Here is a 97500-nt window from a genome sequence, read left to right as displayed (position 1 = left end):
TGCATATTTTCATCAGGGCAACTTCAAAGATCGTCTGCGGCAATGCGGCATGGCGGATTTCATTCTGATATTGGTTCAAAATGTCAATCATCCGAAACAGCCGGTCGGCGCTGAACGCCTCCGCCATTTCGCGGTAGCGTTCCGGGTTCACGATACGTTCGGTGGATGAACGCCCCTGAGGCGCCAGCTTCAAAACAAGCAGGTCCCGGAAATAGTATACTAAATTCTCGAGGCACTTGTCCGCGCTTTTGCCCGCCTGCATCAGCCCTTCGACCAGCGGGAGAACCATGCCGACGTTCCGGTCGCGAATCGCGTCGGCTAGCTGCTCGAACTGTTCGGCGGCAAGCCCCCCGGTAACTTCAACCGCGTCGGCCAGCACGATCCGCTCTTCGCAGAAGGCCGAGACCTGTTCCAGAAGACCGATCGCATCGCGCATGCCTCCGTCGGATAGCCGGGCTATATAGGCAAGAGCGTCGTCATCGGCCTCAATGCCTTCCTCGCCGCAGATTTGCCGCAGCCGCTGCACCTGCTCCTGAAGCGAAACCTGGCGGAAATCAAAGCGCTGGCAGCGCGAAACGATCGTGGCCGGCAGTTTATGAGGCTCCGTCGTCGCCAATATAAAAATCACATGACCCGGCGGCTCCTCCAGCGTCTTCAGCAATGCGTTAAACGCTTCCGTGGTGAGCATATGGACTTCGTCAATAATGTATACCTTATAGCGGACCTCGGACGGCGCGTAGCGCACCTTGTCCCGGATATCGCGGATTTCGTCGATGCCCCGGTTGGACGCCGCATCGATTTCGACGACGTCCATAACCGTCCCCGCCGTGATGCCCCGGCACGCCTCGCATTCGTTGCACGGCTCGATTGCCGGTCCCCGTTCGCAGTTGATCGCCTTGGCGAGCACCTTGGCCGTCGTCGTTTTGCCGGTTCCGCGGGGTCCGTTAAACAAATAGGCATGTGAAATACGCTGCTCGCGGATCGCGTTTTGCAGCGTTTGGATAATATGCTGTTGTCCGACCATGTCCCTGAACGTCTGAGGACGCCAGGCGCGGTATAATGCGATATGTGCCACTCGGACCGTTCCTTTCCGTCCATGCCTTCCGGGGGCGATGCCCGGTTTCTCCTATTATACACGAACAAGCTTGGCAAAAAAACCGTGCGGCGCTATCGGTCTAACGCACTTTCAGCACGGCAGCTTGATGCTGAACACCGCCCCTTTTTCCCCGCTGGACGCCTGAATGGAGCCGCCCAAATCGTGAAGGATGCGCTGGCAGACGGATAGCCCGAGCCCGGTACCGTTCGTCTTCGTCGTAATGAACGGATCGAAAATCCGTTCCAGCATGTGCGGTGGAATACCCGGACCCGTATCCCGGATATCGATCATCGTCCATCGCATCCCTTTTTCGAATTCCGTCCGGGCTGTAATCGTCAAAGCCCCTCCCTCCATCATCGCTTCAATTCCGTTTTTGCAAATATTCAGAAATACTTGCTTCAGCAGCTCGCGGTCGGCCATCACCCGATACATCCCCTGCTCAATGTCCCAGGAAACGCTGACGTCATGCAGCAGCGCCTCGCTTGAAATGATGGGCATGATTTCACGAAGCACAAGCGTTAAATCGAACGTTTCGCTGTTGACGTTGCGCGGCTTGCTGAGGAGTAAAAATTCGTTGACGAGATTATTGATTCGCTCCAGCTCCGTCAGCATAATGTCCGCGTATTCCACTTCCTTCTGCATATCGCGGTCGCTTAACGTTTTGCGAAACATTTGGAGGAAGCCCTTCAGCGAGGTCAGCGGATTGCGGATTTCGTGGGCTGCACCCGCCGCGATTTGGCCGATCATGGAAAGCCGGTCGCTGCGCTGCACCTGCTGCTCGAGCGACCGGAGATTGGTGATATCCTTGAAAATAAGGTAAGCTCCGCCGGTTCCGCTGACCGAGCCCGGAAGAAGCCCGACATCCATAAGAAGCTCCTTCCGTTCATTGCCGTTCAGCCAGGTCAGCGGAAAATTGCGGACCGGGTCGCCGCCCTCCAGCACTTCGCGGATGAGACCGTATTCATATTCCGCCTGAACAAAAAACCGCGAAAGCGTCTCCCCCAGCAGCTCATGCTTCGGTGCGCCCAGCAGCCTGCAGGCAAGCGGACTGATATCCAGAATTCGAAAATCGTGCGAGTGAAGCAAAATAATACCGATATGATCGTCGGTCAGCATGGCTTGGCCGAATCGCTCCACAAGTTCGCTTCTTCGCATCGCTTCCCCGGGGCTGATCATCAGGATGATATCGCGGCCGGCGGGATCGCACTCCGTCCCATCCGCCGGCTCCGCAGCAACGCGGATGGCGCTCCCCTTCATGATGCTGCCGTTCGATCGAACGAGGCGGATCTCGGCAAAACGATCGGACGTCAAGCCGGTACATCCGCTTACAATTACTCGCTGCAATGGAAGCCCAACCATCCGGTCCGCCCGATAGCCGGTTTCCGTCAGAAACGAAGGGCTGCAGGATACGATGCGGCCTTGTCCGACCGTCTCGAGCAGCATCACGCCGGGGAATGAGGCAGCCAGCTCCTCCAGCGTATCCAATCCGAATCGCACAGCCAGTCCCGGCGGCATTTTGTTCATGGACATCCCCTCTTTGTCTCTCTAATGTTTTGACGCTTGTTTTCGGTGAGATACAAAAAAAACATCCTCGGCGGCTCACCGCGTCGGATGTCGTTTGTTTCGTCTCTATAAAGAGGTACCGTGCACCCGGCCTTGATCCATGCGATCCGGGCGGTAATTTCAATCCAAGCTCTGGCCTGGCACCCCTCCGGCACATGAACGTACCTGCTTACGGCTGCTTCCTTCCGGACCTGACCGGGTTCACAAGCGTCCATTGCGGAGGACCAGAACCGTCAACGCTGTTCATGAAAACCAGCCCCGCGTCGGCATAACCTCAGACAGGAATTCAACCTCGCTACAGCGGATTGCGAGTTACAGGGCACCGCTACCTCCCCGTCTAGCACGGCAGAACTAAGTATAACGCGTTCTGACCCAAGATGCAACTCCGCGGAAAAAGTTGTCCCCTGATGAAACGGGCCATATTCGTGCTGTGCACGTCATTTTCGGCCGGTTTTGACATGCACGTTATAACGCGGCATGTTGAAGCGGAGAACCGCAATCGCTTCATTGCGCAGCTGCGCTTCGTCCACACCAGGCTTCGGCTCGATGGAAACATACAGGTCCGTTCCGAAGATCGTCATGGAAACCCGCTGAACGCCGCCGATCTCCTTCAGCTTCCGCTCGGCAAACCGCGCGTCGTCGCCGTAATTGAGCTGATTGCCGTTCGGATTCGGCAGATGGGGATTGCTGTTGGAAAGCCCCATATAACCGTCGTGCCCGTAAGACTTTGCATTCATATTATTGCTTGGGTTGGCGTTGCCGCAAGCGGCTGCGCCGAGCAGAAGAACGGCCGCGATAAAAGCGCCTGCAGCAGCCGTCAGTTTGCTTTTAACGGACCGGGCATGCCGCCCGCCGCGCAGGTCGTTCGAGTCCATCATAAAAAAACCTCCCTTTATCCAATAGGATGGCTGAGGGAGGTTCTTGTATTCTGCTAATTTCCGGCAGAAACGGCTGATGATGCTTAGATGCCGTATTTCTTTTTGAATCTGTCGACACGGCCGCCGGCATCCACGAATTTCTGCTTGCCCGTGAAGAACGGGTGGCATGCGGAGCAAATTTCGACACGCAGGTTCTGTTTAATGGAACCCGACTCGAAGGTGTTGCCGCAAGCGCAGGTCACCGTGGTCGTGTGATAGTTCGGATGAATACCTTGCTTCATCTCGTTCACCTCTTTCTGCCCTGAACCAACAGGCGGGTCCAGAGTAATTAGACACATAAGCGGATTATAGCACCTTGTATCCGCTCGTGCAATGTTATTTTACCGGTGCGGGCGGAACATGCGTGTAGGAGCCGATGACGACGTCCGGAAGCTCCTGAGCGTAAATTTCCAGCATCTGCTTCATGCCGAAAATTTCTCCGCGCGGCTTGGGGATCAGTTCCAGGTAACTCTCCGGATCGATGTTCAAATTTCGCATTTGGATCAATCGCAGGCCGGTTCGTTTGACAAAATCGATCATCGCTTCCATCTCTTCCTCGCGGTCGGTAACGCCTGGAAAAATCAGATAGTTGATCGACGTATAGACGCCTTTGTCCGCCGCATACCGAAGCGACTTTTCGACATTGGCCAGCGTATAGCCGCGTGGTTTGTAATAGGCGTTGTAGTGGTCGTCCAGCGCGCTGATCGTGCTGACGCGCATCAGATCAAGACCGGCGTCGACGATGGCGCGGATATGGTCGGTCAGCCCGGCGTTCGTGTTGATGTTGATGTAGCCGTTAGAGGTCTGGCTGCGCACACGGCGGATGGCATCGATGATGATTTTCGCCTGCGTGGAAGGCTCTCCCTCGCACCCCTGGCCGAAGCTGATGATCGCTTCCGGCGCCTTAAGATGCTCGAGCATAATTTCCGCCACCTCGTCCGCGGTCGGCTTGAAATTCATGCGCGTCTGAGGCGCAGGAAATCCGCTGTCCTCCGGCTGCTCGGAAATGCAGCCGAAGCAGCCGGCGTTGCAGGAGAATGAGACCGGTACGGCTCCTTCCCACCGCTGCAAAAACGTATTCGATGCCGTCAGGCACTCGTACCCGAGCGCGCAATTGGACAAATGCTTGTACAACCGGTTCTCGGGATATCGGGCAAGCAGGCGCTCCACCTGTACGTTCAGCTCGCCCCGGTCGCAGTTCAGCGGGTTCCAGCGCTCCGGATCGTCACATCGCTGAGCCGCCGCATAAAAGCCGCCGTCCTTCCAGACGACCGCGGAATAACCGAATAGCGGCAGCTTCTGCGTTTTGTCGGTCTTCATATAACCGGGAATGGAGAGCCTCGTATAGCCCTGCGGGAGCAGCGCCCCGACCGCCTGCACGTTTCCCGGCAGCGGCCGCATCTCGCCGGAAGCGGCATGAATGCCGATCGGCCGGGTAAAGGGAAGACCGACTAGCGTCGCCCCTTCCGGCAGCGGAATGAGCTCGTCGTCCATCAGCTCGACGATCATGTCGCCGCTGCGCCCGAGTCCGATCCAATCGGGATGGTCGAACAGGTTGCCCTGCTCGTCAGCGTAAACGAGATTCATTTGGAGCCTCCTAAGCGTTTTTTCGAAGAAAAAACGCTACTTCGTAAGCATAGGCTAAGCGTTTTTCGAAGAAAAAACGCTACTTCGTAAGCATAATCTAAGTTTTCGTGAGAAAACGCTACTTCGTAAGCAAAACCACACTTGGCAGCAGCATTTAAGAAACCGGCGTCGAACGGACGGGACGGCGGCCCGTACTGGAACCGGAGCTGGCGGAGCGCGCCGTTTGCGAAGGAGATCCCGCGCCCGACGTATCGAGCGACATGAGGAACTCTTCGTTCGTTTTCGAATCGGCCAGCTTTTTCAGGAATCCGTCGACGAACTCCAGCGAGTCGTTCATATTTTTTCGGATCGCCCAAACTTTGTCGAGCTCTTCCTTCGTCAGCAGCATCTCTTCGCGCCTCGTGCCCGATCTGCGGATGTCGAGCGCCGGGAATATACGGCGTTCCGCCAGCTTCCGGTCGAGATGAAGCTCCATGTTGCCGGTGCCTTTGAATTCCTCGTAGATGATGTCGTCCATCCGCGAGCCTGTCTCGATCAGCGCCGTTGCCAAAATGGTCAGGCTGCCGCCCTCCTCGACATTCCGCGCCGACCCGAAAAACCGCTTCGGACGGTGGAACGCCGCCGGGTCGATACCGCCGCTGAGCGTGCGTCCCGAAGGAGGCACGACGAGGTTGTAGGCGCGCGCCAGCCGGGTAATGCTGTCGAGCAGGATGACGACGTCTTTCTTGTGCTCGACAAGACGCAGCGCCCGCTCGAGTACCAGCTCCGCCACTTTGATATGGTTTTCCGGCAGCTCGTCGAAGGTCGATGCGACAACCTCCCCTTTAACCGAACGCTGCATGTCGGTCACTTCCTCGGGACGTTCGTCGATCAGCAGCACAAACAGCTCGATATCCGGGTGGTTGGTCGAAATGCTGTTGGCGATTTCCTTCAGGAGCAGCGTTTTGCCGGCTTTCGGCGGTGCGACGATCAGTCCCCGCTGGCCAAGCCCTACCGGTGCGAGAAGATCCATAATACGCGTCGATAATTTCGTCGGGGATGTTTCGAGCACGAGCTTCTTTTGCGGATAGAGAGGAGTAAGTGCAGGAAAATGCAAGCGTTCGGCAGCATGTTCGGGGCTTTCTCCGTTGACGGCGTTCACCTGCAGCAGGCCGAAGTAACGTTCGTTCTCTTTCGGCGCCCGGCATTTACCGGATACGAGGTCGCCCGTTCTCAAATCGAATTTGCGGATCTGCGAGGCTGAAATGTAAATATCCTCGGTACTTGGCAAATAATTGATCGGCCTCAGAAATCCGTAGCCTTCGGATAAAATTTCCAACACACCCTGCATGAACATCAGACCGCTTTGCTCGGCCTGCGCCCGCAAAATCGCAAAAATCAGTTCCTTCTTCTTCAGCTGCCCGTAATACGGGATTTGGTGCTGCTTCGCAAGCTTGTACAGCTCCGTCAGCTTCATTTCTTCCAGATCGGTGATCTGAAGTTCGGACATAATATCACCACTTTTTCAATGATCATAAAGCCAGCATATTCCATCATTGCCGGAATCGGACCGCTCTATTCGCCGGAAGCGGTCCGTTCCGCGGCTAAGATGAAATTATTCCGTTTCGCGCCACACTTCGGCGCCGAGCAGGCGCAAATTGTCCACCAAATGGTCATAGCCCCGGTCTATGTACTCGGCTCCGCCAATTTCCGTTACGCCCTCCGGCACCGTCAGCGCCGCTACGACAAGCGCAGCGCCTGCCCGCAAATCGGCCGCGCGCACTTTCGCCGCCGTCAATGGACCGCCTTCCACGATGGCCGACCGGCCCTCGACCCGGATTCTGGCTCCCATGCGGGTGAGCTCGGGAATATGCTTGAAACGGTTGCTGTACACGTAATCGGTCAAAATACTGACTCCGTTAGTCTGGGTCAGCAGGCTGGTCATTGGAGATTGCATATCAGTGGCAAAACCGGGGTAAACAAGCGCCTTCACGTCTATCGCCTCGTAAAGCGGCTGACCGACGATCCGGATCGCTTCATCCATCTCATATACGTGAACGCCCATCTCTTGCAGCTTGGCGGTTACCGCTTCCAGGTGTTTCGGTATAACGCTATCGATCAGTACGTCGCCGCGGGTCGCCGCAGCAGCAATCATATAGGTCGCCGCCTGAATGCGGTCGGGGATAATGGAGTGGCGGCAGCCATGCAGGCTGTCTACTCCTTCAATGCGAATGGTCTCCGTGCCGGCTCCTTTTATTTTCGCGCCCATCGAGTTGAGTAGAGTGGCAACATCTATAATTTCAGGCTCTTTCGCCGCGTTTTCGATAACCGTGGAGCCTTTGGCCTTGGAGGCCGCAAGCATAATATTGATCGTCGCTCCGACGCTGACGACGTCGAGATAAATTTTCGCGCCGCGCAGCTCCTTGGCGACGATTCGCACCGAGCCGTGGTCGTTCGATACGACCGCGCCGAGCGCTTCAAATCCTTTAATATGCTGATCGATCGGCCGGGGTTCGAAATTGCAGCCGCCCGGAAGCCCGATCGTCGCTTCGCCGAAGCGCCCCAGCATCGCTCCCATCAAATAATAGGACGCGCGAAGCAGCTTGACCTTGCCGTTCGGCATCGGGATCGATTTCATGTCCGACGGGTCGATGACGATCGTCTCCCCGTTCCATGTCACACTACCGCCCAACTCCTGCAAAATATCACTGTATACCGCAACGTCGCTCAAATGCGGCAAATTGTCCAGCGTGACCGGCGATTCCGCTAAAATGGAAGCCGGCAGCAGCGCGACGGCGCTGTTCTTCGCCCCGCTGATCTGCACGCTGCCCCGCAGCGGACGTCCGCCGCGTACCATCAATTTTTCCATCGGTTTTATGATCCTCCCATTCGGAAGGGAACGAAGGAAACCGCGGGCCGCCTCTCGTCCGGCTGCATGCGCATGCCGCTTCCGGGCCGTTGCCGCGGAAGCGCAGAGCCTTGCGCTGCCAACCGTTCGGGAGCGGCCAAAGCGGTTTGCCCTGCTCCGGTTTAAGCCTGATTGCTGCTGCCGAACAGCCGGATTTTCTCTTGAATGACGGCTTTCATCGCGTTGCGGGCAGGCGTCAAATATTTGCGCGGGTCATAGACGTTCGCGTCGCCGGCCAGCACTTCGCGGATCGCGTTCGTGCAGGCAACCTGGTTCTCGGTGTTGACGTTGATTTTGCCGACGCCCGCTTGCACGGACAGGCGGATCGCTTCGTCGGGCACGCCGGAACCGCCGTGCAGAACAACCGGAACCGGAATCGCGTCCGCAACCTTTTGAATGATATCGTAGTGGATTTTCGGCTCGCCTTTGTACATGCCGTGAGCCGTGCCGACCGCGATCGCCAGGCAGTCGACACCGGTTTCCTCATAAAAACGGATCGCCTCTTCCGGCTTCGCAAGCGTAGCGTGCGCCTCGTCCACGCTGAGGTCGTCCTCCACGCCCCCGATCGTGCCGAGCTCGCCTTCGACGGATACGCCCATGGCGTGCGCCGTTTTCACGACTTCCTTCGTCAGCTTGATGTTCTCCTCGAGCGTATAATGGGAACCGTCGAACATAACCGAAGAGAAGCCTGCCCGGATACATTTCATCGCCACCTCGAAGCTGCTGCCGTGGTCGAGATGAAGCGCAATCGGAAGACCGGATTTCTTCGCGGCCGCTTCCGCAATCGCAACGGTAAATTCCATGCCCATATATTTCAGTGCGCCTTCGGACACACCGAAAATAAACGGCGATTTCTCTTCCATAGCCGCTTCGACGGTCGCTTGCGCGAACTCAAGGTTGTTCAGGTTGAATTGGCCGACGGCAAATTTGTTCGCTTTGGCCTTCGGCAAAAATTCATTCATAGATACCAGTGGCATGGATTCTCTCTTCCTCCCAAAAAATGTAGTCTAGTTTAGCCCGGTTGTCATACTAAAACATTATACCACAACCCCTTTTTTTATGGTACAAGGTCTTTCCCTCCGTCCGATTGCGCTCCAAAATAAAAAAAAGGCCCTGTTTTCAGGACCCTACTGCATACCAGCTATTCGTCTCGCCGCCGCGAAGCTGCATGTTGACGGCCATTCTCATTTCGTCGATGTCGAACGGTTTCGTAAAATGCATCAGCGCCCCGTGGTCGGTCGCCTCCTTGATCATGTCCAGCTCCCCGTAAGCGGTCATCATGATCACCTTGATCTCTTTGTTGATAGCCTTCACATGCTTCAAAATCTCGAGTCCGTCCATACCGGGGATCTTCATGTCCAGCAGCACGAGATCGGGCGCATCGTTCCGGACAATCTCGAGCGCCAGTTTCCCGTTGGAAGCTTGAAAAGTTTCGTAACCCTCGCTGCTGAAAACTTCCATGAGCAAGACGCGGATACCGTTTTGATCATCGACGATCAGTACTTTCTTTTTATCCAACTTGAAAACCTCCTACGAAATGCGCGACCGCACACCTACTGGTCCAATTTCCCATGATGTACACTTATTCGCGCCGCGCCTTTCATTATCCTTCTTCAAGCTGGAAAAAAAGTAAATATACTGCGAGCGTAATGGTTCGCGCGGCACAACGCCCGACAGAAAAACCGCCCGTTAGACCGGAGGCGACCCGTTTCGATCTTATTTGCCCCCGTATTCCAGCGCCGCCTTGACGAAACCTCGGAAAAGCGGCTGCGGCCGGTTCGGGCGGGACGTGAACTCCGGATGGAACTGCACTGCCAAAAACCACGGATGCTCCGGAAGCTCGACCATCTCGACCAGCCGCCCGTCCGGCGACGTCCCGGAAATGCGCAAGCCCGACGATTCAATCTGCTCGCGGAATTCGTTATTGAACTCGTACCGGTGCCGGTGACGCTCGTAGATGAGCTCTTCGCCGTACTCGCGGCCCGCCAGCGAGCCTTGAACGAGCTTGCACGGATACAGGCCGAGCCGCATCGTGCCGCCCAGGTCCTCGATATCCTTCTGCTCCGGCAGCAGATCGATCACCGGATACGGCGTCGTCGGATTGATCTCCGAGCTGTTGGCGTCGCGAAGTCCCGCAACGCTGCGCGCATATTCGATCACCGCCACCTGCATGCCGAGGCAAATGCCGAAAAACGGCACGTTATGCCCGCGCGCGTAGCGGATCGCCGTAATTTTCCCCTCGATGCCCCGGTCGCCGAAGCCGCCCGGAACGAGAATGCCGTCCACGCCCTGCAGCTTGTCCGCGACGTTCGTCTCCGTCAGCTCCTCCGCGCTCACCCAGCGGATTTTCACGTCCGCGTCCCATGCGAAGCCGGCGTGGCTGAGCGACTCGACGATGCTCAGATAAGCGTCGTGCAGCGCGACGTATTTGCCGACGATGGCGATTTCGGTCGTGCGCCGCAAATTTTTGACCCGCCGGACGAGAGCCTCCCACTCGGTCATATCGGGCTCGTTCGTCGTGAGCTTCAAATGGCTGACGACGATGTCGTCCAGTCCCTGCTCGCGCAGCATGAGCGGCACTTCATACAACGTCGACGCATCGATGCACTCCACCACGGCATTGGCGTCGATATCGCAAAACAGCGCGATTTTGCGCTTCAGCTCTTCGGCCATCGGGTATTCGGTGCGGCATACGATGACGTTCGGCTGGATGCCGATGCTGCGAAGCTCCTTGACGCTGTGCTGCGTCGGCTTCGTCTTCACTTCGCCGGCCGCCTTAATGAAAGGAATAAGCGTGACATGGATATACATGACGTTCTCGCGGCCGATGTCGCTCTTGATCTGGCGGATCGCTTCGAGAAACGGAAGGCTTTCGATATCGCCGACGGTGCCGCCGATTTCGGTAATGACCACGTCGGAGCCGGTTTCTTTTCCCGCGCGGAACACGCGGTCCTTGATTTCGTTCGTAATGTGGGGAATGACCTGAACCGTGCCGCCGAGATATTCCCCGCGGCGCTCCTTGGTAATGACGGTCGAATAAATTTTGCCGGTCGTGACGTTGCTGTTCTTGGAAAGATTGATATCGATAAACCGCTCGTAATGCCCAAGATCGAGGTCGGTTTCGGCGCCGTCGTCGGTGACGAACACTTCGCCGTGCTGATAAGGGCTCATCGTTCCCGGATCCACGTTGATATACGGATCGAATTTCTGAATCGTGACTTTAAGGCCCCTGTTCTTAAGCAATCTTCCGAGCGAAGCCGCCGTAATCCCTTTGCCGAGGGACGATACGACACCGCCCGTCACAAAAATGTACTTGGTCACTGATGATACCCTCCATGCGAGTAGGTTTAAGAATAGGGTTGCCCAATTTCCGCCCGAAATGGACCGTAAAAAAGAAAAAAGTGACACCCGTTTTCACGGGGCACTTTTATACATTTGGCCTATGTTTCATACCCGAACTTGAAGCCCATGCAATAGTTTACTCTCCCGCGGCTGGTCGTGTCAAGACAAGAAGGAGCGTGCCTCGGGCCAAGCCCCGGACGCCTTCATGCGCGCAAAACTGACCCGCCGCGGCTTTATTTGTCTTCTTCGTCCTCTTCCTCGTCTTCGTCCGCGGCTTCGAAGTCGTCCTCTTCCTCATCCACGGCTTCTTCCTCTTCGTCGATCGGCTCTTCCTCGAGCTCCTCGTCGTCGATGACGACCTCTTCGCCTTCCTCGACCTCTTCCTCCGCTTCGTCGAAGATCTCCTGATCCTCGTCGTAGATGTCGAAGTCTTCTTCGTCGGCCGCGTACGTTTCTTCTTCCTCGTCCGCGAAGATATCCTCGTCTTCTTCGTCGTCGTCGTTGATGATCCGCGGACGCTTCGCATTGCCGACCGGGTCCTCGGAGCGTTCGACGGGATACCAGCGCTTCAGCCCCCACATATTGCTGCCGACGCAGGCGAACCGGCCGTCGATATTGATTTCCGTATATACTTGCGCAATCACCTGATTGAGTTCCTCTTCGGACAACCCCCGGATTTTGGCGATCTCCATAATCAAATCCCGGTAGTAGAACGGCGTGTTGGCCGTCTTCAGCAATTCAAACGCCAAATCGACCATCGGAATCTCCTTGACGCGCTCGGGATCGAATTTCAAGGCGAACTCGCTGCTCATTCTGACACTTCCTCTCTTTAGGAATCGCTCCGGCAACGTGCGAGCGACCCAATATCAACCTATAGTAAAACCTATTTCCTAGAAAAATGCAAGCTATACGCCGAAGGGGCGAAAAAAGAAAAAACGAAGGGACAACGCCCTTCGTTTCGACTGTATCCTTCCGGATGGCTCCGGAATCCGGGAGCCGCCTGATGCAGCTCCTGATTCATTGTATGAAGACCCGAGACAAATGACACGGCCGGCCGCCTAATTGTTTGAAAATGTGGCCACTTGCTCATACAGCTTGGTTTGCTCCTTCATACAATACCTCAGCATGATCCGCCGGGAGGAGATGCCAAATTTGGACAAAACAGCTATTCACCGCCTGCTGCGCAGCGCGCTGACGGAACCCTCCGGCGGCGCAAAACGGCGGATCGTCCGCTTCCAGCAGATAAGCGACTACCGGCGCTTTCTGAAGGAATGGAACGATACGCGACTCTCTTCCCCGCAGGCCGATGCCGTCCGGCATTTGCCGATGATCGGCGGTTTCTCGCTCCCCGCTTCCGAATGGCTGAGGGAGACGAAAGCGCCGGAAGGAATCTGGATCGAAGAAGATTTCTCCACCCGCGTGCACGGCACCGTCGTGAAGCCCGCCGCCCGGGAACGGGGCGTTTCGTGGGGCGTCCAGCAGATTAAAGCGCCTCAAGCCTGGAGCAAAACAACCGGCCACCGCATCAAGATCGGCGTGATCGACACCGGCGTCGATTACAGCCATCCCGATCTCAAGCATTCGCTCGGCCGCGGAATCAACCTCCTGAACCGGGGCATGCTTCCTTACGACGACAACGGGCACGGCACCCACATCGCCGGCACGATCGCCGCCGCCAATCAGCTGCACGGCATGATCGGCGTAGCGCCGCGAGCGACCGTTTACCCCGTCAAAGCGTTCGATCACAACGGCAGCGCTTATGTCTCCGATATCATCCTCGGCATCGACTGGTGCGTACGCAACCGGATGGATATTATCAACATGAGCTTCGGCATGAAAACGAAAAGCAAATCGCTTTTGAACGCCGTCATCGCGGCTTATAATGCAGGCGTCATTATCGTCGCCTCCTCGGGCAACGACGGCAAACGAAAGTCGGTCGATTACCCGGCCAGGTATCCCCAGACCATTTCGGTCGGCGCCACCAACCGGCTGCGCCGGGCGGCGTCGTTCAGCAACCGGGGCGCCTATATCGATATCTACGCGCCGGGCGAGAAAATATTGTCCGCCTGGCTGCGCGGCAAATACAACGAGATGAGCGGCACTTCGATGGCCACCTCGCACGTCAGCGGCGCGATCGCGCTGCTGCTGGCGTACCGCCCGGGGCTGTCGCCGGCCGAGATCAAAGCGGTCTTGAAGCGGTCGATGCAGCCGCTTCGGGGCGTCAAAACGACCCGGGGAACCGGGGAGCTCGATATTATTCGCATGCTGCAGGCCGCCGACCGGTAACGGAAGGCGGCCTTTAATGCGGATGCGGCTGCAGGGCGCCGCGCGCGGCACGGACCCGAAGCCTGCGGCGCCGGAAGATTACATCCGCTCCGGCGCGGAGACGCCGACGAGGCCGAGCACGTTCGCGAGCACCGTGCGGACGGCGCCGAGGAGCGCGAGGCGCGCCTGCGTCTGGGCCGCGTCCTCGGTAATGACGCGCTCCGCTTTATAGTAGCTGTGAAACAGCGCCGCCAGCTCGTAGACGTAGCGGACAAGCCGGTGCGGCGCGTACTGCTCGGCCGCTTCGGCGATTTCCTGCGGCAGCTCGCCCATTTTGCGCAGCAGGTCGAATTCGTGCTCGCTCGCCAGCTTGCCGAGCTCGATCGATTCGAGCGGCTGCAGCCGGATGCCCTGCTCCTCCGCCTGACGATAGATGCTGCAGATGCGGGCGTGCGCGTATTGTACATAATAAACCGGGTTTTCGTTGGACGTCGAAATGGCCAGGTCCATGTCGAAATCGAGGTGCGAATCCATGCTCCGCATGGTGAAGAAATAGCGGATCGCGTCGACGCCGACCTCGTCCATCAGGTCCTCCATCGTGACGGCTTTGCCGGTGCGCTTGGACATTTTCACCTTCTCGCCGTCCTGATACAGACTGACCATCTGGGCGATCAGCACGACCAGCTTCCGCGGATCGTTGCCGAGCGCCTCCATCGCCGCTTTGACGCGCGGGATATAGCCGTGATGGTCGGCGCCCCATATGTTGATCATCCGGTCGAAGCCGCGGGCGTATTTGTCGCGGTGGTAGGCGATGTCCGGCGTCAGGTACGTGTACGAGCCGTCATTTTTTACCAGCACGCGATTTTTGTCGTCCCCGTAAGGCATCGTCGACAGCCAGGTCGCGCCGTCCTCCTCGAACACCTGGCCGCGCTGCCGCAGCTCCTCGAGCGCCTGCTCGACCCGACCGCTCTCATACAGCGACGTCTCGCTGTACCAGACGTCGAACGAGACGCGGAACCGGCCGAGGTCGCGCTTGATTTTGTCGAGCTCGCGTTCCAGTCCGTACTGCCGGAAGAACGCAAACCGCTCCTCCTCGGACAAGGACAGCAGGCGGTCGCCCTCCGTTCCGGCAAGCGCCTTCGCGAAGCCGACGATGTCTTCGCCGTGATAGCCGTCCTCCGGCATCGCGGCATCTTGGCCGAGCGCCTGCTTGTAGCGAGCTTCGATTGATTTTGCGAGATTCGCCACCTGATTGCCCGCGTCGTTAATGTAATATTCGCGCGAAACGTCGTAGCCGGCAAAATCGAGCACGTTGCAAAGTGCGTCGCCGACCGCTGCGCCCCGGGCATGGCCCAAATGAAGGCTCCCCGTTGGATTGGCGCTTACGAACTCGACCTGCACGCGCTTGCCGCCTCCCGCGCCGATGCGGCCGTAGTCCTCCCCCTGCTCGAGCACGCTGCCGACGACGGGGTATAGGAAGCTTTTGTCCAGCCGAAAATTAATAAAGCCCGGCCCCGCGATTTCGGCCGATTGAATCGACGCCTTCGCGGTGTCGAGATGGGCCACGATCGCCTCGGCGATTTGGCGCGGGTTCTTCTTCGCGAGCTTCGTCAGCTGCATCGCCGCATTGGTGGCGAGATCGCCGTGCGCTTTCTCCCTGGGAACCTCCAGCACGAAAGCCGGAAGCTCCTCGCGCGCCGCGAGACCGGCCGCAACCGCCGCGTCCCCGATCGCCGCTTTGATTTGTTCGTGCAGCTGTCCGATCACATTGTTGTTCATGAATGAAACGGCCTCCATATCGTTTGTTCGAATCGTTATTGCTTCGTTTCCCGGTCCGCCTGCAGGCGGATGACAAACGTTCCCGTTTGCTGCGAATCGATCCACAGCGTATAATGCCACTCGATCAGCATCGGGAGCGTGAGTCCAAGCGGCTCGTCCGCCGCTTCCGTCCGCATTAGATCGCCGCACTGCATCCACAGCAGCGACGTGTCCGTCTCCAGGCGGAAGCTCGCGTGCGGCGACGAATATTGTCCCTGACGCCTGGCGCCGGCGACAAACGTCTGCTCGGATTCGACGTCGCCGCGCCGCGTCACCAGCAGCTCGCCCTCCCGCCAGCGGACCGTCGTGCGCACCTCGCTGTCGGCCTCGTCCCGCTCGTCATAGCGCAAATAAACGGAACGGCCCTTGCGGTACCATTCGCCGCCGAACGTGTGCTCCTGCTTCTCGCCGTCCACTTCGCTCGTCAGCCTGATCCGCACCTTCGCTTTGTCCGCCACGACGCATGCCCCCTGTCCGCCTTTTTCTCATGTACCTACTATATACAGGCATGGGACGGATTTCAACGTTTGCCCGCGGGAATGGAAGATGCGGGCCCGGCGATCGCCGGGCCGCATCCCGCCTGACCGCCGGCTCAAATTTGCCTGGGAGCCCGGATCCCCAGCATGCCAAGTCCGGATTCGAGGACGCCCGCGCATGCCGCGGCAAGCCGCAGCTTGGCGGCGGTCTCCTCCGCGTCCGAGGTCATAATCCGCTCCTGATGATAAAAACGGTTGAACCGCTTGGCGGCATCGAGCAGATAGCGGGCCAGCACGGACGGCTCATTCAGCCGCACCGCTTCGGCGACCGCTTCCGGGTAGGCGCCGAGTGCTTTGAGCAAATCCCACGCGGAAGGCGCGGTGAGGGAAGGACCGTCGTGCCGGGCCGCCGCCGGTACGAAGGACGATTCCGGCGCGAGGCCGCTTGCGTCCAGCAGCCTGTACGCCCGGGCCGCCGCATACTGCACGTACGGGCCGGTCTCGCCCTCGAAGCGAAGCGCCTCGTCGAGCGAAAAGTCGACCTCCAGCATCCGGCCGTTCTTCAAATCGCCGAATACGACCGCGCCGATGCCGACTGCTTCCGCCGTTTCCCGGCGCTCCCGAAGGGAAGGATTTTTCTCCGCAATAATCGCTTCCGCACGGCGCACCGCTTCATCCAGCACGTCGTCCAGGTAAACCACCTGTCCGCGCCGGGTGGACATTTTGCGCCCCTCGAGCTTCATCAACCCGAAGGCGATATGCCGGCATTGCTCCGCCCACGGCTCGCCCATCCGGCGAAGCACCTCGAACACCTGGCTAAAATGAAGCGACTGCTCCGCGCCGACCACATAAAGCAGCCGGTCCGCCCCCATCTCGCGTCTGCGGTAGAGCGCTGTGGCCAGATCCCGCAATCCGTAGATCGTCGTTCCGTCGGACTTCACGATCAGGCAGGGCGGCATAGCCTTGTCGTCCAGCCGCACGACCTGCGCGCCGTCGCTCTCCTCGAGCAGCCCCAGCTCCGCAAGACGCCGGACGACGGCGTCCATTTTGCCGTTATAGAAGCTTTCGCCCAGCGTATGGTCGAACGTCACGCCGAGCCTCGCATAGACGCGCTCGAACTCCTCCATGCTGAACGTGACGAAAAAGCGCCACAAGCGCAGCGCTTCCGGATCGCCGTTCTCCAGCATCCAAAACCGGCGCCGCCCTTCTTCTTCCAGCTGCGGATCCCGCTCCGCCTCCTCGTGGAAGCGGACGTACAGCTTGAGACTTTCGCGGATCGGGTCCCGCTTCAGCGCTTCCTCGTCTCCCCAGCGCAGGTAGGCTTCCAGCAGCTTGCCGAACTGCGTCCCCCAGTCGCCGATGTGATTGACGGTCACGACGTCGTAACCGGATGCCCGGTACAGCCTCGCGAGCGCGCTGCCGATCATCGTCGAGCGGAGATGGCCGACGCCGAACGGCTTGGCGATATTGGGCGAGGACAGGTCGATCACGACGCGCTCGCCCGCTCGGCGGTCCGACGTGCCGAAGGCCGGATCCAACGCCGCTTCCATCAGCTTCGGGCCCCAGCAGGCCGGTTCGAAAAACAGGTTCAAATACGGCCCGGCGGCTTCCGCCCGAATGCCCTCCCCTCCGGCGCCGTTCAGCCGCTCCGCAAGCTCGGCGGCAATGCGGGCCGGCGGCTTCGCAAGCGGGCGGGCGAGCGTAAAGCAGGGGAAAGCCGCGTCGCCCAGCTCCGGCCGCGGGGGCAGCTCCAAAAGCGCATAAATGTTGTCCTCCGGGAGCGGCACGATACCTTCCAGCTTCGCCGCCGCCCATTTTAGCAATAGGCTCATCACTTCACCCTCCCGAATCATTTTTCACAAAGATGCGGCTTAACGGGCGAGCCGCGTGCTTCTTTCCGTCAAACCGGAACGGCGAACGCCAAAAAACCCGTCTCCATAAAGAGACGGGGGTTAGTCCGCGGTGCCACTCTTCTGGCTTTTCCCCAGCACCGTCAAACAGCGCAGGCAAAAAACCTCTCGAACACGGTAACGGGGTGACCGGACCGCCCTACGCGGCGCCTGCCGGCGCGTTCGGACCGCCAACTCCCGGGTGCGTTTCCCCTGCGGCACTGCGCCGGCTTCCACCGCCCCGGCTCGCTGCTGCACCGACCTGCAAGGTACTGTCCCGTTCATCGCATGTGGCTCTATTAACGTCTTATTATAAGCGCCGGCGGCATTTTTGCAAGGGGCAATTGCCGCCTGCCTGCCGATTAGAAGCGCGGCGGGCCGTCCAGCTGCTCGATTTTTCTGCAAATCGCATGCTGCCACTCCGTATCCGATGTCATCGAAGCGAGCAGCGAGAAATTGTACAGCTCCGCCAGCCGCCTGCAGTGCGCGGCGTTAACCGCCAGGCAGTGCTCGAAATCGGCCGCTTCCTCGTCCGTCAGCGGGCGCCGGCTTCGGATCGTCCACAGCTCCGCCAAACGTTCGTGTATCGGCAGTATCGCCATGTTTTCGACTACCCCCCGTTCGTTCTATACAAGCCATTATGGCCCAAAAAGAACGGTTCGTAGTCATCTATACCCGGTCGTTATCGAGGAAGCTTTGCAGCTTCCGTTTGACGTCCGGCCATTCCCGGTCCAAAATGCTGTAGACGACGTAGTCCATGCCGTTATATTTCTGCCGCAGCACGCCTTCCCGCACTGCGCCCAGCCGCTCGATCGCCCGCTGCGACAGCTCGTTGTCCGTCGTCGTGACAAACTCCACCCGAACGGCCCGCCAGGCTTCGAACGCATGCGCGAGCAGCAGCATTTTGCATTCGGTATTGACCCGCGTCCGCCACACCTCCGGGTTGTACCAGGTCGTGCCGATATTCAGGTTCCGGTGCTCCGCCGAAATGCGGTTGAAGCGAGTCGAACCGACGGCCCGTCCAAGCTCCTTGTCGAAAACGAGAAAAGGGAAATGCTCGCCCTTGTCCCGCATGTCGAGCGCCTTCCGCACGAAACGCCCGGCATCCTCCATCGTCGCGATCGCGGTCGCGGCCGGATAATGCGGCCATATGGCCGGATCGCGGCCGCAGGCGTACAGCGCTTCCGCATGCTCCTCCCGCAGCGGAACAAGGGAAACGCGCTTCCCTTCGAGTCCCCGAAAATCCATCCGTTCCTCTCCCCTCGTCGTCTTCCCGTTCCCATACGACGGGCAGAACCGGCTCAAAATGCCGTCTTTTGGCGTCGAATTGCGTCGAAGCAAGGCTCTTCCCCCGTTAATCGGCAGCCTATCGCCTGGATTCCATTACCCTCCCGTATCGTTCAAAAAAGGCAGCAGCACGCGCCACGCCTCCAGCCGGTCGGCGGTCGTCCGCATCCGCGGCGTCGGAATCGGACTCGTCGACGGCAGCTTGAGCCGCGCCGGCGCCGCGCACGCCGGATCGGTACCGAAATACTTGCGGAACGTATCGTGAGATTTCGTCCCGTTGAACGCCAGGCACCGGATGCCCGGATACTGCCGGAGCAGGCCGGGGATATCGTTCGGCACCTCGTCCCGGATATTCGCGTCGAGACTGCCTTCCCGAGAACAGGTTGCGATCACGTCCCACAGGGCGATGCCTCGGCCGAGGGCGAAGGCGAGCCGAGCGTCGTAGTCGTCTTCCGGCTCCCGCCCGAACAGACCGTAAATGACCGGCCATAAATGGTTGCGCGGATTGCCGTAATATTGATGCTTCGTAAGCGACGCCGTACCCGGCATACTGCCGAGCACAAGCACGCGGGAATTGTCGTCGATGATGGGCGGAAACGATTGAACGAACATGTCCGCGCCTCCTTCCTCCTTATGTTCACTAACCGCCGTTATACCTCAAAGCTCTGTAAGTTCTGCCTCGCCCCATACTCCCACCAGCTGGCTCCATCGGGGTCCGCAGCAGGTCCTCTAGCCAGCCGAGGCTTTCGTCTGCCGGCCGCCGTTAGAGCAAAAGACCGCTCCGCGCTTGACGTTCAGCGCAGGGCGGTCTTCGTTTGTTGCGGGCTGCCCGCTTATTTGATAAATCCGAGCAGCATTTCGCGGATGACCTTCGACGCGACGATCTGCGTCTGCTCGGTCGGATCGTACGCCGGCGCGACTTCGACGAGGTCGCAGCCGACGACGTTCACATCGGAACGCGCGATCGCATGGACCGCCTCCAGCAGCTCCTTGCTCGTAATGCCGCCCGCTTCCGCCGTGCCGGTTCCCGGCGCGCAGGACGGATCGAGCACGTCGATGTCGATCGTCAGGTACACCGGACGCCCGGCGAGCTCCGGCAGCGCCTTCTTCAGCGGCTCCAGCACCTCGAACGGATGGAAGTTGATGTGCTCGCGCGCGAACTGCCATTCCTCGCGGGAGCCGGAGCGGATGCCGAACTGGTAAATGTTGCGGCCGCCGATCAGGCCGGCCGCCTTGCGCAGCGGCGTCGAGTGCGAGAGCGGCTCGCCCTCGTACTGCTCGCGCAGATCCGCATGCGCGTCGAAATGGATGATCGCGAGATCCGGGTATTTCACGTACACCTCGCGGAAAATCGGCCAAGAGACGAGATGCTCCCCGCCGAGGCCGAGCGGCATTTTGCCGTCGTCCAACACACCGCGCACATACTCGCCGATCATCTCGAGCGAGCGAGCGGCATTGCCGAACGGCAGCAGCAGGTCGCCCGCGTCGAAGTAGACGATATCCTCGAGGCTGCGGTCGAGATACGGGCTGTATTCCTCGAGGCCGACCGACACCTCGCGGATGCGGGCGGGGCCGAAGCGCGAGCCGGGACGGAACGAAACGGTGAAGTCCATCGGCATGCCGTAGATGACCGCTTTGGAAGCGGCGTAATCGTCGGAGCTCAGAATAAAAACGTTGCCGGAATATTTTTGGTCAAGTCGCATGGGTGCGGGGTCCTCGCTTTCGCCGATTGCCGGTCTCCGGGAAGAAGCCGGTTTTTTATTTCACCAGATCCTCCACGAATTTCGGCAGCGCGAACGCCGCTTTGTGCAGACGCGGAGAGTAGTATTTCGTATCGATGTCCGGAATGGCGGACTCGTCGACCTGCAGCGGATCGTATTTCTTGCTGCCCATCGTGAACGTCCACAGGCCGCTCGGATACGTCGGCACGTTCGCGCAGTATACGCGCACGATCGGGAACACTTCCTTGACGTCGCGGTTAACGCTCGTTATCAGATCGGCCTTGAACCACGGGTTGTCCGTCTGCGCGACGAAAATGCCGTCGTCCTTCAGCGCCTCGTATATGCCCTGGTAGAAGCCGCGCGTGAACAGGTTGACCGCCGGGCCGACCGGCTCGGTGGAGTCGACCATGATGACGTCGTAGCTGTTCTTCTGATCGTGAATATGCATGAAGCCGTCGTTCACGATGACGTCGACGCGCGGATCGTCCAGGCCGCACGCGATGTTCGGCAAATATTTTTTCGAATATTCGATGACCTTGCCGTCGATTTCGACGAGCACCGCCTTCTCGACCTGCGGATGCTTCAGCACCTCGCGGATGACGCCGCCGTCGCCGCCGCCGACCACGAGCACATGCTTCGGGTTCGGGTGCGTATACAGCGCCGGATGGGCCACCATTTCGTGGTATACGAACTCGTCTTTATCGGTTGTCATCACCATGCCGTCCAGGACGAGCATCGTGCCGAACTCCTCGGTTTCGATCATATCGAGCTTCTGAAACTCGGTTTGCTCGCTCACGTACGTTTCTTTGATTTTGGCCGTAATGCCATAGGTTTCAGTCTGTTTCTCGGTGTACCACAATTCCATGACGGCAGTCCCTCTCTTCATCTATGTAATAGGCGGAATTTCCGTTAGCTGACGGTTCAACCTGTATTATAGTGGAACGGGGCGAAAAAGCAACCTTTACGGCGCGGCGCCGCAAAAAATTCATCCCGCATCCTCCGGCGTGTGAATAGCCGGCTTCGCCATTTTCCATACTAAGGAAATGACAAGCTTATGCAAGGGGGCCGCAACATGAAAAGCCTGGGCTCGCCCAAACCGATCGACAAACGCCGCTCGCCGTTTCGCGTCCGCGCGGAGAAATGGATGCCGCTGCTGGGCCGGGCGTACCGCTGGCTGATGATCGCCGGGTGCGGGGCCGCCATCCTGTTCGCCCTTATTTTCGGATTCCTCTTCTATTTGCGCGTGCAGGCGCTGCCCGCCGCGGCGATCAGCCAGACGTCGCAAATGTACGATATCCGAGGCAACGTTATCGATACGTTCCACGCCGGCGAGAACCGCCATTCGGTGCCGCTGAAGTCGATATCGCCGTATTTAATCGAGGCGACGCTCGCCATCGAGGACCGGCGGTTCTACGATCACCTCGGCTTCGATATGAAAGGGATGGCCCGCGCGGTGTTCGTCAATCTCGAGCATCTGCGGACGAAGCAGGGCGCGAGCACGCTGACGCAGCAGCTGGCGCGCAATCTGTATTTGACGCACGAGCGCACCTGGTCTCGCAAGCTGAAGGAAGCGATGTACACGGTTCAGCTCGAGATGCATTACACGAAAGACGAAATTCTCGGGATGTATCTGAACCAGATTTATTACGGACACGGCGCGTACGGCGCGGAGGCGGCGGCGCAGATGTATTTCGGCAAGCACGCCTCGGAGCTCGGCTTGGCCGAAAGCGCGATGCTGGCCGGCATTCCGAAAGGGCCGAAGTATTACTCGCCGTATATGGATATGAAAAACGCCAAGGACCGGCAGCGGACGATTCTGATGACGATGGCGTCGCAGGGTATCCTGACGAAGAAACAGGCTGAGGAGGCCGCAAGCGAGCTGCTGAAGTTCGTGCCGCTCGGCAGCGGCAAGCAGGATAGTTTCGCGCCTTATTTTCGCGATTACGTGCGCAGCGTCGCCGTCGACCGGCTCGGCATCGACGAGCGGCTCATAAGCGGCGGTGGCATCCGCATCTATACGACGCTCGACCCCGATGCCCAGCAGGCCGCGGAGGATGCGGTCAAGGCCGGCATGCCGGCCGATTCCGGGCAGCAGGCGGCGCTCGTCTCGATCGACCCGCGCACCGGGTATATCAAAGCTATGGTCGGCGGCCGCGACTATGCTTCCAACCAGTACAACCGCGTTCTCGCCACGACGCGCCAGCCGGGCTCGTCGTTCAAGCCGGTGCTGTACCTGGCCGCGCTGGAGCAGGGAGCGGTGACGCCGGTCACCCGTTTCAAGAGCGAGCCGACCGTGTTTACCTACGATGAAGGACGCAAGACATACGCGCCGGGCAACTACAATAAGAAGTACACGAACGATTATATCGATCTGCGCCAGGCAATCGCGAGCTCGGACAATATCTACGCGGTCAATACGATTATGGCCGTCGGCGCCGACAAGGTGATCGATATGGCGCGGCGGCTCGGCATCGACAGCCCGATGCAGCCGGTGCCCTCGCTCGCACTCGGGGCGTACCCGGTCAGCCCGCTCGAGATGGCTTCGGCGTTCGGCACGTTTGCGGCCGGCGGCGTCCGCAGCGAACCGACCGCGATCGTGCGCATCGAGGACAGCAAAGGGGAAGTGCTGTACGAAGCGAAGCCGAAGGCGAAGCAGGTCGTGGATGCCGCGCATGCCTACGTGCTGACCGGCCTGATGGAAAGCGTGTTCGAGACCGGCGGCACGGGCAGCCGCGTGTCTGCGATGATTCATCGTCCGGTTGCCGGCAAGACGGGCACGACGGCAAGCGACGCGTGGCTCGTCGGCTACACGCCCGAGCTGACGACGGCGGTCTGGGTCGGCTACGACAAGGGGCGGAAGCTGACGACCGCCGAGGCGCACCGGGCGGCGCCGATCTTCGCCGCCTTCACGGAAAAGGCGCTGGCCGCGGTGCCGCCGAAAATGTTCCCCATGCCGGAGGGTGTCGTCTCCGTCTACGTCGACCCGTCGTCGGGCAAGCTGGCCGCTTCCTCCTGTCCGAGCAGGCGGCTCGAGACGTTCGTCAGCGGCACGCAGCCGACCGAGGTGTGCGGCGAGCACGGCGGCGCGGCTTCGGCAAACGGCGACGGCGACGCCAAGGCGGAGCGTTCGCAGTCGTGGTGGCGGAAGCTGAAGCGCTGGTGGACGAATTAAGAAGCGACGGCTAACGCTCTTTGACGGCGGAACAAGCTGCTTCCCTTCCGTCGATGAAGAAAGGAAGGCGCAGCCTTTTCGATTGAATTGAAAAAGCGGCGGGACGAAGCATGCGCGCTTGCAAGCGCATGACCGTCCCGCCGCCTTTTTTCTAGCTCAACCGTTCAGTTATTCAGCAGCGCCAGCATGACGACATCGAGAAACATCTTCGTCGCCTCGTGCATCAAATATTGATGGAGCACGCCCTCGCGCTTGAAGCCGAGCTTCTCCAGCAGCTTGAGCGACGCCTTGTTCTTCGGAGCCACCTCCGCCTGAATGCGGTGCGCGCCGAACCGCTCGAGCCCGAAATCGATGACGGCCTTCAGCGCCTCGGTCATCATTCCCCGGTTCCAATACGCCTTGTCCAAGTCGTAGCCGACGGTTACCGGATAAAGCGGCCTCTGCTCGAAGGTGCCGCGGATCGGCATGTACATCACCGTACCGATCAGCCGGTCCCGGCCGTTCAGGGTAAGGCCCCATGGAAGAAGCTGCCGGTTCCGGTACATGTCGTTCCAGGAAACGATCATGTCCTTCGCCTGCTCCACGGACTCCGGTCCGTACCAGTCCATGTAGCGGGTGACGTCGGCATCCGAATAATATTCGTACAGCGCCTCCGCATCCGACGGCTCCAACTTGCGAAGAATCAGTCGGTCCGTATTCAGGACCGGAAAACGTTCGAATATATCCGATGCATGCATGATGTCGATTGGCTCCATTCCGGTCAGTTTGGCGGCGGGAGCATAGCTTGCGTTTTCCGCGCCGTCCGCCTCCCTATCATACACCAAAAACCGGGAAGAAGCCGAGCCGTTTTCTTGTCATGGAGCGGCGGGGCGTCCAGCCATGACTTTTAGAGCAGCGGCCGCTCCAGCTCTGCATACATCCGTTCAAGCAGCGAAACCGCCTGCTCTTCGAGCGCCTTGACCGATTGCAGCACACTTACGGCACGTTCCCGGCCGGCAGCCGAGTTAGGATCGCCTCCTGCAGGAAAAGGGAACCTCTCGGCCAACTCCTGCAGCTGCTCCGCCATGCTCCGGTACAGCTTCGCGGCTTCGGCGCCAAGCGTACGGATGGGTTCATCCGATGCTTCGCCGCCCTGCCGATCGGCGATCTCGACGAGAAAATCCGCCGCAAGCCGGCGGGCATCCTGCACAACGGCCACATTGTAGGCATTGCCATTCGGCTCGATATTCCCGCCGCGGAATGCATCCATCCACACATCATAGGCGCGCAGTCCCCGTTCACAGCGGTCGGCCGCAGCCTCGTTCCCGCGGTAGTGATCGAGAATCATCCCCAGCGCGTCCCGAAGCATCGAACGCTCATCCTTCTCCGTCCGTTCCTCCAGCGCCAGGATGAACAATTCCTCCAGTATACCCCGCCCGAGATGATCGTAAGGAAGCCGGCTGTCCTGCATCACCTCCACCGCCGTCAGCATCCGCTGCTCGTCGTCATAGCCGTAAATGACGCCGAATTCGGGGATGAACAGATCCCAGGACATAACCGGAAGGCCTCTGTCGATGGAACGGTGAATCAAATCCAGGGCGGCAGGAAGCTTTTCCTGGACCCGCCTCTTCTCTTTGGCCGCCGGCTCGAGCAGTACCGGGTCAACCAAGTTGGAATTATCGCCGGGCAGACAATGGCTGTTCTCCATCTCCACGACGCGGCAGCTCCATCCCAGGTTTTGCAGGCCTCGTCTGAAAATGTCCCCGAACGGGAACATCGTCGGTCCCGCGATATGAACATCGCCGCGGCAAATCGTGATGCGAAAAGCATGTCCGGTCAGGCCCATAACCATCGGCATACTCAGTTTCTGATCGGTAAAGCTGAGCATGCGGTACAAGGCCCAGCCTGCCGACGTCCATGTTCCGGACGCATCGAACGCATCCGTCTTCGTTAACAGGTTCGTTTTCATCGCTCCCCAATCCTTTCGTTCCGTCAAGTATTGGTCGACTACGGCGCGGATTCGCGCCTGGGCTACTTTTTTCCGGGAACGGGATAAAATTTGATAGACGTTCGCCTGAGACAAGCTGAACAGCTTCGCGATTTCCTGCGGCGACAGATGATCGAAAAAATGCGACTCGAAAATTTGCCGCTCCCGCTTGGAGAGGCAGCTCAGCATAGCTCCGATCGCGTCAAGCAGCTGCCGGCGCATCAAGTGCTCTTCCGGATTGGCGGCAGCGCTCGCATGTTCGTCCAGCGAACGCGAAACGCGATGCAGAATATCATCCAAATTCGACCAGTCGGCGGCTGCAGGTTCCCCTTCTTCCCCGGTAGGCCGCAGCGCCGAGAAAGGCCGCTCCTTCACAACCGGGCTGCTGCGGAGCCGGGAATACGCCTGATTGCGGACGATCCGGTGAAGCCAAGGCAGAAACCGCGCAATATCAACCAGCGTTCCCAGGTGCAAAAAAGCGCGGATCAAGGCATCCTGCACGATATCCTCCGCCATGAACGGCTCCTGCGTCAGGGCTTGGGCGTACCCGTACAAATGCCGCCGGTGGCGCCGGATCAGCTCGCCGAACGCCTCCCGGTCGCCGGCCTGCGCGCGCTGTACCAGCTCGCTGTCTTCCAGCCGGTCCAAATCGCGCTCCATATCCCAATGCGCAGGTTTTACATTTTGGATTTCATTCCCGTCGTTCCCGATAACAACCACCCCGCCAGTAGATCGACCTACAATAAAGACTCGAAAGCAAAGCGATTTCTGACAAACGGAATCACTATTGGAGAAATTGCCGCCGATTTATTGAAATCCGTTCATCCGTACAACGGAAAACCCCGTCAAGAAAAGCTCCCGCCCCGTAAAAAAACGGCCCGGGCAGCCTCGATTCGCTGCCCGGGCCTCCCGGTAACGTCTAATTTGTCGCTTAGCTTAGGTCGCCCAGCGCCTGCTTCAGCACATCGGGCGAACGGTCCCACCATTCCGCGTTATGGGAAACGAGCAGGCCGCGGAGCGCCGTTTTCGCTTCCTCCCCGAGCTCATCCAGCATAAAACGGCGCTTGAGCGCGTAGTCGAGGTTGTTCACGTGCTGCGCGAGAATTTTCCAGCCGCGTTTCGCTTCGGTATCGATCAGCATCGGGCAGGCCGTCGCGCCGGCGTAATGCGCTCCTTCTTCGGAGCGGTCCACCGCGACCCACACGATCCAGACCGGACGGCCACTGGGCACGTCCTCTTTGTTCGCGCTGAATTTGATGCCCCTCTCCACTTTGCTCTTCGCATGCATGGCGCCGACATCGATATACGCTTCCCCGCCGTCGATAATGACCGCCGAGACGTTGTTCAGGTCGATCGTGCCCGCGCCGAATCCCTTATGCTCCTTGCTGCTGACGACATTCAGCGCAAGCTGCCGTTTCTCTTTCTTCGCCGGAGTCTGCTCTTGGGCACGCCCCTGGTCCTGATTCTGATCCGTCATATTCCGTTCCTCCCCGAATTTCGGCCGGGCGAGCCGGCAAAAAGCCTGAAGCCCGCGCCGGACGCGGGTTTTCCGCCTGTCCGAACATTAATTCCATTTTAGCTAATAATCCGCGAAAAGCAAACATATACATGCTTTAGATGCTTGTCAACGGGAGGGAATCGTTCAATGACGCCACGTCACCTCAAACAAATCCTGCTCTTCGCGCTAGCCGCCGTCCTGATCGGCGCAACGGTCCGGGAAGGGTTCGGGGCCGCCTGGATTTCGCAATATTCCTTCGCATCCGCGCCCGTTACCGGCGTTTCCGCTCCCGTTAAACCGGACACGTCCCCGAAGACGGCGCCGCAGGGCTCGCCGGAGCCCGATTCGGTCATGCAGCCGAAGCCGGTGGCGCTCAGCAAGCGGGTTGTGGAATACCACATCGACGTGCGGCTGCAGGAGGACGCCAAAACGCTGCAGGGCGAGGAAACCGTAACCTGGACCAACCCCGGCAAAAAAGCGGTGTCCGATATGTATTTTCACCTTTACCCGAACGCCTTCGAATCGAAGGACACGACATTCATGCGCGAATCCGGCGGCCAGCTGCGGCAGGACAAGGCCACCCCGTCCAGCTACGGCTACATGCACATCAATGCGCTGCAGACGACCGAGACCGGCAACCTGCTTCCCCGGCTTCATTACGTTCAGCCCGACGACGGCAACTTAAGCGACCATACGCTGGCCAAGCTTAAGCTTCCCGACCCGGTCTACCCCGGGCAAAGCGTGACGCTGAAGCTGAAGTTCGAGGTGAAGCTGCCCGAGGTGTTCGCGCGGATGGGCTATGCCGGCAATTTCGTGATGGCCGGGCAGTGGTTTCCGAAGGTAGCCGCTTATGAAACGGCGGGAACGCGCGGCCGGACGACGGAAGGCTGGAACGCCCATCAGTATCACGGCAATTCGGAGTTTTACAGCGATTTCGGCATATACAGCGTCAACATCAACGTCCCGGAGGCCTACAAGGTGGCGGCGACCGGCTTCCAGGCAAAGGCGTCGGACGTGAAGGACGGACGGAAAACCTACCACTATTATGCCGACGACGTGCACGATTTCGGCTGGTCGGCTTCTCCGGATTTCGTCTACTTCGAGGAGCCCTTCTCCACGGACGGCGTACCCGGGGTGCGGATCAAGCTGTATCTCGACCCGCTTCACGCAGACTTGAAGGACCGGTACATGCACGCCGCCAAATCGGCGCTCGCCAAATACGCCCAGTGGTACGGAGCCTATCCGTATTCGACGCTGTCCATCGTCGTCCCTCCGAAGGGCGGCAACGGGGCCGGAGGGATGGAATACCCGACGCTCGTTACGGCGTTTGCGGCCGATTCGAACAGCCCGGGCTACGACCTCGAACGAACGGTGGTGCACGAGATCGGCCACCAATACTGGTACGGCATGGTCGCCTCCAACGAATTCGAGGAAGCCTGGCTGGATGAAGGGATCACCTCCTACTCCGAGGACCAGATCATGGAAAGCGAATACGGCGTCGAGCCGAATTTGTCCATCGAGTCCAGCTATATGACCGATCCCGCTCCGCTCAAGCAGCTGTCCTGGTCGTACGGCAGCAACGATCATTATGCCGAAAATGTGTACATGCGGGCCAAGCTCGTCCTCGTCGGCATCGAAAAGCAGGTCGGCGCCCAGACGATGCGAAAAATTTTGCGCACCTATTTCCAGAAATACAAGTTCAAGCATCCGTCCACGGCCGACTTCCAGCGCGTGGTCGAGCAGGTGACGAACCAGAACTGGGACAATTATTTCAGCGCCTTCGTGTACGGCAACCAGATGGCCGATTATGCGGTCGATTCCATTCAAGTCCGGCCGGTAACGGAAAACGGCGCCAAGCAGTACGAATCGGTCGTCCTCATTCGCCGGCTGGGCGGCCGCAACGGCCCGGTTCAGGTGGTGCTGAAGTTCGCCGACGGATCAACGCTGCAGAAAACATGGGACGGCCGGGATTCGCAAATCAAGTACGACGCCGTCGAACCCTCTCCGCTCGCTTGGGCGGCCGTCGATCCGCATCACGATAACGTGCTGGACAACAAGCAGATCAACAACTTTTTGAAAGCCGGACTGCCGGAGAAAACCCGCACGCGCTGGAGCGTCGGCATCGTCAAGCTGGTCGAGGGGCTGTTCGCGTCGGTCGCCTGGTGACGGCGCCCTTACCCAGGCGGCTCCGGCGCCGCAAGCGAGGAGGGATGTTGGGATGAAGCTTTATTTGAAGCAAGGATGGCGGCTGACCGTCAAACATCTGTACATCGTCATTTTGCTCTTCCTCTATGAACTCATTTGGGGATTCTTCCTGTACCGGATCGTGGACCATATCGTCGTACCGCTGTTGAGGCGTTATCCGGGCAGCCTGCCCTCGGCGGACGCGGCGCAAATTTTCCTGACCGAAGCCCAGTTCCAGCTCCTGAAAACCGATCTGATCCGCCCGTACATCTGGCTGTTCGCCGGCCTGCTGGCGGCCCGGATGCTCGTCACGCCGCTGCTGAACGCCGGCCTGCTCCATTCCCTGCGGCATGCCGCGGACGAGGAAGGCACGCATTTCCTGCGGGGCATCCGCGCCGCCTGGAAGCCGGTCGCCCTGCTCTACCTGATCGAGACCGCGCTTGCGCTCTCCCCGGCGGGCTGGCTGCTGCCCCGCGCGCTCGATGCGCTGCTCTCCAGCGGGAGCGCGGCCGAGCTGGCGCAGCGGACTCTCCCTTGGGCGGCCGGCTGGCTGGCCTGGGCGGCCGTGCTGCATCTCTTGTTTCTCGCGATGCAGTTCGGCGCCGTCTCCCGCACCGGCATTCTGAAGGGACTCGGAAACGGCATCCGGCGGCTCCTGCCGCTGGTGGGGATATCCCTGCTGCTGTGGCTGATCGGCGCGTCTTTAAGCCTCACCTTCGCGGCGGCATCCATGCTGTGGGCCGGCCTGATCGCGCTCATCCTGCAGCAAAGCTACCATCTGGTCCGGACGATCATGAAGGTGTGGACCGTCGCCTCGCAGCTCGATGTCTGGAAGTCGAAACAGACCTGAACGGGCTGCAGCCCGGAGGCCCGGGAAGCCGATGCGCTTCCCGGGCGTTTGTTTTGGCGGCTGCTCCCGTTTAACCAGCGATTTGCTGCAGCTGCTCAAGCGATACCCGATCGATAAATTTGCTGAATTTTTCTTTGCCTTTGGCATGTTCCTTATAGAAATCGATGATGGCGGTCCGTTCGAGCGGCACTTCCGCATAAAGCTGCTTGAACGGGGTCATTTCCACTTTGGCATCCGTCTCGAGAGCAGCCCCGATTTTCGCGAGCTGCTTCACCGTAAACTGACTTCCACCGACTTGAATCGGCGGGCTTATCGCGATTTTTGTTTTTTCTCCCACGACCCATACTCCTCGATTTGAAATTATCGAATCCTTTAACATCAACTACGAAAAGCACGGTTAAACTTCTTTATTGACGTACGTTCACACGCTGCAGCCGAAGCGCGTTGAGGACAACGGAGACCGAGCTTAATGCCATGGCCGCGCCCGCTACCCATGGTGCAAGCAAGCCAATCGCAGCGATCGGAATCCCGAGCGTATTATAACCGAGTGCCCAGAACAAGTTTTGCTTAATGTTGCTCATTGTTTTACGGCTCATATAGATCGCATCGGGAATGCTCGCCAGGTCGCCGCGCATGAGCGTTACATCCGCCGCTTCCATCGCCACATCGGTTCCGGTACCGATGGCCATACCGATATCCGCTGTCGCCAGTGCCGGCGCATCGTTAATGCCGTCCCCGACCATGGCCACTTTTTTGCCTTGCGCTTGCAGCTTTTTCACTTCTTCCGCTTTCCCTTCCGGAAGCACTTCCGCACGTACATGGTCGATGCCGACTTGGGCCGCGATCGCCTTCGCCGTCCGTTCGTTGTCTCCGGTAATCATGATCACCTGAATCCCCATCTCTTTCAAACGGCCAACCGCGTCCTTCGAGGTTTCTTTAATCGTATCCGCCACTGCAACCATCCCGGCATACCGGTTGTCGATCGCGATCAGCATCGCCGTCTTGCCGGCTTCTTCCAAACGAGCCATCGACTCGTAAGCATGCTTCACATCGACTTCGTACTTCTCCATCAATTGGCGCGTGCCGATGAGCAGTTGTTTTCCTTCTACTCTGGCTTTGATACCGAATCCCGGAATCGCCTCGAAGGACTCGGTTCCCGGCAGTTCGATATTTCGTTCACGGATGCCGGCAGCGATCGCTTCCGCAAGCGGGTGCTCCGAATTTTTTTCGGCCGCGCCGACGAGTTGAAGGAATTCCGTTTCGTTTTCTTCTGTTAATACATCCGTCAGTTCCGGCTTGCCTTTCGTCACAGTACCCGTTTTATCCAGAATGATCGCGTCAATCTTATGTGTCTGCTCCAAATGCTCGCCGCCTTTGAACAAGATACCAAGCTCCGCGGCGCGTCCGGATCCCGCCATGATTGAGGTCGGCGTTGCCAAACCGAGTGCGCAAGGGCAAGCAATGACGAGGATCGCGATGGCCTTTTCCAATGCCGTTGCAAAATCACCCGGCGTCACGAAGAAATACCATACGAGGAAAGCGACAACTGCGATTCCGACGACAATCGGGACAAAAATGCCGGAGATGCTGTCCGCTACCCGTTGAATCGGCGCTTTCGAGCCTTGCGCTTCTTCCACGACTTTAATAATTTGCGCTAGTGCCGTTTCTTTGCCGACTTTTGTCGCCTTAATACGCAGCATGCCGTTTTTGTTGATCGCTGCGCCGATTACGGAGTCCCCGGCTTTCTTTTCTACAGGAAGGCTTTCTCCGGTCAGCATCGATTCATCGACCGAAGACATGCCTTCAAGAACTTCGCCGTCTACCGGCACTTTATCTCCGGGACGGACAAGCGCGATGTCCCCTACGATAACTTCATCCACTGGAATCGTCAGCTCTTGACCTTCACGAACAACCAAAGCCGTTTTTGCCTGCAGACCCATGAGCGATTTGATCGCTTCCGATGTGCGGCCTTTAGCGAGCGTTTCAAATAGCTTCCCTAAAATAACAAGCGTGATCAGGATCGCACTCGTCTCATAGTACAAAGACGGTCCGTGATGGACACTGCCTCCTTGCGCGGCCCAATCGATCGTCAGATACAAGCTGTAGAAGTAAGCGGCCGAAGTGCCCAGCGAGACCAAAACGTCCATGTTCGCACTGCCGTTGCGGAGCGCCTTATATGCACCTGCGTAAAACTGTCTGCCGACATAAAATTGTACAGGAGTGGCCAGAACAAGCTGAAACCATGGATTCATCAGCATTTCCGGCAAGTAGATCCATGAGGTGAATGAAAAATGCGCAACCATGCTCCACAAGAGAGGGAAGGAAAGAATTGCCGAAAGGAGCAGTTTCCGTTTTTGATTCTTGACCTCATGGCCGCGGTGATCATCTGCGTTTTCACTTTCCTGTTTGGCGATCGCTCTGTAACCAAGCTGTTTGACCTTATTTTGCATCTCTTCGATCGAGACTTCACCCGGCGAATATTCAACACGAGCAGTTTCCATCGCAAAGTTGACAGATGCACCGGCCACGCCGGGCATTTTGCCGAGTCCCTTCTCGATGCGATTCGCGCAAGCGGCGCACGTCATCCCTTCCAGCTTAAACAGAGCCACTTCTTTAGCCGTATCATAGCCGAGCTTTTTAATGGTCTCTTCCACATTCCCTATGCCAATTTTCGCCGGGTCGTAAGTGATGCTCGCTTTTTCCAGCGCAAAATTGACACTTGCGGCAGAGACTCCTTCCAATTTGTTTAGGCCCTTCTCAATTCGGTTCGCGCAAGCGGCGCACGTCATGCCCGTGATTTGCAAAGTCGTTTGTTTGGTTTCTTGTGCAGCGTTTGTTTCCACAATCATTCACCTCTTGTTCAATTCCTTGCTCGTAGTATACCCCACTACCCTATTTTTAGTCAACATCTTTTACAATACCCCAGTACCGTATATTATCGGTTAAAGAAAAAGCAGCAAGCGCTGCTGGGCTTGGGTTTTATTTCATGAGTTTGTTCATGGTGATCATCAGTTCCGATAAAACCTCGGTATCCCCTTCTTGGATACGCTCGATGACACAGCTTTTCAGGTGATGCTCCAGCAAAAGTTTTCCGACTCCATTCAGAGCGGATTGAATCGAGGCGATCTGGTTCAGAACGTCGTCACAATACGTATCTTTCTCAATTAACCCTTTAATGCCGCGAACCTGACCTTCAATCCGATTCAGACGGCTGATCAAACTATTTTTTACTTTATCCGAATGATGGCTTTTTCGTCCCGTTCCATCGGTTCCGCAACAATTGGAATCCTGTTCATTTACTTGACCCAGCATTTCCATTTCCACGCTCATTTTGACTCGCCTCCTTCATAATCTATATTATACTATACTCCCTCCCCCTATACAATCAGTGGTAATATTGTCCCGGCAACGCAGGTAAGGAGCATCCCGCTTCGCCAGCGGTGCGGATTCCAAGGGCTCCCACTACGCTCGTCCGGAACAAAACCGCGGCCGCTTCCGTCACGAAACGGTCTTTTTGACGTACGCTGCGCCTCCGCCGGATTTTGCCCCTTTTTCGACAGGACGGCGAACCGCCGCCCCGCTCCCGAAGAACGCTTTAGCCGAAAAAATAGGCCATCTGAAAACCCGGAAACCCGCTGTACGAGTGAAACGCGAAAAAGTTGCACTTTCATAATTCTAATGTGTGAACAAATTGTGAACTTGGAAGGAGAAGTGTGAAAATGATCGAAATGTAAGCGAAGATGAAAATTTTGCCGAATTCCCGCAAGGGAAACGGGGGAACCACTCTGGGTGAATTGATCCCGGTATCCGCAGGGCCGGATGCCAGAGGCGATCATAGGGAGCCTTCAACCGAACCCCACAGCTAACCTCGCAGGCGTTGGAAGGAGCTTCTCTTTTGAAAAAGGTTTTGCTGCTCATGATCGGTCTCGTCATTGCGGCAGCCTTCCAGGCAGGAAGCGTGTTTGCGGACTCCAAAATGGATGGCGTCATCAGCGACGTGATCGGAACGCCGTATCATTACGGCGGCACCACGACGAAAGGATTCGACTGCTCCGGATTTACGATGTACGTGTTCGATAAACTCGGCGTCAACATCCCGCACGCATCCTCGTCGCAAGCCAGGCTCGGCAAGAAAATCGACAAGAGCGACTTGATCGCCGGCGACCTCGTATTTTTCAATACGAACGGCAGAGGCATTTCGCACGTTGGCATCTACGTCGGGGACGGCAAATTTGCCCACTCGTCCTCCAGCAAAGGCGTGACGATCAGTGCGCTCAGCGATTCGTACTACTCGAAACGCTTTGTTACCGCGCGTCGCGTCATGAGCCCGGATACGTTTCAAAAGTATGCCGACGAACCGTCCGATGCACCGGACGGCGGCGGAGACGCCGATTAATTCGCTCCGCCCTTCAGGAAGAACCGGCTTCGATCTATAGTGAAAAGAAGGCGAAAGCTTCCCCTTTCCTATAGAGGAGTCAAAAACGCAGCCTGCCCTGTCCGCCTGCCGGACAAGCGGGCTGCGTTTTTGTTTACCCTCGTGATGAGCGGCGTTTCGGGAACGAAATGAAACCATCGGCGCAGGGGCGGCAGGATGAGCGTCTGATCCGAGCAAATCATGATCTCGCGGCGTCAATCGGTTTCTTCACCTTGTAGCGCACCCACCAGAAGGTCCGGCCGACCTGCACGTCGAGCGTCGTTCCGGCCGGCGCAAACAGCTCGTGCAGCTGAAACGCGGTCTCGCAGCCTTCGCCGCGCCGGTCGGCCAGCACCGCTGTCGCCCCGTCGCGCAGACGCGAATGCCACAGGTTCAGAAAATCCCTTCGCTCCGCCGCCGGCAGCTCGCGCAGGCAAAAACAGGCTAACCCGGCTTCGAACGTGCCTTCGACGCCGGCAAGCTCGCCCGACCGGACCGATTTCGAAGCCGGCGCCGCCAGTCTCGGCGCGCCGGGTCCCCCGACGCGCAGCACCGACCGCCCCGCAAGGGTGCGCGAAAGCGCCTCCTCCACCTGCTTCCACTCCTCCCTTCGCGCATCCAGGCTTTCCCGCCATTTTGCCATCCGGCATCCTCCCGTCCCCGCCGCAAGCGGCGGCCGTTTTTTCTATTCCTATGTGGGCCTGTGCGCAAACTGACCAAAAAACGGGTATAATGGTACCACTTCAAGCTGTCCCTTGCAGAGGAAAATCGCAGAAAGGAGTTTTCGACGGTGACCGAAATGTGTGCGGAACTGTCCGCCTTTCATCCGACGCTTGCCGGCTGGTTCGCGCAAGCCTTCGGCGAGCCGACCCCCGTGCAGCTGGAAGCCTGGGCGTCCATCGACGCCGGACGGCATACGCTGATCGCCGCGCCGACCGGTTCCGGCAAGACGCTTGCCGCTTTGCTCCCCTGTCTCGACCGGCTCGCGCGGGACAAAGCGGCAGCGGACAAAGGAACGGCCCCGCGGGAGCCGGGGGTGCGCGTGCTGTACGTGACGCCGCTGAAGGCGCTCAACAACGATATCCAGCACCATTTGACCGGCTTTATCGACGATATCGAACGCTTCCGGGCGGAAAGCCCCGTAGACGGACAGGACGACTGGCCCGGGATCCGCACCGCGGTGCGGACGGGCGATACGCCTTCCTCCGAGCGCGCCAAAATGATCCGCAGGCCGCCCGATGTGCTCGTCACGACACCGGAATCGCTCTATTTGCTGCTGACGGGCGAGAAGAGCCGCGCCATGCTGCGCACTGTACGCACCGTCATCGTCGATGAAATTCACGGCCTCGCCCCGGATAAGCGCGGCGCGCATTTGTCGCTTACGCTCGAGCGCTTGTCCGCGCTGTGCCCCTCCCCCGTCCAGCGGATCGGCGTATCGGCGACGCAGAAGCCGCTCGAACGCGTCGCGCGGTTTCTCGGCGGCTGGGAGCGGGCCGGCGACGCCGCGGAGACGGCCGGAGCGGCGGCATCCGAAGCAGGCCGCGCCGAAGGTCCGGGCGGCGGTTCGGCTGCCGCGGATGTGACGGCGGGATCGGCAATCGGCCAAGCGGACCGCGCTGCGGGCGCGGGCGGCAGCCACCCGCTCGGCTTCGCGGAGAGGCCCGTGCGGATCGTCGAAAGCGACATGACGAAAACGATCCAGGTGCGTGTCACGATGCCCGACCTGAGCCGGCCGGCCAAAACGCGCGACGCCGTGTGGCAGCCGATCGTCGAGCGGCTGATGCAGCTGATGGAGGGCAGCCGTTCGGCGCTGCTCTTCGTGAACAGCCGCCGGCTGTGCGAGCGCCTCGTCCTCCGGCTGAACGACGCCGCCGGATACGAAATGGCCCGCGCCCACCACGGCAGCCTGTCGCGCGAGCGCAGGCTCGAAGTCGAGCGGATGCTCAAAGCCGGCGAGCTTCGCTGCCTGGTCGCCACGTCCTCGCTCGAGCTCGGCATCGACGTCGGCCATGTCGACGTCGTCATCCAGATCGACTCGCCGAAGACCGCTGCGGCCGGCATCCAGCGGATCGGCCGGGCGGGCCACGCCGTCGGCGGCGTCAGCCGCGGCTTCATCCTGGCGCGGAGCCGGAGCGAGCTGCCGGAGGCGGCGGTGCTGTGCCGCGACATTGCGAGCCGAAGCATTGAAGCGATCTCGCTCCCGGAAGCGCCGATCGACGTGCTCTCGCAGCAGATGACCGCGATTGTCGCCGCCGGGGATCTGTCGGTGGACAGCCTGTATGCGCTGGTCGCCGGCAGCGAATGCTATCGCAGCCTGCCGCGTGAACGGCTGGAGGCGGCGCTTAAGGTGCTGGCCGGCTTCTATCCGTTCGCCAGGCCGCTGATCGATTGGGACCGCGGCGCCGGTCTGCTCCGCAAGCGCGCCGGCACTGCGATGGCGGCCATCACCGGGGCCGGCACGATCCCGCAAAGCTCGGCCTATCCGGTTCACCATGCCGACAGCCGCAGCCATCTCGGCGAGCTGGACGAGGAATATATCGCCGAAAGCCGCGTCGGCGACGTGTTCCAGCTCGGCACGTCCTCCTGGATGATCACGGGCATCGAGAACGACCGCGTTTATGTGAAGGAAGCACCGAACCGTTTCAGCGAGATCCCGTTCTGGCGGGCCGAGCCCGGCGGCCGCAGCTACGAGCTCGGCACCAGGCTCGGCGCATTCCTGCGCGAGCTTGCGGACCGGTTCGGGCTGAGCCCGGAAACAGCCGGGCGCGGCGGGGACGGAAGTGGACTTGCCGGTCTCGGGCGGGGCGCGGATCCAGCAGCAAGCTCCGATGGTCCGGCAGCAAGCTCCGGGCATTCGGCGGAGTCCGGCGGCCCGGACTCCCGGCTGCCCGGCGCGGATGCGGAACGCTTCAAGACCCCCGATCTGGCGGCAGTAAACCCGTCCGGCGAGGAGCTGCGGGTGCGCGGGCGCGAGGAAGCCGCCGAAGATTGGCTGGATGCCGAGTACGGGCTCGACCGGCTGGCGGCGTCCGAGCTGATCGGGCTTGCCTCGGCGCAGCACCGGGCGCTCGGGCTGCCGACCGACCGCCGGATCATGATCGAGCATTACCGCGATTTGATGAACCAGACACGCATCATTATTCACAGCGTGTTCGGGCGGCGCATCAACCGGACGTGGCTGCTGGCGATCGAGCGGCAGTTCGAACGGCTGCTCCCATACAAGCCTTACGGCAACGCCAAGGACAACGGCATCGAGCTTGTGCTGCCGGACGGGGATGCCTCCTGGCTGCAGACGCTCTGGCAGGTCACGCCGGAGAGCGCCGAGCCGCTGCTGTCCGAAGCCGCATCCGGCTCCCCGCTGCTCGCGATTGCGTTCCGGCGCATCGCCGAGACGTCGCTCCTGCTGTCGCGCAGCTTCACCCGCACCCCAATGTGGCAGAAGCGGCTGCGGAGCGAAGAGCTGTTGAAGCAGTCGCTTCCGTACGCGGAGCATTTTCCGTATCTTCAGGAGGCGATGCGCGAATGCCTGCACAGCTATTTGGACGCCGGCGGCTTGAAACGGCTGCTGGAGCGGATATCGGGCGGCGAGATCGAAATCGCCGTCCGGGAAACGAACGCCCCGTCGCCGTTTGCCGTCCAGTTTCTGGCCGATTATGCCAATACGCAGCTGTACGAGGGAGACGGGCTCAGCGAGGCGACGCAGCTGCAGCTGCTCGGCGTCAGCAAATCGCTGGCCCGGGAGCTGTTCGGCAGCGAGACGGTCGCCGGCGCGATCGATCCCGCCGCGATGGCCGCGGAAGCGAGCCGCCTGGACACCGGCGGCGGCCGGACTCCGGCATCGCCGGACGAGCTGGCCGCGCTGCTTAAGCGGCGAGGCGATATGAGCGGCGGGGAAATCGCCGCGATCGCAGGCGCGGAGGCCTTGAGCTGGGCCGAGTCGCTCCGGTCCGCCGGGCGTCTCGCCCTGCTCCGTTTCGGGGCCGAGCCGCGATGGATTTGCGCGGACGAAGCGGAGATGTACGCGCGGTTCCCGGCAGCGGAGAGCGCAATCGCCTTCGTGGCGGGGCGATACGCCGAAGGCCGCCTGTCGTTCACCGAGGATGAGCTGCGCGGCCGCTATCCGGACCTCTCGCAGCAGGACGCGGAGCGCGTCGTCGACGTGCTGCTGGCGCAGGACCGGATCGAGCAGGCGCCCTTCGCCGCGCACGAGGGGGAGCGGATCTGGTCGAGCCGCAGCGTCGCCCGGCGGCTGATCCGTCTGTCCATGGAGCAGGCGCGCAAGTTGGCGGAGCCGGTCGATCCCGTGCGGTGGTGCGCGCAGATGTCGATGCTGCAGCATGCGCTGAGCGGCACGCAGCTGGCCGGCATCGACGGACTGCGCGAGGTGATCGCGAAGCTGCAGGGCTTTTTCCTCCCCGCTTCGCACTGGGAGTCGATCGTATTCCCGGCGCGGCTCTCCGGCTACCGAAAGGAGGAGCTGGACCTGCTCTGCGCATCGGGCGAGGTGCTGTGGATCGGCCGCAAGGAAGAGGGCGAGAAGGAGGGCAAAATCGCCTTTTTCCTCACCGACGCGAAGCCGCTCTACACTCCGTACCTGAAGCAGGCCGCCGGCAAAGAAACGAAGCATCCGGAGCTGCTCGCGCTGCTGCGGGAAGGCGGCGCCAGCTTTCTGACGCGGCTCGGCCGGGACACCGGCAGGACGCCATCCGAGCTGCTGCCCGAGCTGTTCGATCTGGTCTGGGAAGGCCATGTCTCGAACGACCAGTTCGCCCCGCTGCGCCTGCAGCTGCTGACCAAAGGCCGCCGGCTCGCCAAAACCGGCTCCGGCCTCGGCCGCTGGTATTGGACGGGCACGCTGGCCGAACCGGACGCGCCCGCCGGACCTACCCGCGGCTCCGCGCAGATCTACGGCGCCGCGCGCGATGGGGCTGCGCCGTACGGCTCGTCGTCCGCCCGCGCTGCAGCGGCCGAAACGCCGCCGCGCGGGGATGGCGAAGCGGCCGAGATCGGCTCCGCAGCGGGCAAAGCAGCCGAAGGTCCGGCTGCGTACGCCACAAACAGGCGCAGGGATGCCGCGCCGGAAGAGCTCGCCGAATCGGCGCTCCATTGGACGCAGCATCTGCTGGACAGCTGCGGCATCGTCTCGAAGGAGCTGGTCGCCGCGGCCTCCCCGTTCGCCTGGGATGAGCTGCTGCCGGTGCTGCGGCAGCTGGAGCACTGGGGCGTCGTCACGCGGGGCATGCTTATCCGCGGGGTGCAGACGCTGCAGTTCGCCAGGCGCGAGCTGCTTGAGCGCGTCCGCCAGCCGCTGCCCGGCCAGGATGCCGACGCCGTCACGGTGCTGTCCGCCGCCGACCCGTCCAATCCGTTCGGCCTGGCTGCCGACTGGCCCGATGCCCCCGGCGCGAGCTTCGCCCGCAAAAGCGGCAGCTACTTGATCCTGCACCGGGGACGCTGGCGCTACTGGATCGAAAACAACGGCCGTAAAATCGTCGAAATCCCCGAGATGCCGGAGCCGCTTCAGGTGAAGGACAGCGACGCGTCGAGCGACCCGGACCCGGCCGAATCAGCCGGGCGGCAGCCGCTTGAGCCCGAGCTGCTGAAGACGGTATTCCGCGCCGTGATGCGGCGTCAGGGCCTCTCCAAAATTAAAATCGAGCGCTGGAACGGCCTCGAAGCGGCCGAATCCGAAGCGGCACCTGCGCTGCGCGCGCTCGGCGCCGAACGCGACAGCCGCGCGCTCGTGCTGTGGACAAGCACGCTGCAGTAAACGCCGTTCCGCCCGCCGCCGCCGGGTCCCGGAACCGGCAAAGAAGCCGTTCGACGCTGGCGCGAAGAACGGCTTCTTTTAATTGCAATCCGAGTTTTAGGCTTGTACCCTTCGCCCCGCAGCTCCGGCTATTCAAAGCTGCGCGGCGCATCGACGGCGCTCCCGCGCACGTTCGCACGCCCCATCATGAGCACGAGCAGCCCGGCCAGAATGGGCAGTACGACGCTCCACTGGAAGATGAAAGCGATCGAGTCGGCCAGCCCGGCGATCATGCTGTGCAGCACGTCCGGCGGAAACGCTTTGCGTACTTCCGGCTGCAGCAGCGCCTGGGGATCGCCGAATTTTTTCGCCGCCGCCGGATCCGGGATGACCTTGGCGATGTTGTCCGTCAGCCGGTTCGTCTGGATGACCCCGAACACCGTCACCCCGAGCGCCGAGCCGATCGTCCGGAAGAAGACGATCATCGACGTGGCTGCGCCTTTATACTGCGGGCTGACGCCGTGCAGCGTCGCAATATTGAACACGACGAACGAGACGCCGATGCCGAGACCGACGAGGATCATATAAACGGTCACGATCCAGCGCGACGTGTCGGCATCGATCGTTCCGAGCAGAAGGAGCGAACCGATCAGCAGCAGCACCGAACCGAGCATGATGTTGCGGAACAGGAATTTGCCGACGAAACGGCCGCCGATCATCGAGCTGGCGACGACGCCGAGCATCATCGGCGTGAGCGTCTGTCCGGACGAGCTGGCGGTTCCGCCGTAAACCCCCTGCACGAAGATCGGGATATACGTTGCGCCGGAGATCAGGATCGCCCCGTAAAGGAAGCTTGACAGCTGGCTTGCGGTAAACACCCGGTTTTTGAACAGCTTCAAGGCGATGATCGGATTGGCCGCCCGGCGCTCCGCGATCACGAACAGCGCGAACAGCACGACAAATGCGGCGAACAGCCCGAGAATTTGCCAGGAGCCCCACGCATACGTCCGCCCGCCCAGCTCGAGCGCGAACATGAGCGAAAGGATCGTTGCGGCCAGCAGGACGACGCCGAGCCAGTCGATGATCTGCTTCACTTTGCTGCTCGATTCTTTATAGGCCAGCGCAATCAGCAGGAACGAAACAATGCCGATCGGCACGTTGATATAGAAAACCCAGCGCCAATTGATATTGTCCGTGAAATACGCGCCCGCCAGCGGGCCGAATACGCTCGACAGGCCGAATACCGCGCCGAACAGGCCGTTCATTTTGCCCCGCTGCTCCGGCGGAAAAATATCGAAAATGACGGCGAAGCAAAGCGGCATGATCGCGCCGCCGCCGATGCCCTGAAGCGCGCGGAACAGAATGAGCTCCGTCATGTTTTGCGCCGTGCCGCACAAGATGGAGCCAAGGAGAAATACGCCGAGCCCCAGCATGAAAAATCGTTTGCGCCCGTACATGTCCGACAGCTTGCCGAAGATCGGCGTCGCCACGACGCTTGCGATCATGTAGGCCGAGAATACCCAGACCAGCTTCGCGTAATCGCCGAATTCGCCGACGATGGTCGGCATGGCCGTCGAGACGATCGTCTGGTCGAGCGCCGCCATGAACAAGCCGAGCAGCAGCCCGGCAACCGTCCCCTTCGTATTGGTGCGTAATCGATCCATTCGTATAAACCTTCCTTCTTGAATTGAAATATAGCGATCCGAGTCGATGCCGATGCGCAGTTCGTAGTGTGCCCCGTTCTTCTCTTCATCTCCCCGCAGTTAATATCATGTGCAATAAAAAGGTCAACCCCTTGACTTTGAGAGTTTATCAGCGAATATGTGTTCTGTCAATCGGTCCGGGCCGTATAAAACGATTACATGAAAACATGACCGATTTTTTTTCGAAAAGGTGCTATATCTCGCGTGCGTCATTCGTCTTACTTCATGAAAGGGGTGAAACGGCCCGTGAGTCAAACGATACCGGAACCTTTCAGACGGTTGTTCGAGCAGCATTATCCGTCCGTCGCCCGAAAAATCCACGCCCTGGTCGGCGACCGGGCCGTCGCGGAGGACTTGGCGCAGGAAACGTTCGTGCGGCTGTACCGCTCGCCCCCTGACGATCCCGGCTCCGTCGGCGCCTGGCTGCACCGGGTAAGCATGCGAATCGCTTACGATTACATGCGGCAGCGGTCGGCGAGGCAGCAGCTGACGGAGCGGGAGCAGGAACGAATGGCGGCGGATGCGCATGCGTCCTACCCTTCCAATGAAGAAATCGCCATTCTGAACTGGGAACGCGACGTCGTCCGGCGCGTGCTGCAAAAGCTGTCCGAGCGGGACCGCATCGCCTTGATGCTCCGCCAGGAAGGCTACAGCTACGAGGAAATTGCCGAGCGGCTCGGGGTGAACGCGAAAATCGTCGGACCGCTGCTGGCGCGGGCCGCCGGACGATTCCGGAAAAAGTACGGTCAGGAGGAGGAGATCGCCGGTGACATCCAATAAACCGAAAGCGGAGGAATGGGATACGGCGCGCGCCTGGAAAACATTCGAAGAGCGCATTCGAAACGAACGTGCGCCGGATGACTGGAGCAAATGGGAAGCGGCAAGCGTTTCCGCACAGCCGCCCGAACAAGACGGCGTGCCATTTTCTATGAAGGAGGAGCAATCGACGATGGATAAAGAGAAGCGGCTGCAGGAAGTGCGGATGTTTAACGAAAACGGCGGACAAGACCCCGGGGTGGCGCTCGCAGGATCTAACGGTCGAGCGGCTTCGCTTCGCGGGAGCGGCAGCGCCGGGCAGACGGGCCGCCTCGTCCGGAGGCTGCGCAAATGGGGAGCCGTCGCGGCGGCGGGCGCCGTGCTCTACGGCCTCCTCGCCACCTCGCTCGGCGACCGGGCGCTGGCCGCGATGATGCAGACGTTCCGCATTCAGCACATGGTCGGCATCGACTTGACGGGCACCGATTTCAGCAGCCTCGCTCAAAAGCTCGACCAGGGCGGCTTGAACGGCCAGACGCTCAACCTTGCCCAATACGGCACCATCTCGCAAACGGGAGGCGGCCCTTCCCGCGACGTGACGCCGGCCGAAGCCGCGAAGCTGCTCGGATTCCCGGTGCCCGGCACTGCGGCGAAGCTGCAGTACAAGCCGGAAACGACGGTGAACCTGAAGCTGAACGTCGACGCGGTCAACCGGATGATCAAGCTGCTCGGCGGGACGGCCCTGCTGCCGAAGGAGGCCGACGGCAAAACGATCACCGTCGACATTCCCGCCGGCGCCTACGGCACGCTGACGTCCGGCAAAGATCAAGGCCAAATGCAGATCGCCAAGTTCGGCACGCCGGAGCTGACAGTCGAGGATGGCCTTGACGCGAATGCGATCCGCAAGGCGGTGCTGGAGCTGCCGGTTTTGCCGGAATCGATCCGCACGAAGCTGGCGGCGATTGCCGACTGGCGCAATACGCTGCCGGTTCCGAACGTACAAGGCGTGACCGAAAACATCTCGCTGGACGGCCGCGACGCCGTTCTGGGGCGTCAGGATCATAAACGCTTCCTGGTCTGGCTGGACGGCGGACAAATTACAATGCTGAGCGGCGATTCGGCCGCGTTCCCGACGGACGACGCGATTATCGCCAAAGCGAAAGAGCTGCTGCCGCAATGACGATGATCGAGACGGACGCGCTCACCAAGACGTATAACGGCCGCGGCGGCTGCCGCAACATCACGCTTCGCGTCCGGGAAGGCTCCGTCTTCGGCCTGCTCGGACCGAACGGCGCGGGCAAAAGCACGTTCGTGAAAATGCTGGCCGGCCTGCACCGGCCGGAAGCCGGCTCGGGCCGCATGCTCGGTTATCCGCTCGGCCGAGCGGAAGGAAGGCGAAAGCTCGGGTATTTGCCCGAGCTGTTCCGCTTTCAGGACTTTCTGACCGCCGCGGAGGTGCTCCGCTTCCATGCCCGTCTTGCCGGCGTTTCCGGGCGCGAGCTGGGTACACAGGAATGGCGGCGGCGGATCGAAGCGAAGCTCGCCGACGTCGGGCTTGCGGACAAGGGCGGACAGCGCGTCGGCCGCTTCTCCAAAGGGATGCAGCAGCGGCTCGGGCTCGCCTGCGCGCTGCTCATGGATCCGCGGCTCGTCATTCTGGACGAGCCGGCTTCGGCGCTCGACCCGGTCGGGCGCTACGAAATTCGGGAGCTGCTGCGGCGGCTCAGCGCGGACGGCGTCACCGTTTTTCTCAATACCCATCTGCTGGAGGACGTGCAGGAGCTGTGCGACGAGGTTGCCTTTCTGTACGAAGGGGAGCTGCTGGCCTGCGGTCCGCTGCGGGAGATGCTGCAGACGGAGGCCAACTGGCGGTTCACGGTCGGCGGCTGGCTGCCCGATTCCCTCGAGCGGCTTGCGGCGGCTTCGCCGCTTCTGCCGGCGCTTCGCGTCACCGAAGCGGATGAAGCCGGCTTCGCGGCCTTGACCACGCACGTCACCGACCGCGAACAAGCCGGTTGGATATGTGCGGAGCTCGTGCACGGCGGACTGACGCTGTACGAATCCGGTCCGGTCGCGGACGATCTGGAAAGCTGGTTTATCCGAAGCGTCAAGCATCAGCAAAGGGGGGCCGAAGCATGAGCGTATATATCGCGTTGACCGGCAAGGAATGGCTGCGCAAGCGGGTGCTGTACGCCGCGGTCGTGCTGACGGCGCTCTTTCTCGGCCTGTACGGCTTCGGCGTCAACGCAGCCGTCTCTTCCTTCCAGGTCAGTGCGGCCGCACGGCTCACCGATCAAATCATTTTGCTTTTTCTCGGCCTTTTCTTTGCCCAGATCATCTCCGCGTTCGTCGTGCTGTTTGCCTGCATGGGAACGGTGTCCGGGGAGCAGGAAAGCGGGGTGCTGCTCGCGATTCTCGCCCGGCCGCAGCCGCGCTGGAAAATTTACGCCGCCAAATGGCTCGGGCACGCCGTTTGGCTCCTGCTTTACACCACCGTGCTGTTCGCGGCGGTAACGGCCATCATCGGGATTTACGGCGGCTTCCCGTTCGAAGCGACGATGGTGCTGAAGGGCTGGGCGTTATTCGAAGCGATTCCGCTGCTCCTCCTTACGGCGACGATGCTCGGATCGGTTTATATGCCGACGCTCGGCAACGGCATCCTTGTCGCCCTGGTTTACGGCTTCGCGATGTTCGGCGGGCTGCTGCAAGGTCTGCCCATAGCCAAGACGCAGTCGGCAATCGAAAAAACCGTGCTGCTGATCTCGATGGTCATGCCGACCGATTCCGTTTTCCACCGGTGCATGTACGAGCTGATCGGCGGCGACAGCCTGCCGATGGCTGCTTCAAACGAGTTCGGTCCGTTCTCGCTCGCGTTTGTGCCGTCGAACGCCTTTTTGCTGTATGCGGCGTGTTACGCGGCACTGCTGCTGCTGCTGGGGTGCCGGGCGTTCGGCCGCAAAGATATATGATACGTTTGCGCGGGGAGCCGATGAACCCGATATCGGCTTCGCGCGCTTTTTTTCACTTTCGTTTGCGCCTTCAGCGCAGGTATACTGAAGAAAAAACAAGCAGCTGCTTGCGAAAGGTGGGCGTCAATCATGGAAGAAAGCATGGACAACTCTGCCGAGCCCGGCCGCCGGGACCGCATGTATTGGCTGGAGACGATCGGGCGGATCGGCAGCCCGGTGCTCGGCAATTTGGCCAGGCGGCGGCTGAAGGAAGCGATGCCGGTCGAAGCGCTGAACCCCGGGCAGCGCAGCTATACCCATCTCGAGGCGCTCGGGCGGCTGCTCTGCGGCATGGCGCCATGGCTCGAGCTGGAAGGGCTGGACGGCCGCGAGGAGGAGCTGCGGCGGCGGGCCGCGGCGCTCGCCCGCGAAGCGATCGATGCCGCGACCGATCCCGCGTCCCCGGATGCCATGAATTTTACGGAGGGCGGGCAGCCGATCGTCGACGCGGCGTTCCTCTCGCTCGCGCTTATCCGGGCTCCCCGGGCGCTCTGGGGCGAGCTGGACGAACGGGTGAAACGAAACGCGGTGCACGCCCTGAAGGCGACCCGCACGCGCAAGCCGGGCTTCAACAACTGGCTGCTGTTTGCCGCCGTGATTGAAACCGCTTTATTTCTCGCCGGGGAACCGGACTGGGACCGGATGCGCATCGATTACGCGCTGCGGCAGCACGAGCAGTGGTACTGCGGCGACGGCACCTACGGCGACGGTCCTCATTACCGCGCCGACTACTACAACAGCTTCGTCATCCAGCCGATGCTGGTCGATCTCGTGCGCGCCATCGGCGGAGAGGAGCCCGATTGGCAGGCGATGGCGGGGCCGGTCATGGAGCGCGCCGTCCGGTATGCGGAAATTCAGGAGCGGATGATCTCCCCCGAGGGCACATTCCCGCCTATCGGCCGCTCGCTTGCCTACCGCTGCGGCGCCTTTCACGCGCTGGCGCAGATCGCGCTGCTCGAGCGGCTGCCGGGCGGGCTCGAGCCGGCCGGCGTCCGCTCGGCGCTGACCGCGGTCATCCGCCGTACGCTGAGCGCGCCGGGCACCTTCGACGCGGAAGGATGGCTGCGGATCGGCTTCTGCGGCAGCCAGCCGGAAATCGGCGAGCGGTACATCTCGACCGGCAGCCTTTATTTGTGCGCCGCCGCTTTTCTGCCGCTCGGGCTCGCGCCCACCAGCCCGTTCTGGCAGGGCGAAGGCTCCTGGACCGCCAAACGGGCCTGGTCCGGCGAGCCGTTCGCGATCGACCACGCCCTGCGGGATCCCCATTAAACCGAAAAGGAGTTGACCGGCATGCCGGATCTTGCCGAGCTTCGGGCCGCGCTGGCGGCGGGCTCGAGACCGCCCCGCGGCTCCGGGGTATTCCCCTTCCTCGGCGCGGAACAAGTCCGACGCGCCTTACAGGACAATGCCGATGCGCAGCCCCTGCTGGCCGGAGCGGCCGCGGCCGCGGAGCGTTATGCGGCCGAGCCCGTGCCGCGGCTCGCGTTTTCGCAGTATCGCCTGTTCGCGACGACGGGCGACCGTCTGCAGTACCAGCAGGTTTATTTCGCCAGGCGGGGCCGCTTGCGGGCGTTCGCCGCCGCCGCTCTGGCGACCGGGGAGAGCCGGTGGACGGAGCCGCTGCAGGACATGATATGGGACATCTGCGACGAATATACCTGGTGCCTGCCGGCGCATCTGTCCAAAGCCGCCGGCTCGCCTCCGCCGCCGCAGACGGTCGACCTGTTCGCCGCCGAAACGACGCAGGCGCTGGCCGAGATCGCGCACCTGCTCGGGGACCGGCTTGACCCGGCCGTGACGGAGCGCGCGCGGGACGAAATCATGCGGCGGGTGCTCCGCCCGATCGAAGAGCGCCCTTTTCCCGCCTTCGGCTGGGAAACCGCCGATCACAACTGGGCCGCGGTATGCGCGGGCAGCGCCGGTATGGCCGCGCTGCTCCTGATGGAGGACCGGGAACGGCTCGTCCGCTTTCTGGAACGGTCGCTGCGCACGATGGACCATTTCCTGTCCGGCTACGGCGAGGACGGCGGCTGCGCGGAAGGCGTCGGTTACTGGGAGTACGGCTTCGGGTATTACGTCTATTTCGCGGACCTGCTGCACGCCTGCACCGGCGGCGCAATCGACCTGCTGGCAGGAGGTAAAATCAAGGCGATCGCCCGCTTTCCCGAAACGGCGCACCTGTCGGAAGGCGTCTTCGCGAACTATTCCGACTCGGCGGAACGGACGAGCCTTCACCCCGGACTGCTCAGCCGGCTGGCGCAGCGGACGGGCCGGAGCGTCACGCTGCCGTTCAAGCTGCCGGACTTTCATGACGACCACTGCTACCGGTGGGCGCCGTTCATCCGCAATCTCGTCTGGACGGACCGTTCCCGCTTTGCGGCGCGCCGCGGCGAAGGGCTGCAGACGCTTCCCGATCTGGCGTGGTTTATCGACCGCAGGGAGCTCGGCGGGTCCGCCGCCGCTTTCTCCGCCAAAGGCGGCCATAACGACGAGCCGCACAATCATAACGATTTGGGCCATTTTCTCATCCATGCCGGCGGGGAGACGATTTTGTCCGACCTCGGTCACGGCCTGTATACGAAAGATTATTTCAGCGACAAGCGGTACACGATTCTGAACAATGCCTCCGCCGGCCACTCCGTTCCGGTTGCCGGCGGCTGCGAGCAGGCCGCGGGCCGCGCGCACCGCGCAGAGGTACTGCATGCCGCCGAGCTGCCGGGCGGATCGGAGCTTCGCCTCGATCTGACCTCCGCCTACCCGAAAGAGGCGCGGCTGACCCGCTTTGTCCGCTCCTTCCGCTGGGATCGGGATGCCGGCGGCGAGGCGTGCCGGCTGGCGCTGGAGGATGCTTACCGCTTCGACGGCGGCCCCGGCGCGTGGGAGGAACGTTTCGTCAGCCGGATCCGCCCCGCTCCGGACGGCGGTTCCGCCATCGTCTGGGAAACGGAACGCGCCCGCCTGACGCTCCGCTTCGACGCCGGCCGGCTCGCGCCGGAAATCGCCGCGGTTCCGCACGCGGGCGCGGACGGCAGGCCGTTTGAAGTCTATTTGACAAAGCTGGCGGTCCGCAAACCCGAGGCGGAGGCGGCTGTGGCCGTATCTTTTGAACTGACGATGAAGGACAAGGAGTAGCGGACGGAATTTCACTCCGCTTTTCGACGATCGCATGTGATATTATAGACGAGCTTATCGGTTTCATTTATCTGATTGGAGAGGAGCAACCCGGATATGTCCATGGAGTGGATTCAGCATTCGGTCATTTTCAGCCTGAAGCACGAGCAGGGCTCGGCGGAGGAGCGGGAATTTCTCGAGGAAGGCCGCCGCACGCTGACGGCCATCCCGGTCGTCAAAAACTTCCGCGTCTTCCGGCAGGTCAGCCCGAAGAACGAATATCATTTCGGCTTCTCGATGGAATTCGCGAATCAGGCGGAGTACGAGGCGTATAACGCCCACCCGAACCACGTCAAGTTCGTGGAGGAACGGTGGAAAACCGAAGTGACGAAGTTTCTGGAAATCGATTACATGCTGTAACCGATCGCCGCGCAGGCTGCGGGAGTGAAGATCGCGCGCGCGTCCGTGAGAGACGCCGAGGCGAATTTTTCGCTTCGCAGCCTTTGCATTTTCCCCAAAGCTTTATTCCCCGAACGATCGTCATATCCTGTACCATACCCGCCGCGAAAAGAAGACGCATGTTTCCCCGCACGTTCGGCGGGTAATACTGGAATATGCTTTTTACGCCGGGCGAAGGTTCAGGTGCCCGAATCCACCAAACCGGCAGGTGCAGGCGATGTTCGAATCCTATTTGTTTCCGATTTCATATGCGTTTCTTGTTTTTCCCGGGGCCGCGCTGCTGTTTACGCTGCCTTTCCTGATCGTGCAGTACCGCCGGCACGGATATATTAACAAGCTCAGAGCCGTTGTCCTGTACTTGTTTTTGCTTTACCTGCTGAACGCGCTGTTCCTGATCGTGCTTCCTTTCCCGGTCTCGCGCCACAATCAGCCGCCCGAGGCTTACGCGCAGTGGATTCCGCTCGATTTTATCCAGGACATTTTGCGGGAGACGAGCGTTGTCCCGAGCCGGCCCTCCACCTATCTCCACCTGTTCCGGGAACGGGCGTTTCTGCAGGCCATGTTCAATATTTGGCTGCTCGTGCCGTTCGGCCTGTTTCTGCGCTATTACTTCCGCGCCGGATGGGTGGCATGCCTGCTGTGCTCGTTTGGGCTCTCGCTGTTCTTCGAGGTGACGCAGGTAACCGGCATCTACGGCTTATTCGATTATCCGTACCGGCTGTTCGACGTCGACGACCTGCTGCTCAATACGTCAGGCGGCATGCTCGGCTTCGTCATCGCCGAATGGCTGTCCGCGCGGCTTCCCCGCATCGACCGGCTGGACGAAAAGGTGGATCTGAAGCGCAAACGCGTCAGCTATACCCGCCGCTCCGTCGCCTTGTTCCTGGACGGAGCGATTTTGCTGCCGGCCATGGGGCTGTCGGGCGTATTCCTGCACGTCTCGTCCTATTTTGTATGGGCGGCGTTTTATTTCATCGTCCTCCCTTACGCAACCGGCGGCCGAACCTTCGGCAAGTGGGCGGTCCGCATCCGCATCGCAGGCAGGGAAGGCCGGCCTTCTCTGCGCGAGCTGGCAATCCGCGGCGGGCTTCTCTACCTGTTCCTCGGCGGCATCCAGATCGTCTTCGCCGATCCGGACTTTCGCTCGCTTCCGCCGATCCTGACGCTCCCTTACGCCATCTTCCTGTTTGCCGTCGACGCTTGGTTTGCCGTGCATTTGCTGACCCGGCTGTTCAACCGGAACAAAAAGCTCTTTTACGAGGAGAAAAGCGGCACCTCCCACACCATTACTTGACCGGTTATAGAGCTCCGGGCCTTCACTTTCCCATTCCTTCCGGAATTATATCCCGCCGTTCACCCCCTGTCTCAGACCGACAGCCAACGGGATGTCCGGCAGATCGGGCAGGAGGATTGGTTAAGCGGAAATTCACTGACACCCCGTTGTCACCGGTATCGGTTATCCTATAGTCGGATCGTAAGACGGCCCCTTGTATAAGGCCCGGGAGACGGCATCCGGCGGAGGTTCGACCCGGCGGGGCGGATTACGAAATCTTTAGGAAGGACCCGGTTGACATTAACCGGCAAAGCAAGTATCGTGCACATTATTAGGGGAACAATTCGAGGGGAACGAACATGCGAGGAAAGGAAAACGTACGATGAGCAAACCGCAAAATAAAACCGGAGTCGTCGTGGCAGGGCTGCTGCTCGCCATTCTGATGGCCTCGATGGACAACACGATCGTTGCGACCGCCATGGGTACGATCGTAGGCGAACTCGGGGGGCTGGACAAATTCGTCTGGGTGACCTCCGCTTATATGGTCGCCGAAATGGCCGGCATGCCGATTTTCGGCAAGCTGTCCGATATGTACGGCCGCAAACGGTTTTTCGTCTTCGGCGCGCTGATGTTTATGCTCGGGTCCGTCCTGTGCGGCACCGCTCATTCCATCGTCGAGCTGAGCATTTACCGCGCCGTTCAGGGCATCGGCGGCGGCGCGCTGGTGCCGATCGCGTTTACGATCATGTTCGACGCCGTGCCTGTGGAGCAGCGCGGCAAGCTCGGCGGCCTGTTCGGCGCCGTCTTCGGCATGTCGAGCATATTCGGGCCGCTGCTCGGAGCGTATATTACCGATTACATCCGGTGGGAATGGATTTTCTACATCAACCTGCCGCTCGGCCTGATCGCCTTCGTCATGATCGCCTTCTTCTACAAGGAGTCGCCGGTCCATTCGGCGCAGCGCATCGACTGGTGGGGCGCGTTCACCCTGATCGGGGCGATCGTCTGCCTGATGTTCGCGCTCGAGCTGGGCGGCAAGCAGTTTGCGTGGGATTCCGCGCAAATCCTGGGGCTGTTCGCAGGCTTCGCCGCGCTCGCCGTCCTGTTCCTGTTCGCCGAGACGCGGGCTGAAGAGCCGATCATTTCGTTCGGCATGTTCAAGGGGCGCCTGTACGCGTCCAGCAACGTCATCGCCATGCTGAGCGGCGCGGCATTCATTACCGCGTCCGTGTACATCCCGATTTTCATTCAAGGCGTCCTCGGCGGAACGGCGACGAATTCCGGCCTCGTGCTGCTGCCGATGATGCTGGGCTCCGTCGTGACGGCGACGATGGGCGGCTTCCTGATGAACAAAATGCCGTACCGGTCGATCATGATTCCGACGCTGGCCGTTCTCGTAATCGGGATCGTGCTGCTGGCGACCCTAACATCCGGCTCGACCCGCCTGGCCGTTACCGTCTATATGGTTCTCGTCGGCCTTGGCATCGGCGCCTCGTTCTCGGTGCTGAGCAACGCCGCGATTCATTCATTCCCGCCGCGGCGGCGCGGAGCGGCCAGCTCGACGCTGAACTTTCTGCGCTCGCTCGGGATGACGCTCGGCATTACGATTTTCGGCATCATTCAAAGCCACGCGCTGACGCGCAACCTGACGAACGCGTTTACCGGCGCAGGCGGGGGAGGCGCAGGAGGAGGCGGGGGGCAGACGGCCGCACCTCCGCAGGGCATCGATTTCAGCGATCCGCATGCGCTGCTGGAACCGGCGACCCGGTCCCATATTCCGGCACCGGTGCTGGACAAAATCACGGAAGGACTGGCCTCGTCCATCGCCTTCACCTTCGCGCTCAGCCTCATTCCGGGCGTGCTGGCGCTCGCCGCATCCTTCTTCATGAGCAAGGAGAAGCTGGACCCGGCTGCCGAAGCGGAAGCATACGCCGCATCGCATTAACCGCCGGAATTGCAAAAACAAGCCTGCATCGCCATCTTCACTACGGCGTTGCAGGCTTGTTTTCATGACCGCTTGGGCGGCGTCTTACTTTTTCCTGCTGTTGCGCATCGCAGCCAGCAGCCTTATGCTTCCCCTCGAGCCGTCCGTGAAGCTCCAATACTCGGGGGATTCCCTCGGATAAAGCGCAATTTTCCCCTCCGCGTCGAAATGAAGGCCCCAGCCGTACTTCTTGGGCAGCATCGACGCCCGCAGGCAGGGCTGCGGCTTCCGATAAAACGCCTCCCGGATCTGCTCCCCGCGAGCCGAGAGCTCCTCCTCCGGCACCTCCTTGTGCCGGAGATAGACCTCGTACAGAAGCTCCTCCTGCGTAAACGTGTAAGGGCGGCCGGCCAGCAGCTCGTATTCGATGCCCGGCTTCGTTTTTCCGCTCTTCCTGTCGGACGGCACCGTGCCGAACTCGGCCGGACAATCCTCGGAAACGGTAATGAACGTGTTGTAGTAGTTCCACTCCATCAACGGTCCCTCCATGAAACGGGTTTCTACCGTTTATTATAACCCTTTTCCCCTGTCAGAAACGGTCAGGAAAGTCAGTGATGAAGCTGCTGCATTTCGGCGAGCGCCGTTCCGGGCAGACCTCGGCGTCCGCGTGCACGAGAAATGAGACCCATCAATGCGAGCAGCAGCAGCGCGCAGGCGGCGAATCCCCAGATGGCATAGACGGCATTGAAACGGTCCAGCATCCAGCCCGTTATTTTCGGGAGCAGCGCGCCGCCGACCCCGCCGCAGGCAATCATCAGGCTGGTCGTCCGGTCGATCCGGTCCGGGAACGCCTCGTTCATATACAGCAGGCCCATGGCAAATATGCCGGCCATCGACAAGCCGGTAAACATAATCGTACCGGTTGCCCCGGCCTCGCCGTTCATCAGCGTCAGCAGGACGAAGCCCGCGGCCGAGCAAGCGCAGCAGACCGTCAGGAAATTCCGGTAACCGGTGCGCCTCGTCACCCGTCCGATAAACAGGCGGCCAAACGACATGGCCGCCCAGAACAGGCTGAGGCTGACCGTCGCCTCCGTCTCGCTCATGGCCGCCGTCCGCCCCAAAATAGCGGGCAAATAATTGCCGAAGCTCATCTCGACGCCGACATAGACGGCGAAGAACAGCGCGCCGAGCAGCAGCAGCGGCGCGTCCGCCCGCTTATAGCCTGCGGCCGGTGCCCGGGCGCCGGCCGAGCCTTGCTTCGCGGGCTGCCGCCTCAAGTGCGGCCCCGCCTGGCCGAGCGGCATAAACAGCCACAGCAGCAGCACGATGCCGGCAACCGAGGCGACGATGCCGAAGGTCCACCGCCAATACCCCAGCGCGATCAGCCAAGCCGCCGCGGCGGGAAGCGCCAGCGCCCCGACTCCGAAAAACACTTCAAGCAGGCTCATCGCGGTTGCCTTGCGCTCCTCGATCAGCTCGATGATCAGCGCGCCGATGCACGCTTCGCCCATTCCGAAGCCGAAGCCCGCCAGCAGCGCCAGCATGAGCATGAGCCCCCAAGCCGGCTCGAACGCATAGCCGATTTCGGCGGCTGCGAAGCTGATCAGCGACAGCCGGACCGCATTGCGGCGCCCCAATTTGCGAGCCAGCCAAGGCGCGAGCAGCACCCCGGCCAGAAATCCGAGGAACTGGTTCGTGATCAGCTGGCCTCCCCCGGCATAATCCAAACGATATTTCAACACCAGCTGCTCCATGACCGAGCCGACGGCGACGTGGCCGAGCCCGATGACCAGGTAGGACAGGCAGCCGAGGATAACCAGTTTTCGCATGTAACGACGCTCCTCTCAGCCCCCCATTATAACACGGCGCCGCGCGAAAAGGTCAATTTGGTTTTCAGTCGTCCGGCAGAAAAAAGGGCACGAATAACCCCTTGACTCGACCGACAGCCAGCGCATATAGTAAAACCGGGAACAGTTGTGAGTAATCACTCGCTTTTTTTATAAAGGGAGGGGAAAAGAATGGCCCATTTTCACCCGGTCTGCATTGAAGCCGCGAATGTTACCCGCCAATTCGACGGCCGCGCCGTTGTCCGCGACATCAGCCTGACGATCGGCAAAAACGAAATTTTCGGCCTGCTCGGCCCGTCCGGCGCCGGCAAAACGACGCTCGTCAAAATGATCGCCGGCATCGACGAAGCGACCGGCGGGCGGATCGACGTGCTCGGCATCCGGATGCCGAAGCTGGACGCGATGACCCGGATCGGTTATATGGCCCAGTCCGACGCGCTGTATACGGAGCTGACGGCCAAAGAAAATCTCGAGTTTTTCGGCTCCCTGTTTGGCCTTCGCGGCGCCGGGCTGACCCGGCGGATATCGGAAGCGATGGAGCTCGTCAACCTGGGGCCCGATTTGAAGCGTACCGTCAGCTCGTATTCGGGCGGCATGAAACGGCGGCTGTCGCTTGCCATCGCACTGCTTCACGAACCGGAAGTGCTCATCCTCGACGAGCCGACCGTCGGCATCGATCCCGTACTGCGCAAATCGATTTGGGAGGAGCTGGAGGCGCTGAGCCGGAAAGGCACGACCATTCTGGTCACGACCCACGTCATGGATGAAGCCGGCAAAAATGCCACCGGCTCGGCATGATCCGGGACGGCCTCCTCATCGCCGTCGGTACGCCGGATGAGCTGAAGGAGAAAACCGGCAGCGCCAGCATTGAAGAAGCCTTCCTGTATTATGGAGGTGTGCGCTCATGAGAATTCGGGCATTGATCGTCCGCATCATCCGTCAGTTCATGCACGACAAACGAACGCTCGCCCTGTTGATCGTCGCCCCGATCCTGGTCCTGACGCTGATGTACCTGGTATTCAACGGCGATACGTACCGGCCGAAAATCGGCGCGGTTCAGCTTCCGGTGGCGGCCGGGCAAGCGTTAGGCAAAAACGGCGCTGACGTAACCGTCTACGGCAGCCTAAGCGAAGCGGAAAAAGCGCTGAGGGGCAGGGACATCGACGCGATCGTCCGGCTTGACGGAGGCGCTCCCCGCGTAGAGCTGGAGGGCAGCGACCCGTCCAAAAACCGCGCCGTCATGCTGCTGATCCGGCAGGCGGCGCAGGGGCAGGCCGCCGCCTTGGATCCGTCCGCCGCGCAGAAGGCGCCGGCCTTCGATTATTTGTACGGCGGGCCGGATATGACCTTCTTCGACAGCTCCGCTCCGGTGCTGATCGGCTTGTTCGCGTTTTTCTTCGTATTCCTGATCGCCGGGGTTTCGTTCCTGAAGGAGCGGACGAGCGGAACGCTGGAGCGCCTGCTGGCTACTCCGCTGCGCCGCTGGGAAATCGTCGCCGGTTACACGGGCGGCTTCGGCGTCTTCACCAGCCTGCAGGCGGCGCTTATCGCCGGTTATACGATCGGCGTGCTGGGCAGCCTGATGACCGGCTCCTTCGGGTACGTGCTGCTGATTATGCTGCTGCTGTCCTTGACCGCGCTCAGCATCGGCACTTTTCTGTCCGCCTTTGCGAATACCGAATTTCAGATGATCCAGTTCATTCCGGTCGTCATCGTGCCGCAGGTGTTTTTCTCGGGCCTATTCAATTTGGACAGCATCTCGCCCTGGCTCCGCTGGCTTTCGTACGTTACGCCGCTGAAATACGGCGCCGACGCGCTGCGCAGCGTCATGATCCGCGGCGAAGGCTGGAGCTCCATCGCGGCCGACGTCTATTTCCTGCTGGCGCTTTCCCTTGTCTTCATAGCCGCGAACGTGCTTGCGCTGCGGAAGCACCGCCGATTATAAAGGCTTCCTCTTTCTTTGGCGGCGAATGCGAAGCAAGCTGCTGCCCATCGGCTTGGGAAAGAAAGTCCAAAAACCGCCCCTTCGGCCCGAAAATCAAAAAAACCGGCATCCCCCTTCGAAAGGAGATGCCGGCTTTCCGGCTGCCGATGCGCCAGGGGCAGTCCCTGCCTGCGCAAAGCGGCGTAAACGTTCAGCCCGTCGGCCCAACCGACTCGCCTCGAACAAGCGAGACGTAAATCCGCTCATGTTCGACTTCATCTCCGCGAATCAGCTTAAGCAGCTGCTCGGAAGCGAGCACGCCCCATTTTCGCTTGGAATAGTCGATCGTCGCCAGCCGCGGCTGCGTGTAGTGGGACACCTCGATGTTGTCGAAGCCGATAATATGAATGTCTTTGCCGACCCTGATTTTCGTGGTGGACAAATAGTCGTACATCCCGATCGCCATCTCGTCATTCAGGCAGAAGACGGCGGCCGGACCCGTATATTCCTTGACGATCTGCAGGCCGGCAAGCGCTCCGGCCGATTTGTTGAAATCGCCCTCAATCTCGATATATTCGATGCCCGGCGTGCGGTCAATCGTCTGCTTGACGGCCTGCATCCGCTGCCGGGAATCGAACGAGCCCTTCGGCCCGGTCACTACATACAGCTTACGGTGACCCATCTCGATCAAATACTCCGCTGCCAGCGTCGCGCCGGCCTTGTTGTCGAGCAGCACCTGATTGATGTTCGGATGGCTGAGCTCCCGGTCGAGGACGACCAGTTTATGGCCGAGATCGGCATACTTTAGCAGCTCTTCGCTGGAAAAAGTCTCGTCGAGCACGATCGCCCCGTCGATGAACCGCTGCGGCAGCAGCCGATGAGCCTGCTGGCCGCTGCAGATAACCAGGTCGTAGCCGCTCCGGTTGACGCCCTCCTTCATCCCCTGAAGCAGGTCGCCGTAGAACGACCCGCTGAAATCGGTCAGGAACGCCCCGATAATTTTCGTCTCCCGCTTCTTCAAATGCCGTGCGTTCGCGTTCGGAACGTAATTTAATTCCTTGGCGACGGCCAGTATTTTAGCTGCGGTTTCTTCGGTTACTTTCGGGCTTCCGTTGAGCGCGTAAGAGACCGTCGAGATGGCAACGCCCGCTTGTTTCGCAATATCTTTTATACTGACCACGGCATTCGATCCTGCCTTTCCGCTTTAACATAATTTCCTATTACTATATCATAAGTGAACGGCCGTATACGAAAATGCCGGCCCGGTCAAGACCTCCATTACATGTAGATCTCGATCGTGCTGCGTCCATGGCCGAGTGCCGCCTCCAGCCGGTCTTTGGCGATCCGGAGACCGCCGGTACGGTAACGGTTCGGCGCGTCCTCGGCCGGAAGCTCCTCTCCGTTCACCGTAACGCGGCGGTCAACGTTCCGGCCGCTCAGATGATAGACGAATTCGACCGGACGGTCCATCACCCGGAACTCGAAGCGCAGGCCGTTTAAGCGGGCCGGCAGCACCGGGTCGATGACCAGGTCGCCGCCTTCCTGACGAATCCCGAGACAGTTCGAGATCAGCTGGTTCATGTAAATGCCGGGGCCGCTGGAATAGACCCGCCAGCCGCCCTTGACCGGCACGCCGCCCGTTTTCAGCTCCCCGAACCGCTTCTGCGCTTCGTAACGGTCGCTGAATTTGCCGTCCGAGCTGCTGAAATACGCGTTGCTCTGCCGCAGCTCGGCATTCGGCACGACATCCCGCAGCCCGACCGGATTAATGACCTGCAGCGCCTGCCACGCCTCCTCCGCATGACCCAGCTTGGCCATCGCTTCGACGAAGCGGATATGGGCGTGCACGTACTGCAGCCCGATTTCCCGGCCGAAATTGGCCGCCTGCTCCGCACGCTTGAAATGCGTGCTGACGCCGCCGGCGTAATTCGCCGGACGATTCATAAGCCGGACGCCGTCCGGGAAAAACAGCTGCTCCTTGATCAGCCGGTAATGCGCATCCGCCTGCTCCTTCGTCAGCAGCTCGCCGATCATGCTGCGCGTCATCGGCAGCAGCCGGTAGCGGATGCCCGTCTTCGTATCGTGCGGATGAAGCATCGGCTCCGCCTTCCCGGGTTCTTCCATATACAGGAATCCCGGAATGATCTCCGTCTCCAGCATATACCGGCCGAAATCCGCCTCGATGCCGGATGCCATCCGCCGCAGCTCTCCCGCCATCGCGGCGTCGTGCTCCCCGAGCGCCCCTGCCAGCCGTTTGAACGTCTGGAACGTCAAGGCGACCGTCCAGCTGCTCACCATAAACTGCTTCATCTGCGCGTTCGCCGGCTGCAGCGTATCGTCCCAGTCGCCGTCACCGTATGCCGACAGAAAGGTGCCTTGCACGAAATTGGCCTTGATCGCCGCGAGCTGTTTGCGCACGTGCTCCAGCAGTGCCGGCCGCGCCGGGGTAAACTCGCCCTTGTGCCGATCCATATACGGCACCGGCTCCCGCAAAACGCCAAAATCCTTCGTCGCGTACAGGTAATCGCCCAGCGCCTTAAGCGGCCAGACGATAATGTCCCCGTGGCTCTCCTCCTGCTGAATGTTGGAGTACCGGTCGAACATGAACCACTGCGGCCAATTCCCGGTGTCCTCAAACTGATGGGCGTATACGGTCAGCAGCACTTCGCGCACCGTCTCGTATTTCCGGGTCGCCATAAAATATTCGGCAGGCCCCTGGCAGACGTCGCGCGTCCCCCAGGCCGCCCCGCCGTACTGCTCGAGTCCGTGCGGCACGGAGAAATGGACAAGCATGTTGTGGGTATACCACCAGGCGAGCGCGTTAACCTGATTCAGACGGCCGCCGTCTTCCCCTCCCTCCCCGGGGGGAAGCGAGAGCCGGAAGCCGTTCATGACGGTCTGAAAATAGTGCCGGTACCGTTCGATTTCCTCCTCCGGCTTGAGGTTCTCGAAAGGCAGCTCCTGCCCGTACAGCAGGCCCTGGACGGTCAGACTCCAGGAAGCGCTCGCCCCGAGCTCGAGCACGACCAGCGACGCTTCGCCCGGCTCCGCGCCTTCCGCGAGCATCGACTCGCCGCCGACGTTCAGCTCGGCGCCTTCGATGCGCATCCGGTAGCGCAAATCCGGATAGTACGAGGCGCTGAGCGAGCTGCCGTCCGCCCGGAACGTGAGTGTGCCGCCCTCCCGCTCTATATGAAACGGCGCGTCGTATTCGTTGTTCCCCATCGTCACCTGGTTAGTGACGAGATAACGGCGCGCCCTGCCGGTTTCCGAAGCGACGCGCAGATGAACCTCCGGCGTGTCGACCGCCGTGAAGACCAGGACGGTGATCGTATCGCCCGGCATTTTGTACACCCATTTCGCATAATTGAATCCCATCTCGAACAACGAGGGCATCGCCAGCAGCCGGAAGCCTTCGTCCGTTTCAACGTAAATGCGCTGTCCGGACGTCTTCATCGCATTCAGGGCGCTGCGGGCGTTCGACAGCATTTTATTGAACGACGTATTGCCGACGACCAGCTGGGAATTGAAAATACCGTACATGTACGCCGTCGTCGTCAGCACATGCTCGTTCATCCGGTCGTTGCGGCCGGTCATCAAAATATGCCCGTGCGGGCGCTCGACCAGCAGCTCCTTGCGTTTCAGCACGACATGCTCGTGAGCGGGCGTGAAGAAGGAAAGCAACGTCTCCCCTTCCCGTTCCTCCTGCAGACGAACCGGATACAGGCGCTCGATCTCCTCGGGCGTCATATCCAGCGTTTGCAGCGGCCTGCCGGCAGAGCTCGTCAGCACCGTCCTTCGGACCGTCCGCTCTTCGCCCGGCTGCCGGGCTTCCGCCCGTTTCCGCGCCTCGGCCAGCTCTTCCGCAAACTCCAGCTCCGTAACGGCTGAAGGATGGTTTTCCTTATACAGCCCGTAGAATACGGCCCGGGCTTCCCCGTCCAGACGAATTCGCCCGCTCTGCAGCGCGGTGTAGGCAAACTCGTATTGGTAAACGCCGTTTGCCAGCTTCTCGCTCGTCAGCCGCTCCGGCGTATTCGTCTCTTTATAAGAAAGTCCGAAAAACTGAAAGCCGTCCGTCGAGTATCCCGCGGCGCCGGTCAGCGCGCCCTGCTGCAAATAAGGGAATTTGCCGCCCTGCTGCGGCTGATTTTGACGGGAGCAGACGACATAACCGCGGTTCTCGTCTTCAAAGACGGTATGGCCGATATATTGCGACAGGTAAGCTTCGTTGGAACGCACCGCGCCCTTGTCCGCAATGCCGATATCCTGGCCGTAAATCAGGTCCACCTCGGCTTCGCGCCCGTGCAGCCGGACATCCCAAAACCAGATGCCGCCGCCCGCAAGGCGCAGCGTCACCCGGTAGCGGATTCCCCAAACCTCGCCCTCCCAGGCGAGCGACGTCTCCGAATGCGACAGGCGGCTGGCCGAGCGGACGCCGAGCAGCGGCACGGCTTCGATGCCGGATGGCAGAAACCGCCGAAGATAAATATTGTTCAGCGACCCGTCGACAGGGTTGCCGAGCAGCTGATTGATCAGCGTCTCCCCGCAGGTAACGGCGTACAGATCGCCGCTGTTCAAGAAGGCGAACCGCAGTGCTCCTTCGCCCAGCTGCAAAGTCGAACCGGTTTTCTCTATCATGCAGATGTCACCTTCTTGTCTGATTGGATTCAATGGAACGCAAAAAGGGATTGGCTTTTTTCGCATTTTTTTTAAAGGCATTATTTGGTTCGAAACGTTTCAATTTTGGGTCGAATTGATTGTAATATAAGTTAAAAGCGTACGTCAATGAAAATCGAAACGTTTCGATTGACATAAAAAAAGGTGTTGAATACGATTTCAGTTTATTTTATAATGGCTTTCGAAACGTTTCGACGATGTGGCTTCGCATAAATCGGCATTTTTCTCAAATGATAAGCAAAAACGGGGAGGAAAAAGGTATGTTTGGAAAAAGAAAGACCATGGCGGCAGGGCTGGCCGGCTCCATGCTGCTTGCGGGAATGCTCGCGGGCTGCGGCGCATCGTCGTCGAACGGCGGGAACGGCGGCGGCGAAGCTGCCGGAGGAGGAAACGCAAACGGCGGCGGCAAGAAGGTCACGCTGAACGTTTGGGGCATGGGCGACGAGGCGAAATCGCTTCCTGCCATGGCGAAAAAGTTCGAAGAGCAGAATCCCAATATCGACGTGAAAATTCAGGCGATTCCGTGGAGCAGCGCCCACGATAAACTGCTGACGGCGGTCGCTTCCAAGAAGGGACCCGACGTCTTGCAGATGGGCACGACCTGGATGCCGGAATTCGGCGCGGCAGGCGCGCTGATGGATTTGACCCCTTATATCGATCAGTATCCGGACCTGAAGGACGACAACTTCTTCCCCGGTTCTCTCGAAACGACGAAGCTTGACGGTAAAATTCTCGGCGTCCCGTGGTACATCGATACGCGCGTCCTGTATTACCGCACCGACCTGCTGGCATCCGTCGGCTACAAGGAAGCGCCGAAAACGTGGGACGAGCTGAGTGACGCGGCGCAGAAGCTGGCGAAGCGCGGCAAAGGCAAATACGGCATCAGCATCGACGCGAAGGAGCAGACGCTGTCCTTCATGTTCGCCCGTCAGAACGGCGCGAAGCTGCTGGACGATCAGGGCAAGCCGCAGTTCAACGATCCGAAGTTCGTCGAAGCGGTCAAATACTTGAATTCGTTCTACCAGAACGGTTCGGCTCCGAAAGAGGATCTGGGACTCGACCCGGTACAGGCGTTTAAAGGCGACGCCATCATCCCGATGTTCATCTCCGGCCCGTGGATGGTCAAGCCGATTACCGAGCAGGCGCCCGAGCTGAACGGCAAATGGGCGACCGCGGTGCTGCCGAAGAAAGAGAACAACATCTCCAACCTGGGCGGCTCCAACTGGTCGGTCTTCCAATACACGGAGCAGAAGGACGCCGCGCTGAAATTTATCGATTTCATGAGCAAGCCGGACATGCAAATCGAATGGATGAAGCTGGCCGACGCCATGCCGGCCGCCAAAGCCGCGTGGGACGACCCGGCCCTGAAGAGCAACCCGTACCTCAGCGTCTTCGGCCAGCAAATGAACGACGCCGAGCCGATGCCGCTCATCAAGCAGTGGGAGGAAATCGCGCAGAGCTATCTCAGCACCTTCGAGAAAATTTACCGCGGCGGCGAGGACGTGCAGAAAGCGCTAGACGATTTCAACAAGAAAGCGGAAGAAACGCTCAGCAAATAACGTTGTAGGCCGCGGGACGGCCGCCCGGCAGCAGGCTGCCGGGCGGTCTCCCGTTTACCTTTGGCGGGAGGTGACAGATTCATGAAAGGCGCGACCAACAGCAAAGCCGCCTACTTTTTTATCGGGCCGACGCTTTTGCTGCTCGCCGTTTTTTCGCTCGTTCCGATCGCAATTGCGCTCGTGATCAGCTTTACCAATATGGACCTGACGGGGCTCGCGGATTATTCGGCGATCCGTTTCGTCGGCTTTCGCAATTATATCGACGTCGTCGCCGACCCGATATTCGTTAAATCGATCCTGAACACGCTGTTTTACGTGGTGATCGGCGTTCCGCTCGTCATCGCGGTCTCGCTCGCCGTCGCGCTGCTGATCAATTTCGGCAAAAACCGGCTGTTCGAGGTGTTCCGCGTCCTGTATTATATGCCTTCCGTGACGAACGTCGTAGCGGTCGCGGTTGTTTGGGGCTACCTGTATAACCCGAGTATCGGCCTGTTCAATTTCCTGCTCGGCAAGCTGCATCTGGCCGGCGTTCCGTGGCTGACGGACCCCGTCATGGCCAAAATTTCGCTGATCATTCTCGCGCTGTGGCGAGGTATCGGACTCAACATGATCATCTTTATCGCGGCGATCCAGGGCATCCCGAAATCGTACTACGAAGCCGCCCAGCTGGACGGCGCGAACCGATGGCAGCAGCTGTTCCGGATTACGCTGCCGATGCTGCGGTTCGCGATTTTCTTCGTGTCGATCACGACGACGATCGGCTGGCTGCAGTTTTTCGAGGAGCCGTTCATCATGACGAACGGCGGTCCGCTGGACAGCACGACCTCGGTCTCGCTGTTCATCTATCGCAACGGCTTCCAGCTGAGCCATTTCGGCTATGCCGCCGCAGGCTCGTTCGTGCTGTTTGCCGCCATCATTGTCGTAACGCTCGTCCAATTCCGGCTGCAGCGCAAAGATACCGACTTTTGATCCTGACCTGAAACGAGGTGATCGTGGTGAGTTCGAATACGCTGCGCACGGCGCAGGCGAAGAGGGGCGGCGGCGAAACGACGCTGACCTGGGTCGTCGCCATCATCCTGACGATCGGGGGCCTGCTCGTCGTGCTGCCGTTCGTGTGGATGATTTTCTCGGCGTTCAAGACCGAAGGCGAGGTCATGCAAATTCCGCCGACCCTGTTCCCGAAGACGTTCACCCTGGACAATATCCGCAACCTGTTCGCCAATATGAATTTCACCGTTTATTTGCGAAACACGCTGATCGTCGTCCTCTGCTCCTTCGCCGGGCTGTTCCTGAATGCGATGGCGGGGTTCGGCTTCGCCAAATACCGGTTTAAGGGCAAAGACAACCTGTTCCTGATGGTGCTGGCGACGATGATGATTCCCAGTCAGGTGACGATGATCCCGGTCTATCTGATCCTGAACTACATGCACCTGACGAACACGATGACCGGCATCGTGCTGCCCGGTCTCGTCGGCGCGTTCGGCATTTTTCTGTTCCGCCAGTTCATGTCCACCATTCCGGACGAGCTGCTGGAAGCCACGCGGCTCGACGGCGCCAGCGAATGGCGGGTGTTCCTGCAGATTATTCTCCCGATCTCGAAGCCGATTTTGGCGGTGCAGGCGATCCTGACCTTCATCGCCGGCTGGAACAGCTTCCTGTGGCCGCTGATCGTCGCCAATGACGAGGGTCTATACACGCTCTCCGTCGGCCTCTCGCTGCTCAAAGGGCAGTACAGCGGCAACTACGCCCTGCAGATGGCCGGCTCCGCATTTATGGTCGTGCCGATCATTATTATTTTCGTGTTCTTCCAGAGGCACATTATCGAGAACTATTCGATTTCCGGCATGAAATAAATTCATCCTGCATTTAAAGCCCCGGGCCGAAAGCGGTCCGGGGCTTTGCGTCATTCCATCGCGGCAGGGGCGGAATGGCCGGCATCGAAATAATTCAGGCTCATCGCCTCCCGCACCTCGCGCATCGTTTCCCGCGCGATCTCTCGCGCGCGCCGCGTCCCGTCCATCAGAATGTCGTCGACATCGGCGAGCCGGCCGGCGTATCGGGACCGGCGCTCCCGCATCGGCTCCAGAAGCCGCTCCAAAATCGCCGTGAGCCGCTCCTTACAGGCCGTGCAGCCGATCGCCGCGCTCTCGCACCCTTCACGGATTTCCGCGGTGCCATCCGGGTGAAAAGCGCGATGATAGGCATAAATCGGGCATCGTTCCGGATGGCCGGGATCGCTTCGGCGGACGCGCGCGGGGTCCGTCGTCGCCTTTCGGATCGTTAGCGCCAGTTCTTCTTTACTGGAATCGAGCGCGATCGCGTTTCCCAGGCTTTTGCTCATCTTTGCGCTGCCGTCCGTGCCGACGAGCCGCGGCATGTCGCTGATCAGCGGCTTCGGCTCGACGAGCACCGGCTTATACAGCTCGTTAAAGCGCCGGACGATTTTCCGGGCCAGCTCGAGATGCGGCAGCTGATCGTCGCCGACCGGGACGATCGACGCTTTGCAGAACGTGATATCCGCCGCCTGGCTGACGGGATAGCCGAGGAACCCGTAATACATCTCGTCCAGGCCGCCCTGTTTCGACTCCGCTTTAACCGTTGGATTATGGCGCAGCACGTTGACGGTGACGAACATCGAATAGAACACCGTCAATTCCGCGATCTCCGGAACCATCGACTGGACGAAAATCGTCGCCCGCTCCGGATCGATCCCTGCGGCTAAATAGTCCAGCGCCACCTCGCTCAAGTGGCGGCGGATCACCTCCGGCCGTTCAAAATGCGTCGTCAGCGCCTGTACGTCCGCCAACAGAATAAACGTCTCGTATTTTTCCTGCAGCGCAACGCGATTTTTCAAACTGCCGGCGTAATGGCCAAGGTGAAGCTTGCCGGTCACCCGGTCTCCGGTCAAAACCCGTTCCGTCATGATTGAACATCCTCCTTGTTATGGCGGCTGGCCTCCGCTTCCGGAAACCGCCTGTTGAAATTCCATTTTCGTTCCGATACGTAATCCGATGCCGCCGCCACCAGCCATCCTCCATGGCCATCACCCCCTTTAACATGCAAAAAAGCCCCGTCCGAATAAGGACGAAGCTTTGCGATCGCGGTGCCACCTTAATTGACCGTTCCCTTGAGCAGCCTGTGCCGGGTTCGGTCATCTCTTGACGGTACGGAGACAGCCAAACGCGCAGATCTCGATACCGCTCCCTTGATAACGGCGGGACTCCCGGCTTTCCCTACTGACCCAACTGGGCGGTTCGGAAAAGCGACTCCAAAGGCCATTCGGCATGACGCCGGACACCGGTTCGCAGCAACCACCGGCTCTCTGCACGTCCTTCGCGCATGCCTACTTACCCTTTATCTGCGTCGTTCGGATATATGAAGCATCTTACATCAAACGATTCGGCGGGTCAATCGGCAAAGGAACATAATTGCCGCTGGTTCGGCCGGGGAAACGGGCTTATAATGAGTCCAAAAGGCATTTCCACGGGGAGTGAAACGATGCGCCCGAAAGCGATTCTGCTCGACATGGACGATACGATTATTTCCTACGATCACGGAATCGATCTGGACCTTTGTTGGAAGCGTGTATGCAGCAGGCATCTGCGCCTGGACGATGCACGTATCGGCGAGCTGATTACCGAAATTAAGCGGCATGCCAAATGGTATTGGAGCGATCCGGAACGGCACCGCACGGGACGGCTGGACCTGGACAAAGCCCGTACCGAGATCGTTGCGAGCGCCCTTCGGCTCGCAAGCATTCACGAGCCCGCCGCGTCCCGGCGGATCGCCGTCGATTACGGAGTCGAACGCGACCATGAAATCCAGCCGTATCCCGGCGCCGTCGAAACGCTGCGGCAATTGCGCGATAAGGGCTTCCGGCTTGCGCTCCTGACCAATGGCGCCAAGCTTCCGCAGCGGAACAAGATCGAACGCTTCGGGCTGGCACCCTTTTTCGACTGCATTCTGATCGAAGAGGAATTCGGTGCCGGCAAGCCTGATGAAAGGATTTATCTGCATGCGTTGGACCGTCTGGGTGCCGCGGCCGATGAGACATGGATGGTCGGGGACAATTACGAATGGGAAATCGCCGCGCCTCAAAAGCTGGGCATCAAGGGGATCTGGATCAATCCCAAAAGGCTCGGCCATCCGTCTCCGGAGCTTCCGTATCGAACGGTTTCGACGTTGAGCGACATTTTGCCTTTATTGGATGAAACCGCTGTGTCCTAAGAGAGATGTCCTGATTAGGAATGTGGATCGTTTGTTGTCGTAAATGAAAAATCTCCGGAAGGCGCGAGCCCCCGGAGATTTTTTTGCGTTTAGGCTTGGCTGCCCGATGCGATTGTACCGTCTGACGAAACCTCTTCAGCCCTTATTCTTCTCCCGTCGCGATCGGATTCTCCTTGTTCGACACCCAGTCGCTCCAGCTTCCCGCATACAGCTTCACGTTGCGGAAGCCGATCGCTTCGAGCGCGAACACGTTCGGGCAGGCGGTGACGCCCGAGCCGCAGTAGACGATGATTTCGTCGTCCGGCGACAGGTGCGCGAAGCGCTCGCGCTGCGCTTCGTCCGGCAGCCAGGTCCCGTCCGCCGCAAGGGCGTCCTTCCAGAAGCGGTTGATCGCGCCGGGAATGTGGCCTGCGGCCGGATCGATCGGCTCCGTCTCCCCGCGGTAGCGCGGCGCTTCCCGGGAGTCGATCAGGACGACGCCCGGCCGGCCGATCCGCTCGCGCACGTCCTCCGCCGTGACGGCCAGCTGCGGCTGCACGTCCGGCGTATACGGCTCGTCCGCCGGGGCGATTTGCGGCGCTTCGGCGGTGACGGGGTACCCGGCGGCCTGCCACCCGGCAAAGCCGCCGTCCAGGATGGAGGCGCCGCCCGGATGGCCCAGCCAGCGGAGCAGCCAGACGAGGCGCGCGGCCATCGCGCCGCCCTGGTCGTCGTAGGCGACGACGTGCGTGCCGCGCGTAATGCCGGCACGCTCGAGCGCGGCGGCCAGCGCAGCCGGCTCCGGCAGCGGATGCCGGCCGCCGCGGCGGTCTTCGCGGATCGGAGCGGACAGATCCCGCTCCAAATCCATATACACCGCGCCGGGAATATGCGCGGTATGGTAGGCGCGCTCCCCGGCGGCGGCATCCTGAAGCAGAAACCGGCAATCCGCGACACGAACCGGGTTGGAGGCGTTTTGCAGACGCTCATGCAGCCATGGCGGCGATACGATTCCATTCATAAGGGCAGCCTTCTCTCTTTGCAGGGATTTGCACCCGCTTCGGCAAGCGGAATGCGTTATTTTGAACAAGCCTGGTTCTATTTTACCATGACGATTCGGGATTTGTTATAATGTTGCTCATGAAGCCGTGCCTGAACGCACGCCCATCAAGGAGGCCTCCGCCCAACATGTCTCTACCAGACGACGACCGGTCCTGCACTTCCTTCTCCGTTGTGCCGCTTTCGACGCAGTTGGCCGAGGAATTATGCGGATGGCGCTACGAGCCGCCGTACGATTTCTATCATTGGAGCTCGTGGGAAGTGATGCAGCAGCTCGGTCTTGAATTCGGCGATCCGGCCATCCGCGAACGACAGTACGCCGCTGTGCTCGACCGGAACGGCACTTTTATCGGCTTTGGGCAATTTTTTCCGCTGCTCGGGGTCACGCGCATCGGCCTCGGCATCCGCCCCGGTCTGTGCGGCCGCGGCATCGGCCCGCATATGGTCTCGGCTTTGGTTCGCGAGGCCTTGCGCCGCGCGCCGAACGACGAAATCGATCTCGAGGTGCACGTCTGGAACGAGCGGGCGATTCGCGCTTACGCCAAAGCCGGGTTCGTCATTACCGACACTTACGTGCGTTCGACGCCGAACGGGCCGGCGGAAGTGCATGCGATGACCTATCTGCCGTAACGGAAGGACATACCGCAAACCACCGGCGATTGAAAAAGGTACTATTGTTTCCCGCCCCTGCATATGAGTAGTATCGACGATGCCGTTTTTCTTCCAAAAACGACTTTCGTCTATGCTTTCGACGCCGTGAGAAAAACTTGTCGGCCTATGCTTTCGCAGCTGTTTTTCTTTCGAAAAACTTGTTAGCTTGTGCTTTAGTAGCTGTTTTTCTTTCGAAAAACCTGTTAGCTTGTGCTTTCGACGCCGTTTTTCTTCGAAAAACCTGTTAGCTTGTGCTTTCGTAGCTGTTTTTCTTTCGAAAAACTTGAGGAGGCGGGATTCATGAAAGTACTGAACGTCATTGCGTTAATCGTGCTGATTCTGGGAGGGATTAACTGGCTGCTGGTGGGCGTCTTCGAGTACGACGCCATCGCGGAGCTGTTCGGCGGCGCCGCCGAGGTCGGCTCGAAAATCGTCTACATCATCTTCGGCATTGCCGCGCTGTATTCGCTGTCGTTCTTCGGCAAAGTGTCCGCGGAGGACTGACGCCCAAGAAAAAGCGGCTGCAGCCGCGAAAGCCGGAGCCTTGCCCCTTTTATATCGATAAACTTTTTCGGTCCGCGCAAAAAGAAACGTTTGGCGCCGCTCTTTGGAGGTGGAGCACGTTTCTTTGTACCGATCGTTCGGGAAGGAAGACGAATTGTTCATTTCCTGCCGGTCAACGAGAGCCCGTTCCGCGCCTCGAGCGCAGCGGGCTCTTCCCATGCGGCCGCCGGTCTTAGGGCTGGCTTGCTCCAACGGCTTCACGAAATGCATCCCCTAAGCTCCCGTTTCCTCCTCCGTCTCCCTCGCCTCCGTCATATCGGCAAACAGCAAACCATATCCCGGCACGGGGATGCAGACGGTTCGTATGCGTCTCGTTGAATCGAGGTCAGTGTAGTCCGACGATACGATCGCCCCGGGGCCGGCTTCGAGACGGACGAAAGCCGGAATGAAATACGGCCGCCAGCTCCAATTAAATCCCCTGTACGACGTCTCGCGGGACCACACATCCCCCGCTTCCCGGCGGTAGTTAGCGGACAGCTGGATGCCGTCCTCGCCGCACAAATAGACGCGAATACAGCTGTCGTCCAGATCCGGCAGCAGCTGCTCGATGAATGCATCCTCAACCGCTCCTCCGGAAGCGGCCTCTCCTTCCCGCCGCGCCCTGTCGACAGCCGTGCGCAGCCTGCAAGCCTTCGCGCGCCAATGCCGCCCGGCTTCCAGCATCCGCAGGCGCCGCAGCTCGAGTCCCCGCCCGATCAGCGATGAGAAGCCGAGCGGCGGATGAAACACCGGCTCGGCCGGCGCGAACAAGAACCCCTGCGCATATCTGGCGCCGATCTCGATCGCCCGCTGAAGCTCGAGCTCCGTCTCGACCCCTTCGACGAGAAGCGACGCGCCGATTTGGTCGGCCAAAGTCGAGAACGACCGAAGCACCCCGTAATAGCCGGTGTGCTTCCCGCTCTCGCGAAGCATATGAATGTCGATTTTCAGCACATGCGGCTGAAGACGGGCAATCCGGTCCAAATTGCTGAATCCGCTGCCCACATCGTCGATCGCGATCAGGCAGCCTGCCCGGCGATACACGTCCACGACCGGCCGCAGCTGCTCCATCGGCTCCGTGAACGCTTCCTCGGTTATTTCGATCACGACCCGCCCGGGATCGACGCCATGCTTGTCCATCAGCCGCAGCGTCGGCAGATCGCCGGTTCTGGCATACGTCTCGAAGATCCACGACGGCTTCAAATTGAGAAACAGCTTGGTGCCGTCCGGCGCCGGCGCCAGTGCCGTCCCTTTGCCTCCGGCGAACGTCTTCAGCGCCTGTTCGCGCAGCCTGCGGTCAACCCGGATATGGTCCGCCATCGAAACCGTCCTGTCTTCGAAAAAAGGACCGAGACTGCGCACGCCCTCGCTTGTCGCCAAGCGGCCCAGCGCCTCGTAGCCCATCACTTGCCGCGAATCGAGCGCTACGATCGGCTGAAAATAAGGCATGGTCCGGCCTGCCGGTATTTTGTGCGGCTGTTTCGCTGCAGCTGCTTGTCCCTTCATCGCCGCGCCCCTAGTGTTAATTTTGTGTTAGATAAACTGACATTCCACGCGATATGCTTTATTGTAAAAGAGGGGTCCGCCCGTTGTAAAGGGGAGCCTTCGGCGAATTGCCCGTTCCTGCGGGAGCGGGCCGCTCCGGCCGGACGCAGCCTTCCGCCCGTGCTGCGGCAGCGCGCAGTCAAGCCGCTTTATTCGCCGCGAAACGCGCCGTACGCTTCGTTATATCGCCGGGCCGCCCGGATATCCAGCTCCGTAATTCCGCCGGCGCTCCAGGTCGTCAGGCGCAGCGTCACCTTTTTATAGTCGATGCCGATGAACGGATGATGGTTCATCTCCTCGGCAATATCGGCGATCCGGCCGACGTAGGCGACCGCGTCCGGGAACGAAGCGAACCGGTAGCTGCCGCGGATCCATTTGACGTCCTCGCGCACCCACCCTTCAAGCCCCGCAATCGCCTCGTCCGCCGCCTCCTGCGTCAGTTTTTCGATTTTGCCGCCCATTTTCAAAACCCGCCTTCCCCATGAAGAAACGGCCGGCGCCGTCTTGTGACGTCGGAACAAGTTTCTTCCCTTAGATCGATAGCAGAGAGTTGAAAAAATCTTGCTGTGACGGCCCTTCGGCAGAGCAGCAAGTCTTTCAATCGCCTTTACCGTTCAGATCAATCGGACGATCCGGCTTTCGGTTTCGTCTACCGCAACCTCGATAAAGTGATGCTTCGGCCGGTATGCGACCGTTCCGCCGCCAACCGGAATGACCGGCTGCTGCCCAAGCCCGTAGAACACGTCGTCGGCCAGCGCCTCCATAACCTCACGCCGCTGCGCCGAATCCAGCGATCCCCATTCCTCCGGAGCCATTTCAAAAAACGTATACCCGTCCCCGATCGCTAGGATCGCTTCGGTCAGATCGTTCAAAATATCTTTATACTCCCTGGCATGCTTCACGCCCATCATCGATTCCGCCTTTCGGAGCGAATTTAAAGGTCTTACTCATATTCTACACGAATTGAGCCAAAAATTAACGTCGCTTCCGCCGCTTTTGCTCTAATTTGCGCCACCTTTTTTGACGATAACCCTTTTAAAGGTTGGAACTGCCCCGGCTGCCGGCACGGCTGCCGCCTTCGGGACGCTCCGGTCCGCCCGCGGCAGTCTCCTCGGTTTGGGAATGGTCGGCCTTGTCCGTCTCATTTTCCTTTCATCACTTATTGGACGAGGTGTTTCATGGAAAAATCAACGATTATCGGACTCGCTCTCGGCCTTGTCGCCGTTATGCTCGGCATGGTGCTGAAGGGAGCGCCTCTGGCCAGTCTGCTCACGCCCGCCGCCTACGTGATCATTCTCGTCGGCACCGCGGCCTCCTTGTTTATCGGCTTCCCGACATCGGAAATCGCGAAATTCCCCCAACTTGTGAAAATGATTTTCGTGCCGCAAAAGCTGATCCGGCGCGAGGAGCTGATCGCCTTATTCATGGATTGGGCGACGATTACCCGCCGCGAAGGGCTGCTGGCGCTGGAAACGAAGGTCGACGAGATCGAGGATCCGTTCCTTCGGGGAGGCATGCGGATGATTATCGACGGCAACGACCACGATTTCGTCCGCGATGTGCTGCTGGAGGATATTGCCGCCACAGAGGAGCGCCACCGCACCGGCGCGCTTATTTTCACGCAGGCGGGCACTTACGCGCCGACGCTCGGCGTGCTCGGGGCGGTCATCGGCCTGATCGCGGCGCTGTCGGATATGACCGACTCCGATAAGCTGGCGCATGCGATTGCCGGCGCGTTCATCGCTACGCTGCTCGGTATTTTCACCGGTTATGTGCTCTGGCACCCGATCGCCAACAAGCTGAAGCGGTTGTCCAAGCGCGAAATCGATCTCCGCCTCATGATGGTCGAAGGGCTGCTGTCCATCCAGTCCGGCGTCTCCACGATCGCCATCAACCAGAAGCTTTCCGTCTTCCTGACCCCGGCCGAACGGCGCAGATTGAGCGAGAAGGGAGCGGAGGTCCTTGAGCAAAAAGTATAAAAAAGGCCATGACGACGACCATATGGACGAGTCGTGGCTTATCCCGTACGCCGACCTGCTTACGCTGCTGCTCGCGCTCTTTATCGTGTTGTATGCAATGAGCTCGCTCGATGTGAAAAAATTTCAGGAGCTCAGCGCGGCCTTCAGCGTCGCCTTCGAGAACGGCGTCGGCGTGCTGGACAGTTCGGCCCTCATCGACAACGGCGAGCAGCCCGACAAGCAAACGAGAGAGCGGCCGAAATCGCCTGACGATAGCCGGCAGAACGCCGCATCGCTTCAGGAACTGAAGAAGAGAGAGCAGGAGGACCTCGAGAAGCTGAAGAAGCAGATCGATCAGTATATCAAGGCGAACGGACTGACGACGCAGCTTGAGACGAAGCTCAACCAGTCCCAGCTTACGATTACGATCAGCGACAATGCGCTGTTTCCTTCGGGAAGCGCAGAGGTCAAGCCCGAGTCGAAATCGCTCGCACAGTCGATCGCCAGCATGCTCGTCAATTACCCCGGGTACGAAATCGTCGTGTCCGGCCATACCGACAACGAGCCGATCGCGACGGCCGAATTCAAATCGAACTGGGATTTGAGCTCCGCCCGCGCCATTCGGTTCATGGACATTCTGCTCGCCAACAAAAAGCTCGATCCGAGACGGTTCAGCGCGATCGGCTACGGTGAATACCGGCCTGTCGCCTCGAACGATACGCCCGAAGGCCGGTCCAAAAACCGCCGGGTCGAAGTGTCGATCATCCGCAATTATATCGATCCGTTGGCCGCGAAGCAGGTTCCGGCAACGCCGAAGCCATAGGCGCCCCTCGCGAGGCCAATCAAAAAAACCAACGTCTTGTCCGAAAGAAACGAGTCTTGTCGGAAAGCGTTGGTTTTCATTATTTCCCGGGAAAAGGTTGCTCCTGTCTGCCGTCCAGCAGCGCGAACAGTTCCTCCAGCTCCGCAGCGGTCAAATCTCGCCATTTCCCGACACTGAGGCCGCCGAGATGGATGTTCATGATGCGAATACGCCGCAGCCGCGTGACGCGGAAGCCCAGCGCCTGGCACATCCGGCGAATTTGACGGTTCTTCCCCTCGGTCAGCACGATCCGGAATACGCGTTCCGTTTCGCGCGTCACCCTGCACGGCAGCGTCATGCCGCCGAGAATGCGGACGCCTTCGCTCATCGCCTTCACGAACAACGGCGTGACCGGCTTGTCCACCGTCACGATATATTCCTTCTCGTGCCGGCCCTCCGCCCGCAAAATCCGGTTGACGATATCCCCGTCGTTGGTCAGCAGGATCAGCCCCTCCGAATCCTTGTCCAGCCTGCCAATGGGAAATATCCGTTCCGGATGGCCGACGAAATCGACGATATTGCCGGCGACGTGCGCCTCGGTCGTGCTCGTGATGCCGACCGGCTTGTTCAGCGCGATATAGACATGGCCCCTGTGTTCGCCGATACGCCTGCCGTCGATCCGGACATCGTCGCCCGGTTCGGCCTGGCTGCCCAGCTCCGCCCTGCTGCCGTTAATCGTCACCCGGCCGGCTTCGACCAGCTTGTCCGCCTCCCGCCGGGAGCAAAACCCGGTCTCGCTAATGAATTTATTGATTCTCAAGCCTGTCCTTCACCCCCCGAAAGCTGATCTTATTATAACCCGAACGGCGGGCGGACAGGCAAGCGCCGCAGCAGCCCGCACTCGCTGGCCAAACTCCGGTCTCGCCGGCGTTCGGAATTGCGTCGCAGCGCTACTTCCACAGCTCGGGCCGGCTCGTCGACACGGCAATCGCCCCAGCCTGGAACAGAACCGGCAAATCCTCTTTCTTCTCGACGAAGCCTCCGAGAATGACGTCCACGCCGGTTTCCCGCTTAATCAACGCAAGCTTAGGATGCGAGAAGCTCGGGAGAATTTCGATAAAATCGGGCTTCACCTGCGCTGCGGCATTCGTGATCGTCCGGATCGAGTGGGAATCGATCAGGAAGCCGCGCTGGATTGCGATGAGCCCATACTTCTTCGCATGAATCAGGCTGGACGTCCGCGTGCTGATGATCCCGTCGATTTTCACGATCTTCGACAAATAATGGATTGACGCTTCGTCCTCTTTAATGCCCTTCACCATGTCCAAATGCAGGTAAATCCGTTTGCCTGCCCGCTTCACGCTGTCTACGATGCGCTGCAGGTGAATCAGCTCGCCCTCAAGCAGGAAAATCACCTTCTGCGGCAGCTCAAGCGCCATTTCCAGCTCCTTAAAGCCGCGAACGGCCGGAATCACCATATGCTGCTCTACATGTCGCTCCATACGCTGGCCCCCTTCACGCTCGTCTTACCTGAATGTTACCGCCGCCTCGTACTCCTCGTCAAATTGCTCCCGATTGCGGGTACGCTGCTCGCCGTCCCAGCCGAGCTCTGCTGCGAACGCCTCCAGCACCGGCGTCAGCGCTTTCCCGATGGCCGGCCGGTCGAACAGCAGCATGCCGGTCCGGCGAATGAAGAAATCGCCGATCGTTGCCGCCATCTCCGCATGTATGGCGTAATGCGCCTCGGCCAGCAGCAGCCGGTCGGCGGCGGCCAAACCCTTGCCCGGTCCCGGCACGGCGGCTTTGGCCCGCTCCAGAATAAGCCCGGCATTGACTCCGTATTTGCCGACAAGCCGCTGAACCTCGCGTTCGCCGAGTCCGGCCGAGACCGCGAGCGGGGTCAGCTCCTTGATCGCCTGCGGAACCGATTCCGGCGAATCGAACCCGCCGCCGGACAGAACGATTCGGTCCGTGATGCATCCGCCGATGCTTCTCCCCGTTTCCTGCTCCAGCTGCCGGCCGGCCAGGTCGACGACGCGCTCCGCCATTTTGCGGAAGCCCGTCAGCTTGCCGCCGGCGATCGTGATCAGCCCGCTCGGCGAAACGAAAATTTCGTCCTTCCGGGACAGCTCGGAAGGCGATTTGCCGTCCTCGTGAATGAGCGGGCGCAGCCCGGCCCAGCTCGAGGTGACATCGCCTTCGGCAAGGCGCAGCGACGGAAACATCGCGTTTGCCGCATCCAGCAGGTAGCGGACCTCCTCCCGCGTGACGCGGGGCTTCTCCAGGCTGCCGGCGTAATCGGTGTCCGTCGTGCCGATATAGGTCGAGCCGCCGCGGGGAATGGCGAAGATCATCCGGCCGTCCGGCACGTCGAAATAAACGGCCTGCCGCAGCGGGAATTTATCCTGCGCCACGACCAGATGAACGCCTTTGGTCAAATGCAGCCGCTTGCCCGTCAGCGAATGGTCCTTCTCCCGCAGCAAATCGCCCCACGGCCCGGCCGCGTTGACGATTTTGCGCGCCATAATCCGGTATGACCCGCCTCCAAGGAGGTCGGCCGCCTCGATTCCGACGGCAATCCCGTCCTCATATACGAACGACGTCGCTTCAGCGTAATTGACGCACAGTGCGCCGTATTGATCGGCCGTCTTCATCGTTTCGATCGTCAGCCGGGCGTCGTCGGTCCGGTATTCGATATACAGCCCCCCGCCCTTCAAGATGTCGCCGCGCAGCAGCGGCTCCGCCTGCAGCGTTTTCCCCCGGCTCAGCATGACCCGGCGCTCCTTTCTCGTCACGCCGGCCAGCCGGTCGTAAAGCCACAGCCCGAAGGAGGTGGCCAGCCGGCCGTAAGTACCGCCCTTGACGAGCGGCAGCAGCATCGGCTCGGGTATGACGATGTGCGGCGCATTCCGGTACAAAATCGTCCGCTCGCGCCCGACCTCCTGAACGAGCTTGATTTCTCCCTGCTTCAAATAACGGAGTCCGCCGTGAATCAGCTTGGTCGACCGGCTGCTTGTGCCCGCTCCGAAATCCTGCTTCTCCAGCAGCCCGACGCGGAGCCCCCGCGAAGCCGCATCGAGCGCGATGCCCGCACCTGTTATACCGCCGCCGATCACGAGCACATCAAGCGGCGCGGCGGCCATCTCTTCCAGACGCGACACCCGCTCCTTGACCGAAAAAGGCCGTTTGTCCATGAAACTTCTCCTCCCCGTATTACATCCGATAAGAAGAAACGGCTGACGCCGCCTTCCGTTTCTTCCCTTCAATTGATAGCGAAAGTACGCGAAACGTTAATCTTTCCTCGCGTTCAAAAAAATAATCCTCGGCAAAGAACGCCGGCGCCTGCCGGCGATCGATGCCGAGGTTTCTCCCCTTCTCCATCCCGATCTTCAGCTATTCACTTGTCGAATTAAACCCGCGCTGTTCCGTACGACCGGCTGCTTGCGGCGGCCGGCGTCAGCCGGAAAAAGCGCTCAAGGACGCGAGCCGCGCTCTTCCCGCACCGCCGGCATTGCAGCGTCTGCCAGAGCTACTCCTCGTCTTCCTTCGCCCACTCCATCGTCCGCTTGACCGCCTTCTTCCAGCCCTTATACAGCTTCGCCCGCGCCTCTTCGTCCATATCCGGCGCGAACACCGTGTCGCTTTCCGTCCGCTGCGCCAGCTCGCTCTTTTCCCAGAAGCCGGACGCTATGCCGGCCAAATAAGCGGCACCGAGCGCCGTCGTCTCCGTGATCGCCGGCCGGCGGACCTCAACGCCCAGCAGATCGGCCTGAAACTGCATCAGCACCTTGTTGGCGGTCGCTCCGCCGTCGACGCGCAGCGAGCTTAGCTTGAGGCCGGAGTCGCTTTCCATCGCGGCGAGCACGTCCTTGGTCTGGTACGCCAGCGAATGCAGCGTCGCTCTTACGATATGCGCCTTGCTTGTACCGCGCGTCAGGCCGAACATGGCGCCTCTCGCATACATGTCCCAATAAGGCGCGCCGAGGCCGGCAAAAGCCGGGACGACGTAAACGCCGTCCGTATCGTCAACCTTGCTCGCATAATACTCGGAATCGGCGGCGGAGTCGAACAGTCTCAGCCCGTCGCGCAGCCACTGGATCGCCGCCCCCGCGATGAAAATGCTGCCTTCAAGCGCATACTCGACTTTTCCGTCGACCCCCCAGGCAATCGTCGTCAGCAGGCCGGATTTCGATTCGACCGGCCGGTCCCCGGTATTCATCAGCATGAAGCAGCCGGTGCCGTACGTATTTTTCGCCATGCCGGATTCGAAGCAGGCTTGACCGAACAATGCCGCATGCTGGTCTCCCGCTGCGCCGGCGATCGGGATTTCGGCACCTCCGAACGTTTGCGAATCGGTAACGCCGTAAAGGCCGGACGATGGACGGACCTCCGGGAGCATGGATGCGGGCACGCCGAGCTCGGCAAGCAGCTGCTCGTCCCAGCACAGCTCATTGATATTATAGAGCATCGTCCGAGAGGCGTTGGAATAATCCGTCGCATGCACCCTGCCCCGCGTCAGGTTCCAGATCAGCCACGTATCGACCGTTCCGAACAGCAGCTCGCCGCGCTCGGCCTTTTCCCTCGCACCGTCGACATGATCAAGCAGCCACTTCACCTTCGTCCCGGCAAAATAAGCGTCCACGACAAGCCCGGTCGTCTGCCGGATGTAAGCCTCCAGCCCTTTTGCCTTCAGCCCGTCACAGATGCCCGCCGTCCTCCGGTCCTGCCATACGATGGCGTTATGGATCGGTTTGCCGGTAGTTTGATCCCAGATGATCGTCGTCTCGCGCTGATTGGTAATGCCGATGGCGGCGATTTCCTGCGGGCGGATGCCCCGCGTTTCCAGCACCTCCCGGGCGACGCCGCTCTGCGTCCCCCAAATTTCCATCGGGTCATGCTCGACCCAGCCGGCCTTCGGATAAATTTGCGTAAATTCCTTCTGCGCCGTGCCGACGATGCCGCCCGCCCGGTCGAATACGATTGCGCGCGAGCTGGTCGTCCCCTGGTCAAGCGCCAGTATATAGTTCTTTTCCATCGCTGCACCCTCCTCCTGCCGATTGTGCGGCCCGACATGAACAAAAACAGCCGTTATCAACCGTTCGCCCCGCTCCCTTCGCCATGAAAGGGGGCCGCAAACAAAAGATAATGGCTGTTCTCCGTCGTCTCCCAGCAAAACGCTATTCACTTGATTCCGATTATAATCGAGCGCCGCCCGGCTGTAAATCTTTTTGCCAAACATTAGCCGGATTCGCCGAGTTTCCTCTTATAATCGGCCGTTATGCCGATTTCGGCGTAAGTGCCGCCGGCGGCCTGCAGCAGCGGCAGCGTAATCGTGACCGTCGTTCCCTGCCCGACCTTGCTGCGGATATCCATCGCTCCGTGATGGCTTTGAATGATCCGCTGGCTGACCATAATGCCGAGCCCGGTCCCCGTTTCTTTCCCGGTGATGAACGGATCGCCCAGCTTCGCGATCATTTCCTCCGGGATGCCGACGCCGGAATCGGTTATGGTCACGGCAGCCTGCCCCGCTTCGTCCGATACGGCAATATGAATTTCCCCGCCGGACGGCATCGCTTCGATTGCATTTTTCAGCACATTGATGAACACCTGCTTCAGCTGGTTCTCTTCGCACGACACCAGGCACGGCTTGTCCATATACCGCGTGACGATTATGATATTACACAGATGCGCCTGGCTGTCGAGCAGCGACACGACGTCGCCAAGGATGTAGCGCACGTCCTTCACCTCGAAACGGGTCGCCTGCGGCTTAGCCAAAATCAAAAATTCGCCGACGATCAGATTGATCCGGTCAAGCTCCGACAGCATCAGATCGATGTGGCGCGGGTTCAGCTTGTTCGTCTGCTGCTGCAGCTGCAGAAAACCGCGCAATGTCGTCAGCGGGTTACGAATCTCGTGCGCGACGCCCGCCGCCAGCTGGCCGACGGTCGTCAGCTTCTCGGACCGGCGAAGCAGCTCCTCCATTTTATTGCGTACGGTCATGTCCCGCGTAATGTTTGCGATGGCGTGGATGACGCCGTATTTGTCGCGGATCGGCGACGTCGTCACGCTGACGTCGAGCCATCTCCCGTCCTTCGTGACCCGAATCGTTTCACGCGCGGCGAGCGGCTCGCCGGCTATCAGCAGCGCGACAATCTGCTGCTCTTCATCCTTCAGGTGATCCGGTACAAGCGGCAGCTGAATGCCGGCGGCCTCCTCCGCGCTGTAGCCGAACAGCTCCTCGAACGCTTCGTTTACACGCGTAATGCGACCGTCCAAGTCGGTCACGTGAATAGCATCGGTCGTATGATGAATAAACGATTCCAAATATTCCTTCATGGACCGGTTTTCTTCGAAAGCGCTTTTCAGCTTGTTCGTGTACATCCCGAGATTCTTCGACATCGTATTGACGCGCTCCGCCAGCAGGCCGAGCTCGTCCTTGCGCTTTACCTTGATCGACTCGTCGAATCGGCCGAACGAGACTTCGTTCACTTTCCACACAATCGTCCGGAGCGGACGGAGCAGAAGATCGGATAAAAAGTAACTGCAAATCACGACGGCCAGCAGAAGGATCGCGGAAATATAAATCTCGTTGGTCCGCTGCTGCTCCATCAGAAGCATTGTGCTTTTCTTGTCCATGACAAGACCAATCACATAAGGTATTGGCCCCTGCACCGGAAGGAAGGTTTTGATGAGCGCCCTGCCGCCGAATGACGAATCGTAATCGAACACGTGGCGATTCGTTTGCGCCGCTTCCCGGATATGCTTCAAATCCTCGCCCGGAACGCGGTACGTATAAATGCCGAAGATCAGGCTGTGCTGCTTCATCTGTTCGACGGTCGGCGCCTCCGCTTTGGTGGGGACGGCCTCCTTATCCAGCATATCCGGATTAAAAGCGCTGATTTCCAGCAAATACGACCCTCCTCGCTGGCCGGGCTCCGTATACGGAAAAATTTCGAACGGCGCAGGCTGCGCATCGCGTATGACGCAGCTGATGATGTAGGATTGCTTCGCATTGGCGTAAAAGCTGCGTTTAAACCCGCGGGACTCGAGCCGCTCCGGCTGGCCGGACGTACCGGACCAGAACTTGAAGCTTTCCTCCGGATTGGGGTTCGCGCCGACAACCTGCAGCCGATACTTCGACAGATCGTAAGTTCTCCCCAGCTCGGCTGAATCGCTGGACGCTTTGACGATGTAACCGCCGGCCGACGGCAGCAGCAGCGAAACGGTCGAGATATCGAGCTGCGCGGCGATTTCCGAAAGCCGGTTTTTGCCGATTTGGCCGCCGTTATCGCTCAGTCGGTCCGAAACGGCAATGGAAACTGCTTTCAATCGGTCGTCCGTCGCGGTCTCAACCGTCTCATAATTCATGGCATACCTCTGAAAGGACGCTTCCAGCTCGCTGCCCGAATGAAGCATCCGCTTCTCGATTTCGGCGCGCAGGTTGACCCCCATCGAATAAACGTTCAAAATTACATTGAGAACAAGCAGCAGCAGAACAATGCCCGAAATGGTGCAGGTCAATTTGATTTTTACAGACAAGCTGCGACACACCCTTCTCGCATCCGGCTTTCGACATGGTTAGTGAAACTTTTTGGAATCCATAACCTGCTTGTCCTATTTTGAAAACGCTAGCGGACCCGTGCCGCGACTTACGATACACGGAACCTCTGATTCGGACAACCTATTTATCCACAAAGTTTTCCCCATATCCACACCGAGGTCGGATAATATGTGCATAATAATGTGAATAAACGGATATTTGTCCACAAATCTATTCACAACGTGTTAACAACGAATATCTGTTCGCAGCATAATTCGATTCAAATCGACAGTTTTCCTGCCGATGGACACCCAATTTTGAAATAAAAAAGTGGAGGACGAATGATGCATGGTTTTTATTCGTGAAGAAGATGAACTTTGGATGAAAGAAGCGATTGCCGAAGCCCGTAAGGCGGAACAGCTCGGCGAGGTGCCGATTGGAGCGGTTGTCGTCAAGGACGGCCGAATCATAGGCAGAGGCTGCAATATGCGCGAGACGACGTTCGATCCGACAGCGCACGCGGAGATGATCGCGGTCCGCGAGGCCAGCCGCCACCTGCAGGCTTGGCGCCTTCTGGACTGCATTTTATATGTTACCCTTGAGCCATGCCCGATGTGCGCCGGCGCACTTATTCAAAGCAGGGTGCGCAAGGTGGTGTACGGCACAGCCGACCCGAAAGCCGGATGTGCCGGCACGTTGATGAATCTGCTTCAGGAGCCGCGCTTCAATCATGAAACCGAACTGGTCGGCGGTGTGCTTCAGGAAGAATGCGCCGCCCTGCTCACCGGTTTTTTTCGGAAATTAAGAGGACGATCGTAATGCTTGTCCCGCCCGAATGACGGAAGTGCCCAGACGAGCTATCACTCACTTACGGTGCATTTCATTTTTTTGCAGTTGCTGCAGCGTAACAATCAGCTCGTCCGCCGCCTCGCTAATAGCCAGCACCTCCGGATCGGTTAAACTTCCTCGAGCTTCAGCAGCTTCCATCAGTTTTAAACGAAGCGCTTGCAGCTCATCGAGCAGCCTTAGTTTATCCTTCATAGCGCTTCGAACATCGCTCCCATCATGATGCGGCATTCAATCGGTAACATATTTATTATAACCCGTCCCAAGAAAGGAGTTTGTAAAAAGCTGTCGACGTTTCGACACGATTCCGGTGAAAAAATCGACAACTTTCGAGTTTTCCCTTTTTATAACGGGATTCCCTTCTGTTCCAGAATCTGAAAGTTTTATTCTTCCGGGTTCAGGCACGCAACAGCCTTTTCTCAAGCGCCGATTTCTGTTATAATGGTATTCGCTGACGCGCGCCCGTAGCTCAGCAGGATAGAGCGACAGTTTCCTAAACTGCAGGTCGTACGTTCGAATCGTATCGGGCGCGCCATTTTCTAAAACGCCAAACCCTTGATATTCAAGGGTTTTTTATTTGCTCTTTTTCTGTACCAATCATAACATTTTTTTATTGGGGACGAATTGGAGACGAATTGGAGACGAATTGGAGGTGTGATGCTGGTAGCCAGGTGGCGTATGCATTTTTAGTGGAACGAAGTGAAGAGTAACCCATACATCTGGCATTTTGCATTTCATAACGTACCTGAATTACCGGAAACACTCATTTCAGGCAAAGAACTCCCTTATTTCTCTTACTTCTAGTCATGAATAAGACATAGAACGCCAAAAACCGCCCTGCTCAACGGAGTCAAGGGCGGTCTTCAAATTCCAACGCGCTTGGCATTATGCAAAGTAAGTGTGTTTTGCCTTCCATTGTCTGAGCTTAATAGACAGCCAGAACGAATAGATACCTAAGGTAATAACACACAGCAACCACCATTTGATCCAGTTGCCGAACAGCCCGATAGAAGTACCTTCAAATCGTAGACGACGGCCTTCGATGACCATGTGTTCAACTTCCCATTTATAAATCATCACAAAGCTCCAAGGATAGCAAATTCCAAGGGTACACACCGTTACAAGAAACCCTGCGATACGCCAGCCGATAAGCTGCGCCAATCCTCCATCAAAGTACGATCCCGTTCCCACTTGACCGGGATATTGGACGACTCCCCCATGAGCAGCAGCATTAGCGTTCATTTCCTTCCTCCTCCCTATTTTTCGACCTAAATTTCCATATTTCGATTCTACAATTAGGTATATTTTCCTGCAATAGTTTTTTACTAAGCGTATTCCCGGCGATGAGCTGTAGCACATTACCCGTAGCCGGTTCAAGACGACGGCCGCTTCTTCCCTGGTGATCCGGTCGCCACTCATTTTATTTTCATCCTCGAATCGGCTTTCTTCCAAGCCAGCTTTTGCTGGTTCCGCAGGTGCCCATAATTTTACGGCAGGTACAGTATTTTCAGCATATTTGTTTGGATTTGGGCCAAATTAAGTTCAGTCGAACCGCTAACGAACGACAGAAACATACAAATATTGGGGAATGGCTTTCCCTTGACTTTGAGTATACTCCAAGTTATATGATGCTGGATAACAAGCCGGGTGCTGCCGATTATCGGCTTGTAGAAAGGTGCGGATATGGAACCTTTATTTTCGATCTCGGACATTGCGGAACGGACAGGATTCAGTCAGGATACCATCCGTTATTACGAGAGGATCGGACTGCTGCCGGAAGTGCGGCGCAAAAATAACGGACACAGGGAATATACCCAGTCCGATCTCGACTGTTTTACGTTTGTTGCCTTTCTGAAGAGAGCCAATATGCCGCTGAAAGAAATTGAACGGTATATCATGTTTTATAAAGCTGAGAACTATGAAGGCTGTTATAACGTGCTGCAGGAACACAAAATCATGATTGAGGCGCAGATCTCGGACATGCTCACCGCATTGGATTTGATGAAGTATAAAATAGAGAATTATAAGGAGTTGATGGGCCTCACCTCATCAACGTCTGGACCTGCGCCGCAAACTCCGCAAGGGGGATAGTTTTTCATGACTACAACGATCGGATATGCGACGACTCCTCAGGCACCGATACCATCGGGCTTCGGGCATAATACCACCGCGGCGGAAGCGCTTGGCGGGCGCAATCTGAAGGGAAAAACCGCTATCGTTACGGGTGGTTACTCGGGAATTGGGCTGGAGACCGTTCGCGTTCTGGCCGAAGCGGGAGCGACGGTAGTCGTACCTGCGCGTACGCTGGAAAAGGCCCGCGCCTCGCTTGCCGGCATTCCGCGAGTGGAGCTGCAGGAATTGGATCTCATTAACCCGGCGTCCATCGACGCTTTTGCGCAGCGATTTCTTGATTCGGGACGCCCGTTAAATATACTCGTCAACAGCGCCGGCATTATGGTACCTCCGTTGACGCGGGACGCCCGCGGATATGAATCCCAGTTCGCAACCAACCATCTGGGACATTTTCAACTCGCGGCGCGGCTCTGGCCGGCCTTGAAACAGGCGGGCGGAGCCAGGGTGGTCTCCGTTTCATCGTCAGCCTTGCGCTTAGGCGGCGTCAATTTCGACGATCCGAACTTCGAGCGCAGGGAGTATGACAGATGGATCGCTTATGCACAATCCAAATCGGCCAATGCGCTTTTTGCCGTCGAACTGGACAAGCGCGGGTATACATCCGGCGTACGTGCCTTCTCTTTGCACCCCGGCATCATCGATACCGATCTGTCTCGCCATCTGTCGGATGATGAGATGCTTGCGATCTACGCGCGTGACAAACAGGGACGCCGCGTAGAGAATCGCAATTTAAAAACGATTGAGCAGGGAGCGGCGACAAGCATATGGTGCGCCACTAGCCCTCAACTAGACGGCAAAGGCGGCGTTTACTGCGAAGATGTTGATATCGCCAAAGTCGTGCCTGCCGATACCCCGACAGAGCAGCCGGGCGTCGTGGCATGGGCCATTGATCCCGTTAAAGCGGAGCGGCTGTGGCGGCTCAGCGAGGACATGACCGGCGTGAAATTCGAGACCTGACTAAATACAGGCACAGCATAGACATTTGGATGGAACGTTAATCGAATGGGTTTCCTAATGGAACTCGGGCTATGGATAGATCATTCACATTGTTGGAGGTTAAAATATGACGACTCAAAATCATACCGCGCTTCAAACGCCGCTTCCGTCCGGCTTCGGGCCGCGGACGACTGCGAAGGAAGCCTTAGGAAATCAAAATCTCACCGGCAAGACTGTCATCGTGACGGGAGGGTATTCCGGACTTGGCCTGGAAACCGTCAAAGTGCTTGCCTCTGCAGGTGCAAGGGTCATCGTGCCCGTCCGAACTCTCGAGAAAGCGCAGGCTGCTTTAAGTGCGGTTCCAGGCGTGGAACTGGAACGATTGGACCTTATGGACCCTGCGTCCATCGATGCGTTTTCCGAACGGTTCCTCGCTACCGGCCAGCCTCTGCATATCCTGATCAATTCTGCCGGGATCATGGCGACTCCGCTCGTTCGCGATTCGCGGGGGTTTGAATCCCAACTTGCGACGAATCATTTGGGGCATTTTCAGCTTGTGCTGCGGTTGTGGCCGGCGCTTAAGAAAGCGGAAGGAGCACGAATCGTTTCCGTATCGTCACGTGCCCATCAGCTCGCCGGCTTCGATTTCGAAGATCCCAACTTCAATACACGCGCTTATGACAAATGGCTTGCGTACGCGCAATCCAAGACAGCCAACGCACTGTTTGCCGTAGCAATGGACAAGCGCGGAGAACCGCATGGCGTGCGGGCATTTTCCGTTCATCCGGGCACAATCGTGACGGACTTGGCTCGTAATTTAACCGACGAGGAATTGCGTTCGATGGGCGCGTTGAATGAGCGGGGAGAGCGCGTCTTTGCCGAGTATAACAATGAACTCAAGACGATCGAAGAAGGCGCAGCCACGTCTGTCTGGTGCGCAGTCCATCCTCAGCTCGACGGGAAAGGCGGCGTCTATTGTGAGAATGTGGATATTGCGGCCATCACGAATACCCCACACACGCCCGGCGTATTTGAATGGGCGGTCAACGAAGCGGACGCCGAGCGTCTCTGGACATTAAGCGAACAATTAATCGGCTTGAAATTCGTCGTCTAAATCAGGTGATTCAATGAGAAACGACAGTCCCCGGAAGTTGTGGCGGACTGTCGTTTTTTCATACATTGATGTTTGGTGTAATGGCGTCACTTATCATTGTCTGTATATTGGCTAATTCACAGCGTATCGCACGGAGCTGCGTGCAGAGGTTTGTTTGAAGCTGACCCGCTTACCCGACGATGATCTTAACTTGTTCCGAGACAAAAAGCTTGGCCGGCCAAAGATGGGAAACAAAGCTCTTCAAACTTCCTAATCCTGTGTTATAATAACCGTGTTGTAATTTCAGTTGAGACTGTTGTCGAAATGCAAAGCACGCCATACATAGGGCGTTCCAAACCCTTGAGTATCAAGGGTTTTTTATTTAGAGCCCATTTCCGTTCGAAGGAGAAGGCTTACATGACGAGTGAAACCAGGCGGCTGTGGAAAAGCTTCATGGAGGAAGCGCGCGTCCGCGTGAACACGGTCGAGTATACGAAAGTCGATTCCTCCTGGAGGTACATCGATTTTGTGCCGGAATTCAACCGGCTGTATTTAATCGAAGAAGGCGAAGGGCTTATCCGGATCGAGGATACGGAATATTATCCCTCCTCGCGACAGCTCGTCCTTATGCCGGCCGGCATCCGCCAAAGCTATTCGACGATCAGCGATCACACCTTCGGCAAATATTGGTGCCATTTTACCGCCTACGTAGGCGATCTTCGGCTGTTCGATGTGCTGAAGACGCCGACGATCGTTCGCGTCGCGGACGACGAGCGGTGGGGGCGCTGGGTGAAGCTGTTCCGGAGCTTGAGGCAGGAGCTGCGCAGCGACAGCTTTACGGCCGGCTTGCGGGTCCAATCGATCATGCTCGAGCTCATCGCTTCCTTTATCGAACAGGCGGACGATGCGACGTTCGCCCCCACTTCGGCGGCGGTCGACAAAATCCATAGCATCATCCGTTATATGGAGCAGCACCTGGAAGATCAGCACACCGTCGAGGAGCTGGCACGAATCGTCCATTATCATCCGAATTATTTTATCCGCGTATTCAAGCAGTTCACCGGCCGTTCGCCGATTCAATATTTGAATGCGCTGCGCCTGGAACGGGCAAAAAACTGGTTGGCCGCTACCGACACCTCGGTATCCGAAATCGCGGAAAATGTCGGCATGACGCTGTTTTACTTCTCCCGGTTTTTTAAGGAACAGACCGGGTTTACGCCCTCATCCTACCGTCGGATGAATCGCAATTAATGGCAGTGAAAAAGCCCTTTACAACCGCCCAATTATATGTTATTATTTTTCTTGCTTGTCGGATTTGATTATGAATACGACAAACGGCATCGAGACGTGGCTCAGCTTGGTAGAGCGCTTGGTTCGGGACCAAGAGGTCGCAGGTTCAAATCCTGTCGTCTCGACCATTGAATAACGACAGCTTGCGGTGTCCAGCCGCAAGTTTTTTAATTTTGACGTACAAAGGCGGGTACCTGCGCAATTGCGCGGTATCCGCTTTTGTTCGTAAGTCCAAACGAAAAAGCCCCCATTTTACCGAAGCTCCTTCGCATCGATAAATGAGAGCTCTGCTCCAACCGCCGGCAGCGCGGCTTTGTTACCCTTCCCCGTTGTTGTGCCGGGAATGATTGGCCTGCTTCGTTTTTTTCGAGCCCGACAACGGCTCCTGCGGCGGGTTATGATCCTCGCTTACTCTTCCGGTCTGCTCGCCAGGTACAGGCACCGGTACACTATCCGGCTTGCTCATGATGCCTTCAGCCTCCCTTTCCAAGGTTTCGGTTCAGCTCCGCTTAATGCTCCAGATCCGCAGTTCGCCGTGATTCAGCTCCGCTGATGCTCCAAATCCGTCGGTTCGCCGTGGTTCAGCTCCGCTGTTGCTCCAAATCCGTCGGTTCGTCGTGGTTCAGCGCATCCTGATGCCTGCGGTCGTTCGTATCCTGCTGCAGCTGCTGCGCCTGATGGCTGTTGACCGGATTTCGATCCAAGTCTTTTACAACGCTGCTTAAATTTTTGTCGGCGGATCCTTTTGCCTTCGTCATCGCTTCAATTCCTGCCTTTCGCTGATCGTCTTATCATGAAAGCCCGGTTAAGCGTGCGTAAGCTCATGCAGCGCTTGGGCGCACTCGTGAATATGGCGGGTATAATCCTGAACGAGCTGCTGCACCATGTCACTGCGCTCGTCGACCGTACGGCCATCCTTCTCGACGTCGATCAGCGTCACCCGGATCTCCCGGCTGTCCACATAAGCGACTTTAAAATCGAACGTATACAGCTGATGGCCGGCCGTATGGATCGTGACGCGCAGCGCCTTCGCATCCTGCTCGTCCGCCGCGATTTCGGCGCGATCCGCTTCGTTGAACGTCGTCGGCAGCTTCTGCTGCCAGGCTTGCACAAGCCGCTGCTGGTCGATCTTCAGCTCATCGTGTGTACTCATCGTTTCCCACCTCCATGCCGATAATATGCGGCTCCGACTGCGTTTTTATGCGGCGGCGGACACTTGGGATTCGAGAGAACAAAAAAAGCGTCCGGGCGATGGTTCGCGGAAGGACGCTTTCGTGAAGGTATGTATACTGGCGGAGAGGATGGGATTCGAACCCATGTGGGCTTGCACCCTAACGGTTTTCAAGACCGCCCCGTTATGACCGCTTCGGTACCTCTCCAAATAGGTGCTCCGTCTTATATACCGAAGATGAAGCAATAAACATTGTACCACAGGCCAAAAAGGCAGCGCAAGCTTCATTTTTGGCCTGCAGCGCCATTTGCTTCCGGAAAGAGGCTGCAGGCGCGACGGACCTCTTTACCGCCTGCCGATCTCCTCCAGGCCCGTATGTGGCAGGCCGCATACCGCATGTGGCAGGCCGCATATCCTGGCAGTGCCCCCGTCTGCACGGCCGTCCAACAACCTCTGTTCGTCTTACTGAATCGCTCCGGGTATCATCGGTTGTACCGCCGGTGAGCCTTTAGCGCCGGCCAATAACTTCCGTGCCGCCCATATACGGACGCAGCGCTTCGGGCACGAGAACCGTCCCGTCCGCCTGCTGATAATTCTCGATAATCGCGGCGACGGTGCGTCCGACCGCCAGACCCGAGCCGTTCAGCGTGTGCACGAATTCCGGCTTGCTTTTCGCATCCTTGCGGTAACGGATTCCCGCTCTTCGCGCCTGAAAATCCTCGAAATTCGAGCAGGACGATATTTCGCGGTACGCATTGCTGCTCGGCAGCCACACTTCCAGATCGTATGTTTTCGCCGACGAGAACCCCATATCGCCCGTGCATAGCGTGAGCACGCGATAAGGCAGGCCGAGCAGCTGCAGCACCTTCTCGGCGTTCTGCGTCAGCGACTCCAGCTCCGCATACGAATCTTCGGGCTTGCACAGCTTGACGAGCTCGATTTTGTTGAATTGATGCTGGCGGATCAGCCCGCGCGTATCGCGGCCCGCCGCACCCGCTTCGGAGCGGAAGCAGGCGCTGAACGCGACGTAATATTTCGGCAAATCGTCCGCCGCCAATATTTCCTCGCGATGCACATTCGTCACCGGTACTTCGGCCGTCGGAATCAAATAATAATCGGTATCCGCCAGCTTAAACAAATCCTCTTCGAACTTCGGCAGCTGTCCCGTTCCGATCAGGCTGTCGCGGTTGACGATATAAGGCGGCAGCAGCTCCTCATAGCCATGCTTGTCGCTGTGCAGGTCCATCATGAAGTTGATCAGCGCACGCTCCAAACGCGCCCCCAGCCCCCGGTAAAATACGAACCGCGAGCCGGTCACCTTGCCGGCCGTCTCGAAATCGAGTATGCCGAGCTCCTGCGCAATATCCCAATGCGGCTTCGGCTCGAAACCGAAATCCCGCACTTCGCCGATGCGCCTGATTTCCACGTTCTGCTCTTCGGATTTGCCGACGGGCACCGAAGCATTCGGAATATTCGGGATGGCCAGCGTCAGCTCGTTCATTTCCGCTTCCACGGCGCGGATTTCGTCGTCAAGCGCCTTGATCCGGTCGCCGACTTCGCGCATTTCGACAATGAGCGCCTCCGCGTCGCCGCCGCTTTTTTTCAGCCGGGCCACTTCCTGCGAAACGGTATTGCGGCGGTTTTTCAATTGCTCGGTTTCCTGCAGCATTTCGCGCCATTTCGCATCCAGCGCAGGGAAATCGGCGATGAGCTCGAACGGCTTGCCCCGGTCCTCAAGCGCCTGCTTGACTTGATCAAAATCGTTTCGTAACCGTTTGACATCCAACACGACTGAAAAAGCCCCTCTCTAACGCTTTAATCTGCTGTATATTCGCAAAAAGACTGCGTGCCAGCGCAGTCTTTTTCCCGTTTTTAAGCCTTGGCTGCCGCCGCTTCCTTCGCCATGTCCAGAAAATAAGCATGCAGCCGGTAATCGTCGGTCAGCTCCGGATGATAGGAGGCCGCAAGCAGGTGACCCTGCCGCGCGGTAACGATCTCCCCTTTATAAGTGGAGAGCACATCGACGCCTTCGCCTACCTCTTTAATGAGCGGCGCGCGGATGAACACGGCTCGCACCGGCTGATCGATGCCCTGAACGGGCAGATCGGTCTCGAAGCTTTCCCGCTGCCGTCCGAAGGCGTTGCGCGCAACGGTCATATCCATCAGCTGAAGATGCGCCTCTTCCTGGCCTTCGATCCGCTCCGCCAAAACAATCAATCCGGCGCAGGTGCCGAAGATCGGTTTACCCTGCTCCGAGAAGCTGCGAACTGCATCCATAAAGTCGTATTTCCGCATCAGCTTGCCGATGGTCGTGCTTTCCCCGCCGGGGATAATGAGCCCGTCCAGTTCGTCCAGCTGCTCCGTACGTTTGACCGCCACCGGCTCGCCGCCGGCCGACCGAATGCTGCGCATATGCTCCGCCACGGCGCCCTGCAGCGCCAGTACGCCTATCTTCATCGTTCATCTGCCTTCTTTCTTCTGCGTGCGGGCCGATATGGCGGGAATACCGCTTGGGGCATCCGCGCCGCCTATCGCTTCTTACCAGCCGCGATCCTGCATGCGCTGCGACGCGTCCAGCTTCGAAATTTCAATCCCCTTCATCGGCGTGCCGAGATTTTTCGACACTTCCGCAATGAGCTTGTAGTCGTCGTAATGCGTTGTCGCTTCAACGATTGCGCGGGCGAATTTTTCCGGGTTTTCGGACTTGAAAATGCCGGAGCCGACAAATACGCCGTCAGCGCCCAGATGCATCATCAGCGCCGCATCCGAAGGGGTCGCCACCCCGCCTGCCGCAAAGTTGACGACAGGAAGCTTGCCCGTTTCATGAACCCCCAGCAGCAAATCGTACGAAACGCCGAGATTTTTCGCTTCGGCATACAATTCGTCCTTGGACAGGTTTTGGACTTTGCGGATTTGGCCCGTAATCAGGCGCATATGACGAACCGCTTCGACGATATTGCCCGTTCCCGGCTCGCCCTTCGTACGCAGCATCGACGCGCCTTCCTGAATGCGGCGCAGCGCCTCGCCGAGATCCTTCGCCCCGCAGACGAACGGAACCGTGAACTGGCTTTTGTCAATGTGGAATACTTCATCGGCCGGCGTCAGCACTTCGCTCTCGTCGATGTAATCCGCGCCCAGCGCCTCAAGCACCTTCGCCTCGACAAAATGTCCGATCCGCGCTTTCGCCATAACCGGAATCGAAACGACTTTCATAACCTCTTCCAAAACGGTCGGGTCGGCCATACGGGCGACGCCGCCTGCCGCGCGGATATCGGAAGGGACCCGTTCCAGCGCCATAACGGCCGTCGCGCCGGCCGCCTCGGCGACTTTCGCCTGCTCCGCGTTCATGACGTCCATAATGACGCCGCCTTTTTGCATTTCTGCCATACCGCGTTTAACGCGCGATGTTCCTGTCTCCATGTCCAAAGCCTCCTAATTCATTCCGTTACTGCTCTAACCAAATATTTTACAGCATCCCGTTTCAATCGACAATGGTCCATTCATTCCTAAGCTGAACGCTGCTCAACCTTAAAACAGATTCACGATTCCTTTAAACAAGCCGACGAAGAAGTTTCCGATCGAGCGGAACATGAGCCGCCACCAGCTTGCCTTCTCCGCGTCCTCCGCCGTAATCAGATTGACCGATTTCGTAATCGTCGTACCGGTATCCGGATCCTTATAGGTGTAAGTCGCCGTACCGACCGCCGTTCCGGCCGCGATCGGCGCCACCAGATCGGTTTTAAGCGAAACCTTCGGTGCGCCAAGCTGCGTATTGCTGCCTTTCTTAACGAGCAGCGACACCTCCGACTGCGTGACGATGGGCACCTCCGTAGATGCACCTTTCTTTATTGTGACCGTTTGTGCAGAATCTACTACCGATTTCGGATTCACAAGCGTTTTCTTCTCGAAGTTGTTGAACCCGTAATCGAACAGCTTCGCCATCTCCAGAAAACGCGCGCCTTCGGATTTCGTGCCCATCACGACCCCGATCAGCCGCAAATCGCCTTGTTTGGCCGTACCCGTGAAGCAATAGCCGGCTTTGCTGATGAAACCGGTCTTCATCCCGTCCACGCCCGGATAAGCATACATACGAAAATTCGGAATATCCTTGTTCGTTGCAAGCATCCAGTTATAATTGATCATCGGATCTTTATCTCGCGGCCGAAATTTATAGGAAGGAATTTTCGAATAGTCCAGAAACTCGGGATGATTCTTCAGCAGCAGCCGGGCAAATTTAGCTTGGTCCGCCGCGGAGATAACCGTTGTATCGGCTAGGCCGGTCGCGCTTGTGTAATGGGCCGACGTGATTCCCAGCTTTTTGGCCATATCGTTCATTTTCTGAACAAAGCCCTGTTCCGTGCCCCCGATGGCATCGGCAAGCGCGACGGTCGCATCGTTGGCCGAGCCTACCGCCATCGCAATATACAAATCCTTGACGGTATATTTCTCTCCTTCGGCCAAATACACTTGCGAACCGTCCGCAGGCGTCGATGCCGCCTCCTTCGTAACGGTGACCACCGTATCCCATTTCAGGCGTCCAGCTTTAATTTCATCGAGCACAATGTATTCCGTCATCATTTTGGTCATGCTGGCCGGAGGCCGAACGGCATCCTGGTTCACTTCGTACAGCACTTGACCCGTGTCCGCATCGATCAATATGGCCGATTGAACATTTAATCCCAGCGAATTTTCGACAAATTCGGAATTATCCGCGGCAAATGCCGAATTCGCACCGACGATCATCACAAAAAGCCATAAGGCCAGCATAGCGGACATTACCGGCTTCAGACGCACCGGTCCCTTGTTCCGTTTCAACGCAGTCTCTCCTTTTCTCCCATGAGTGATTCTATTATTGTAACACAAGGAGCATACGCGAAAAAAGACAAGCAGGGAGCGGTGAATCCACCGTCTCCCTGCTGGCGGCCGAGCCATCCGGCGCTCCCATCGCGCCGAAGCCCGAGCGATCGTTTCGATGCGGCTGCTGAGCGTTAAAGCGAGTAATTCGGCGCCTCTTTCGTAATCTGCACGTCATGCGGATGGCTTTCGCGCAAGCCGGCATTCGTAATCCGGACGAACTGCGAATCGTACTTCAGCTCGTCCAAATTTTTCGTACCGCAGTACCCCATGCCGGAACGCAGCCCTCCGATCAGCTGATGCACCGTATCCGCAAGCGGTCCCTTATACGCAACACGGCCTTCGATGCCTTCGGGGACCAGCTTGTTTTCGTTTTCCTGAAAATAGCGGTCCTTGCTGCCCTCTTTCATGGCGCCCAGCGATCCCATTCCCCGATAAACCTTGAAGCGGCGTCCCTGATAAATTTCGGACTCGCCCGGGCTTTCCTCGGTGCCCGCAAACAGGCTGCCGATCATGATTGCGCTGGCTCCGGCCGCTATCGCCTTCGTCACGTCGCCGGAATATTTGATGCCGCCGTCGGCAATAATCGGCACCTTGTATTCCCGCGCGACAGAGGCGCAGTCATAGATGGCGGTAATTTGCGGCACGCCGATGCCGGCAATAACACGCGTCGTGCAGATCGATCCCGGACCCATGCCCACTTTCACGACGGAAGCCCCGGCTTCGATCAGGTCGCGGGTGCCGTCGCCGGTCGCGACGTTGCCGGCAACGATGACCAGATCCGGATATTTGGCACGCAGTTTACGCACCGTCTCCAATACATTTTTATGATGCCCGTGGGCCGTATCGACGACCAGAACGTCGATACCGGCTTGTACAAGTGCCTCCGCGCGTTCCATCGTATCTTTAGCTATCCCGACCGCGGCGCCGCACAGCAGCCTGCCCTGGCGGTCCTTCGCCGCATTCGGGAACTGAATCGCCTTCTCGATATCCTTTATTGTAATAAGGCCTTTAAGCGTATTCGTATCATCCACTAAAGGCAGCTTCTCGATCTTATGCTGTTGGAGCAGCACTTCCGCTTGCTGCAGGGTCGTGCCGACCGGTGCGGTAACCAGATTTTCGGAGGTCATCACTTCGCTGATTTTCATCGAAAAATCATGGTTAAAACGCAAATCGCGGTTGGTGATAATCCCGACCAGTTTGCCGTCGCCGTCTACGACCGGTACGCCCGATATCCGATATTTACCCATCAGCTCTTCCGCATCGTATACATGATGATCCGGCGTCAGCGAAAACGGGTTCGTGATGACACCGCTCTCCGAGCGCTTCACCCGATCGACTTCTTCGGCCTGCTGCTGTGCCGACATATTCTTATGAATGATGCCGATGCCGCCCTCCCGCGCCATCGCAATCGCCAAAGCCGATTCCGTTACGGAATCCATCCCCGCGCTCATCAGCGGAATGTTTAATTTTACGTGCTCGCTGAGGCTTGTCGATACATTGACTTCCCGCGGTAAAATATCCGATCTGCGGGGCACGAGCAGCACATCGTCAAAGGTTAATCCCTCTTTGGCGAATTTGGTTTCCCACACAAGTATGTTCCTCCCTCAAAGGTGAAATTTGCCTGTAATGATGCTTGTTTACGGCGTTTGTGGTACGACCTCTCCGTATATTATTGCAATAGTAGCAGAGGGGTTAGGGGCTGTCAAGGTAACTCGAAGGGTGCTTTTATGGCGATTTCAGAAACGATGAACGCGCCGTCGAGCCCATGCTCTTGTATGGCAAACGAAAACCTGATGGGGAATAGTATGAGCTTCATTCGGGATCCGGTTGTGAAGGAGTTCAGACCAAAACAGGGGAATGTTGGGGGATCAATATGAAACAGCTGACGTCGCCTTCCAGCGGCGGTGAATCGATACGGAACCTAATGCGAAAGGTCAACTGTCCCAAATGTTAATTGACCTGTATTAAACAACAAAAAAACCGACTCGCATTTAGCGAATCGGTTTCGTGCTGCTTGGCGACGTCCTACTCTCCCAGGACCCTGCGGTCCAAGTACCATCGGCGCTGGAGGGCTTAACGGTCGTGTTCGGGATGGGTACGCGTGGTTCCCCTCCGCCATCGCCACCAAACGGGGTGTTGAACTCGGTTCGAGCTTGCGCCCAATCCGTCCAACTGTTTCAGGGCGTTACACCCTGAAAACTGGATACGAACATCCGATTAACCTTTAGCTGGTCTTCCGAAGCGGCCTTCACGTGTCCGTGAACACCGATAGGATAAGCCCTCGACCGATTAGTATTCGTCAGCTGCACACGTTGCCGCGCTTCCACCTCGAACCTATCAACCTGGTCGTCTTCCAGGGGTCTTACATACTGGGAAATCTCATCTTGAGGGGGGCTTCACGCTTAGATGCTTTCAGCGCTTATCCCGTCCGTACTTGGCTACCCAGCGGTGCTCCTGGCGGAACAACTGGTACACCAGCGGTACGTCCATCCCGGTCCTCTCGTACTAAGGACAGCTCCTCTCAAATTTCCTGCGCCCGCGACAGATAGGGACCGAACTGTCTCACGACGTTCTGAACCCAGCTCGCGTACCGCTTTAATGGGCGAACAGCCCAACCCTTGGGACCTACTTCAGCCCCAGGATGCGATGAGCCGACATCGAGGTGCCAAACCTCCCCGTCGATGTGGACTCTTGGGGGAGATAAGCCTGTTATCCCCAGGGTAGCTTTTATCCGTTGAGCGATGGCCCTTCCATGCGGTACCACCGGATCACTAAGCCCGACTTTCGTCCCTGCTCGACTTGTCGGTCTCGCAGTCAAGCTCCCTTCTGCCTTTACACGCTTCGAATGATTTCCAACCATTCTGAGGGAACCTTTGGGCGCCTCCGTTACGCTTTAGGAGGCGACCGCCCCAGTCAAACTGCCCGCCTGACACGGTCCCTCTACCCGTTTCAGGGTAGCAGGTTAGAACTCCGATACGATCAGGGTGGTATCCCAACGGCGCCTCCACCGAAGCTGGCGCTCCGGCTTCTTAGGCTCCCACCTATCCTGTACAGATCGTACCAAAGTCCAATATCAAGCTGCAGTAAAGCTCCATGGGGTCTTTCCGTCTTGTCGCGGGTAACCTGCATCTTCACAGGTATTAAAATTTCACCGGATCTCTCGTTGAGACAGCGCCCAAGTCGTTACGCCATTCGTGCGGGTCAGAATTTACCTGACAAGGAATTTCGCTACCTTAGGACCGTTATAGTTACGGCCGCCGTTTACTGGGGCTTCGGTTCACAGCTTCGCCTTGCGGCTTACCGCTCCCCTTAACCTTCCAGCACCGGGCAGGCGTCAGCCCGTATACTTCGCCTTACGGCTTCGCACAGACCTGTGTTTTTGCTAAACAGTCGCTTGGGCCTTTTCACTGCGGCCCCCTCGGGCTATTCACCCTACCGAGGCACCCCTTCTCCCGAAGTTACGGGGTCATGTTGCCGAGTTCCTTAACGAGAGTTCTTCCGCGCGCCTTAGCATACTCTGCTCGCCTACCTGTGTCGGTTTGCGGTACGGGCACCTTCACCTGGCTAGAGGCTTTTCTCGGCAGCCGGAGCCCATGACCTTCGGTACTGTAATTTTCCCTCCCCATCACAGCCCAGCCTTATCGGTTGACGGATTTGCCGATCAACCAGCCTCACTGCTTGGACGGGGCATTCCATCGCCCCGCGTCACTGCCCTTCTGCGTCACCCCAATCGCTCATAACGGTTTACGGTGGTACAGGAATCTCAACCTGTTGTCCTTCGACTACGCCTTTCGGCCTCGCCTTAGGTCCCGACTTACCCTGAGCGGACGAGCCTTCCTCAGGAACCCTTAGGCTTTCGGCGGACAAGATTCTCACTTGTCTTTTCGTTACTCATACCGGCATTCTCACTTGAATACAGTCCAGCACTCCTTACGGTATACCTTC

Annotated in this window: 80 protein-coding genes, 3 tRNA genes, 2 rRNA genes, 1 other RNA gene, 1 pseudogene, 1 riboswitch and 1 other annotated feature (2 of these 89 only partly in view); of the genes and pseudogenes, 32 read left to right on the top strand and 55 right to left on the bottom strand. The window is 59.1% G+C overall.

Annotation, left to right across the window (positions count from 1 at the left end; translation table 11 throughout):
* The 12 genes from dnaX to rpoE form a co-directional block, all read right to left on the bottom strand.
* Positions 1-1075, bottom strand: partial view of a DNA polymerase III subunit gamma/tau gene (gene dnaX, locus PD282_RS00855; protein WP_274648519.1) — the 5' portion only. It extends 728 nt beyond the left edge of the window; 1075 of the gene's 1803 nt are visible here — the first part of the coding sequence; the start codon lies at positions 1073-1075; its stop codon lies off the left edge, out of view.
* Between the two features lie 111 nt (positions 1076-1186).
* Positions 1187-2620 (bottom strand): PAS domain-containing sensor histidine kinase, encoded by a 1434-nt coding sequence (locus PD282_RS00850; protein WP_274648518.1) that lies wholly within the window; start codon positions 2618-2620, stop codon positions 1187-1189.
* Positions 2621-2738: 118 nt separating this feature from the next.
* An RNA gene (gene ffs, locus PD282_RS00845) (signal recognition particle sRNA large type) lies at positions 2739-3005 on the bottom strand.
* Between the two features lie 91 nt (positions 3006-3096).
* On the bottom strand, positions 3097-3537 hold the full coding sequence (locus tag PD282_RS00840) for a hypothetical protein (RefSeq protein WP_274648517.1): 441 nt from the start codon (positions 3535-3537) through the stop codon (positions 3097-3099).
* Between the two features lie 83 nt (positions 3538-3620).
* On the bottom strand, positions 3621-3818 hold the full coding sequence (gene rpmE / locus PD282_RS00835; protein WP_274648516.1) for a 50S ribosomal protein L31: 198 nt from the start codon (positions 3816-3818) through the stop codon (positions 3621-3623).
* Positions 3819-3912: 94 nt separating this feature from the next.
* A complete protein-coding gene (locus tag PD282_RS00830; protein ID WP_274648515.1) occupies positions 3913-5163 on the bottom strand; it encodes a radical SAM family protein in 1251 nt (416 codons plus the stop codon).
* A gap of 154 nt (positions 5164-5317) precedes the next feature.
* Entirely contained in the window at positions 5318-6652 is a 1335-nt protein-coding gene (rho, locus tag PD282_RS00825) for a transcription termination factor Rho (RefSeq protein WP_274648514.1), read from the bottom strand.
* Positions 6653-6757: 105 nt separating this feature from the next.
* Complete coding sequence (locus tag PD282_RS00820) at positions 6758-8011, bottom strand: UDP-N-acetylglucosamine 1-carboxyvinyltransferase (protein WP_274648513.1); 1254 nt, start codon at positions 8009-8011, stop codon at positions 6758-6760.
* 161 nt (positions 8012-8172) lie between these two features.
* Entirely contained in the window at positions 8173-9027 is an 855-nt protein-coding gene (gene fba, locus PD282_RS00815; protein ID WP_274648512.1) for a class II fructose-1,6-bisphosphate aldolase, read from the bottom strand.
* 142 nt (positions 9028-9169) lie between these two features.
* Positions 9170-9568: a response regulator gene (locus tag PD282_RS00810; RefSeq protein WP_274648511.1), complete on the bottom strand. Its 399-nt coding sequence runs from the start codon at positions 9566-9568 to the stop codon at positions 9170-9172.
* Between the two features lie 198 nt (positions 9569-9766).
* Positions 9767-11371 (bottom strand): CTP synthase, encoded by a 1605-nt coding sequence (locus tag PD282_RS00805; RefSeq protein WP_274648510.1) that lies wholly within the window; start codon positions 11369-11371, stop codon positions 9767-9769.
* 254 nt (positions 11372-11625) lie between these two features.
* Positions 11626-12204: a DNA-directed RNA polymerase subunit delta gene (gene rpoE, locus PD282_RS00800; RefSeq protein ID WP_274648509.1), complete on the bottom strand. Its 579-nt coding sequence runs from the start codon at positions 12202-12204 to the stop codon at positions 11626-11628.
* A 340-nt stretch (positions 12205-12544) separates the two neighbouring features.
* Here rpoE and PD282_RS00795 point away from each other — a divergent pair, with 340 nt between their 5' ends.
* Positions 12545-13678 carry a S8 family peptidase gene (locus tag PD282_RS00795; RefSeq protein ID WP_274648508.1) on the top strand — a complete coding sequence of 378 codons (1134 nt, stop codon included), beginning with the start codon at positions 12545-12547 and terminating at the stop codon, positions 13676-13678.
* Between the two features lie 78 nt (positions 13679-13756).
* On the opposite strand, the gene argS (PD282_RS00790) is transcribed toward PD282_RS00795, so the two are convergent.
* From argS (PD282_RS00790) to speE, 8 genes are all read right to left on the bottom strand, one after another.
* Positions 13757-15436 (bottom strand): arginine--tRNA ligase, encoded by a 1680-nt coding sequence (gene argS / locus PD282_RS00790; RefSeq protein ID WP_274648507.1) that lies wholly within the window; start codon positions 15434-15436, stop codon positions 13757-13759.
* 35 nt (positions 15437-15471) lie between these two features.
* Positions 15472-15933 (bottom strand): YwiB family protein, encoded by a 462-nt coding sequence (locus PD282_RS00785; protein WP_274648506.1) that lies wholly within the window; start codon positions 15931-15933, stop codon positions 15472-15474.
* A gap of 134 nt (positions 15934-16067) precedes the next feature.
* Positions 16068-17783 (bottom strand): arginine--tRNA ligase, encoded by a 1716-nt coding sequence (gene argS, locus PD282_RS00780; protein WP_274648505.1) that lies wholly within the window; start codon positions 17781-17783, stop codon positions 16068-16070.
* Between the two features lie 419 nt (positions 17784-18202).
* A complete protein-coding gene (locus PD282_RS00775) occupies positions 18203-18442 on the bottom strand; it encodes a DUF7667 family protein (protein WP_274648504.1) in 240 nt (79 codons plus the stop codon).
* 67 nt (positions 18443-18509) lie between these two features.
* Entirely contained in the window at positions 18510-19181 is a 672-nt protein-coding gene (locus tag PD282_RS00770; protein WP_274648503.1) for a GNAT family N-acetyltransferase, read from the bottom strand.
* Between the two features lie 42 nt (positions 19182-19223).
* Complete coding sequence (locus PD282_RS00765) at positions 19224-19739, bottom strand: DNA-deoxyinosine glycosylase (RefSeq protein ID WP_274648502.1); 516 nt, start codon at positions 19737-19739, stop codon at positions 19224-19226.
* A 221-nt stretch (positions 19740-19960) separates the two neighbouring features.
* Positions 19961-20830 carry an agmatinase gene (gene speB, locus PD282_RS00760; protein WP_274648501.1) on the bottom strand — a complete coding sequence of 290 codons (870 nt, stop codon included), beginning with the start codon at positions 20828-20830 and terminating at the stop codon, positions 19961-19963.
* Positions 20831-20885: 55 nt separating this feature from the next.
* On the bottom strand, positions 20886-21713 hold the full coding sequence (gene speE / locus PD282_RS00755) for a polyamine aminopropyltransferase (protein ID WP_274648500.1): 828 nt from the start codon (positions 21711-21713) through the stop codon (positions 20886-20888).
* Between the two features lie 207 nt (positions 21714-21920).
* On the opposite strand from speE, the gene PD282_RS00750 reads away from it, so the two are divergent.
* The gene (locus tag PD282_RS00750) at positions 21921-24020 is read left to right on the top strand and encodes a transglycosylase domain-containing protein (protein WP_274648499.1); all 2100 of its coding nucleotides are present in this window, start codon (positions 21921-21923) and stop codon (positions 24018-24020) included.
* 164 nt (positions 24021-24184) lie between these two features.
* Here the strand turns inward: PD282_RS00750 and PD282_RS00745 are convergent, their stop codons facing one another.
* The 3 genes from PD282_RS00745 to PD282_RS00735 all read right to left on the bottom strand — a co-directional run bounded on the left by PD282_RS00745 (position 24185) and on the right by PD282_RS00735 (position 27463).
* Positions 24185-24757: a GNAT family N-acetyltransferase gene (locus PD282_RS00745; RefSeq protein WP_274648498.1), complete on the bottom strand. Its 573-nt coding sequence runs from the start codon at positions 24755-24757 to the stop codon at positions 24185-24187.
* Between the two features lie 149 nt (positions 24758-24906).
* Entirely contained in the window at positions 24907-26706 is a 1800-nt protein-coding gene (locus PD282_RS00740) for an RNA polymerase sigma factor (RefSeq protein ID WP_338045147.1), read from the bottom strand.
* Between the two features lie 211 nt (positions 26707-26917).
* Positions 26918-27463 (bottom strand): YwhD family protein, encoded by a 546-nt coding sequence (locus PD282_RS00735; protein ID WP_274648497.1) that lies wholly within the window; start codon positions 27461-27463, stop codon positions 26918-26920.
* 168 nt (positions 27464-27631) lie between these two features.
* Here PD282_RS00735 and PD282_RS00730 point away from each other — a divergent pair, with 168 nt between their 5' ends.
* Both PD282_RS00730 and PD282_RS00725 read left to right on the top strand, forming a co-directional pair.
* On the top strand, positions 27632-29650 hold the full coding sequence (locus PD282_RS00730; RefSeq protein WP_274648496.1) for a M1 family metallopeptidase: 2019 nt from the start codon (positions 27632-27634) through the stop codon (positions 29648-29650).
* 52 nt (positions 29651-29702) lie between these two features.
* Positions 29703-30518 (top strand): hypothetical protein, encoded by an 816-nt coding sequence (locus PD282_RS00725; protein WP_274648495.1) that lies wholly within the window; start codon positions 29703-29705, stop codon positions 30516-30518.
* 70 nt (positions 30519-30588) lie between these two features.
* Here the strand turns inward: PD282_RS00725 and PD282_RS00720 are convergent, their stop codons facing one another.
* From PD282_RS00720 to PD282_RS00710, 3 genes are all read right to left on the bottom strand, one after another.
* Entirely contained in the window at positions 30589-30855 is a 267-nt protein-coding gene (locus PD282_RS00720; protein WP_274648494.1) for a hypothetical protein, read from the bottom strand.
* A 70-nt stretch (positions 30856-30925) separates the two neighbouring features.
* Positions 30926-33361: a heavy metal translocating P-type ATPase gene (locus PD282_RS00715; RefSeq protein ID WP_274648493.1), complete on the bottom strand. Its 2436-nt coding sequence runs from the start codon at positions 33359-33361 to the stop codon at positions 30926-30928.
* Positions 33362-33497: 136 nt separating this feature from the next.
* Positions 33498-33830 (bottom strand): metal-sensitive transcriptional regulator, encoded by a 333-nt coding sequence (locus PD282_RS00710; RefSeq protein WP_274654955.1) that lies wholly within the window; start codon positions 33828-33830, stop codon positions 33498-33500.
* A gap of 428 nt (positions 33831-34258) precedes the next feature.
* Positions 34259-34410: riboswitch (cyclic di-AMP (ydaO/yuaA leader) on the top strand.
* Between the two features lie 3 nt (positions 34411-34413).
* Between PD282_RS00710 and PD282_RS00705 the strand changes: the two genes are divergently transcribed.
* A complete protein-coding gene (locus tag PD282_RS00705) occupies positions 34414-34914 on the top strand; it encodes a C40 family peptidase (protein WP_420832262.1) in 501 nt (166 codons plus the stop codon).
* Between the two features lie 217 nt (positions 34915-35131).
* On the opposite strand, the gene PD282_RS00700 is transcribed toward PD282_RS00705, so the two are convergent.
* Complete coding sequence (locus PD282_RS00700; protein ID WP_274648492.1) at positions 35132-35575, bottom strand: hypothetical protein; 444 nt, start codon at positions 35573-35575, stop codon at positions 35132-35134.
* A 156-nt stretch (positions 35576-35731) separates the two neighbouring features.
* Here PD282_RS00700 and PD282_RS00695 point away from each other — a divergent pair, with 156 nt between their 5' ends.
* The gene (locus PD282_RS00695) at positions 35732-40702 is read left to right on the top strand and encodes a DEAD/DEAH box helicase (RefSeq protein WP_274654952.1); all 4971 of its coding nucleotides are present in this window, start codon (positions 35732-35734) and stop codon (positions 40700-40702) included.
* A gap of 128 nt (positions 40703-40830) precedes the next feature.
* Here the strand turns inward: PD282_RS00695 and PD282_RS00690 are convergent, their stop codons facing one another.
* Positions 40831-42345, bottom strand: coding sequence for an MDR family MFS transporter (locus PD282_RS00690; protein WP_274648491.1), 1515 nt, complete (start codon positions 42343-42345; stop codon positions 40831-40833).
* 285 nt (positions 42346-42630) lie between these two features.
* On the opposite strand from PD282_RS00690, the gene PD282_RS00685 reads away from it, so the two are divergent.
* The 9 genes from PD282_RS00685 (at position 42631) to PD282_RS00645 (ending at position 52936) form a co-directional block, all read left to right on the top strand.
* Positions 42631-43164: a sigma-70 family RNA polymerase sigma factor gene (locus PD282_RS00685; RefSeq protein ID WP_274648490.1), complete on the top strand. Its 534-nt coding sequence runs from the start codon at positions 42631-42633 to the stop codon at positions 43162-43164.
* Positions 43151-44320 (top strand): hypothetical protein, encoded by a 1170-nt coding sequence (locus PD282_RS00680; protein WP_274648489.1) that lies wholly within the window; start codon positions 43151-43153, stop codon positions 44318-44320. The genes PD282_RS00685 and PD282_RS00680 overlap by 14 nt, the downstream gene beginning before the upstream one ends.
* Positions 44317-45279 (top strand): ABC transporter ATP-binding protein, encoded by a 963-nt coding sequence (locus PD282_RS00675; RefSeq protein ID WP_274648488.1) that lies wholly within the window; start codon positions 44317-44319, stop codon positions 45277-45279. The genes PD282_RS00680 and PD282_RS00675 overlap by 4 nt, the downstream gene beginning before the upstream one ends.
* A complete protein-coding gene (locus PD282_RS00670; protein WP_274648487.1) occupies positions 45276-46109 on the top strand; it encodes an ABC transporter permease in 834 nt (277 codons plus the stop codon). The genes PD282_RS00675 and PD282_RS00670 overlap by 4 nt, the downstream gene beginning before the upstream one ends.
* 129 nt (positions 46110-46238) lie before the next feature.
* The gene (locus PD282_RS00665) at positions 46239-47417 is read left to right on the top strand and encodes a DUF2264 domain-containing protein (protein WP_274648486.1); all 1179 of its coding nucleotides are present in this window, start codon (positions 46239-46241) and stop codon (positions 47415-47417) included.
* 21 nt (positions 47418-47438) lie between these two features.
* Complete coding sequence (locus tag PD282_RS00660; RefSeq protein ID WP_274648485.1) at positions 47439-49280, top strand: heparinase II/III family protein; 1842 nt, start codon at positions 47439-47441, stop codon at positions 49278-49280.
* A gap of 96 nt (positions 49281-49376) precedes the next feature.
* A complete protein-coding gene (locus tag PD282_RS00655) occupies positions 49377-49679 on the top strand; it encodes a Dabb family protein (protein ID WP_274648484.1) in 303 nt (100 codons plus the stop codon).
* A gap of 256 nt (positions 49680-49935) precedes the next feature.
* Entirely contained in the window at positions 49936-51012 is a 1077-nt protein-coding gene (locus PD282_RS00650; protein WP_274648483.1) for a VanZ family protein, read from the top strand.
* Positions 51013-51373: 361 nt separating this feature from the next.
* A complete protein-coding gene (locus PD282_RS00645) occupies positions 51374-52936 on the top strand; it encodes an MDR family MFS transporter (protein WP_274648482.1) in 1563 nt (520 codons plus the stop codon).
* 84 nt (positions 52937-53020) lie between these two features.
* Here the strand turns inward: PD282_RS00645 and PD282_RS00640 are convergent, their stop codons facing one another.
* Complete coding sequence (locus tag PD282_RS00640) at positions 53021-53449, bottom strand: DUF6157 family protein (RefSeq protein ID WP_274648481.1); 429 nt, start codon at positions 53447-53449, stop codon at positions 53021-53023.
* 74 nt (positions 53450-53523) lie between these two features.
* The gene (locus tag PD282_RS00635) at positions 53524-54744 is read right to left on the bottom strand and encodes an MFS transporter (protein WP_274648480.1); all 1221 of its coding nucleotides are present in this window, start codon (positions 54742-54744) and stop codon (positions 53524-53526) included.
* Positions 54745-54933: 189 nt separating this feature from the next.
* On the opposite strand from PD282_RS00635, the pseudogene PD282_RS00630 reads away from it, so the two are divergent.
* Positions 54934-55670 (top strand): annotated as a pseudogene (locus tag PD282_RS00630) (ABC transporter ATP-binding protein).
* Entirely contained in the window at positions 55667-56707 is a 1041-nt protein-coding gene (locus tag PD282_RS00625; protein WP_274648479.1) for an ABC transporter permease, read from the top strand. Before PD282_RS00630 ends, PD282_RS00625 begins: the two are co-directional and overlap by 4 nt.
* A gap of 190 nt (positions 56708-56897) precedes the next feature.
* On the opposite strand, the gene PD282_RS00620 is transcribed toward PD282_RS00625, so the two are convergent.
* Positions 56898-57866 (bottom strand): LacI family DNA-binding transcriptional regulator, encoded by a 969-nt coding sequence (locus PD282_RS00620; RefSeq protein WP_274648478.1) that lies wholly within the window; start codon positions 57864-57866, stop codon positions 56898-56900.
* Positions 57867-57964: 98 nt separating this feature from the next.
* On the bottom strand, positions 57965-61327 hold the full coding sequence (locus PD282_RS00615; RefSeq protein WP_274648477.1) for a GH36-type glycosyl hydrolase domain-containing protein: 3363 nt from the start codon (positions 61325-61327) through the stop codon (positions 57965-57967).
* A gap of 299 nt (positions 61328-61626) precedes the next feature.
* Between PD282_RS00615 and PD282_RS00610 the strand changes: the two genes are divergently transcribed.
* The 3 genes from PD282_RS00610 (at position 61627) to PD282_RS00600 (ending at position 64778) form a co-directional block, all read left to right on the top strand.
* The gene (locus tag PD282_RS00610; protein ID WP_274648476.1) at positions 61627-62925 is read left to right on the top strand and encodes a sugar ABC transporter substrate-binding protein; all 1299 of its coding nucleotides are present in this window, start codon (positions 61627-61629) and stop codon (positions 62923-62925) included.
* 81 nt (positions 62926-63006) lie between these two features.
* Complete coding sequence (locus PD282_RS00605; protein WP_274648475.1) at positions 63007-63894, top strand: carbohydrate ABC transporter permease; 888 nt, start codon at positions 63007-63009, stop codon at positions 63892-63894.
* An 83-nt stretch (positions 63895-63977) separates the two neighbouring features.
* Entirely contained in the window at positions 63978-64778 is an 801-nt protein-coding gene (locus PD282_RS00600) for a carbohydrate ABC transporter permease (protein ID WP_420832335.1), read from the top strand.
* 50 nt (positions 64779-64828) lie between these two features.
* Here PD282_RS00600 and trpS read toward each other — a convergent pair whose 3' ends face one another.
* Complete coding sequence (trpS, locus tag PD282_RS00595) at positions 64829-65848, bottom strand: tryptophan--tRNA ligase (RefSeq protein ID WP_274648474.1); 1020 nt, start codon at positions 65846-65848, stop codon at positions 64829-64831.
* A 154-nt stretch (positions 65849-66002) separates the two neighbouring features.
* Positions 66003-66295 (bottom strand) — a binding site (T-box leader).
* 128 nt (positions 66296-66423) lie between these two features.
* Between trpS and PD282_RS00590 the strand changes: the two genes are divergently transcribed.
* Positions 66424-67152 (top strand): HAD family hydrolase, encoded by a 729-nt coding sequence (locus PD282_RS00590; RefSeq protein WP_274648473.1) that lies wholly within the window; start codon positions 66424-66426, stop codon positions 67150-67152.
* 142 nt (positions 67153-67294) lie between these two features.
* Here PD282_RS00590 and PD282_RS00585 read toward each other — a convergent pair whose 3' ends face one another.
* Complete coding sequence (locus PD282_RS00585) at positions 67295-68152, bottom strand: sulfurtransferase (protein WP_274648472.1); 858 nt, start codon at positions 68150-68152, stop codon at positions 67295-67297.
* 167 nt (positions 68153-68319) lie between these two features.
* On the opposite strand from PD282_RS00585, the gene PD282_RS00580 reads away from it, so the two are divergent.
* Positions 68320-68820 (top strand): GNAT family N-acetyltransferase, encoded by a 501-nt coding sequence (locus tag PD282_RS00580; RefSeq protein ID WP_274648471.1) that lies wholly within the window; start codon positions 68320-68322, stop codon positions 68818-68820.
* Positions 68821-69141: 321 nt separating this feature from the next.
* Positions 69142-69345, top strand: coding sequence for a DUF378 domain-containing protein (locus PD282_RS00575; protein WP_274648470.1), 204 nt, complete (start codon positions 69142-69144; stop codon positions 69343-69345).
* Between the two features lie 273 nt (positions 69346-69618).
* Here PD282_RS00575 and PD282_RS00570 read toward each other — a convergent pair whose 3' ends face one another.
* The 3 genes from PD282_RS00570 to PD282_RS00560 form a co-directional block, all read right to left on the bottom strand.
* Entirely contained in the window at positions 69619-70890 is a 1272-nt protein-coding gene (locus PD282_RS00570) for an EAL domain-containing protein (RefSeq protein ID WP_274648469.1), read from the bottom strand.
* 188 nt (positions 70891-71078) lie between these two features.
* Positions 71079-71390 carry a 4a-hydroxytetrahydrobiopterin dehydratase gene (locus PD282_RS00565; protein ID WP_274648468.1) on the bottom strand — a complete coding sequence of 104 codons (312 nt, stop codon included), beginning with the start codon at positions 71388-71390 and terminating at the stop codon, positions 71079-71081.
* A 153-nt stretch (positions 71391-71543) separates the two neighbouring features.
* A complete protein-coding gene (locus tag PD282_RS00560; protein ID WP_420832261.1) occupies positions 71544-71840 on the bottom strand; it encodes a KRAB domain-containing protein in 297 nt (98 codons plus the stop codon).
* A gap of 267 nt (positions 71841-72107) precedes the next feature.
* On the opposite strand from PD282_RS00560, the gene motA reads away from it, so the two are divergent.
* Together motA and motB are read left to right on the top strand one after the other, a co-directional pair.
* On the top strand, positions 72108-72908 hold the full coding sequence (gene motA / locus PD282_RS00555; RefSeq protein WP_274648467.1) for a flagellar motor stator protein MotA: 801 nt from the start codon (positions 72108-72110) through the stop codon (positions 72906-72908).
* Positions 72892-73710, top strand: coding sequence for a flagellar motor protein MotB (gene motB / locus PD282_RS00550; RefSeq protein WP_274648466.1), 819 nt, complete (start codon positions 72892-72894; stop codon positions 73708-73710). The genes motA and motB overlap by 17 nt, the downstream gene beginning before the upstream one ends.
* A 79-nt stretch (positions 73711-73789) precedes the next feature.
* Here motB and rluF read toward each other — a convergent pair whose 3' ends face one another.
* The 5 genes from rluF to PD282_RS00525 form a co-directional block, all read right to left on the bottom strand.
* Positions 73790-74509 carry a 23S rRNA pseudouridine(2604) synthase RluF gene (gene rluF / locus PD282_RS00545; RefSeq protein WP_274648465.1) on the bottom strand — a complete coding sequence of 240 codons (720 nt, stop codon included), beginning with the start codon at positions 74507-74509 and terminating at the stop codon, positions 73790-73792.
* A gap of 130 nt (positions 74510-74639) precedes the next feature.
* Positions 74640-75191 carry a glycerol-3-phosphate responsive antiterminator gene (locus PD282_RS00540; RefSeq protein WP_274648464.1) on the bottom strand — a complete coding sequence of 184 codons (552 nt, stop codon included), beginning with the start codon at positions 75189-75191 and terminating at the stop codon, positions 74640-74642.
* Positions 75192-75215: 24 nt separating this feature from the next.
* Positions 75216-76883 (bottom strand): glycerol-3-phosphate dehydrogenase/oxidase, encoded by a 1668-nt coding sequence (locus PD282_RS00535; RefSeq protein ID WP_274648463.1) that lies wholly within the window; start codon positions 76881-76883, stop codon positions 75216-75218.
* A gap of 335 nt (positions 76884-77218) precedes the next feature.
* Positions 77219-78724, bottom strand: a complete 1506-nt coding sequence (gene glpK, locus PD282_RS00530) for a glycerol kinase GlpK (RefSeq protein ID WP_274648462.1) — start codon at positions 78722-78724, stop codon at positions 77219-77221.
* A 203-nt stretch (positions 78725-78927) separates the two neighbouring features.
* A complete protein-coding gene (locus PD282_RS00525; protein WP_274648461.1) occupies positions 78928-81228 on the bottom strand; it encodes an ATP-binding protein in 2301 nt (766 codons plus the stop codon).
* A gap of 349 nt (positions 81229-81577) precedes the next feature.
* Here PD282_RS00525 and tadA point away from each other — a divergent pair, with 349 nt between their 5' ends.
* Positions 81578-82048 (top strand): tRNA adenosine(34) deaminase TadA, encoded by a 471-nt coding sequence (gene tadA, locus PD282_RS00520; protein WP_274648460.1) that lies wholly within the window; start codon positions 81578-81580, stop codon positions 82046-82048.
* Positions 82049-82093: 45 nt separating this feature from the next.
* Here tadA and PD282_RS00515 read toward each other — a convergent pair whose 3' ends face one another.
* The gene (locus PD282_RS00515) at positions 82094-82270 is read right to left on the bottom strand and encodes an aspartyl-phosphate phosphatase Spo0E family protein (protein WP_274648459.1); all 177 of its coding nucleotides are present in this window, start codon (positions 82268-82270) and stop codon (positions 82094-82096) included.
* A gap of 263 nt (positions 82271-82533) precedes the next feature.
* Between PD282_RS00515 and PD282_RS00510 the strand changes: the two genes are divergently transcribed.
* Positions 82534-82610: transfer RNA gene (locus PD282_RS00510), tRNA-Arg, on the top strand.
* A gap of 350 nt (positions 82611-82960) precedes the next feature.
* Here the strand turns inward: PD282_RS00510 and PD282_RS00505 are convergent.
* Complete coding sequence (locus PD282_RS00505; protein WP_274648458.1) at positions 82961-83317, bottom strand: DUF898 family protein; 357 nt, start codon at positions 83315-83317, stop codon at positions 82961-82963.
* A gap of 441 nt (positions 83318-83758) precedes the next feature.
* Here PD282_RS00505 and PD282_RS00500 point away from each other — a divergent pair, with 441 nt between their 5' ends.
* The 5 genes from PD282_RS00500 to PD282_RS00480 all read left to right on the top strand — a co-directional run bounded on the left by PD282_RS00500 (position 83759) and on the right by PD282_RS00480 (position 87655).
* Positions 83759-84166 (top strand): MerR family transcriptional regulator, encoded by a 408-nt coding sequence (locus tag PD282_RS00500; RefSeq protein ID WP_274648457.1) that lies wholly within the window; start codon positions 83759-83761, stop codon positions 84164-84166.
* A gap of 6 nt (positions 84167-84172) precedes the next feature.
* Entirely contained in the window at positions 84173-85165 is a 993-nt protein-coding gene (locus tag PD282_RS00495) for an oxidoreductase (protein WP_274648456.1), read from the top strand.
* Between the two features lie 106 nt (positions 85166-85271).
* Positions 85272-86258, top strand: coding sequence for an oxidoreductase (locus PD282_RS00490; protein WP_274648455.1), 987 nt, complete (start codon positions 85272-85274; stop codon positions 86256-86258).
* A gap of 396 nt (positions 86259-86654) precedes the next feature.
* Entirely contained in the window at positions 86655-87488 is an 834-nt protein-coding gene (locus PD282_RS00485) for an AraC family transcriptional regulator (protein WP_274648454.1), read from the top strand.
* A 90-nt stretch (positions 87489-87578) separates the two neighbouring features.
* Positions 87579-87655 (top strand) — tRNA-Pro (locus PD282_RS00480).
* A gap of 188 nt (positions 87656-87843) precedes the next feature.
* Here PD282_RS00480 and PD282_RS00475 read toward each other — a convergent pair.
* The 11 genes from PD282_RS00475 to PD282_RS00425 form a co-directional block, all read right to left on the bottom strand.
* A complete protein-coding gene (locus PD282_RS00475) occupies positions 87844-87993 on the bottom strand; it encodes a small acid-soluble spore protein P (RefSeq protein WP_274648453.1) in 150 nt (49 codons plus the stop codon).
* Between the two features lie 115 nt (positions 87994-88108).
* Positions 88109-88285: a hypothetical protein gene (locus PD282_RS00470; protein WP_274648452.1), complete on the bottom strand. Its 177-nt coding sequence runs from the start codon at positions 88283-88285 to the stop codon at positions 88109-88111.
* Between the two features lie 47 nt (positions 88286-88332).
* Positions 88333-88680 (bottom strand): hypothetical protein, encoded by a 348-nt coding sequence (locus PD282_RS00465; RefSeq protein WP_274648451.1) that lies wholly within the window; start codon positions 88678-88680, stop codon positions 88333-88335.
* 137 nt (positions 88681-88817) lie between these two features.
* A tRNA-Ser gene (locus PD282_RS00460) sits at positions 88818-88906 on the bottom strand.
* A 300-nt stretch (positions 88907-89206) separates the two neighbouring features.
* Positions 89207-90487, bottom strand: coding sequence for a serine--tRNA ligase (gene serS, locus PD282_RS00455; RefSeq protein WP_274648450.1), 1281 nt, complete (start codon positions 90485-90487; stop codon positions 89207-89209).
* An 83-nt stretch (positions 90488-90570) separates the two neighbouring features.
* Positions 90571-91155 (bottom strand): pyridoxal 5'-phosphate synthase glutaminase subunit PdxT, encoded by a 585-nt coding sequence (pdxT, locus tag PD282_RS00450; protein ID WP_274648449.1) that lies wholly within the window; start codon positions 91153-91155, stop codon positions 90571-90573.
* A gap of 81 nt (positions 91156-91236) precedes the next feature.
* Entirely contained in the window at positions 91237-92118 is an 882-nt protein-coding gene (gene pdxS, locus PD282_RS00445; protein WP_274648448.1) for a pyridoxal 5'-phosphate synthase lyase subunit PdxS, read from the bottom strand.
* Positions 92119-92226: 108 nt separating this feature from the next.
* Complete coding sequence (locus PD282_RS00440; RefSeq protein ID WP_274648447.1) at positions 92227-93513, bottom strand: D-alanyl-D-alanine carboxypeptidase family protein; 1287 nt, start codon at positions 93511-93513, stop codon at positions 92227-92229.
* Positions 93514-93686: 173 nt separating this feature from the next.
* Complete coding sequence (gene guaB / locus PD282_RS00435) at positions 93687-95144, bottom strand: IMP dehydrogenase (protein WP_274648446.1); 1458 nt, start codon at positions 95142-95144, stop codon at positions 93687-93689.
* A gap of 423 nt (positions 95145-95567) precedes the next feature.
* Positions 95568-95684 (bottom strand): 5S ribosomal RNA (rrf, locus tag PD282_RS00430).
* Between the two features lie 140 nt (positions 95685-95824).
* Positions 95825-97500 (bottom strand): 23S ribosomal RNA (locus tag PD282_RS00425) (it continues 1261 nt past the right edge of the window).

Origin of the sequence: Paenibacillus humicola, from assembly GCF_028826105.1 — a bacterium.
Lineage (GTDB): Bacteria > Bacillota > Bacilli > Paenibacillales > Paenibacillaceae > Paenibacillus_Z > Paenibacillus_Z humicola.
Note: the sequence above shows the minus strand (reverse complement) of the source record. Positions and strands in the feature narration are given on the sequence as shown.

Bases quoted from the DNA above. Each gene is read 5' to 3' on its own strand.
- PD282_RS00850 (WP_274648518.1), bottom strand. From the start codon at position 2,620: ATGAACAAAATGCCGCCGGGACTGGCTGTGCGATTCGGATTGGATACG.
- PD282_RS00840 (WP_274648517.1), bottom strand. From the start codon at position 3,537: ATGATGGACTCGAACGACCTGCGCGGCGGGCGGCATGCCCGGTCCGTT.
- rpmE (WP_274648516.1), bottom strand. From the start codon at position 3,818: ATGAAGCAAGGTATTCATCCGAACTATCACACGACCACGGTGACCTGC.
- PD282_RS00830 (WP_274648515.1), bottom strand. From the start codon at position 5,163: ATGAATCTCGTTTACGCTGACGAGCAGGGCAACCTGTTCGACCATCCC.
- rho (WP_274648514.1), bottom strand. From the start codon at position 6,652: ATGTCCGAACTTCAGATCACCGATCTGGAAGAAATGAAGCTGACGGAG.
- PD282_RS00820 (WP_274648513.1), bottom strand. From the start codon at position 8,011: ATGGAAAAATTGATGGTACGCGGCGGACGTCCGCTGCGGGGCAGCGTG.
- fba (WP_274648512.1), bottom strand. From the start codon at position 9,027: ATGCCACTGGTATCTATGAATGAATTTTTGCCGAAGGCCAAAGCGAAC.
- rpoE (WP_274648509.1), bottom strand. From the start codon at position 12,204: ATGAGCAGCGAGTTCGCCTTGAAATTCGATCCCGAGCGCGTCAAGGAG.
- argS (WP_274648507.1), bottom strand. From the start codon at position 15,436: ATGAACAACAATGTGATCGGACAGCTGCACGAACAAATCAAAGCGGCG.
- argS (WP_274648505.1), bottom strand. From the start codon at position 17,783: ATGAGCCTATTGCTAAAATGGGCGGCGGCGAAGCTGGAAGGTATCGTG.
- PD282_RS00775 (WP_274648504.1), bottom strand. From the start codon at position 18,442: ATGGCGATACTGCCGATACACGAACGTTTGGCGGAGCTGTGGACGATC.
- PD282_RS00765 (WP_274648502.1), bottom strand. From the start codon at position 19,739: ATGTTCGTTCAATCGTTTCCGCCCATCATCGACGACAATTCCCGCGTG.
- speB (WP_274648501.1), bottom strand. From the start codon at position 20,830: ATGCGACTTGACCAAAAATATTCCGGCAACGTTTTTATTCTGAGCTCC.
- speE (WP_274648500.1), bottom strand. From the start codon at position 21,713: ATGGAATTGTGGTACACCGAGAAACAGACTGAAACCTATGGCATTACG.
- PD282_RS00750 (WP_274648499.1), top strand. From the start codon at position 21,921: ATGAAAAGCCTGGGCTCGCCCAAACCGATCGACAAACGCCGCTCGCCG.
- PD282_RS00745 (WP_274648498.1), bottom strand. From the start codon at position 24,757: ATGCATGCATCGGATATATTCGAACGTTTTCCGGTCCTGAATACGGAC.
- PD282_RS00735 (WP_274648497.1), bottom strand. From the start codon at position 27,463: ATGACGGATCAGAATCAGGACCAGGGGCGTGCCCAAGAGCAGACTCCG.
- PD282_RS00730 (WP_274648496.1), top strand. From the start codon at position 27,632: ATGACGCCACGTCACCTCAAACAAATCCTGCTCTTCGCGCTAGCCGCC.
- PD282_RS00725 (WP_274648495.1), top strand. From the start codon at position 29,703: ATGAAGCTTTATTTGAAGCAAGGATGGCGGCTGACCGTCAAACATCTG.
- PD282_RS00710 (WP_274654955.1), bottom strand. From the start codon at position 33,830: ATGCTGGGTCAAGTAAATGAACAGGATTCCAATTGTTGCGGAACCGAT.
- PD282_RS00700 (WP_274648492.1), bottom strand. From the start codon at position 35,575: ATGGCAAAATGGCGGGAAAGCCTGGATGCGCGAAGGGAGGAGTGGAAG.
- PD282_RS00695 (WP_274654952.1), top strand. From the start codon at position 35,732: ATGTGTGCGGAACTGTCCGCCTTTCATCCGACGCTTGCCGGCTGGTTC.
- PD282_RS00690 (WP_274648491.1), bottom strand. From the start codon at position 42,345: ATGGATCGATTACGCACCAATACGAAGGGGACGGTTGCCGGGCTGCTG.
- PD282_RS00675 (WP_274648488.1), top strand. From the start codon at position 44,317: ATGACGATGATCGAGACGGACGCGCTCACCAAGACGTATAACGGCCGC.
- PD282_RS00670 (WP_274648487.1), top strand. From the start codon at position 45,276: ATGAGCGTATATATCGCGTTGACCGGCAAGGAATGGCTGCGCAAGCGG.
- PD282_RS00665 (WP_274648486.1), top strand. From the start codon at position 46,239: ATGGAAGAAAGCATGGACAACTCTGCCGAGCCCGGCCGCCGGGACCGC.
- PD282_RS00660 (WP_274648485.1), top strand. From the start codon at position 47,439: ATGCCGGATCTTGCCGAGCTTCGGGCCGCGCTGGCGGCGGGCTCGAGA.
- PD282_RS00655 (WP_274648484.1), top strand. From the start codon at position 49,377: ATGTCCATGGAGTGGATTCAGCATTCGGTCATTTTCAGCCTGAAGCAC.
- PD282_RS00650 (WP_274648483.1), top strand. From the start codon at position 49,936: ATGTTCGAATCCTATTTGTTTCCGATTTCATATGCGTTTCTTGTTTTT.
- PD282_RS00645 (WP_274648482.1), top strand. From the start codon at position 51,374: ATGAGCAAACCGCAAAATAAAACCGGAGTCGTCGTGGCAGGGCTGCTG.
- PD282_RS00640 (WP_274648481.1), bottom strand. From the start codon at position 53,449: ATGGAGTGGAACTACTACAACACGTTCATTACCGTTTCCGAGGATTGT.
- PD282_RS00635 (WP_274648480.1), bottom strand. From the start codon at position 54,744: ATGCGAAAACTGGTTATCCTCGGCTGCCTGTCCTACCTGGTCATCGGG.
- PD282_RS00625 (WP_274648479.1), top strand. From the start codon at position 55,667: ATGAGAATTCGGGCATTGATCGTCCGCATCATCCGTCAGTTCATGCAC.
- PD282_RS00615 (WP_274648477.1), bottom strand. From the start codon at position 61,327: ATGATAGAGAAAACCGGTTCGACTTTGCAGCTGGGCGAAGGAGCACTG.
- PD282_RS00610 (WP_274648476.1), top strand. From the start codon at position 61,627: ATGTTTGGAAAAAGAAAGACCATGGCGGCAGGGCTGGCCGGCTCCATG.
- PD282_RS00605 (WP_274648475.1), top strand. From the start codon at position 63,007: ATGAAAGGCGCGACCAACAGCAAAGCCGCCTACTTTTTTATCGGGCCG.
- trpS (WP_274648474.1), bottom strand. From the start codon at position 65,848: ATGACGGAACGGGTTTTGACCGGAGACCGGGTGACCGGCAAGCTTCAC.
- PD282_RS00590 (WP_274648473.1), top strand. From the start codon at position 66,424: ATGCGCCCGAAAGCGATTCTGCTCGACATGGACGATACGATTATTTCC.
- PD282_RS00585 (WP_274648472.1), bottom strand. From the start codon at position 68,152: ATGAATGGAATCGTATCGCCGCCATGGCTGCATGAGCGTCTGCAAAAC.
- PD282_RS00580 (WP_274648471.1), top strand. From the start codon at position 68,320: ATGTCTCTACCAGACGACGACCGGTCCTGCACTTCCTTCTCCGTTGTG.
- PD282_RS00575 (WP_274648470.1), top strand. From the start codon at position 69,142: ATGAAAGTACTGAACGTCATTGCGTTAATCGTGCTGATTCTGGGAGGG.
- PD282_RS00570 (WP_274648469.1), bottom strand. From the start codon at position 70,890: ATGAAGGGACAAGCAGCTGCAGCGAAACAGCCGCACAAAATACCGGCA.
- PD282_RS00565 (WP_274648468.1), bottom strand. From the start codon at position 71,390: ATGGGCGGCAAAATCGAAAAACTGACGCAGGAGGCGGCGGACGAGGCG.
- PD282_RS00560 (WP_420832261.1), bottom strand. From the start codon at position 71,840: ATGATGGGCGTGAAGCATGCCAGGGAGTATAAAGATATTTTGAACGAT.
- motA (WP_274648467.1), top strand. From the start codon at position 72,108: ATGGAAAAATCAACGATTATCGGACTCGCTCTCGGCCTTGTCGCCGTT.
- PD282_RS00540 (WP_274648464.1), bottom strand. From the start codon at position 75,191: ATGGAGCGACATGTAGAGCAGCATATGGTGATTCCGGCCGTTCGCGGC.
- PD282_RS00535 (WP_274648463.1), bottom strand. From the start codon at position 76,883: ATGGACAAACGGCCTTTTTCGGTCAAGGAGCGGGTGTCGCGTCTGGAA.
- glpK (WP_274648462.1), bottom strand. From the start codon at position 78,724: ATGGAAAAGAACTATATACTGGCGCTTGACCAGGGGACGACCAGCTCG.
- tadA (WP_274648460.1), top strand. From the start codon at position 81,578: ATGGTTTTTATTCGTGAAGAAGATGAACTTTGGATGAAAGAAGCGATT.
- PD282_RS00515 (WP_274648459.1), bottom strand. From the start codon at position 82,270: ATGAAGGATAAACTAAGGCTGCTCGATGAGCTGCAAGCGCTTCGTTTA.
- PD282_RS00505 (WP_274648458.1), bottom strand. From the start codon at position 83,317: ATGAACGCTAATGCTGCTGCTCATGGGGGAGTCGTCCAATATCCCGGT.
- PD282_RS00500 (WP_274648457.1), top strand. From the start codon at position 83,759: ATGGAACCTTTATTTTCGATCTCGGACATTGCGGAACGGACAGGATTC.
- PD282_RS00495 (WP_274648456.1), top strand. From the start codon at position 84,173: ATGACTACAACGATCGGATATGCGACGACTCCTCAGGCACCGATACCA.
- PD282_RS00490 (WP_274648455.1), top strand. From the start codon at position 85,272: ATGACGACTCAAAATCATACCGCGCTTCAAACGCCGCTTCCGTCCGGC.
- PD282_RS00485 (WP_274648454.1), top strand. From the start codon at position 86,655: ATGACGAGTGAAACCAGGCGGCTGTGGAAAAGCTTCATGGAGGAAGCG.
- PD282_RS00475 (WP_274648453.1), bottom strand. From the start codon at position 87,993: ATGAGCAAGCCGGATAGTGTACCGGTGCCTGTACCTGGCGAGCAGACC.
- PD282_RS00470 (WP_274648452.1), bottom strand. From the start codon at position 88,285: ATGACGAAGGCAAAAGGATCCGCCGACAAAAATTTAAGCAGCGTTGTA.
- PD282_RS00465 (WP_274648451.1), bottom strand. From the start codon at position 88,680: ATGAGTACACACGATGAGCTGAAGATCGACCAGCAGCGGCTTGTGCAA.
- pdxT (WP_274648449.1), bottom strand. From the start codon at position 91,155: ATGAAGATAGGCGTACTGGCGCTGCAGGGCGCCGTGGCGGAGCATATG.
- pdxS (WP_274648448.1), bottom strand. From the start codon at position 92,118: ATGGAGACAGGAACATCGCGCGTTAAACGCGGTATGGCAGAAATGCAA.